Consider the following 108,447-nt stretch of genomic DNA (forward strand, 5'->3'; position numbering starts at 1 on the left):
AGGTTATGCGCGAGCGTCGTCAGGGGCGACCGGCTCCCGTTCTGCCGCCACCTGCTGCGGCGTGAGAGCAGGGGGGAACCGAACGGATACAAGGGAACTCGTTTTTGAAGCAACGTGGCTACCAAAGAAGGTGCATTCAGAGTCTTGTCCCATGTTTTCGATGCCTCGTAATAGACTTTCCCTCGGAAAACTCTCCAATTTGGTAGACGCTTGCTAAGCAAAGAATCAAGTTTTCCAAGAGTGGTCTTTATCCTCACCCCGCCGGCTTGGCAGTAACTATCCCACATTGCGGCTGAACCATTCCTGGCAAGCTCCTCCTGCGCGTCATTGAAGTGATCTTCCCGGCTCCCATAAATAGAGCGTTCTTCAGTCTGTAAAGTCCAACAGCTTGCATGAAAGCTATCCTTGGAGATATTGGAAAATTCGTCATCCTTCAACCTTTTCAAGAAATCAAATCGCGTTCCTTCGTAAGAGTCTGGCCATTCTGTTATTCTTGAAAGCCTTATTCTTTTGAATTGCAGAAAATACAGAAAACTCTCAATAGGCATGTACCGATATAGGGGCGTGTCAAGCGGCAAATCCATTTCGCTCTCGAACAAGCATACTTCCGACATAATCACCCCTCACGGTTTCTACTATGTGGCCTAACGTGAAGCCTAAGTAAGCGTCCATCAACTGTTTCCCGATTTACAGGCACCCGGCAGGTGAGAGTCGGGAACTTGTTGTTGGACACCTCCTAAGCCGGGGCGTGCTGCGCCCATGATGACGCCGAACACAACACGCCAAACTCGACGGCACAGTACGGGCTCGGCTTTAGGCGCTTTTTGACGTCCGAGTGCTTGTGATTGTTATGTGATATTCTGCAGTTTTGCTGGTAACCATCGTTTTTTGTCCGCAAGCCCTTTTGGTAAAATTCTTTCAATAGGCTCTTTGCCAGCGATTATTTCTTCAATTATTGGATGTTCTGGATTTTTTCGGCCTAGAGTGCTTGGGCCATAGAAGTATCCATAACCATTATGGTCAGCATTAAATCTATTGTTGATAGCTTCTATGATTTCTGCTGCATTATCAAAGTAGAAATCACCGAAATGGACATTAGTGCTCCACAGAACACCATAGCCTTTGATGTTTTTATCAAATAATGCTTTTACATTTAACTCGCATCTCTGAATCCAATAAGCCCAATTAACCACTTCAAGACCTGTTTCTTCTTCTACTATTTTCTTTTTTCTGAATGGTTCATGTTTTGGTGGGCCGTACCGCGATATTGCAAAATGTGATGGACCATCAAATTCAATAAACAGGCTCTTGCCTTGATAAGTGATTTTAAGATCCATTTTAAATCTTTTAACTTTTACCTGTCTTTCAATATCGCATCCAGGTAATGCTTTATGAATAATGGACAGCAATAAGAGTTCATCAAGGCTCGAAGACTCTACTGGAGGGGCATTGGTTATTTGGCCGCTATACCACGCTTTTTGTACTTTTTTTTCATCGACTGCCTCAACGCCATCAACATCTCTGAATTTCAAGACATCTAGGTCGGCATCATTTACCCCAAGAATTTTTTTTATATCTTCTTTTGACAGGAAGGAGCCAACAGAAGAATCGCTGTTTGAAAGGCTAAATGCCCCTTGTGCTTTTCCTAATATTGCCATTCCTCGTTCCTTTTACTCACATAAAGCCAAATTTCAGCCGGCCGCCACGCTGAAGCATATAAAAAAACGGCAAGGCATACGCGGCTCGGCTGTAATTTTTTGTGGTACGCCAGGCAGATAGCGAAGCCCGGTGATCCGACGTGGGTACGGTACGGTAAATGGCGAGGTTGTGCAGAGAAAGTTCATGTCCTTATCCGGGGAGATCTGTCTTGCGAGCGGTCCGTGTGGCTATGGGAGTCGAACTGAGGCCCAGTCCGAAAGGGTTGGAATTGCCATCGAACCCTACGGGTGCTGTGGTCGCCAGGGGAGCCGGACTGAGGGCCGACGCGAAAGCGCCGGAATCACCACCGGACCCTACCGTGACTCGGGCAGCGCGTCGGGTGGCAACGCTCGGCGTGATGGGACAGAAGTCAGCAGAGGGCATAGTAGCCAAACGCTTACCTTAATGGGTGGGACAGGGTGAAGTCGCCATTTTCGGCTTGTCCGGGTGTCGAGCCAATGAGGCAGGCACACACGATTAAGCTCTTTCAACGATCGCTTTAAAAGCCCAAAAGAGGGTTGCGCATAGCCCGTTGCTAAAGCAAAAAACAGTCCATCCCCGATGACATCGCCTGATGCGCCTTTGTGATTTTGCATTCAGCGTTGCCGATTTGTGTTGTTATCGCTCAATGCATTGATCTAGAGCATGATCCTGGAGTCAGAGAACACCCCATTGCCCGTTGTGAGTATATTGCCTTGGGCGGCTTTGTTGGAGTGCAAGAAGGGAAGGGAGAGGGAAGGTCCAAACGCTCTTAGATACCCATAGAGTCGAATCTAGAGGGACAGATTAGACCAAGGGTGCCTGGACTTGGAATCGATCCGTACCAATGAAAGCTGATCTTGGATCTTCTTCAGGAGGGGAATTCAAGCGGCAATGGATATACCCTTTCAAGCCATTAAGTATATGATTGAAAAGATATATCGAGAGTGAGAGTAAGGGTAAGAGTGAGCACGTCCCTGTGATCTGCATCCTTATAAGCGGTGAACGAGGGTCTCGGCGCGGATGTGTGTGTAGCGTTTCAGCATCCGGAGATCCTTGTGTCCGGTGATTGAACTAACCTCCATCGTGTTGAATCCCTTCTCGAAGAACCTTGATGTCGCCTCGTGCCTGAGATCGTGGAGGTGAAGATCCTCGATTCCGACTCTCTTGCATGCTCTTCTGAAAGCCTGTGAGATGCTATGAGGTTGTCCACCCCATACTAACCCTTCATCCTGGCGGGGAAGAGCGTTGAGGGCTTCCAGGGCTTTCTGGGACAATGGAATCGTCCTAGGGGTGTCGGTCTTGGTCTTCGGAATGTGCAGGATCCGAGACGCCCAGTTGATATGACCCCATTGCATGTTGCAAATTTCCCCGCGTCTCATGCCTGTTTCGATGGCAAATATGACGAGAGCTTTCATTCGCGGGTTATGTTCGAGGGCTTGCAGAATGCTCTGTTCCTCTTCCTCGGAGATTCTTCGATCCCTGCCTGGAGGACTCACTGGCATCTTGATGTGAGTGATAGGGTTCCCGTGAGGAAGGTTGATCCCCCAGCACTTTATGGCAGCACTGAGCACGCGACTGAGCAATCCCAGTTCTTTCGAAACAGATCCTGGGCTGACCAGTTCTAATCTGATGTCTCGATATCTGGAAATTTGGGAGGGGGAGAGGCTCGCAAGGGATAACTTACCGAGATGTTGGTTCAGCGTTGCGAGACGGTAGGGATCAGACGTCAGAGCCGTGCTGGAGAGTCGGGGGAGAATTTCCGTCTGGTAGCGTTCGAGAACTTCAGAAAGGGTGTGCTGTTGTGCTTGGGATGTGTCGAGAAACACCCCTCGCTCTATCCTCGATTCAACGGTTTTCGCCCAAGTCAAAGCATCCGACTTTTTGGCGAAAGATTTTGTGAGGGGGGGGTGACCTTTCTTGCGGATTTGAACGTGGTATCGATCGCCACGCTTGCGAATGGTCGCCACGATAACCTCCAATGTGCCAGGAGTGTGCCATTGGAGATTGACCGTTACAGGCTGGATTGCCTAAGTCTTTGATTGGACTATTCTTAATTGGCGCGCCCGACAGGATTCGAACCTGTGACCCCTGCCTTCGGAGGGCAGTACTCTATCCAGCTGAGCTACGGGCGCCTTGGACGAATTATCGCGGTTGAGCCCACGTCCGTCAAAGGTAAGTTTTTAATTCTACCCCAGCAGTCTAGTCCATGGCCATTTCTTTCGCACTCAGCGGCTGTTCAGCAATCCCTTCATCATGTGCAGATGGCTCAAGCCTCGGGCCTTGCGGTCTTCCGGGGATTCGGGACGCTCATCGCCCCAGTCCAGATCCTCGCGCGGGAGTTCGTTCAGGAAGCGGCTGGGCGCGCTCGGTATCCATTCGCCATAGCGTTTGCGGCGCTTGGTCAGGGTGAATGCGAGCGCTTGGCGCGCCCGGGTGATTCCTACGTAGGCCAGGCGGCGCTCCTCCTCGATGCCGTCCTCCTCGATACTGGTGCGGTGCGGCAGCAGCTCTTCCTCCATGCCGACCAGGAAGACATGCGGGAATTCCAGTCCCTTGGCCGCGTGCAGTGTCATGAGATGCACCCGGTCGCCGCCCGATTCCTCGTCCTGACGCTCCAGCACGTCCATCAGGGTCAGGTGCCCGACCATGTCGGCCAGACTCTTGTCCTGGAAGTCGCCCTTGTGGAGCTTGCCGAGCCAGCCGATGAGATCGGTGACGTTCTCGAAGCGGCGGTCGGCGACGGCCTGGCTCGAGGCGTTCTCGCGCAGCCACCCGGCATAGCCGATGCTGTCGACCAGTGCGCGCAGACCGACGGACGGATCCGATTCCAGACCCCGGCGATGCGAGTCGATCAATTGGAGAAAGGCGCCCAGCCGCTCGCGCTGACGCGCCCCGAGATGCTCGCTCAGACCCTGTGCCCTGCAGGTCTCGAGCAGGCTCGTCTCGTTGGCGCGGGCATATTCGGCCAGACGTTCGAGCGTGGTCGGGCCGATCTCGCGGCGCGGCGTGTTGACGATGCGCAGAAAGGCCGCGTCGTCCTCCGGGTTCGCCAGCAGCCGCAGATAGGCCATGACGTCCTTGATCTCGGTGCGGGCGAAGAAGGAGGTTCCGCCGCTCAGGAAGTAGGGGATGCTGTGCTCGCGCAGGGCCTTCTCGAACTGACGGGCCTGGTGGTTGCCCCGGTAGAGGATGGCCATGTCGCCGAACGACCTGTCCTCGGCATACTTGAGATGGAGGATCTCGGAGGCGACCGTCTCGGCTTCGTGCGTCTCGTCCTTGCACTGGATGACGCGCGGCTTGTCGCCCGGCCCGTGGTCGCTCCAGAGCCGCTTCTCGAAGACGTGTGGGTTGTGGGCGATCAGTGCGTTGGCCAGCCCCAGGATACGCGCGCTGGAGCGATAGTTCTGCTCCAGCATGATGACCTTGAGTTCGGGATAGTCCTCCTTGAGCCGGGCCAGATTTTCCGGGCGCGCCCCGCGCCAGGCGTAGATGGACTGGTCGTCGTCCCCGACCACGGTGAAGGCGCCCTCGGGACCGGCGAGCTGGCGGACCAGTTCGTACTGGGCGCTGTTGGTGTCCTGGTACTCGTCGACCAGCAGATAGCGGATACGCTCGCGCCAGGACCGCAGCAGATCGGGTTGGGTCCGGAACAGCCGCGCGGGGATCAGGATGAGGTCGTCGAAATCGACCGCGTTATAGGCGCGCAGGCTGCGTTCGTAGTCCGCATAGAGCGCGGCGAGTCGCGCCTCGAAGTCGTCCTCGGCCAGGGCCTCTGCCTGACCCGGATCGACCAGGTCGTTCTTCCAGCGCGAGATCCGGTGCTGAACCGCCGGCGGGCTGATGGCATCGGCATCCCGGGCGTGACTCAGGTGCTCCTTGATCAGCGACTCCGAATCCTGGGCGTCCAGCAGCGAAAAGCCCTGGCGCAGCCCCGCCCGCTCGGGCTCGCGTCTGAGGATGTTCAGCCCCAGGGTATGGAAGGTCGAGATGGTCAGTCCGCGCGTCTTGACGTCCTTGAGCTGCTGACTCACGCGCTCGCGCATCTCCCGTGCCGCCTTGTTGGTGAAGGTGACGGCGCAGATGTGGCGCGGCGACAGCCCCTTGCTGCCGATCAGATGGGCGATCTTCTGGGTGATGACGCGGGTCTTGCCCGAGCCGGCCCCCGCCAGGACCAGGAGAGGTCCGTCGGTATGGCGAACGGCTTCGAGCTGTCGGGGATTGAGTCCGGACATTCGGGGAGAGACATGGGTGGGGTTGACGGGACGCATCCGAGCGGATCCCCGATTATGCCCGAGTCCAGGCCGCCATGCTCGGCGAGCAATCGGGCGGCGTTCGTAATACCATTCGAGTCTGTTCTTCGCCACGCAATGGTGACTCTGTGTTCAGCCGAATCCTATCCATTCTGGTCCTGTCGGTCGCGTTCGGGACCCTCCATGCTCAAGAAGAGGGGGCGCCGCCCGCCGAGAGCGGTTTCCTGCAGGCGCCGACGGTCGAGCCTTCGCCGCTGACCGGCGAGCCCGTCGAGCCGGACATCACCATCAAGGAATCCGGGGATGAGCTGATCTACGAATACCGGGTGCGCGGTGTGCTCTACATGGTGAGGGTGCAGCCGCAGATCGGTCCTCCCTATTATCTCTACGATCTCAATGGGGACGGAAAAATCGATGCCGAGGATCGCTCGTCACGCAATACGGCCGTGCCCCAATGGATTCTGTTTCAGTGGGATTGATCCGGCTGCCCCAAGGCGTCTCGGCCTTGCAGCAGTGCCGGATGCGGACTACTGCGGTCGAGTGCCGATGGGGATAGGGTGATAGGGGGCGGCGGCTTGCGCCTGGTCGGGGGGCGCCATGCATCCTGCGGTGGGCGCAAGAGCCCTGTCCATGTCGGTAAGAGGAGTCGGGTGGAGCGTCGGATCTCTAGCTGGCTGCGATGGTTTCCGTCTGCCGAGTTCGTGGATCAGGCGAGGGTCGGTTGTCCTGCATAGGGAGCGCCATGGGCCATGAGCCTGCCCGGCATATCCGTCAGCCTCGAGAGCTGCTCCAGATCGGGCTGCGGGTCGCGGAACTGGACGCCGATGCCGGACGCATCCTGATGCGACACGACCGCGGGGATCAGCCAGTCCCGCCCTCCTTCGTGGAACTCTAGCGTGACCATGGTTCCCTTCGGCAGGGTCAGGTTGCGGACCCCCAGATACATCCCTCTTTCGGAGATGTCGCGTCCCTGGGCGCTGAAGAAGCGCCGCTTGCGGTATTGGATCTGTACCTGGATTTCGCCCGGGTGTCGGATGCCGTAGCGATGCTCGGTCGTCATGATGGGGTCACTCCTCATCGGGGTTGCAATGATCTCGATCGGTATCGACTCAATCTTAGGCACCGATCTTGACCGCTCGATGCAACCCTTATGACCGATATGTGAAGGTTCGCGTCCGCCCGGAGAACGAGGGAGTCGGTGACGCTCGGTGCCTGGCGGGAGGCGGCGAGCGCGAACCCGGCGCTAGGGCGTGTCCTTCTGGTCCTGGTCCAGCGCCTCGGCGATCGCCTTGCGCAACGACTCGCGGGTGAAGGGCTTGGGGAGCGTGGCCCGAACGCCCAGCAGTTTGGCGGATTCCAGGTTGAACTCCAGGCTGATGGTGCGGCGTCCGCCCGAGACGGCGATGATCGGAATCCGGGCGTCCAGCTTCGCCAGTTCCATGATGAGTTCGATCCCGTCGATCTCGGGCATCAGGATGTCCGTGATGACGAGATCCGGCGGGTCCTGCTCCACCCTCTGCAGTGCCTCGCGTCCGTTGTCGACGGCGCTCACCTCATAGCCCTCGCGACGCATCATGGCCAGGAGCATCGCCCGGAAGATCTCGTCGTCGTCCACGATCAGAACCTTGATCATTCGAATGTGTCCCGTTGCTTGGGGGGTGTCTCCCGGATGGAATGGGGTTCGGAGAGGGGCGTGCCCTCGCGCTGGGTCTGCGGCAGATCGATGGTGAAGCAGGTACCGCGGCCCGGCGCGCTCGCGATCACGATCCTTCCCCGTAATTTGGCGACCAGTCCGTGAACGACCGACAGCCCCAGTCCGCTTCCCTTGCCTGGGGCCTTGGTGGTGAAGAAGGGATCGAAGACGCGCTCCCTGACCTCCTCGCTCATTCCCTCGCCGTCGTCCTCGACCGTCAGTCTGACCATGGGGAGCGAGTCCTCCGGCTTGATGAGCCGGACGTCCACCTGGATCCGTCCCCTGTGGGCGTCGACGGCATCGGCCGCGTTGATGCAGAGATTCATCACGATCTGCTGGATCTGGCTCGGTTCGGCCAGGATCCATGCCTCTCGCGCCGCCGGCGCGAAGTCGAGCCGAATGTCCGCCGCAAGCGAGACCCGCAAGAGCTTCAGCGTCTCTTGGACGAGGGGAACCGCATCGATCGGGATCGGATCGTCCTCGACCTCGCGCGCGAAGGTCAGCATGCCCGCGATCAGGTCCTTGGCGCGGAAGCTTGCCTGCTGGATATGGTTCAGATATCCATGTCCCTCCGACTCGGCGGGCAGCTCGTCGCCCAGCAGCTCGCTGAACCCCAGGATGGCGCCGAGGATATTGTTGAAATCGTGCGCGATGCCGGCCGCGAGGGTGCCGATCGCCTCCAGGCGGCGCGATTGTTCCAGGCGGGCGTTCACGATCGCCTCGGCGCGGCGCTCCAGCTGCTCGCGGAAGGCGAGGCTGTAGGCCATATGAGCCTCCATCAGCGGTGCCGTGATGAGGTCCGCGATCTGGCCCAGCGGCAGGTCCGGATGGGCGTGGGCCAGACGGACCAGAGCCTCGTGATGCAGCTCCCCGACCTCCTCGAGCGGAATCTCGTTGGCGACCAGACGGCGTCCGAGGTCTGCCGCGTCGGCCAGTGCCGTCTCCGCCGCCAGCGGATCCTCGGCGAAGACCGCGCCCTGGAGCAGCTCGGCATAGCGCCGGATGAGGTCCGGCGGCGATTTCGGCGTACGGGTGTCATTCATGGCGGTAGAGCAGAATTCCCGCGTCGTCCCGGTCGCTGGCCCAGCGCTCCAGTAGACGCCCGGCCAGTGCGTCGGACGGCCGCGACGCGATCAGGGAAGGGCGGATGTCCGCGTCTTCCGGGATTCCATCGGAAAACATGACCAGCCAGTCTCCCGGAGACAGTGGGAGACGTTCCGGGCGCAGCCCGGAGAAGCCGCCGCCGACGATTCCGCGCGCGCCGGCCAGGCGTCTGATCTGTCCCTGCCCGATCAGCAGCGTACGCACATTGCCCACGGCGGCATGCAGCAGGGCGTTCTCCTCGAACAGGACGTCGACCACAGCCAGTGCGGCCCCGCGCGACCCGATCAGCGCTCGGTCGCAGTCGGCGAACAGCTCGGTCAGGTCCGCCGGCCGCATCACCGCCAGCCGCTCGATGAGCGTGACGGCGGCCGCATGGGCCTCCGGACCGTGTCCCAGGCCGTCGGCCAAGGCCATTCGCAGCCGCTCCGGACGCGTCCACCAGCCCGACTGATCGCCGCACAGACGCTCGCCCGGGAGCGGGCGGACCGCCTGGCCGACCGAAACCTCCGCGCGATCGGGTGGGGGGCTCGGTGGATTCAGGGCCATTTGATCGCCCTGACCCGGGTTCCATGTCCGGGCCGCGAATCCATGGCGAAGACGTCCATCAGGCGTTCGACGCCTGGAAGACCGCAGCCCAGACCGCCCGCCGTGCTGTAGCCCTCCGTGAGTGCCAGCGCCAGATCGGCGATCCCCGGCCCCGCGTCTTCCGCCACCAGTTCGATACCTGGCGGCTCATTCGGATGGCGTCCGGCAACGGAGGCGGCGCGCAGCCATCCGCCGCCGGCGTGGATCAACAGATTGGTCGCCAGCTCGCTCGCCGCCGTCGCCAGGTAATAGGCCGGGCTGCGGGCGAAGCCCATACGTTCGGCCAGCCAGCGTATCTCGCGGCACGCGGCGGCGATGTCCGGTTCGGTCTCGACCCGGACGCATACCGAGGCGACCGATGGTGGCCACGAGGGAATCGGATCGGCTGGCCGCTCGGGGGGCATGGGTTGGGGGACGTTTTGATGCTGCATCATGTCGCGGTTCGGTCTCGTTGCCTGACTGCGTTCACAATGGCTTGCGCAGAATGATGGTGATTCGCGTATGGCCCGGCTCGGATTCGATCTGGAATTCGTCGACCAGCCGTCGCGTACCCGGCAGTCCGGCGCCGAGTCCCCCGCTGGTGCTGTAGCCGTCGGTCATGGCGAGCGGGATGTCGGGGATGCCAGGACCGCGATCCTCGACCTGGACCCGGATGCGTCGGGTGTGGCTGTCCGATCTGTCCTCGATGAGACAGACACCCTCGCAGGCATACTGAATGACGTTGCGTGCCAGCTCGGAGACGGCGGTGGCCAGTCGCGTCTGATCCGCCTTGCCCAAGCCGAGCCGTTCGCAGAGATCCCGGGCGACGCGGCGCGCGGTCACGATGTCCGCCGCGGACATGACGGGAATCTTGGTGCCGGCGAAGGATTCAGGCATCCTCGTCCTCGTCGAAGCGGGTGTCGCCGCGTTTGGCGATGCGGCCCTTGAGGATCTCCAGCCCTTGTTCGAGATTGAAGGCGCAATCCGCGCCGAGCAGGTCGCGTCCCATCTCGATCAGTGTCATTGCGACGAAGGGCTGCACCCCGCAGATGACGGCCTCCGCGCCCAATAGACGCACCATGTAGGCGGTGTCGTTGATGACCCTCGCCATGTAGGAGTCGACCACGTCCAAGGCGGTGATGTCGATCGCGACCCCCAGCGCCTCGGTCTCGGCCACGCGCTCGACCAGATCGGACTGGAACTGCATGGCGTCGCTGTCGGTGAGGTCCTCCTGGATGGAGACCAGGAGGATGCGTCCCAGACTCAGGACCGGGATCCTCATGACCGCCGCTCCTCGACGGGCGAGATCCGCTGGCCGGTCAGCAGCAGGGCCTCGGCGATGCCCGCGCGCAGCGTCGCGCGGCAGAGGACGTCGCCGAACCGGATCCCCAGCTTGGTGAGCGTCTGGGCGCCCTCGGGACTGATGCCGGTCATGACGACCTGGGTGCCGAGCAGCCGGGCCGCATCGATCGTCTTCATCAGGTGCTGGGCGACGCTGGTATCGATCACGGGAACGCCGGTGAGATCGAGAATGGTGACCCGCGCCTCGTGACGGGCGATGGCCTCCAATAGCCGTTCGGTGATCTGGCGGGCCCGAATCGTATCGATGACGCCGACCAGCGGTAGCAACAAGATACGGCTCCACAGCCGCAGCACCGGCGTGGAGAGTTCCAGCAGAGACAGGCTCTGCTGGGTGATGAGATGCTCGCGGACATCGACGAAGGCGGTGAAGGTCAGCTGGGTCAAGCTGTCGAAGATCCGCTCCAGCCACATGAGGTCCGCTACCGCGTCCGCCTCCGACCGATCGAACAGCCGTGTGGAGAGCAGATGCTTGAGAGAGAGCATCAGCCCGATCGTCTTGTTCGCCCCGCTGCCGATGCGGGCCTGTTCGGTGACGAACTGATGGAGGTGGTTCGCCAGCGCCCCCTCGGGATTCAGCTCGAAGTCGTCGTCGGGTGTGGTCTGCGCGATCAGCGTGGCGATGTCGTCGAAGATCGAGCGAAGCCTCAGGCGGGATTCTTGAGGCAGGCTCTCGTAATTGCCATTGCCAGACCAGATGGACTGAGCATGATGCAGCCAGGCGTCGAGCAGCTCTTCACGGTGCTCGTGCAGCAGTTTTATCAATGGGGTCGCCATCTTTCGGATTCGCTCCCTAACTGAATGCTCCGGGTTGGACGTGCGGGTTTGGAGCCTGCCGGGTCCCGCTGTGCCATTCTAGACCTTCTCTCGCGTCCTGATGCGTTTCCAGGCCGCACATGCCGGGATCCTGTCCCTCGGGGCCGCGGCTCAGAAAAGCTCGATCCGCGGGGCGTCCGAGCCCTCCGTCTGGGTGTCATCCGCCAGCCGGGCATGATTGGACTCGTCCAGCAGATAGCGCTCGAACGCCTCCTGGAGAGCGCCTGGGAGCGCCGTTCCCGTTGCCTCCTCGGCCGAGATCAGATCGGCGCGCTGCTCCAGCGCCGAACGTACCCGCCCCAGGCGCTGGCCGACGACGTCCTGGTATTGCAGCAGTCCCAGGATGTCCGCGATCTGGTTGGCCAGTCCGGTGTTGTGGTGCGTCACCACCGAGAATAGCGTCTTGTAGAACTGACGCATGTCCTCGTAGTTGTCCCTGAGGCGCTGAATCGATTCGACCGCGTCGGTCGCCTGTTCGAGCTGCTCGCTCGAGCCGTCGAGCAGCGAGAGCTGCAGGTTGTGTTTCACCGCGTCGAGCGCCCGGTTGAGTCCGGCCTCGATGGTGTCGGCCGCCTTGGCCGAATGGTCGGCGAGCGCCCGAACCTCGCCCGCGACCACGGCGAAGCCGCGCCCGGCCTCGCCGGCGCGCGCGGCCTCGATCGCCGCGTTCAGCGCCAGCAGATTGGTCTGCTTGCCGATCTGCTTGATCGAGGTCGCCAGCCCCTCGAGCTGGTGGATGTCGTCGAGCACCGACTGGATGGCGGCGATGTCGGTCTGAATGCGTGAGGGCAGATCCTGGACGAAGGCCGCGATCTGGCCGATGTCGTCCACGCGCTGCTCGATGTCGCTCTCCATGTTCTCGGCGCTGAGTGTCGAGTTGTTCAGGTAGTCGAGCAGGTGCGTCGCCGCTTGGTTGAGCTGGGTCGTGCGTTCGATGACGGTGAGGGTGGACGACTCCGTTTCGGAGACCGCGTCGGCGATCCGCTCCCCGAGCGCAAGATCCTGAGTGCCCATCAGTTTCACCGCCTCGGCATTGGCCTCCTGTAGGGTCTCGGCCTGGTCGAGTGCGTTGGCGAAGGTATCGCACGCGAGACCGATGGAGCCCGTGGTTTGGACGTTGAGGTGGAAGAACACCAGCCCGGCGACGAGATTCGTCACGAGCAGCGCGCCACCGACCAGGAGCGCGTGGATCAGGGCCGGATTCGCGCCCAGCGCCCTGGCCTCGACTTCGATCCAGTCATGGGTCTCATACACGAGCGCCGAGAGCACGAGGGTGCCGACCAGGGTCAGCAGCGCCATGGTGCGTCTGAGCCCCCGCGCCTGTGCCAGGCTCGCAGTGATGACCTCCGGCCGTTGTGTGCGAATGGCCATGGCGCTCGGGCTCAGGTGCCTGGCAGCACTTGCCTGATGACCTTGATCAGGTCCGATCCGCCCACCGGCTTGACCAGCCAGCCGGTCGCCCCGAGCTTCTTGGCCTCGTCGCGCTTGGCCTGCTGGCTCTCCGTCGTGAGCGCCAGGATGGGGGTGAAGCGCAGGCCGGGCAGGGCGCGGGCGTTGCGGATGAAATCGATACCGCCCATGTTCGGCATGTTGATGTCGGTCAGGATCAGGTCCGGCTTGACGCCGCCCTTGAGCTTGGTCATGGCCTGAACGCCGTCGCCGGCGGTTTCCACCTTGAATCCGGCCATTTCTAGGCTGGCTTTGAGACTCATCACCATGGTCGCCGAATCGTCGACGACCAGTATCAGTTTCGACATGGATACGTCCTCATTGGGTCAATGCCGCTCTCAGCCAATCGGCGAGCGCGCGGTCCTTCGGCCAGGCCGAAATCTTGGGTCTGGCCGCCATCAGCACCTGCAGGTTCGAGGCATGTAGATGGGTGCAGGCGGAGAGATTCACCCGTCCGCGCGGATGCTTGATCAGCCATTCGAGCAGGGTCTCGGCATCCTCGACGCCGAGCAGGTCGCGGGCGACCGCCGTGGTCTTTTTGAATTCGAGCGCCATCAGATCAGCTCCCTCGGGTTGAACACCAGGAGCACCGAGCCGTCTCCCAGCAGTGCCGAGCCGGCATAGCCCGTGAGTCCGCCGAGGAAGCCGGCGAGCGGCTTGAGGATGATGTCGATCGTCTCGCGGCAGTCGTCGACGACGATCCCCAGATATTCCTGATCGACCCGCACCACCAGCACGGCGAGCTCGTCGTCGTCGTTGGCGATCTGCTCCGCGTCGAGCGCCAGCAGATCGTTGAGCGCCAGCAATGGAATCAGACGCCCGCGCAGCATGGTGGTCCGGCGGCGCTTGATGGTGCGGATGTCGCTTCGCGCCACCCGCACCGTCTCGGCCACCGCGTCCATGGGCACGCCGAAGCGCTGTCCTGCGGACTCGACGATCATGACATTGGTCACGGCCATCGAAAGCGGCAGCGAGAGTCTCAGCGTGGTGCCCCGGCCGACCTGACTGCGCAGATCGATGCTGCCGTTGACGCGGGCGATGGCGTTGCGGACCACGTCCATGCCGACACCGCGTCCCGAGAGGTCGGAGACCTGCTCGGCGGTCGAGAATCCCGCAGCGAACACCAGATTGATCGCCTCCTGGTCGGTCAGCCGTTCCAGTTCGGCCTCGTCGATCAGGCCGCGCTCGTAGGCCTTGCGCCGGATCCGGTCCGGATCGATGCCGCTCCCGTCGTCGGCGATCTCGATCAGCACTCGATCGGATTCCTGGCGCGCCAGGATGCTCAGACGCCCCTCCCTCGGCTTGCCCGCCGCCTGACGCGCCTCGGGCGTCTCCAATCCATGGTCCAGGCTGTTGCGCACGATATGCACCAGAGGGTCGGCCAGGGCCTCGATGATGTTCTTGTCGGCCTCGGTCGACTCGCCCTCCATCACCAGCCGCACCTCCTTGCCGAGCTTGTGGGCGATGTCGCGCACCAGGCGCGGGAAGCGCTGGAACACGAAGGAGACCGGCATCATGCGCACCTGCATGATGGCGTCCTGCATCTCCTCGGCGATCCGGTTGATGACCCCGTACTGCGCCTTGATCTCGCGCGCCAGTTCGCGCACCCCGAACACCTCCTCGGCGCGGCCGGCCAGATAGGGCAGGGCGTTCTTGGCGACCACCATCTCGCCGATCAGATTCATGAGCCGGTCGATCTTGACCTGATCGACCTTGAGCGTGCGCGGGCTGGTCAGCTGGTCCTCGGCCCGCCGGCCGAAGCGGATCGACTCCTCGGGATCGCTGCTGCTGATGCTGGTGGGCTCTCCCGGGGCGGGAGCGGCTGCAATCCGGTCCGAGCCGCCGCCGGTGTCGTCATCCGGGGCGGTGGCGCGCCCGGCATGGGGCTGCGGATGCCGAGCGGCGAGCCACGCGAACAGCGGGGTCGGAGAGCGCGTCTCGATGGCCGCCTGCAGCGCCGGTTCCAGCCCCTCGATCTCGGATTCCCGGCCGACGCTGGCGAAGGCGGCGGACAGGCTCGCGGCGACCGCGCGCAGCCGGCCGTCCAGCCAGGGAGGCGTATCGCTCAGCGCCAGGATCTCGCGCTGCGCCTCCAGCACCAGGTCGAACGACCATTCCGCCTCGGCGCTGAAGGCGCGGTCGCTCGTCGAGGCCGGTCCGCCTTCTGCTGCGGTCGCGGCGGTCAGGATTTCCTGCGACAAGGGCTCGAACCGGACCTGATCCGGTACGTAGCGGAAATGCTCGGCGAGCCGTTCGGGCGTGGTGTCGAGAATGGCCTCGAAGCGCAGCAGGCAGCGATAGGCGTCGAGTTCGGCGAGTGGTGGCCAATCCTCGCGCGACTCCAGCCGGCACCACAACGGGTCGCCCAGCTGAAGCATCTGGTGGACCGGATCCTCGCCCTTGAAGAAACATTCCTCCTCGGGTTCGTAGCGCAGCCAGCAGAACGATCCGCCGGCCTCGAGACGGCGGATCAGATCCGCGCGCAGCGGCTCGGGCAGGTCGATCGGGTCCAGTGCGGAAGGACGTGCGTCGGACGCCCCGGCCTCCGGCCGTTCGGGCGGTGCGGGCGGTTCCTCCTCGGCCGGATCCGCTCCGTCCGCGCTCCGCGCCCGATCCTGCAGCAGGGACCGCAGCGTCTCGCCGAGCCTGAGCGCGTCGCTCGCGTGATGGGCGGTGCTCGGCGGGGCGTCGCCCGGGGCCTCGGCGATCTCGTCGATCAGGGTCGCGACGAAGTCCATCGCCTCCAGCAGGCAGTCCGCCAGCGGACGGTCGAAGGGGATGCGGCCGTCGCGCACCGCGTCCATCAGGTCCTCGGCGGCGTGCAGCACCCGGGTCATCTCGGGGAGATCGAAGAGCCCGCTGTTGCCCTTGAGGGTGTGGACCAGGCGGAACAGCTCATTCATGAGCGCGCTATCGCCCGGAGCCTCCTCCAGCTGCAGCAGACGCTCGCCGATGGATTGGAGGAAATCGCGTCCTTCGGAGAGGAATTGGTCGAGCAATGGATTCATGATGTCCGCCCCTCGCTGGAGGGCGTCATGCCGAGCAGGGTATGGACGTGCGACAGTAGCCGCCCAGGCCGGACCGGCTTGACCAGATAGAGATTGGCGCCGGTCAGATAGGCCAGTTTCTGATCGTTGGCTCCCGCCTCGGTGGAGACCATGATGGCCGGCGCCTGGGGCAGGTCCTTGGCGCGCAGCTCGCGCAGAAAGCCGTAGCCGTCCAGCTTGGGCATGTTGACGTCGACCAGATAGAGGTCGAAGGGGGCCTCGGCCACGCGCTCCAGTGCCTCGATGCCGTTGACCGCCTCGGTCACCTCGAAGCCGGCCGATTCCAGGATGCCGCGATGATAGAGCCGGACCGTCGCGGCATCGTCGATCACGAGGATCCGTTTCATCGCGCCTCCCATGGTTTCTGATAGACGATGGCCTCGGGGAACTTGCGTACCCGGAACAGCGAGGAGATACGGCTCATGGACTCGGAATGGCCGAGACAGACGAAGCCGCCCGGATTGAGTGCGTCATAGAAAGACTCCGCAGCCTGCTTGCGCGACAGGTCGTCGAAATAGATCAGTAGGTTGCGGCAGAAGATGAGGTCGAAGTTCCGGTATCGGCGCATCTCGGCCGTGTCGATGATGTTTACCCGGGTGAATTCCACGGCCTCGCGCAGCGAGTCGTCGATTCGATACTGATCGCCGTCGCGATGGAAATACTTGTTGCGCAGGCTGAGGGGGACCTGCTGCAGCGAGCGCTGGCCGTAATATCCGCGCCGCGCCTGGGCGAGCGTGTCGGTGTCGATGTCGGAGGAGATGATCTCCACGTCCAGCTCGGCGATGCGCGGCCAGTGTTCGAGCAGATAGATGGCGATGCCGTAGGGCTCCTCGCCCGAGGCGGAGGGGACCGACCAGATGCGGATCGGCGATGCCTCGTCACCGCGCCGCGCGACCAGTTCCTCCAGCATGGAATCGACCAGACAGCGGAACTGGTATTCCTCGCGGAAGAAATAGGTCTCGTTGACCGTCATGGCGTTGATGAGCGTCTGCAGCTCCTCGCCCGATGCCTGGAAGCGCATCGTGGTGAAGTAGCTGCGGAAGCTTTCTTGGCCGGTCGCCTGCATGCGGTCCAGCAGGCGCTTGTCGACGAAATAGCGCTTGCTGTTCTCGAAGAGGATTCCGGTCTTGCGATAGAAGAACTCCCGGAAGGTCCGGAAATCCTCTTCGCTGATCGATGTCTGGGCCGTCATGTCGGGATCAGTCCCCGCCGATGCGCTTGAGGGCCAGATCGGCGGCGAATTGGATGTAGGGCTCGTCCGCGAAGCGCGACTTCAGGTCCTTCAGCGCCAGCGTAGCGCGCTCGGATCCGACCTCGCCGAGCAGATCGACCGCCGTGGCGCAGACGTTGACATGCGCGTCCTCTGTGATGACCCGGATCAGCCAGTCCTCGACGCGCGGATGGCGCAGCGACTCCAGCACGTCGACGGCGAAGATGCGCACGTCCGGATCCGGATCCTCCAGCAATTGGCCCATCAGGGGGGCGACCTCGTCGGGGAGCTGCTTCATCGCCTCGATGGCGGCGTTGCGCAGCATGGCGTCCTCGCTGCGCAGACAGTCGGTCAGTCCGGCGACCGCGATCTCGTCGCCCAGGCGCGTCAGACTGGTCAGGATCACCTGGGTGACGCTCGGCTCGGTCTCGACGCGCAGACGCTCAACCAATCCCCCGGAGGCATCCGCGTGCTCGGCCAGGTCGCGCGCAGCCCAGCGTCGCGCCATGGGGTCGGGGTCGCCCAGGGCGGCCAGCAGGCCCGGCAGATCCCTGGACTGGCGGCGCTCGTCGCTGCTGCTGGCGGATGTCTGCTGTGGTTTTTTCAGTCCCATGCGCGCGATCTCCTGCGGTGCTCGGTTGCGGCCGGCTGGCCGTCCTTCTCGGCGATCGGGCTCAGCCCCCGCATGGCGGCTCGTACCGGCCCTGCCGGACGCGATCGCGTCCGGCCGATGCCGGGCCGCTTCCCGCCGGCCGGCGCGCGCGCCACAGCGATGCGGCACCGCGCGGCCCAGCAGGGGCCTGATCGGGAGATCCGCGCTCGGTCTTCTCGAGACGGGCGCGCGCGATCAGCCACCAGCTGTCGGCTTCGAGGTGGGTCGAGGGATCTTTCTTGGACATGGCGCTGCTCCACATGCTGGAGCGGAAGAGCCGCTCCGGTACTGGGTGTCGGGGGTCGGATGCGGTCGCGGATGCCGCCCTCATCGCTCGGCCCAGATCTGGATCTGATCCGCGATCCGCTCGGCCGGCATGACGAGGCTCGCCCCGCCGCGCTGGATGAGTTCCGCGGGCATGCCGAAGACGACGGCGGTCTCCTCGGACTCCGCGATGGTGCGCGCGCCCAGACGCTTCAACTCGGTGAAGGCCGCGGCGCCGTCGTGACCCATCCCGGTGAGCATCACGGCGATGACATTGGCCGGGTCGCAGTGCTCGATGGCCGAACGTCCCAGCAGTTCGACCGAGGGATGCCAGAGATGGCTCGGATCCTCGGGGCGTATCAGCGCCGTCAGCCGGCCGCCGCGCCGCGCGATCAGCATGTCAGCGCCGCCCCGGCCGATGTAGATGTTGCCCGGTTCGAGCGGGGTCGGGCGGCTGACCTCCGACACCGAGAGCCGGCAGAGGGTGTCCATGCGCTCCGCGAAGGGCCGGGTGAAGCTGGTCGGCATGTGCTGGGCCACCAGCACCGGCCAGGGGAAATCCGCCGCCAGTCTGGGCAGGATATCCTCCAGGGTGCGCGGTCCGCCGGTCGAGACACCGATGAGCACCAGTCCGTCGCCGCGCGTGCCGGAGCGGCGGATGGGCTTCTCGTCCCGTTCCGGGCGCTGGGGCCGAGCCGCTCGGCTTGGTGCGTCGCTGCGGATACGCGTTGCCAGTCCGCGTGCCGTGCGGATCCGGGCGCGTGCCGCCGCGCGCACCTTGGCGATGACCTCGGACTCGATCTGCACCATCGTCAGGGAGATGGTGCCGTCCGGCTTGGGGATATAGTCCACGGCGCCCAGATTGAGCGCCTCCAGGGTCGCCAAGGCCCCCTTCTCGGTGAGCGAGGACACCATCACCACCGGGACGGGACGCTCCGCCATCAGCAGCGACAGGGCGGTGAGTCCGTCCATCTCCGGCATGTTGATGTCGAGCGTGATGACGTCCGGCTCGAAGTCGGCGTTCTCCTCCACCGCCTCGCGTCCGTTGCGCGCGAGGCGGATCTCGAAATCGCCCTCGGCCTGGAAGATGGCGTTGAGCTGGCGGCGCATCAGGGCCGAATCGTCGACGATCAGCAGCTTGATCAAGGTTCCTCCCGTTCGGACGGCCGGCGATCAGGGCAGAACCTTGCCCAGCGATTCCAGGTCCTTGCGCTGATCCTTGGCGATGAGACGCGACGGATCGATGAGCTGGATCATGCGGCCGTGCCGCTCCAGGTTGGCGACCCGGGCGATCAGCTCCGCCTGTTCGGGCGAGAGCTGCGGCGCCGGTTCGATGGTGCTGCGCGGGATCTTGAGCACCTCGGCCACCGAGTCGACGATGAACCCGGTGCGCACCCCGTCGAGCAGGAACACCATGATGCGCTGGCGGTCGTTGTGCTCGACCGGCGGGAGGCCGAGCCGGCGGCGCTGATCGACCACCGGAAGGACCGAGCCGCGCAGGTTGATGACGCCCTCGACGAAGCTCGGCGCCTTGGGCACCCGGGTCAGCTCCTCGGGGACGCGCACGATCTCCTGGACGCTCTCGATCGGCACCCCGAACTCCTCCTTGTCGAGCCGGAACACCACCAGCTGCTCCTCGTCGTCGTCTTCCTCGTCGCCCGTCAATTCCTCGTCCAGTCCCAGTTTCTCCTGCATGTCCTCCACGCTCGTCAGCGCCTCCCGTATGGATGAATCGCGAAAGAGATTGTCGGTCGAGAGGATCGACACCAGGCGGCGTCCCTCGTCGAGCTGGCAGATCTCGCCGATGTCCGAGAGATCGCCGTGGCGCGCCAGCAGCTTGGGCATGGCCTCGACCGCCGACTTGGGCACCCGCAGCACCTCGTTGACGCAGTCCATCGCCAGACCCACGGCGATCTCGCCCAGCTGCACCACCAGGATGCGGCTGCGCTCGTCGGCGTCGCGCGCCGGCAGGCCGAAGAGACAGCGCAGCGACACCAGCGGCAGCAGACGGTTGCGCAGCGTCATGAGCCCCAGCACGTGCATCTCGGCGCGCGGGACCTGGACCACCTGATCCGGGAACTGGACGATCTCCTGGACGCTCTCGATGGGGATGGCGTATTCCTGCTCGGCGACCTCGAAGCTGACCAGCTGCAGCTCGTCGCTGGACTCGTCCTCGTCGTCGTCCTCCTGGGCGTCGATCCCCGACAGGGCGGCCGCGCTGGGGCGCGCCAGGGTGGCGATGGCGGCGAACTCGGTGTCGATCAGACGCTCGAAGTCGAGCACCATCACCATCGGAAAACCGCCGACGTCCTTGAGCATACCCGACAGCAGATCGCTCTTGACCGTCGCCTTGAGGGCGTCGACCGCCTCGATGCGCGACGGCTCGACCCCGATCACGCTGCTGACGCGGTCGACGACGAAGCCGAGCGGCTGGCCGAGGTCGATCACCAGCGCCCGGGTGGCGTCGTCGTCCTCGCGTTCGTCGAAGCCGAACAGACGGCGCAGGCTGATGATGGGCAGCACCTTGCCGCGCAGATTGGCCAGTCCTTCGAGGGTCGGCGGCGCCAGCGGCACCCGCACCACCTCCGGCACCCGGATGATCTCCTGGACCGGCGCCATGTCGACCGCGAACACCTCGCTGCCGCAGACGAAGATCACGAACTGACGGATATCGCTGTCCTGCTCCGTCACGGCATCCTCGACGCCGACCGCGTTCGTCGGCCGCGAGGCTTCGACCTCTGTATTGGTCATGAGTGTCTCCCGCGCAAGGGCGATGGGTCTCAGGCGCTCTGCAGTTCGTCGGCGAGCGAGGCGATCTCCTCGATCGCCGCCGCCAGTTCCTCGGCGCCCTGAGACTGCTGCTTCGCCGCCGTGGCGGCCTCGTTCGAGGCCTGTTCCGCCTCCTGCGCGGCGGAGGCGATCTGATCGACCCCGGTCTTGACCTGGGCGATGGCGGAGGCGATCTCGCCGGCCGCCGCCTCGATATCGGCGGTGCTCTTGCCCACGTCGCCGATATCGCTCTCGATGGTCTCCAGACCGCTGGTGATCGACTTGGCCTTCTCGGCCTCGGTGATGGCGGCGGAGATGATCTCCTCGAGATCGCGCCAGACCACGCCGATCTGGTCCTGGACCGCCTTCACCAGATCCTTGATGCGGTCGGCGTTCTCGGCCGAGTCGTGGGCCAGGTTGCGGATGTCGGTCGCCACCACCACGAAGCCCTTGCCGAACTCGCCGGCGCGCGCCGCCTCGATCGAGCCGTTGACGGCCAGCATGTTGGTCTGGATGGAGACGGTGGTGATGGCGTCGACGATCTTGTCGATGCGCCGCGAGACCAGCTCCAGGTCCTTGATCTGCTTGAGGCTGGAGCGCGAGGAGTCGACGGAGTCCGAGACCCCCCGGATAAGCCCGTCGACGCTCGTCTTGTTGGTCGTCATCAGATCGCTGATCGCGGCCACCTTCTCCTTCGAGAGTTGCGCCCGCTGCAGGGCGATCTCCAGCCCCTTCTCGATCTGCGAGATGGCCGCCGCCGACTCCTCGGTGGAGGACGCCTGAACCTGGGCGCTCTTGCGGATCTGCTCGATGGCCGCCATCACCTGCGTGGACGAGCGGTTGATCTCCTGCACGGCGGAGGAGAGCTCCTCGGCCGCCGAGGCCACCTCCTCGGCGCTCTTGGCGATGTCGGTCGAATTCTTGAGGTCCTCGGCCAGCTCGGAGAGGTTCTGCGCGGCCTGCTCGCACTCGGCCAGGGCCTGGGTCTGCTCGGCCACCGTCTTGGCCGACTCCTCGGCCGCGGCGGACTGCTCCTCGGCGGCGGCGGCGATCTCCTCTGTACCCTTGAGCGCCTGGCCTGCGGCCGTGTTGGACTGCTGGGCGCCGCCCGCGATCTCCTGGATGCCGGACGTCACCTCGATGGCGTCGACCCGGATCTGCTCCAGCTGGACATTGATGGTCCTGCCGTTCTCGACCTCGGTCTGGACCTTGGTCGCCGAGTCGTTGATGCCGTCCGAGATGGTCTTGACCTCGGTCTGGATCTGGCCGACCAGATCCTGGATCTGCTTGGCGCTCTTCTCGGAGGTCTCGGCGAGGGTGCGGACCTCGTCCGCCACCACCGCGAATCCCTTGCCGTGCTTGCCGGCGCGCGCCGCCTCGATCGCCGCGTTCAGCGCCAGCAGATTGGTCTGGTCGGCGATGCGCGCGACCGCCTTGACGATGTCGCCGATGTTGGCCGCCTGCTGCTCCAGCTCCGCCACCATCTTGACCGAGTCGGCCTGGCGCTGCGCCGCCACGCCGACATTGGTGATCATCCCCTCCACGTCGCCGCTGACCTTGGCGATCAGCCCCTGCGATGCCTCCACCTTGGACTGGGCGAGCTTGGCGCTTTCGAGCTGGCGGTCGAGCGCGCTGCCGACCAGCTTGAAGGCGGCCAACGACTCCTGTGCCGCTCCGGACGCCTCCTCCGCACCGGTCGCGATCTGATCGGCGGCGCGTTTGAGCTCCTCCGCCGCCGAGGCGGCCTCGTTGATCCCCGACGAGAGCTGGGCGGTCGCCGAGGCCACCCGCTCCGCAGCCTGCTGCTGCTTCGCCAGCGTGCGCGCCCGCTTGCGCTGCGCCTCGGCCTCGCGCGCCGCCGCGGCATTCGAGCGCACCTCAGCGGTCGTGCCCGAGGTGGAGGTGGAGGGTTTCTTGACGAGTGCCATGGCGATGTCCTGCGCTATAGGGTGGAGGAATGCCCGGTCGGGGGCTGGTATCGCGGCATGCTGGGGGCCGCCGTCCATACTGGACCAATGATCCGACCCTTGGCTCGGATCCATTGTGAGCCTGTTCTCTTTCGTGTGGCCGGTTCGAGCGATGTTGGACCGGACTGTGATCCTCGTCACGAACCCATGCAAGATCGAGAGATCGATCGAGGGCGGAACGGTCATGCACCAATATAGCCGGCCGAACTCGATTCGCGGGTCTTGTGCCGAATGTGAACGGGGTCGTCCGGAGCGGCCGGGACGGCGTCATCGCGAGGTCAGGGCGGCCGTCAGGCCGTCCGGATCCTCGACGCTCACCATCAGCTCGCGGAGACGCACCGGCACCCCCATGACATGGCCGCGCTGGGCGGGCTGCAAGCCGAGCGACAGGATGCCCCGGTCCGATCCGTTCACCAGCCAGCGGCCGGCGAGTCCGTGTACGCCCCGGCTCAGGGTCCGAGTGCGCAGGGGGTTTACGCGGGCGATCGCGGTCCTCGGAAAACGGGAGCCGAAGGCCCAGCCCATGCGCACCTCCACCCGATCCTCGGTCACCTCCACATAGGACGCCGAGGGCGGCAGCAGGAGAAGCCTCGAAAGAATCTCGTACCAGCTGTCGAACCGAATCTCGAACCTTTGTCGTTTCATCTCGGGGACCTCTCCTGTCGTCTGTCGCGATTCATGGCTTCATGATATTCCGCCGAGTGGAGCGTCTGCGCCTCTATTGCTCTCCGGACCCACAGGATTGCAATGACCGCCAGGCAGGCCAGCCCGATGGCCGCCGGGAAGAGGACCGTCGCGACCGAATGACGTTCGAGCGCCAGCACGACCAGCCCGTTGCGAGCCGCCATCAGGACGAAGAAGGCGATGGATTCGCTCCTCGGCTGCCGATAGGCCTTGCGGATCGTCGGACCGAAGCCGAGCAGGTCGACGCCGGTCAGCACCGCCACCGCCCACAGCGGATCCGAGGTCGCGTACCAGAGCGGAAGCGACGAGAGCGCGGCGAGCAGGAAGGCCCAGTCGGCACCGACGATGGAGACGTCCCCGCGCCGGATCCAGGCCAGCCCCGCGATCAGCAGCGTGAAGAGTCCGGAGACGCCGATCGGCCAGGCGCCGACCCCTCCCTCCGCCGCGATCTGGGCGATGAAGACCACGCAGGTCGTCAGGCCCCAGATGAACCAGGAGAAGAGGTGCGGTCTCACACGCCCCCGCAGGATCCCGCGCAGATAGGGCAGGAAGGCCAGACAGGTGAGCGCGATCGCCGCCGCGCTCAGGGCTTCGCGAATGGGCTGGTCGATGGCTGGCAGCATCTACGAGGGGCTGTCGGGCATGGCGTCTCGGCTGAGATTCACAGCGCATGGAGATGCACAGTATATTGAGTCGGCGAGAGACCGGGACTCGATCAGGGCTCAGGTGACTCGAATCGGAACCACATCGCCCCATCGGGAACAGTGAATGCCTCATGGCAGAGAAGAAACGTACCACCAAGACCGCCCGCAACGGCGGTGACCTCGGCTTCGAGGCCGAGCTGTTCAAGGCCGCCGACAAGCTGCGCGGCAACATGGAGCCCTCGGACTACAAGCACGTCGCCCTGGGGCTGATCTTCCTCAAGCACATCTCCGACAGCTTCGAGGCCAAGCGCGCCGAGCTGCTGGAGGACTACCCCGAGGGCGCCGAGGACCCCGACGAGTACCGCGCCGAGAACGTCTTCTGGGTGCCCAAGGCGGCGCGCTGGTCTCATCTCAAGGACACCGCCAAACAGCCCGGCATCGGCAGGCGCATCGACGAGGCCATGCTCGCCATCGAGAAGGTCAACGCCAGCCTCAAGGGCGTGCTGCCCAAGGAATACGCGCGCCCCGCGCTCGACCCCGTGATGCTCGGCGAGCTGATCGACCTCATCTCGGGGATCGCGCTCGGCGAGGGCCAGGATCGTGCGCGCGATGTGCTGGGCCGGGTCTACGAATACTTCCTCGGCCAGTTCGCCGGGTCCGAGGGTAAGCGCGGCGGCGAGTTCTACACCCCGCGTTCGGTGGTGCGGGTGCTGGTCGAGATGCTCGAACCCTTCCCGGACCCCAAGCGCCACCTCAAGGGCCGCGTCTACGACCCCTGCTGCGGCTCGGGCGGGATGTTCGTGCAGGCCGAGCGCTTCCTGGAGACCCACGGCGGGCGCGTCGGCGAGCTGGCGATCTACGGGCAGGAGTCCAACTACACCACCTGGCGGCTGGCCAAGATGAACCTGGCGGTGCGCGGCATCGACGCCGACATCCGCTGGAACTCCGAGGGCAGCTTTCGCAAGGACGAGCTGCCGGACCTGCGCGCCGACTTCATCCTCGCCAATCCGCCCTTCAATGTCTCCGACTGGGGCGGCGACAAGCTGCGCGAGGACGCCCGCTGGGTCTACGGTGCCCCGCCGGTCGGCAACGCCAACTTTGCCTGGCTGCAGCACATCCTCCACCACCTGAGCCCCAACGGCACCGCCGGCGTGGTGCTGGCCAACGGCTCCATGTCGTCGAGCCAGTCCGGCGAGGGCGACATCCGCAAGGCGATGGTCGAGGCTGACGTGGTCGACTGCATGATCGCCCTGCCGGGGCAATTGTTCTATTCGACCCAGATCCCCGCCTGTCTCTGGTTCCTGGCCAAGAACAAGGCCAACGGCGGACTGCGCGACCGGCGCGGCCAGGTCCTCTTCATCGACGCCCGCAAGCTCGGGCACCTGGTCGACCGCACCCGGCGCGAGCTCTCCGACGAGGACATCGCCACCATCAGTCGGACCTACCACGCCTGGCGCGGCGAGCCCGACCGGGTAGGTCACGTAGGTCTCGTAGGTCGGGTTAGCCCCCTAGGGCGTAACCCGACAAACGCCGCAGACCCAGCCGCCGCCGATGTCGGATTACGCTGCGCTAATCCGACCTACGGGGAGGATGGCGGTTACGCCGACATCCCCGGCTTCTGCAAGTCGGCGACGCTGGAGGAGATCCGAGGCCACAGCCACGTCCTCACACCCGGGCGCTATGTCGGTGCGGCTGCGGTGGAAGAGGACGAGGTGCCGTTCGAGGAGCGGTTCGCGGCGTTGCGCGAGAAGCTGGAGAAGCAGTTGGCCGAGGGGGAGGAGCTGGGGGTGGTGATTCGGGAGAAGTTGGCGGGAGTGGTTGTCGATGGGTGAGTGGCGTCAACTCACCTTAGATCAAGCTGGTATTAGCCTGATTGATTGCGTCCATAAGACACCAGCAGCCGTTGAAGCTGGAATGCCATATGTCGCGATCCCCGAAATGCGGGGTGGCGAAATCGATTTGTCGGGTGCTAGGAAGATCAGTAAGGATGACTTCGTCGAGTGGACTCGAAAGGCAAACCCAGAACCTTATGACGTCGTTCTCTCGCGGCGGTGTAACCCTGGAGAGACTGCGTTTGTCCGTCCAGGCATGACGTTTGCCTTAGGACAAAATCTCGTCCTGTTGCGCGCAGACGGAACCTGTATTCATCGGCCATTTCTGCGTTGGCTTGTTCGCACGCCAGAATGGTGGAATGAGATCGAGCGGTATAGGAATGTCGGAGCTGTTTTCGACAGCCTCCGCTGCGCAGACGTCCCCAATTTTCGACTTTCGATTCCGCCGCTTGAGGAGCAAAGATACATTTCTTCTCTCCTCGGCGCCCTCGACGACAAAATTGAGCTGAACCGCCAGACGAACGCGACTTTGGAGGCGATGGCGCGGGCGCTGTTCAAGGACTGGTTCGTGGATTTCGGCCCCACGCGCGCCAAGGCCGAGGGCCGCGCGCCCTATCTCGCCCCGCACCTCTGGGACCTCTTCCCCGATGCCCTCGATGCCCTCGATGATGAGGACAAGCCGGTGGGGTGGACCACCGAGCCGCTGTTGGACCATGCGCGCCTGATCTCTGGTGGCACTCCCAAAACCGACATTACCGCCTACTGGAACGGATCGATCGCTTGGGCCAGTGCCAAGGACGTTAGTCAGTGTTCTGACGCATTCTTAATCGAAACCGAGCGAAGCATTACCCCTCGGGGCCTCGAAGAAAGCTCGACTCGGTTGATACCGAAAGGTGCAACCGTTGTTGTAGCGCGCGGTGCCACGACAGGTCGCTATTGCCTGTTCGGCGCCGAGATGGCGATGAATCAGACTTGCTATGCGTTGACTTCACTGAAACAGCGGCCTTTTTGGTTGAATTGTGCGTTTGGTTTCCTGGTCCAAGAGCTTGTCCATTCTGCTCACGGCTCTGTGTTTGACACCATTACCACCAAGACAGTCCAGCAAGCATGGGTGACTATTTCCAAGCAAGAGTTGATCTTCAGCTTTGAAGAGACTGTCACTCCTCTGTTCACTAGGATTCACTCTAACCTAGAGGAATCCCGCACCCTTGCCCAAACCCGCGATCTCCTCCTCCCCAAGCTGATGTCCGGCGAGATCCGTCTGCGCGAGGCGGAGCAGATCGCTGAGGCGGTGCTGTGACGATTCCGAATCTCCGCGTCCTCCAGGGACTCGACGCCGACCTGCGCACGGCGCTGCTGGCTCAGATCCGCGATCTCTGGACGCATGGTTCGACCGCCATCGAGGGCAACACCCTGACCCTCGGCGAGACCAAGTTCGTGATCGAGGAGGGACTGACGGTCTCCGGCAAGCCGCTGAAGGATCACCAGGAGGTCATGGGCCACGCACGTGCCATCGAGTTGATCTACGCCTGGATGGACGAGGATCTGACGACCGAGCGATTGTTCGACCTGCATCGCGCGGTCCAGACCGAGGTGACCCTGGACATCCTCAAGCCCTTCGGCGCCTGGAAACGCGAGCCGAACGGCACCTATGCCGTCACGGCGGATGGCCGCCAGACCTTCATCGAGTACGCCGCGCCCGATCAGGTCCCGGCGCTGATGGAGGAATGGCTCGCCGAACTGACACGGCTTGCGAGCCGCGACCTGAGCCAGCAGGAGGCCATCGACGCCTATGCCCATCTACACCTGGGCTTCGTGCACATTCACCCCTTCTGGGATGGTAACGGCCGGCTGGCGCGACTGCTCGCCAACGTGCCCGTGCTGCGCGCAGGCCATCTTCCGGTGGTGATCGATGTCAGGGACCGCCGGACCTATCTCTCCACGCTGGCGGAATACGAGCTGGCTGCGGGTGTGCTGACGCCGACCACGGGTGTTTGGCCGCGCCCAGAATTGGAGGCGGACTTCCGATCCTTCTGCCTCGGGGCTTACGACTCGATCCTCGCGCTGGTCGAGCAAGCGCGGGCGCAACAGTTCCGTAGGTCGGGTTAGCGCAGCGTAACCCGACGCAACCCAGGCGAGATCGACGACATGCGTTATCGGCGCGCCTTCATTCCGGGTGGCACCTTCTTCTTCACGCTGGTGACCGAGCAGCGTCGCCCGTTGCTCGCAGAACAGCCTGCCATCGATTGCTTGCGCGAGGCATTTCGCGCCGTCAAGACCAAGCGGCCTTTTCAGATCGACGCGATCGTCATCCTGCCGGATCATCTGCATTGCGTTTGGACACTCCCGGAAGGAGATACCGATTTCGCCGTCCGCTGGCGTCTGGTCAAGAGCTGGTGCACCAAGCATTGGCCCGTGCCTTTGCCACAGGCCCCGACTGAGGCGCGCCGGAACCGGGGGGAAGGGGGCTGTGGCAGCGGCGGTATTGGGAGCATGTCATTCGTGACGACCTGGACCTGGGACGGCATTTCGATTACGTGCATTTCAACCCGGTGAAGCACGGCTATGTCAGCCGGCCCGCTGACTGGCCTTATTCGAGTTTTCGACGGGCCGTCGAGTCGGGCTTGTATACGTTGGATTGGGCGGGCGCCGATGAGGATTTCGATGACATTGGGCACGAGTGAGAAGTGCCCCTGGCGCTGGGAGTGTCGGGTTACGCTGCGCTAACCCGACCTACAGCCGGGAGTGTCGGGTTATTCTGCGCTAACCCGACCTACAGTGGAGTGCGGACAGGAGCGACGGATGAGCTTTATCACGGAAGCCGAGATCGAGGCGATGCTGCTGGAGCAGCTGGCGGGGTTGGGGTACGACAGCACCACCGATGCGGTGATCGGTCCGGACGGGAGCGCATCCGAGCGCGAGGCATTCTCGGAGGTGCTGCTGCTGGGGCGCCTGGAGGCGGCCATCGCGCGGCTCAACCCGGACATACCCGAGGAGGCCAGGGCGGACGCCCTCAAGCAGGTGGTCGCCACCGCCTCGCCGTCGCTCATCGAGGAGAACCGGCGCCTGCACCGGCTGATGGTCGAGGGTGTACCGGTCGAGTTCTATACCCAGGACGGCAGCCTGCGCGGCGACAGTGTCCGCCTGATCGACTTCGCCGACCCGGACGCCAACGATTGGCTCGCCGTCGGTCAGCTCACCGTGGTCGAGAACGGCATCAAACGCCGGCCCGACGTGGTGCTCTTCCTCAATGGCCTCCCGGTCGCGGTCTTCGAGCTCAAGAATCCGGGCGGGGAGCAGGCGACGCTCACGGGTGCCTTCAACCAACTGCAGACCTACAAGGCGCAGATTCCCTCCCTGTTTCGCACCAATGCCGCCCTGGTGATCTCCGACGGGCTGAATGCCCGCATCGGCTCGCTCACGGCCAACGCGGAGCGCTTCATGCCCTGGCGGACCGTCGACGGACGCACCATCGAGCCGAAGGGCCGTGCCGAGCAGGCGGTGCTGGTGGAGGGCGTCTTCGAGCGAGCCCGCTTTCTCGCCCTGCTGCGCGACTTCACCGTTTTCGGCAACGGTGGCAACGGGATCTTCAAGATCCTGGCCGGTTATCACCAGTTCCACGCGGTGCGCCGCGCGATGCTGTCCACCTTGAGGGCCATTGCTGCGCGCGAGGGCGGCGCGACCGAGGCCGCCGACGCGCTGCGCGAGGACCCCGAGGATTACGGCCTGCCGAGCGTCCGGGACTATCGCCTCGGCGATCGGCGGATCGGCGTCATCTGGCATACCCAGGGCTCGGGCAAGAGCCTGCTGATGGCCTTCTATGCCGGCCAGCTGGTGCGCAGCCCGGAGCTGGCTAACCCGACCATCCTGGTCATCACCGACCGCAACGACCTCGACGATCAGCTGTTCGGCACCTTCGCCATGTGCGCCGACCTGATCCGCCAGACGCCGATCCAGATCGAGGACCGCGAGCATCTGCGCACCGCCCTCGACCGTGCCTCTGGCGGTGTCATCTTCACCACCATGCAGAAGTTCGCACCGCCAACGGGCGAGACGGCCTACCCGTTGCTGACCGATCGGCGCAACGTGGTGGTCATCGCCGACGAGGCTCACCGCAGCCAGTACGGCTTCAAGGCGAAGGTGGACCGCAAGACCGGTGAGATCAGCTACGGCTTCGCCAAGTACCTGCGCGATGCCCTGCCCAATGCCTCTTTCATTGGCTTCACGGGCACGCCGATCGATCAAGCCGACGTCAATACCCGTCAGGTCTTCGGTGACTACATCGATGTCTATGACATCAGCCGCGCGGTCGAGGACGGCGCTACGGTGACGATCTACTACGAGAGCCGACTCGCCCGGATCGAGCTGCCGGAGAACGCGAAGCCGACCATCGACGACGAGATCGCCGACCTCACGGAAGACGAGGCCGAGAGCGAGCAGGAGCGGATCAAGCGCAAGTGGTCGACGGTCGAGGCCCTGGTCGGCGCCGAGCAGCGGCTGGCGATGGTGGCCGAGGATCTGGTCCAGCACTTCGAGGATCGGGTCGCGGCCCTCGACGGCAAGGCGATGGTGGTCTGCATGAGCCGCCGGATCTGCGTTGCCCTCTATGACGCCATCGTCGCCCAGCGCCCGGACTGGCACTCGGACGAGGACGGCGCGGGGCGGATCAAGGTCGTCATGACCGGCTCGGCCGCCGATCCCCAGGCGTGGCAACCGCACATCGGCACCAAGACGCGGCGCGACCTGCTCGCCAAGCGCGCCAAGGATCCGAGCGACCCGCTGCAGCTGGTAATCGTGCGGGATATGTGGCTGACCGGCTTCGACGCCCCCTCCATGCACACCATGTACGTCGACAAGCCGATGCGCGGGCATGGGCTAATGCAGGCCATCGCGCGTGTAAACCGTGTCTTCCGCGACAAGCCCGCGGGGCTGGTGGTCGATTACATCGGCATCGCCCAGAACCTCAAGCGGGCGCTGGCCGAGTATTCCGCTGCGGACCAGGGGCAGACCGGCATCGACGAGGCCGAGGCGGTTGCCGTGCTGCAGGAGAAGTATGAGGTGGTGGCCGCCATGTTCCACGGCTTCGACTTCCAGCGCGGACTTATGGGGTCGCCGCAGGAACGCCTCGCGATCATGGCCGAGGCCATCGAGTGGATCCTCCAGCGTCAGCACGAGGCGGCCGAGCGCGAGAAGACGCCCGAAGACAAGAAGCGCGCCCACCGGCGCTTTCAGGATGCCACCCTGGCCCTCTCCAATGCCTTCGCCCTGGCCGGCGCGAGCGACTACGCACGCGAGATCCGCGACGCCGTGGGCTTCTTCCAGACCATCCGCGCGGCCCTGGTCAAGACCGGGGTGGGCGCGGGCAAGTCGTCGGCCGAGCGCGACGCGGCCATCGCCCAGATCATCGACCGTTCCCTGGTCTCGACCGAGATCGTCGACATCCTCGCGGCGGCCGGCCTGAACACGCCCGACATCTCCATCCTCTCCGACGACTTCCTCGCCGAGCTCGCCCAGATGGAGAAGAAGAATCTGGCCCTCGAGGCCCTGCGCAAGCTGCTGAACGACGAGGTGCGCTCACGGACCAAGACCAACGTCGTCCAGGGCAAGCAGTTCTCCGAGCGGCTGGAGGATGCCATCGCCCGCTATCACACCAACGCCATCACTACCGTCGAGATCCTGCAAGAGCTGATTGCGTTGGCCAAGGACATCCGAGCCGCCCGTGCTCGCGGCGAGGCTGAGGGGCTGTCGGAGGACGAGATCGCCTTCTACGACGCCCTCGCCGAGAACCAGAGCGCGGTCGAGGTGATGGGCGACGACCATCTCAAGGTGATTGCCCACGAACTGCTGACCGGGCTGCAGGGCAACGTCACCGTCGACTGGGCGCGCCGCGAGAGTGCGCGGGCGCGGATGCGGGTGCTGGTGAAGCGGATTCTGCGTAAGTACGGATATCCACCGGATCTGCAGGATGCGGCAGTGCAGACGGTGTTGGCTCAGGCCGAGGCGCTGTCGGCGAGCTGGACGCTTTGACGCCGCCGTTCCTCGTGCCCGATCCGGTCCTTCAGGATCGCCTCTTGCGCGGCTTCCTCGGCTTGGGCTCCGGCAGCTCCCGGCCGGTCGCCGCGACCAGCTCGGCCAGTGCGTCGGCGTCGTCGATCAGTTCGGTGACCATGAAGTGCGGCTTGGCGCCGGGGTAGGGCGGGGCCTCCCGGGGCGTCTCCAGGATCGTCCGTCCGGCGGCCGTCGGCTTGAGGTACAGCTGGTTGTCGCAGACCAGGGCGACGACCTTGTCGGCATGATAGAGGGCGTATTCGCCGAACATCTTGCGGAATGAGACGTCTCCGGCGGACTGCATCTGGTCGCAGACGTATTGCACGAAGCTCTGGTCGGATGCCATGTCGGCGGTCCTCTCGCGTGAGAAAGGGGCGGTTCAGCCCTGATTCGGATGGTCCCCGCACCTTGTCGGGCCGCGCGTCGGAGCGGTGCTTGGAGGCGCGGGACGGATGGGTCCATTATGGCGGCTGTCCCGTCTTCTTTGGGTGTATGAGACGCGGGTTTCCGGCTGTATCCTGCATCGATCGATCAGGCCCGTGACTCGGCCTGGGTTTCCGGCATTGGGGGATGTCGCCCTTGTCGTCTCGCAACCTCGTTCTGGCCTCCAGCCTGCTGCTGTTCGGCGTCTTCGCGGCGATCGCGCTTCTGGTCGGCGATCTGGCCGAGCGGCGTCTGCGGTCCGATCTCGATCGCGAGGCGGCGCGTCTTCGGACCGCCTTCGAGGTGATGCAGATCGAGCTCGAGCACTGTGTGCTCTCGATCACCGATCTGCTCGCCTCCGATACCGAGGTTCGGGGTCTGTTCGCGGATGGCGCGGCCGCCGTGCGTGCCGAGGGCGGCGGGGGCGGTCGCGAGGCGGCGCGGATCCGCTCCGCCCTGGAGGGGCGGCTCGCACCGCAATGGGAGAGGATGCGCGAGGAGATCGATCTGCGCCAGATCCATTTCCATCTGAGTCCGGACGGGACCTCGTTTCTGCGCATGAACGCGCCCGGGCGGTTCGGGGATTCGCTGAGCGGGTTTCGTCCCCTGGTCGCGGACGTGCAGGCCGATGGCCGGCGGCGCGCCGGGTTCGAGATCGGGCCTACCTTCGCCGGTATCCGAGGCGCCGTTCCGGTGATGGCGCCGGGTGGAGATACGCTGGTCGGCACCCTCGAGGCCGGCGTCGGATTCGCGGGCCATCTCGCGCGTCTGAGCGCTCATACGGGTGTCGGCTATGGCGTGCTTCTGACTCGCGAGGCCGTGAAGGATGCGCGTTTCGGCGGACCTTCCGCGTCCGGTCGGCTCGGCCCCGAGGGCGAGCTTCTGGTCGCGACCTCGCGCGAGGAGCTGGGGCTCTGGCTGGACCGCTCGCGCTTGCCGCCCTATGACGGGGGCGATCGGACTGCCTGGCTCCACTGGGACGGCCGGATCTATCAGCTGATGCGCTTTCCGCTGCGTCGGTATTCGCCGGATCGGGAGCCGCCGGTCGGCTCCGTGGTCGTCTGGCACGACATCGGCGATCGGGTGGCGGCGCTGTCCGCCTTTCGCGCGCGGGTGGGCTGGCTCGGTTTGCTCGCGTATCTGTGCGCGCAGCTGCTGGCGCTGGGCCTGGTCCGGTTCGGTCGGGGCGAGTGGCAGCGGCAGCTCGATGAGCGCACCCGGGAGCTGAGACGCAAGGAGTCGCTGCTGATGGAGCTGGCCACCACGGACTCCCTGACCGGCGTCTTCAATCGGCGACATTTCTTCGAGCAGCTGCGATTGCAGCTCGCCCGTCTGGACCGTCTGGACGAGCGCTGCTCGCTGATGATGCTCGATCTCGATCATTTCAAGCGCATCAACGACGGATACGGCCATGCGGTCGGCGACCGGGTGCTGCAGCGCTTCGCCGGTCACTGCCGCCGGGTGCTGCGTCAGACGGATGTGATCGGCCGGATCGGGGGCGAGGAGTTCGCCGTGCTGCTGCCGGGTCAGGATCTCGAGAGCGCCATGACGGTGGCCGAGCGGCTGCGCACGCTGGTGGCCGAGGATCGGATCGAGACGGATCGGGGATCGGTCGGCGTCACCCTGAGTCTCGGCGTGACGGAGCTGGATGAGGACGACGAGGACCCGGATCGGGTGCTCGGCCGGGCCGACGAGGCGCTCTACGAGGCCAAGGAGTCGGGACGCGATCGCTCGATCGCCTGGAACGCGGATCCATAAAGAAACCCCCGAAGCCCGGGGGTTGGGAGCTTCGGGGGAACATGCCCGGCTTGGGGAGCCGGGTTCCGGGATCTCCATCCAGGGGGGGTGACGGAAGATCCCGATTCGCTCGTCCTTTCAGAGTGTTGAATATAGCCTAAGTTCCCGACCGCGTTAGTGAGCCTCTTCCCAATTGTCGCCGACGCCGATGTCGACGACCAGGGGCACGGCGAGCCGGGCGGCCGACTCCATGGCCGCGCGGATGTGTCTGGCGGTGTCCTCGACGGCGTCTTCGGCGACCTCCAGCACCAGCTCGTCGTGCACCTGCATGATGAGCCGAACCTTCGGCTCCTCGCGCTGGATCCAGTCGTCGACCGCGATCATGGCGCGTTTGATGATGTCGGCGGCCGTGCCCTGCATGGGGGCGTTGATGGCGGTGCGCTCGGCGCCGGCGCGCCGGCCCTGGTTGCTGTGGTCGATCTCGGGGAGATAGAGCCGGCGCCCGAACAGGGTCTCGACGTATTTGTCCTCGCGCGCCTTGGCGCGGGTGCGCTCCATGAAGTCCTTCACGCCCGGATAGCGGTCGAAATAGCGGTCCACGTAGTTCTGGGCCGCCTTGCGCTCGATCCCGAGCTGCTTGGCGAGGCCGAAGGCGGACATGCCGTAGATGAGCCCGAAGTTGACCGCCTTGGCCGAGCGGCGCTGCTCGCCGGTCACCGCCTCGGGATCGAGCCCGAGGATCTCCGCGGCGGTGGCGCGATGGATGTCCTGTCCGCCGGCGAAGGCTGCCAGCAGGCGTGCGTCGCCCGAGAGATGGGCCATGATGCGCAGCTCGATCTGCGAATAGTCGGCGGCCAGCAGTTTGTGTCCCGGCTCGGCGACGAAGGCGCGGCGGATGCGCCGACCCTCCTCGGTGCGGATGGGGATGTTCTGCAGGTTGGGGTCGCTGGAGGAGAGCCGCCCGGTGGCGGCGACCGCCTGGTGGTAGGAGGTGTGCACCCGTCCGGTCTCGGGGTTGAGCATCTGCGGCAGCTTGTCGGTGTAGGTCGACTTGAGCTTGGAGAGTCCTCGATGCTGGAGGATGAGCCGGGGCAGCGCGTGGCCCTGGTCGGCGAGCTGTTCCAGCACGTCCTCCGAGGTGGATGGCGCGCCCTTGGGCGTCTTGGCGATTGGTTCGATGCCCTGCTCGTCGAACAGGATGGCGCCGATCTGCTTGGGCGAGCCCATGTTGAATTTGCGTCCGGCGACCGCGTAGGCCGCGAGTTCCAGCTCGCCGATGCGCCGGGTCAGCTCCCGGCTCTGCTGGGCGAGCAGGTCGCGGTCGATCCGCACCCCGGTGCGCTCGATGCGCGAGAGGATGGGAACCAGGGGCATCTCGATGTCGCGGTAGAGCTCGGCGAGCGATGGCGTGGCCTCAAGGCGGGGCCATAGGGTCCGATGCAGGCTCAGGGTGACGTCCGCGTCCTCGGCGGCATAGTGTCCGGCCTGTTCGAGCGGGATCTGGTCGAAGGTGAGCTGTTTGGCGCCCTTGCCGGCGATGTCCTCGAAGTGGACCGTCTCCCGGTCCAGATATTTCCTCGTCAAGGTGTCCATGTCGTGCCGGCCGATGCTGTCGAGCACGTAGCTCTCCAGCATGGTGTCGTGGGCGATGCCGCGCATGCGGATGCCGTAGCGGGCCAGGACGCTCATGTCGTACTTGAGGTTCTGTCCGACCTTGAGCCGGTTCGGATCCTCCAGCAGCGGCTTGAGCCGGGCCAGGACGGCGTCGCGGTCGAGCTGGTCCGGGGCGCCCATGTAGCCGTGCGCGACCGGGACGTAGGCGGCCTGCCCGGGCTCGACCGAGAAGGAGACCCCGACCAGTTCGGCGACCATGTAGTCGAGCGCGGTGGTCTCGGTGTCGAAGGCGAAGAGCTCGGCCTGTTCCAGACGGGTCGTCCAGGCGTCGAAGGACTCCTGGGTCAGGACCAGATCGTAGTCGCCGTCTTGCCGCTCGCCCGAGCCCGATGCCTCAGGGGCGGCGTCCTCCGCGTTCAGCGTGGCGAGCAGCTTGCGGGACTCGATCCGCTCGTACCAGGTGCGCAGCGTCTCGCGGTCGGGTTCGGCCGGCGCCAGGTCGGTCGGTCTCAGATCGAGCGGGACGTCGCGCTTGATGGTGGCGAGCCGTTTCGAGAGCGGGAGCTGGTCCAGGGCCGCGCGCAGGTTCTCGCCGACCTTGCCCTTGATCCGCTCGGCGTTGGCCATGACGCCGTCCAGGTCGCCATACTCGCCGATCCACTTGGCGGCGGTCTTGGGGCCGCACTTGGGTACGCCGGGCACATTGTCGACGCTGTCGCCCATGAGGCTCAGATAGTCGACGATGCGCTCGGGCGGAACCCCGAACTTCTCGCGTACCCCGTCCGGATCGAGCCGGGTGTCGTTCATGGTGTTGACCAGGGTGACATGCTCGCCGACCAGCTGGGCCATGTCCTTGTCCCCGGTCGAGATGAGGGTCTGGATGCCCTGCTCGGCGGCCTGGGTGGCGAGGGTGCCGATGACGTCGTCGGCCTCGACCTCCGGAACCACCAGCAGCGGCAGGCCCATGGCGCGGATGATGTCCTGCAGCGGCTGGATCTGCTCGCGCAGGTCGTCGGGCATCGGCGGGCGGTGCGCCTTGTACTGGGGGTAGAGGTCGTTGCGGAAGCTCTTGCCGGCGGCGTCGAAGACCACGCCGATGTACTCGGGGTCATGCGCGTCGATCAGCTTGCGCAGCATGTTGAGCACCCCGACCAGGGCGCCCGTGGCCTCGCCCCTGGAGTTGGTCAGCTTGGGCAGCGCGTGATAGGCCCGGAACAGATACCCGGAGGCATCGACCAGGATCAGTGGGTACTGGGTCGCCATGGTGGTTCTCGTCGTCGGGGGGTTCGAATGCGATCGTCGAACGGTAGCACAGCCGTTGGGTCTGATTCGCCGCCGGTGTAGGATAGGTCGCTTTTCTCAAATAGCTCGAATCAGTGGGCTCGAATCTGTGAGTAGTATGCGTGACTTCGTTCCCGGCCAACGCTGGCTGAGCGAGACCCAGGGCGAGCTGGGTCTCGGCATCGTCATATCGACCGACGGGCGCTGCGTGCGTCTTGCATTCCCCGCGACCGACGAGACCCGTCTGTACGCGATGCGCGAGGCCCCCCTGGTCCGTGTGGAGCTGGGGCCGGGCGAACGTGTCCGCGATCAGAAGGGGCGGGAACTGCGGGTGACGGATACCCGTGTCGAAGGTGGACTCATCACCTATCTCTGCGAGGATCTGGACGGACGGCCCTGCGAACTCCCCGAGGCCCTGCTCGACGACCGCATGCGCTTCAACCGTCCGCAGCAGCGCCTGCTGGCCGGGCGCATCGACAGCGACAAGTGGCTCACCCTGAGACTGCGCACCTGGTCGCAGCGCATGGCCGAATCCGGATCCCCGATCCAGGGGCTGCTCGGGCCGCGCGTCGCGCTCATTCCGCACCAGCTCCAGATCGCCGCCGAGGTGGCCGGGCGCGATGCGCCCCGGGTACTGCTGGCCGACGAGGTGGGGCTGGGCAAGACGATCGAGGCGGGTCTCATCCTGCACCGCATGCTGCTGACCGGGGCCGCGCGCCGGGTGCTGATCGTGACGCCCGAGCCGCTGCTGCACCAGTGGCTGGTCGAGATGCGGCGGCGCTTCAATCTGCGTTTCGCGCTCTTCGACCGGGAGCGGGTCGAGTCCATGCCGGACGCCAATCCATTCCTCGACGACCAGCAGGTGCTCTGCAGCCTGGACCTGATCGCCTCGCATGCGCGCGCCCGCGAGACGGTGATCGAGGGCGACTGGGATCTGCTGGTGGTGGACGAGGCCCATCATCTGACCTGGTCCGAGTCCGAATCCAGCCCCGGCTACGCGGTCGTGGCCGAACTGGCCGCGCGCACCCCCGGCATGCTGCTGCTGACCGCGACCCCGGAGCAGCTCGGCCGGGCCGGACACTTCGGACGCCTGCGGCTGCTCGATCCGGCGCGTTTCCACGACTATGCCGCCTTCGTCGCCGAGGAAGATGGCTATGCCCCGGTGGCCGAGCTGGCGGCGCGGCTGCTCGACGGCGAGCCTCTGTCCGAACCGGATCGGGCGCTGCTCGGCTCGCTGATCGAGGATGCGGACCGGCTCGACGGCGAGGAGATCATCGAGCGGCTGGTCGACCGTCACGGGACCGGGCGGGTGCTGTTCCGCAACACCCGGGCCGCCATCCACGGCTTTCCCGGGCGCGAGCTGCATGCCTATCCACTGCCGCTGCCCGAGTGCTATCGCGATCTCGGTGGCGATGTCCGAATGCGCCTGACGCCGGAGCGTCTGGTCGACAAGTCCTGGCTCGACGAGGATCCGCGCGTCGGCTGGCTGATCGACACCCTGAAGGCGCTGCGGCCGGCCAAGGTCCTGCTCATCTGCGCCCATGCCAGTACCGTGCTCGAGCTGCGCGAGGCGCTGCTGAGGCGCGCCGGTCTGTTCGCCGCCATCTTCCACGAGGACATGGAGATCGTGGAGCGCGACCGCGCGGCGGCCTATTTCGCCGCCGCCGAGGACGGGACCCAGCTGCTGCTCTGTTCCGAGATCGGCAGCGAGGGGCGCAACTTCCAGTTCGCGCACCATCTGATCCTCTTCGATCTGCCGCTGGTCCCCGATCTGCTGGAACAGCGCATCGGCCGGCTCGACCGCATCGGTCAGACCGAGACCATCCGCATCCACGTGCCCTATCTGACCGGGACGCCGGGCGAGGTGCTGTATCGCTGGTACGCCGAGGGTCTGGGGGCCTTCGACGGGACCTGCCCAGGTGCCACCGGGGTCTACGAGCAGGTTCGGGAGGATCTGCTGGAGGCGCTGGAGGAGCCTGACCGCGCCGAGGAGGTCATCGCCGAGACCCGCGATCTGAGCGCACGCGTCAATGCCGAGCTGGCGGCCGGACGCGACCGGCTGCTCGAGCTGCATTCGTATCGGCCCGATCGCTCGGCCCCGCTGGTGGACCGCATCGAGGAGCTGGACGCCGGCCGCGAGGTCGCCGATTACATGATGCGTTTCTGGGACAGCTTCGGCGTCGAGTACGAGTCCGGGACCGGCGGTTCGGTGGTGTTGCGTCCCGGCCCGCAGATGCTCCAGGAGTCTTTCCCGCGACTGCCCGAGGACGGGCTGACCGCGACCTTCGACCGCTCCAGCGCGCTGGCCCACGAGGATCGCGAGTTCCTGACCTGGGAGCATCCCATGGCGCGCGAGGCGATGGAGCTGCTGACCGCCTCGGATCTGGGCACCTCCTCGGTGACCCTGCTGCGCACCGGCCGCTTCAAGCGGGCGACCCTGCTGCTCGAGATGCTCTATGTCGCCGAGTGTCCGGCGCCGCCCGAGCTGCAGGTCGGACGCTTCCTGCCGCCGACCCTGCTGCGTCTGCTGCTCGACGTCGAGGGGCGCGATCTGGCCGGCGAGATCGGTCACGAGGAATTGCGCGGGGATTGTCTGACCCGTAACTACAAACTGGCACGTTCGGTGATCAAGTCCCAGGTTCCGCGTCTCGCGGTCATGCTGGAGCGCGGCGAGTCCCTGGCCCGAGAGGCGGTCGGACGGCTGGAGTCCGAGGCCCTGGCCCGCATGCGCACACTGCTGGGGGGCGAGCTGGAGCGTCTGAGCGCGCTGGCCAAGGTGAACCCGAACGTGCGCGCCGACGAGATCGAGCGTCTGAGTGCGCGCCGCGATCGGCTCGAAACCTATCTCACCAAGACTCATCTGCGTCTTGATGGGGTGCGGGTAATCGTGACGACCTGAACCCGCCGGCGGACAGGCCGGCCCGGTTCGCGAACCGCCATCTCGGCCGAGATAGCGACAATGCCTGGATAGGGGTGCCGGGATGGCATGAACAGCGAGCGGTCTCAGGGCTTTCCGGCGACGTCTCGACGGGTGTGGCGGGGCGTCCCTTTGCCGATTCGCCGGTTCGTTCCCGGGCTGAGGGCCAGGATCGTCCTTCTGGCACTCTCGCTGGCGGTCCTTCCGCTCTTGCTGTACGGATTCTCTACCCTGGCCCAGACCCAGGCCGAGCTGAAGAGCGCGGCCAACGACCGGGTTCTGGCGACCGCCCGCAGCCTGATGGACCGGATCCGCATCGCGGTCGGGCCGGCCCGCTCCGGGCTTCTGCTGCTCCGCGATTCGGTGGACGATCCGGGCATCGCGCTCGATGCCAAGCTCGCCCTGCTCGAGTCGAGCCTGGGGTCCCTGCCTGAGGTGCGGGCCCTGGAGGTCGGCATCGCTGGACGCCCGTCCATCCTGCTGCTCGAACGGCCGTTCAAGACGCGTCTCGACGCGCTTGACGCCGATCCCGTCCGGGTCCTCGGCGCAGGAGACGCCTCCGTGGGTTGGGCGGAGCGGGACCCGGACCGGGTCATGACCGAGACCCCGCGCCGGATCCAGGCATTGGATCTGTGGCTGCTGCCGCTGAGCGTTCCGCTCCGCGAGCCGCTCGCGGGTCGTGACGCGGGCCTGACCCTCTATCTGGACCTGACGTCCCTGGTCCGCGCCCTGGGGGAGGACGGCGCCGACTCCACTGGCGGCTCCTGGCTCCTGGACCTGAACGGTCGGCCGCTCTTCCGGACCGGCTCGGCCTCGGTGCCGCCGCTCTCGGGCACCGCTCTGCCCGACCTCGGATCCATGGCGCCGGGCGCCCTGCTCGCCACGATCTTCCCGGGTGAAGGCGGCGTGCCCATGCTGGGCGCCTTTGCGGTGCTCGACTTTCCTCCCTGGATTCTGCTGGTCGGCGCGTCCGAGGGGCAGGCCTATACCCTGGCCGCGCGGATGCGCCGGCATCTGCTGCTGTGGCTGTCGATCTGCGCCGCTGCAGGGCTGGCCGGGGCGCTGATCCTGGCCCAGCGCATCGGGCGTCCGATCCGCGAGATGGCGCTGGTCGCGGATCGGGTCGGCGGCGGCGATTTCAGTGTGCGGGTGGGTCGGGTCTCGCGACACGACGAGATCGGACGGCTCGGACGCCGGCTCGACCAGATGATCGAGGGACTGGAGCGGGGCCGCCGCCAGCTGGAGCGTCTGGCCCGGCAGGACTCGCTGACCGGATTGTCGAATCGGCGCTGGGTGCTCTCCTATCTGGAGCGTCTGCTGTCCGAACACCAGGGGGAGGGCGGCGCGATCGCCGTGCTCTTCGTCGACCTGGATCGCTTCAAGCGGGTGAACGACAGTCTGGGTCACACGGTCGGCGACGACCTCCTCAAGCTGGTGGCGCGGCGTCTCAGCGACAGTCTCGGCGAGGACGAACTGGTCGCCCGTCTGGGGGGCGACGAATTCCTGGTGGTGCGGCGCGGCGTCTCGGACCGGGAGGCCGTCGCCGAGATCGCGGCCCGTCTGATCGGGGCCTTCGGGACGCCCTTCCAGCTGGCCGATCTCGAATTGCATCTGGGCTGCAGCCTCGGGATCGCGCTCGCGCCCCGGGACGGGATCCGGGTCGCCGAGCTCATCACCAATGCGGACATGGCCATGTATCACGCCAAGGAGCAGGGACGCGGCCGCTATCGCTTCTTCGACGCCGAGCTCAGGACGCGGGCCGTGCGCAAGCTCGCGCTTGACGTGCGTCTGCGTCACGCACTGGAGCGCGGCGAGCTCGAGGTCTACTATCAGCCACAGGTCGAGACCGGCAGCCGGCGGGTGGTGGCCACCGAGGCCCTGCTCCGCTGGCCCGACGGCCGTGGCGGGTTCGTCGCCTCGCCCGGGGAATTCATTCCACTGGCCGAGGAGACCGGACTGATCCTCCCGCTGGGCGACTGGGTGATGGAATCCGTGTGCCGACAGGCGCATGCCTGGCGGGATCAGGGGCTGCCGCCCCTGTCCCTGTCCTTCAACGTCTCCTCGCTCCAGTTCGGGCAGCGCGACTTCGTCGCCTCCCTGCGCGGCGCGCTCGACCGCAGCCGTCTGGATGCCCGCCGGATCGGCTTGGAGTTGACCGAGTCCGTCCTGCTGGAGGACGTGGATGAGGGGATTCGCCGCATGGAGGGGCTCAAGGAAATGGGGGTTCAGCTGATGATCGACGATTTCGGGACCGGCTATTCGTCGCTCGCCTATCTGAGGCGTTTTCCGCTCGATTATCTCAAGGTCGCCCAGGAGTTCGTGAGGGGGCTGGAGACCAATCCGCAGGATGCCTCCATCGTCGATGCGGTCATCGCGCTGTCCAAGACGCTCGGGCTCAAGGTGATCGCCGAGGGTGTCGAGACCCAGGGTCAGCTGGACTATCTGGTCGAGCGCCGCTGCGATCTGATCCAGGGTTTTTACTTCGGGCCCGCGCTGCCCGCGGACGACTTCGTCGCGCTTCTGGAGCAGGGGCCGATCTGGACCATGCGGTCCTGATCGGGTTTGGAACTGGCCGGGAGCGGAGTGTCTCCTGATGGATGGACTCGTAACCTGCGTTCGCTTCATCCTGGTCCTCGGATCGCTCTCGGGGCCGCTCGCGCTGGCCGATGCATCCATCGGCGCCGTGCTGGAGCCGGGTCAGAGCCTGAGGGAACTGGCCGCCGAGCATCTCGGCGATCCGGATGCCTGGCCGGAGATCCTGCGCGCCAATCGGCTCGACTCGCCGCATCAGGTTCGGCCCGGCATGAGACTGGTTCTGCCGGTCGAGGCCATGCGCCATCTCGATCGTGCCCTGGGCGACCTGCGCGGCCTCGTCTTTCGCGCAACCGCCGCCGGTGCCGAGGTCCTGGCGACCGAGACCATCGCCGATGCGCTCTCGGAACAGGCCGCTGCATTGCAGGCCCGGCGCCGGGGCGACCTGGGCGAGGCGCTGCGTCTCGCCCGATCCGGCATCGCCGAGGCCGGTCGTGCGCTGGAGACCAGTCTGAGCCAGCGCGATCTCGCCGCCGAGGCGGTCCTCGACGCCGCGGGCGGCGTGGTTCAGCGGCGTCGGCCCAGCGAGTTCGACTGGACCCGCATCCCCATCCGCACACTGCTGGCCGAGCGCGAGCGGCTGCGCACCCTGGCGCAGTCCTTCGCCGTGCTGCGCTTCCGCGATGCCAGCTCTCTGCGCATGAGCGAGAACGCCCAGATGGCCATCCGGCGTCTGCGCCGCGACCGGCTCACCCGCTCCGAGCAGGTGGACGTGGTGCTCTACGGCGGCGATCTGCGCGCGCTCATCGCCTCGGGAGGACGCCAGTCGCTCCGGGTCGAGGTGCCGGGCATCGAGACCTCCGGCGACTCGACCCACTATTGGCTGCGCAAGGACGCGGAAAGCATGCGTCTGGCCAATTATGCCGGCACCTTCCAGGTCTCTGCCGGGGGCGGCAGCGTGATGGTGGGCGAGAATCAGGGCACCCTGGTCGAGGTGGACCGGCCGCCCGTGCCGCCGATCGACCTGCTCCCGCCGCCGCAGCCGCTCGAGCCCGAGCAGGGCGCGGTGCTCTACGGCCGGGGCGTCGAGCTCGCCTGGAGCCCGGTCGCCGGCGCGAGCGCCTATTGGCTCGAGGTGGCGGTGGATCCGGAGTTCAGCCGCCTGGTCTTCACGCGCACGGATCTCTCGGGGACGGAGCAGCGGGTTCCGGTCGATCGGGAGGGGCTCTACTACTGGCGGCTCTCCTCGGTCGACGCGGCCGGTCTGCCGGGCGCGGCCAGCCTGGCGCGGCTGTTCCAGGTCGACCGGGACGCCGTGCCGCCCTATCTCTCGGTCGAGACACCGGCCGAGGGTCTGCGGGTCGATGCCGACTCGGTCCAGGTGCGCGGCCGGGTCGAGCCGGGTGCGCGGCTTTGGATCGACGGCGCGCCGGTCCAGGTCGAGCCGGACGGTGGCTTCGCCGTCGAGCGCCATCTCGACGAGGGTCCCAATCGGCTGCTGTTCGAGGTCCGCGATGCGGCGGGCAACCTCAGCCGGCTCGAACGCAGGCTCTATCGCACGCCCGAATCCCCGATGCCCCTGCGGCTCGCGGAGCACCTGCCGCGCGACGATCTGGGGCGGATCCTGGTCACGCGCCCGCAATTCGGTCTGTCCGGCCGGACCCTGCCCGACGCCGAGGTCCGCATCCAGTCCGAGACCCACCCGGGGCTTTCGGCCGCGACCCAGGCCGATGCCGAGGGGCGCTTCGATCTGATCCTGTCCCTTCCGGACCCCTCCACGCGGCTTCGGGCGGTCGCGAGCGGTCCGCTCGGCGAGCGCGCCGAATCGGCACTGGAGGTGGTGCTGGACTCCGTTCCGCCACTGATCCGGCTCGATCGGGAACCGCCTCGACGCACCGCCGATCCGAGGCTGACCCTGAGCGGCCGGGTCGAGGAGGGCGAGTCCTTGATGTTCGACGGACAGCCGGTCGCGCTCTCGGAAACGGGCGCCTTCGCCTTCTGCATTCCGCTCCGGTCCGGCGAAAACCGCATCCGTCTGGTCGCGCGCGACCGGGCGGGCAACCCGGCCGTCCTGGAGCGCGGCATCCTGCTCGATCGCGAGCCGCCGCGTCTGATCCGATACGATCTGGTCGAGGAGGGGGACGGACCCTTACGCCTACTGCGGGTCGAGATCGAGGCCGAGGACGCGAGCGGTATGACGGCCGGCATCCCCTACCGCCTCGATCTCGGCGGGAGATCGCGTCAGGGGATCGCCCGGCGCGGATCCGGGCGGAATTCTTATCAGGACCGGGTGGCGCTTCCGGCCGATTCGGCGCTCGGGCCGCGACTGCGTTCGGTCGAGCTGCGGGACTATCTCGGGAATCGAAGGGAGGTGGCCATTGAATAGTCGAATCATGCGCGGATTCTTCTTCTGCGCCCTCTTCGCGGGGTCCGCCGCCGTCCAGGCCGGGGACCGGGTCCGGCTGGTCACCTTCGGCCCCGATGCCCATCCGGGCAAGGGCGACGACGATTTCACCGAGGTGGTCTATATCCAGGTTCCGGATTCGGCCGCCGGACCGCTCTATCTGCGTCTCTGGGATCCGGATCTGGGCGGGACCCAGGACGAGCCCAACGGTCTCTGGAACGGCCGGACCCGCTTCAGGCTCTTCGGCGGCGAGGGTGCCTTCAGCCAGGCCGGCCCCTCGGCCGATCCGTCCGCTTGGCGGTCGGTCGGCGAGGTGCTGGGCGAGGCCGAGTTCGGCGAGGATGCGTCGACCGACGGGGTTTGGCATACCCTGGCCCGCTTCTCGCCCGAGCGGGGCGAGGAGGTCGGCGGGCATCGTCTCTTTCGGCTCCTGGTCGAGGGCGTCGCCGGAGACGACGGCAATCTCTACGATCTGACGGTCAGCTCGGATGCCGGGACCAATCGTCCGGTCGAGGGACTGCGTCTGCTCGACTATCGTCCGACCTTCTCGGTCTCGCCCGGTCCCGAGCGGCTGGCGGAGGCGGTCTTCGCCGTTCCCGCGGATGCCGATACGCTGGTGATCCGCCAGTTCGACCTGGACCGTGCCCGGATCCAGCTGGAGCTGCCCATCGTCGGTCCCGTCCCGCTGCGTTCCTCGGGCGAGGCGCGCTGGGAGGAGGAGCGGGTCGCGATCGATCCGGGGCTGGGGGCCGAGCGCGCCGCCGTTCAGGTTCGGGGCGGGCGCTCCTTGCTGAACGATGTGGTCCTGGAGGCGAGGGATCCGTCCGGCGTTCCGCTCGCCTTCGAGCTGCCGATCCGTCTGCGGCCGCCGAGCATCCCCCCGGAACCCCGGGCGGACATCGCCATCCTGGACGACTGTCTGGGCGTCTCGTTCGACGCCGGGCGCTCGGATGGCCGCGACGATGCACTCATCGGCTATCTCTGGGACTTCGGCGATGGCCGTCAAGCCAGTGGCAAGCGCGTGGAGCATCGATACGAGGAGCCGGGTCTCTACCGGGTGAGCCTCACCGCGATCGACGATTCGGGCCGGGTCATGGACCGGGCGCGACGCGGCTACGAGGTCAAGGTGAATCGGTCGCCGATCGCGGTCCCGGGTCCGGAGCGGACATTGGCGCCCGGTGAGCGCACGATCTTCGATGCCTCCGCCTCCAGCGATGCCGACGGACGCATCACCGGCTATCGCTGGGATTTCGGCGACGGGGCGGAGGGACAGGGGGCGCGCGTCGAACACGCCTTCGAGCGGCCCGGACGCTATCCGGTGCGGCTAGAGGTCGAGGACGATGGTCCGGGGCCATGCACCCGGACCGGCGCCGTCACCCAGGTCTGGGTCAATGCCCCGCCCGTCGCCCGTGCCGGCGACGATCTGCGTGCCGCGGTCGGCGAGGTCCTGGTCCTGGATGCCGGGGGCAGCGGGGATACCGACGGCGAGCTGATCCGTTTCCATTGGGATCTGGGCGACGGCCGGACGGCGGAGGGGACGCGGGTCGAGACATTCTACGGCGAGCCCGGACGCTATCGGGTCCGGCTCGCTGTCGAGGACGATGCCGGTGTCGGCAACAGCCGTTCGGAAGACGACCTGCTGATCTGGATCAATGCCCCGCCGCTCGCCGATGCCTCGGGTCCGGAACGGGGCGCAGTGGATCAGACCCTGTCCTTCGACGCCTCGGCGTCCGCCGATCCGGATGGCGCCCTGGTCGAGTATCTCTGGGATTTCGGCGATGGCAGTCAGGCGCGAGGGGTCAGGGTCGAGCATGCCTATGCCGCGCCCGGTCGCTACGGGGTGCGGCTCGAGATCCGCGACGATTCGGGTACGACCTCGGCGACGGCCGGCACCGGGCTGGAGGTCGTCGTCAACGATCCCCCGGTCGCGGATGCCGGCGCGGATGTCTGGGTGACGGCCAGCCAGGTTCGCTTCGACGGGAGCGGATCCGCCGATCCGGACGGCCGTATCCTCGGATACGTCTGGGATTTCGGCGACGGCACCCAGGGTGAAGGCCCCGCCCCGGCCCATGTCTATGCCCTTCCCGGGACCTACGATGTGGTGCTGACCGTGACCGACGATTCGGGCACCTCCTCGGCCAGCCGCAGTGATGGCATGCGGGTGCGGATCAACGCCGGTCCGGTCGCGGACGCGGGGCCGGATCGGCTGGTGGCCCCGGACGAGACCATCGCATTCGATGGGACCGGATCCTTCGATCCGGACGGCCGCATCCGCGACTATGCGTGGGATTTCGGCGACGGGACCTCGGCGAGCGGCGCCTCGCCCGATCATGCCTATGCCGAGCCGGGTCTCTATCAGGTGCGGCTGCGGGTCGCGGACGATTCGGGACACCCCCAGGCGTTCGATGTCGCCGAGGCGTCGGTGCGGGTGAATGCCGCTCCGGTGGCCCTGGCCGGCCCGGACGTGCTGGCCGCGCCCGATCAGGAGATCCGACTCGATGGCTCCGGTTCCCATGATCCGGACGGGCGGATCGCCTCCTATCGCTGGACCCTAGACGAGGGTCGGCCGGCGGGCGAGACGGCCCAGGTCTCGCTTCGCTTCGCCAAGCCGGGAAGCCATGTGGCGAGGCTGGAGGTGGTGGACGACAGCGGCGCGGCCAACGGTCATGCCGAGGACCGGCTGTCCATCCGGATCAACCACCGTCCGGTCGCGGCCGCCGGTGCGCCGATCCGCACCTGCGAGACGCGGGTCGCCTTCGACGGCGGCGGTTCCAGCGACGCCGACGGCGACCCGCTCGGCTACTCCTGGTCGTTCGGCGACACGGGTCCGGGGGCCGAAGGGCCTCGGGTCTCGCATCGTTTCCCCGAAGGGGGACGCTATCCGGTGGTGCTGAGTGTGGACGACGGCACCGGGCTCGACAACGCGACCCAGTCCGCCTCGACCCAGGTCTGGATCCATCGCCGCCCCCTGGCCGTCATCGAGGCGCCGGATCTGGTCTGCGCGGGGGAGACGGTTCTCTTCAATGGTGTCGGATCGAGCGATCCGGACGGCGGGCGGCTGCTCTACGACTGGGATTTCGGCGACGGGAGCGGGTCGAGCTCGGCGATCCCGGCCAAGGCGTTCGCGAGTGGCGGGCTCTATCCGGTGACCTTGAAGGTCCGGGACGATTCCGGTCTGGACTGCGACACCGCGACCGCGCGGCATCTGGTCCAGGTCGTGGACGCGCCTGTGGCGGAGGCGGGCGAGGACGTGCGGATCTGTGCCAACACGCCGCTGACCTTCGACGGGACGGGATCGCGCGATTTCGACGGGGTCGTCAACGCCTATCGCTGGGACTTCGGCGACGGCACCCAGGGCGGCGGGCCCAATCCGACCCATCTCTATACCCGGGCCGGAGACTATGCCGTGACCCTGACCATCACGGGCGACCGGGTCGGGCGCTGCGACAACCGCCACAGCGACCGCCTGAGCGTCAGCGTGCTCGACGCGCCCGAGGTGGATCTGAGCGCGCCAGCCGGGGTGGCCCTCGGCGCGCCCGCGGTCCTGACCGCGAACCGGCTCGGCGATCCGGACGCGGTTGGGACGCCTCTGAAGTACGGCTGGGATCTGGGCGACGGCGCCCGGGCCGATGGCGCTCGGGTCGAGCACCTCTACTCCGAGCCGGGACGCTATCTGGTGACTATGACCGCCGACGACGGAAGTGGGGGCGACTGCGGCCGGGTGACGCTCCGGCACGCGATCCAGGTCAATGCTCCGCCGATCCCGGATGCCGGCGGGGACCGGTTGGCCGCGCCGGGCGAGATCCTGTCCTTCGACGCCTCGGCGAGCCGGGATCCGGACGGGGCCATTCGCCGCTATGTCTGGGACTTCGGCGACGGCGAGACCGCCGAGGGTCTGCAGGCGACCCATGTCTATCGCGAGCCTGGCGACTATGAGGTCGAGCTCACCGTCACCGACGATACGGATCTGCCCAACGCGAGCCGGAGTGATCGGATCGCCGTCCGCTGCAACGCGGCCCCGGTGCCGGCCTTCGAGGTGCGTCCGCCGGTGCTCTGTCCGGGCCGAGATGGGGTTCTGGATGCCGGCGCCTCGAGCGATCCGGAGGGTTCGCCGATCGCCTGGCACTGGGATCTCGGCGACGGGTCCCAGGCCGAGGGCGTCGAGGTGCGTCATGCCTATGCCGAGCCGGGCGACTATTGGGTGCGGCTCGCGGTGGAGGACGATGCTGGCGTCTCCAATTCGCGCGCGGCCCTGGGGCGTGCGCTCCGCGTCAACCAGGTGCCGGACGCGCGTCTGAGGTCGCCCCTGATGGGTTGTCCGGGCGAGCCGATTCGCTTCTCCGGGCTGCGCTCGTCCGATCCGGATGGGCGGATCGCCCGCTATCGCTGGGACTTCGGCGACGGGTCCGGGGCGGAGGGGGCCGAGGTCGAGCATCTCTATTCGGATCCCGGACGCTATCCCCTGGTGCTGGCCGTCACCGACGATTCGGGCAGCGACTGCGCACGCGCCGAGAGGCATGCCGAGGTGCGGGTGAACGCGGCGCCCAAGGCCGAGATCCGCACCGACTCCGAGGTCGCCTATGTGGGCGGGGCCCATGACGGGGTCCTGTTCGACGCCACCGGCTCCAGCGACCCGGACGGGGACGCGCTGCGTTTCAGCTGGGACTTCGGCGACGGTGGCGAGGCGCTCGGCGCCCAGGTCCGGCATGCCTTCGCGTCGCCCGGGCGCTACAGGGTCGAGCTCCTGGTGGAGGACGATTCGGGAACCGGCTGTGCCGGCGCGCGCGCCTCGGTCGAGATCGAGGTGAAGGGCGAGCGCCCTGGGAGTTCCGAGTAGGGGGCGAATGCATTCGCAGCCGGCATCCGGCTCAGAGTGCATGGACCACGCAGTTGCGCCCCTGGCGCTTGGCCGCGTAGAGTGCCGTGTCCGCGGCCTCGATGAGGTCGGAGGGAACCATGCCGGGGTGCGGAACCAGCTCGGATACGCCGAGGCTGATGGTCACATGATCGGCGATCGCCGAGTCCGGGTGCCGGATGCCGAGCCCCTCGATCGCCTCGCGCAGCTTCTCGGCGAGCTTCATGGCGTCCTCCGCCGGCGTGCCGGGAAGCAGACAGGCGAATTCCTCGCCGCCGATGCGCGCGACCAGATCTCCGGGGCGTCGCGCCGCCTTGTCCATGGTCCGGGCCACGCGTTTCAGACATGCGTCCCCCGCAGGATGGCCCAGACTGTCGTTGTAGCGCTTGAAATAGTCGATGTCGGCCATGATGAGCGAGAGCCGCGAACCCGCGCGCAGCGCACGCTTCCACTCGCCGTCCAGCGTCTCGTCGAAGAGCCTGCGGTTGCCGACTCCGGTGAGCGGGTCCATGTGCGCGATGGTGTCGAGGACGAGCCTCTCCTCGATCGAGTCGGAGAGCTGGATGCGAAGCTCGATCGATTCCCGGTTCACGCGATGGAAGCGCGACGCCGATGCCGTCATGGCGAGGGTGAAGACGACGATCATGAGCCCCATGGCCTGGTGTACCTGGTCGCCCTGGGCCAGCATCTGCAGCGTGATGGGCAGCGCCGCGGGGATGGCGAAGAGCTGGAAGGCCGGGTGCAGCGCCGAGAGCAGCGGCATGGCGCCGGCGATCATGCCGCCGAGCGCGAAGGCGAGGAAGACCTGGTGCGCGAAGGATTCCGGGTGGAAGAGGAATATCCCGGAGGCCCCCCAGACCAGCCCCGAGGCAAATGTCCCGAGCAGGAAGCAGCGGCCCCAGTCGACATTGTCGAGCAGCCGCCGCAGACCCGGTCTGTGATAGGCGCTGGCGAGCGCGAAACGTGCGAGCGTGACCGCCGCGAGTGTCGCGATCCAGGGCAGCAGCCGCGAGGCCGGGATGGCGTTCCAGAGGAGCGCCGTGACGATCGCCCCATTGAATCCGCTGACCAGCAGGGCGATCGCTTGCTGATGATAGGATTGCGCGACCTGCAGAGCGAGTATCCGTCCCTTCCTCGACTGCGACTCCAGATTCGGATTCGTGTCCATTGCGCAGCGCCCGCCGTAATGCCCCCATGCGGGTTTCCGTCGTCGTCATCCGCTATCGTGCGGTCCGAGGACGGTTTCCTGGGTGGCATGGATAGTATCGGCAGGAATTGCGGCGATTTGAATCCGGTTCGAGATGTTCGGCCGAATCTGCGGATGAGGCCTGGCGTGTCTGGCGCGTGCGCGCGGGGCTTGGATCCAGGGATCCAGCCCGGTGGTGTCTTCCTGTCGAACGGTCCTCAGCCGGCCTGGCGATAGGCGTCCATCTCCTCGAGCGAGAGATGTCTGGCCTCGTCCTCGAGCATGACCGGGATGTCGTCGCGGATGGGATAGGCGAGCTGGGCCGAGAGCGAGATCAGCTCGCCGCGGTCCTTGTCGAGGATGAGCGGGCCCTTGGTGACGGGGCAGACCAGGATGTCGAGAAGTTTCTTGTCCAGCATGGATTGCGTGCTCCGATGAGATGTGTGTCGAGGGTGCGTCGCGCGGCCCGAGCCGGGCCATGTCGGCGCATCGGGTTTCGCGGCGCAGTTTAACCGTCCGCGCCGCTCGGTGGCGAGCGGGTCGGATCGATGAAGGTAGCGAAGAGGATGAATGCCGGAATGAATGCTGTTTCCCCCAGTGGATCCTCCGGATGGCGCGGCCGTCCCTGGCTGGCCTGGTCGGTCGCGCTCGGCGCGCTGATCGCCATCCTGGCCGCGCTTGGGCATCTGATCGCGGCCGGGGAGGGCGTCGCGATCGAGCACGATCGCCTCGGCTCCGTTCCTGCGACCCTCTATCGTCCCGCGTCCGGCCGGCCGGCACCGGCCGTGGTGCTGGCCCACGGGTTCGCCGGCTCGCAGACGCTGATGCGGAGCTATGCCCTGACGCTGGCCCGTAACGGCTATCTGACGGTCACCTTCGATTTCCCCGGACATGGCCGCAATCCCGAACCCTTCGTGTCGAGTCTGATGGACCGCGAGAAGCGTCTGCGGGTTCTGGAGTCCGCGCTGGAGCCGGCGGTCGCGTTCGCGCTGTCCCGGCCCCAGTCCGACGGCCGGCTGGCGCTTCTGGGGCATTCCATGGCGGGCGACCCTCTGGTCGATTACGTCCGGACGCATCCGGGCCGGGTCGGGGCGCTGGTTCTGCTGTCGCCCTACGTCTCGGACGCGACGCCCACGGATGCGCTCCCCAATCTATTGCTGGCCTACGGCGCGCTCGAGCCCGGGATGCTGCACGATCAGGGACGGAAGATCCTTGCCGGCGCGGACGGCGGTGAGGCCCGGGAGGGCGTCACCTATGGCGATCCGGCGTCCGGGGACGCCCGACGGATGGAGATCGCCGAGGGCGTCGAGCATATCGGCATCCTCTACAGCCCGGCCGCCGAGCGGGCCGCCCTGGATTGGCTCGACGCCACCTTCGGCTGGAATGGGAGCGGTTTCGTGGCGGATCGCGGGCCCTGGATCGGTCTGCTCTATCTCGGCATCCTGGTCCTGGCCTGGCCGCTGGCCCGGGTGCTGCCCCGTCCCGCCGCCCGGCCGCTGGGTGCCGGACTGGGCTGGCGCGATCTGCTTCCTGTCGCCGTCGCTCCAGCCATTCTGACGCCGCTGATTCTCTGGCGGCTGCCCAGCGACTTCCTGCCGATCCTGATCGGGGATTATCTGGCGCTACATTTCGCGCTCTATGGCGCCATCAGCGCGCTGGGACTCTGGATCCTGCGGCGGCGGCGCGGCGCGGGGCCAGCCCGAGAGCCGGCGCGGATCGGTCGTCGCGCCCTGGCGATCGCCATGCTCGCCGCGACCGCCTATGCCTGGCTGGCCTTCGCGGTGCCGACCGACCTCTTCGTCACCACCCTGCTGCCGGGTGTCGAGCGTCTTCCTTTGGTGTTCGCCATGCTGGCCGGAACCCTGGTCTATTTCGTCGCCGACGAGTGGGTGACGCGGGGTCCGGGGGCGGCCCGTGGCGGCTATGCGGCGACCAAGGCGCTGTTCCTGGTATCGCTCCTGCTGGCCGTGGCGCTCAATCTCGCCGAGCTCTTCTTCCTCATCATCATCGTGCCGGCGATCCTGGTCTTCTTCCTCGTCTATGGGCTCATGAGCGGCTGGATCTATGGCCGAACCCGGCACCCTCTGGTGGGCGCGGTCGCCAATGCGGTCGCCTTCGCGTCCGCGACGGCCGTGACCTTCCCCGTGGTCGGCGCCTGATGACGGATCATTGATCCCGCGCAAGCTACATTCGCCGCCCGGTTTCGCGTAAGATACGGGAACCGCTATGGTTTACTAGAGCCGCGACCCGAAACGCGGCCTGTGCCATGGCGCCACCTCAGCGGGATCGTCATTCCCGAATCGGTATCGAGATTAGAAAACCTGGCTAGCTATCCACCGACCGGAGGAGTATTCGAGATGGTCGCTTTTGCCCAGCTGCATGCGCAAAACCATAAGATCACGGAATTGTCCAACGTCTTTCTATATCTGGTTCGCGAACGCTCCATGTGCGATACGGACGTCGCCTGCGACGTCTTCTTCGATCTGACCAACCGGGTCAAGGAACACATGGAACTGGTCGACCGGGAGATCTGCGGCAGACTCATCTCCGTTCCTGATCAATCCGTGAAGAACACCGCCAATCGGTTCCTGTCCGGCTCGACCGAGATCAAGCGGATCTTCGCCTCCTACGTCAAAGAATGGTGTTCACAGAAGCGTCATGCCCTGACCATCAGCGACCACTCGGCCTTCCTCAGGGATACCGAGCAGATGTTCGCCCTGGTGATGGACCGGCTGCAGCGCGAGACCGAACATCTCTATCCGCTGATCCGCAAGCTGGACGACTCGGACAAGCAGGTCGCCTGATCGTCGGCAGCCGATGCGCCAGGCGCGGCATCGGTTGCCTTCGCCCCGGTGGCTCGGCCTACCCCGGCCGCGTCCCCCGATCCTGGCTAACCTCCCGCCGTTTCCCTCAGTGCCTGGTCCTCGGGGGCGTGCGTCCAGCGGATCTCGCCCCGGCCCTCGACGGCGTCGGCATCGACCAGGCAGGTGGTGACGCCCGACATGGATGGCAGCTCGTACATGGGCCGCTGCAGCAGCCCCTCGATGACGCTGCGCAGTCCGCGCGCGCCCGTGCCGCGTTCGATCGCCTTCCTGGAGATCGCGGTGAGCGCCTCGGGCGTGAATTCGAGCTGCACGCCCTCGAAGGCGAACAGCTGCTGGTATTGGCGGACCAGCGCGTTCTTGGGCTCGGTGAGGATGCGCACCAGTGCGGCCTCGTCGAGGTCGTGCAGTCCCACCAGAACCGGAAAGCGGCCGATGAATTCGGGGATGAGTCCGAACTGGCGCAGGTCGTCGGGATGGGTCTCGCGATAGAGGGCCGGATCGCGGGTACCCGTGGCGTCCGCCGTGCCGACATCGGCATGGAACCCGATCCCGGATGGACCCGGACGCAGACGCTTGGTCAGCACCTTTTCCAGACCGGCGAATGCCCCCCCGACCAGGAATAGGATGTTGCGGGTGTCGATCAGGGTGCCTTCGCCGCTATCCTTGCGTCCCTTGGCGTTGATCTTCACCTGGGTCCCCTCGACCAGTTTCAGCAGCGCCTGCTGGACGCCCTCGCCCGAGACGTCACGGGTGCCGTGCGCCGTCTCGCCCTGACGGGCCAGCTTGTCGACCTCGTCGATGTAGACCATGCCCCATTCGGCGACCTCGCGGCTGCCGCTCGAGGCGTCGAGCAACCGGGCGAGGATGCTCTCCACGTCCTCGCCGACATAGCCGGCCTGGGTCAGTGTGGTGGCGTCGGCGATGACGAAGGGGACGCCGACGATGCGGGCCAGGGTGCTGGCGAGCAGGGTCTTGCCGGTCCCCGAGGGGCCGAGCATGAGGATATTGGACTTGTCGATCTCGACCCGGTCCTCGTCGTCGAGCGAGCGGCGCGGATTCCGGGCCTCGGCCGCGAGCCGCTTGTAGTGGTTGTAGACGGCGACCGCCAGGGTCTCCTTCGCGGCCTCCTGTCCGACGATGTAACGATCCAGCTGCTCCTTGATCTCCACGGGCTTGGGGGGCGATTTCAGCGGTCCGGAGAGCGCGCGGGTGCGCCCCCAGCTACTGACGACCTGATGGGCCAGGGTGACGCAGGCCTCGCAGATATGACCTTCGATGCCGGCGATCAGGGGGGTGTCCGGGGCCTGGGAGGCGCCGCAGAATGAGCAGGTATGGACCTTGTCGTTCATGCCGGTGCGGTCTCCTCGATCGGTGGTGCCTGTTGACGCAGTTCGGCGAGCCAGCGCTTCTGGCACTCCCGTTGCCGACGCGCGTGGAGCGACTCGTGGATCTTGTCCCGCGCCTGTTCGAATGGAACCTTGGCGGCCGCGTGGATGCGCTCGCAGAGCAGCAGGTGGAGTCCGACCTCGCTCTCGACGATGCCGCTCACTTCGCCCTCGTCCATCCCGAAGAGGACGGCGTCGAGTTCCGGGTAGAGCTTGCCCCTGGGTACCGTGCCGAGCTGTCCCTCCTGCATGGCGGTCGGGCATTCCGAATGCTGCTGGGCGAGCTGGCCGAAACGGGCCGGGTCGGTCTTCAACTCGGCCTCGACGCGCTCGAGCCGGGCCATGGCGGCGGCGCGCTCGTTCTCGGCATAGTCTGCATTGATGGTGATGAGGATGTGACGCAGGGTGCGGCGCTCGGGTGCCTGGAAGCGGTCCTGATGGAGCTCGTAGAAGAGCCGCGCGTCGACCTCGGTGACCGCCTCGGCCTTGGAGCCCACGCGCTGCATCACGGCGTCGAACAGCAGTTCGCGACGGAGCGCCAGACGCAGACCGGACTCGTCGAGTCCGTTCTGATCCAGTGCGGCGAGGAAGGCGTCCCCATCCTCGAAGCGGCCGCGGACCTCGGCGACCGCTTCGTCGAGACGGGGCTCGGGGATCTGGGTGTCGCGCGCCTCGGGCGATGTCAGAACCAGGCTCTCCAGTTCCAGGGTCTGGTTCGCCTGACGCTCGGCCTGAGAAAGCTGATCGCCGGTGAGTGCGCTCGGCATGCTCTGGAAGCGTTCGCTCGCGGCGCGCAGCAGATGGTATCTGTATTCCGGGCTGGATTCGCTGGGTCTGGACGCGGTCATGATTCTGTATCGCTGTCTATCTCTGTCGAATCGGCAGTGGGTTCGGCCTCGGTCAATGCGGTCTCGGGGACCAGCAGGGTGTTGCGATCGAGGAAATGGACGTGATAGGCGACGCCCCCCGGATTGTCGCGGACCACCTTGATCACCTCGCCGATCTCGCCGGCCTCGACCAGGATCCGTCCCTGCATGCCGAGCGGGATGTTGGCGGCGACCTTGTCGCGGAACTCGAATCGGCTCGGGGTCCAGGGGGCGTCGACCGGGATCAGCTCCTCCTCGCGGCAGCCGACGATGCGGTCGCTGTCGAGGAAGTGCACCGAATAGATGATCTGATCCTGGAGGAAGGTCCCCACGTCCTTGACGAATCCGGTGCTGCCGCGGCGGATCAGCAGGGTTCCGGTGGATTCGCCCGGATAGGTGCCGTCGTTGCGCACGTTGCGGATGACGCGCACCTCGTCTCCATATTCAAACTGAGGGCGCATGCTTCACCTGTCCCATGAGGTCGCTGAGCGGTACCGAGGCGGTGCGCGGCTCGTGCATGCGGAAGACGCGGAAGACCTTTTCGGTCTGGGCGTCGGAGGCGACGAAATCCTGGTAGGCGGATTTGAGCAGGTCGGCGTGGAGCGTCCAGCGTGCCTGGGTCGCGTCCGGCATCTCCTCGACCTGGGACAGATAGTCGTGGAAGCGCTGCAGGATGTGCAGCCGGTTGACCTGGACCACGCTGCGGTCGTACTGGATGCCGAAATACTCGAGGAAGTCCTCGGCGCTGGAGAGCTCGCTCATGTCGAGGTCGAAATCGTCGTCAGTCATGGTGTGCCTCCGGATGGCGTCTCTGTGATTTAGCGTTTGAAGAAATGCACGTTGTCGCCCGAGTCCTCGAGCTGGGCCTTGGTGACCGCCGTGCGGGCGATCTTCAGCAGGTCGGCGATGCCCAGGCGGTCGCTGGTGTCGATCTCGGCGATCTTCTCGAAACGCTCGAGCGCGGCCGGCGCCTCGTCGAGACGCATCAGCAGATAGCCGGACCCCTTGAGCGCGAGCAGCAGGAAGCGCGTCAGGCTCATGGAGACCAGCACCGAGCGCCCCAGGTCCTGCTCGGACAGATCCTGCCAGCGCTCGGGCAGATCGAGCCGCTTGGCGGTGATGGCGATGGCGCGGTCGGCCGTGATCAGTGCCTCGCGATAGCGATGACGGTAATAGAAATAGCGATAGAGCGCGACCAGGACGGTCAGGTGGTTCGGCTCCAGGAAATAGGCCTGGAGCAGGCTGAGTTCGGCCGCCTCGTCGCCGTAGCGGCGGGCGGCATCGAGCAGCAGTCCCTCGACGTCCGAGCTGATCGGCTCGTCGAAATACATGTCCTCGCCGGCGAAATCCAGTAGGTCCATGAGGCTCTCAGTCGATGTGATCGAATTGACGGGCGCTCGGCGGTTCGCACATGCGGGCGGCGTCGCAGCCCCCGCATTCGTGCTCCGGCTGGGTGCCGCCCGGAATGCAGCCGTGCACGCCGGCGGCCTTCTCCAGCAGGCGGATACGATCGAGCAGGCAGCCGATGGCCTCGGCGACCGGGTCCGGGATCAGATGATGGTCCAGATCGATGCCGTGCGGATTGGGGCTCGCCGAGCGGCGCGAGCGCACCACCTTGGCCGGGATGCCGACCACGGTGCTGGCCGCCGGGACGTCGCCGATGACCACCGAATTGGCGCCGACCTTGACCCGCTCCCCCAGCACCACCGGACCCAGGATCTTGGCCCCCGCGCCCACCACGCAGCCGTTGCCGAGCGTGGGATGACGCTTGCCCTTGCGCCACGAGGTGCCGCCCAGCGTGACCCCATGATAGAGGGTGACGTCGTCGCCGACCTCGGCCGTCTCGCCGATCACGACTCCGGCCCCATGGTCGATGAAGAAGCGCCGGCCGATGCAGGCGCCCGGGTGGATGTCGATGCTGGTCCAGATGCGGGCCAGGTAGGAGATGAAGCGCGGCAGCCAGCGCCAGCCGCGGCACCAGAGCGGGTGGGCGAGCCGGTAGAGGATGACCGCGTGCAGCCCGGGATAGGTGGTATAGACCTCGAAGCGGGTGCGCGCCGCCGGATCGCGCTCGAAGATGCAGTCGACATCCTCGGCGATGCTGGCCCAGGCTCCGGGCTTGGCGAATGGTGCGAGCACGGCTTCGTTCATCTCGGGTGACTCCGACGTTGGCAGTTTAGGTATGGGCGCCCTTCATTGGAGCGGGACGGCCTGGTGGTGACCGATCTCGACCAGGAAGCGGCACAGGTCGCCGGTCTCGGGCGAGCGCTTGGTCTCGGTGACGAAGCGGCGCAGCAGCGGCAGCACGCGCTCGGCCTCGGTCAGGTCGAGGTCGAAATGCAGCAGGTCGGCATAGACCTGGCGCACCGCGTGCTTTCCGGAGTGCTTGCCCAGGACCATGCGGTGCATGCGACCCATCTCGGCCGGATCGATGCCCTGATAGTTGAGCGGATCCTTGAGCAGACCGTCGACATGGATGCCCGCCTCGTGGGTGAAGGCCCCGTCGCCGACCAGGCTCTTGTGCCAGGCGACCGGCTTTCCCGACGCGGTGGCGACGAGCCGGGACAATTCCTCGAAGTGGGTCAGGTCGACGCCGCAATCAATGCGGTGGACGTGTTTGAGCCCCATGACGACCTCTTCCAGGGCGGCATTGCCGGCGCGTTCGCCGAGTCCGTGCACCGTGGTGTTGACGTGGGTCGCGCCGGCGCGCACCGCGGCCAGGGTGTTGGCGGTGGCCAGACCCAGGTCGTCGTGGGCGTGCATCTCGATCTCCAGGTCGACGATGGCGCGCAGGTCGCGGATGCGCTCGTAGAGACCGAAGGGGTCCATGAGACCCACGGTGTCGGCGAAGCGGAAGCGGCGCGCGCCGGCCGCCTGGGCGGTCTCGGCGGCGCGCCAGAGGAATTCGGGATCGGCGCGCGAGGCATCCTCGCCGCCGACGCAGACCTCCATGCCCAGGTCCTGGGCCGCGCGCACATGGCGGTCGATCTGGCCCAGCACCCAGTCGCGGTCGCGGCCCAGCTTGCGCGCGATCTGCTGGTCGGAGACGGGCATGGAGAGGTCGACCAGATGGACCCCGAGGTCGCGGCACTGGGCGATGTCGTCGGGCCGCATGCGGGTCCAGACCATGAGTCGGGCCGAGAGTCCGAGGCCGGCGACGGCGCGGATGGACTCGCGCTCCTCATCGCCCATGGCCGGGATACCGATCTCGAGCTCGGGCACCCCGAGCGCGTCCAGACCGCGGGCGATGGCGAGCTTCTCGTCGAGCGAGAAGGCCACGCCGGCGGACTGCTCTCCATCGCGCAGCGTGGTGTCGTTGATTGTCGTTCTGATCGAGTCGATGGACATGGTTGGCTCCAGAATGCCGATGCAGATTTCTGAAGCAACGGATATGCCAGTTGTTGGTCGCTTTTTTTACAGCGACTTAGGGGGGCGGATGCCCCCGTTTGAAGGGTTTGCGACAAGCGGGTCCGGAGGGGTGTCGGGGAAATGACCAAGAGAAATGCTCCTGGAATTGGGGCGAGGGAGGCGCCCGCTTGACGCAGGAAATGGATGCGCGCCTATTGCTCCAGCGCGAAGATCGAGGGCCGTGCCGCTCGATGAGGTGTCGAATCGAGCCTCGCCAATGCCTGCCGTCAGCGCCTATCGTATGTCGTCATCCTCGTTTTACGTGATGGAATAGCCGGATATGAACAGTCTCGCCGATCGATATCGCGACACATGGCGCCGTCTCGGCATCTCCCGCCAATCGATCCTCGAGCGGAATCTGCCTCTGTTCGAGGAAGCTCGCGATCTTCGGGTCGTGGAGGTCGGTTCGAACGGTCAGGCGTTTCGTCTCACGCCAGCCGCTGCGGACGCCTGGACGGCGATGAAAGCGGCCGCCGGTGAAGAGGGTATCGAGATGCATCTCGTCTCCGCCTATCGCAGCGTCGATCGTCAGGCGGGGCTCATTCGGCGGAAACTGGATGCCGGTCGGTCTCTGGACGCCATTCTCGAGGTGCTCGCGCCGCCGGGATGCAGCGAGCATCACACGGGACGGGCAGTCGATATCGGAACGGGTGACCTGAGGCCGCTCGAGCCGGATTTCGATCGGGCACCGGCCTTTGCATGGCTCGGTGTCCATGCGCATCGATTCGGCTTCGGACTCTCCTTTCCACGAGGTAATGCGTTCGGTTACGTCTATGAGCCTTGGCACTGGTGCTTTTCCGAAACCGGAGACCGCTCGTTTCGGGATTTTGAATCCACTGCTCGTTTTCCATGAAATCAGGGGGGGTAATATCCCTCCGCCAGGACTGGCTTCGATACTTCCTTGGAACGCGGTTTCCAGTTCCGCTTACATTCCCTCGGTCCGTCGTTCGCTGCCGATTCCAGGAGGGTCGGATGCTGCCGGCGCGGGTGTCGACATCCTGTGGCCGACTGTAGGTATGCCGGTATGCATTCATGGCCTCCCCGAGAGTCCTTGAACGATCCGGACCGATAAGAAGCCGACTTGCGATCGGTATAACAAGACTGGAGGACATGATCTTGAAGCGCGAACTCGTCTTTCGCATCTCGTCCGCGGCCGGGATCCAGTTGCGGACCGTGCAGCGTCTGAAGCAGATCGGTATCTTGACCACCAAGCGAGGCTTCCGTGAGAGCCCGAACGGGGACCGTTTCATGGTGCTCGAGGTTCAGGGAGCCCAGGTCTCCGACGAAGAGCTCTGGAACCAGGTCTCGGAGATCCAGGGGATACTCTCCCTGGCGCATGCCGGCGACCTGGAGGCGAAGAAGGTCCAGCCTGCCGAAGACAAGGCCACGAAGGCCAAGCCCGAATTCGTCCCCGAATCCGGCGAGGCCGCCATCCGCGACCGGATGCTCATCTTCTCCCTGCTCAGCCGCTATCCCAGGCTCGACGGGCGGTTCAACGAGATCCTGACCGCCATCCCACCGGAAAGCCGCCGTGAGCGCGCGATCGAGCTGGGTCGGGGGTTCGGCGGCTATCTGGCGCGACAGGTCAAGCCCGACAAGGCTCCGACCAAGCTCTCCGATGCGATGACGGACCTGCTGATCCCGGCCCTGTCTCCGATGACGACGCTACGATTGGACGGCAATGCGCTGCTGATCGGCGACAACCGGATCGACTTGAAGGGCAAGGGTCACCGGGAGGAAACCTGCGACTTCCTCAAGGGAACGATCACCGGGCTGCTCGAAACCTATGAGCTCGCGTCACTCTTCATAGGGCACGAGTGCCGGAACGCATCGCAGGGCGAGAGCTGCGTCTTTTCCTTCCGGCAAAGGCCGGAGGTCGCCTAACTGTCCATGGGGTCCACTTCATCGGGAGCGATCGTTGAAATTGGCGCAATATATTGCGAACAACTGTGAGCAATGGTTTTAACCCAAGCTGACCAGGGTCGAAAAATGCACTTGAAGCCATGCCCTCCGAGGGTTCGTGATATCGGGGCGCAGCCGTTGCGTCGCGCGGGCCTTTCTCTCGTTACATTAACGATGGCGCTCATGGTCGCTTGGCTGCTGAGCGGTGCGGCGGCCGTCGCGGGGACAGTCGAATCCACGCCGGCTCAACATCCGCTGCGTCCTCCGGACGTTTCCAGCCCGCGCGCAACCCTGGACAGTCTGCGGCGAAATCTGAACCAGGCCTACAGGCTCGCCGACTCGTCTGATTCGCACACCAAGGATACCGTCGTGTTGCTGCGACGGGCACTGCGTACCCTCAATCTGAGCGAAGAGCCTGAGAGCATTCGCGACAGCATCGGCATTGAGGCGGCGCTGCATCTGAAGGAAATCATCGACCGCATCGAGTTGCCGCCACTCGAACAGATACCAGACAAGGCCGAAGTCAATTCCAGAGCCCTGACAAAGTGGCGCCTGCCGAATACAGAGATCGTCATCGCCCGAGTCGAGGATGGGGCGCATACCGGAGAGTGGCTGTTTTCGCCGGCTACGGTCGACAACGCAGCGGATTTTTACGAGCGCATCGCCCACCTGCCGTATCGCCCAGGCGCCACGCCTAGGATTTATGCCGCCTACAGTATGACGCCAGGGCCGGGTCTGAGTCTGAGTTGGAGCCAGAATGTGCCGCGCTGGCTGGGTTGGGAACTGTTCGGGCAGACGCTGTGGCAGTGGTTTGGTGGTTTGCTGGTCGGCGCGCTCGCCGTAGGCTTGATCCTGGTTCTCTATCGTGCAGCCCGGCACGCCGATAAAAGCCGCGCCACCACTCCGCCATCGCGACGCGCGACCATTCTAGCGCTGCTGTTCGCTATCGCGGTGGCGGCTGGGGTCGAGTATTTCTTCGATCAGATTGTCAATTTTACCGGCGGCGTGCTGATCTTCACCAAGGATGCCTTTATCGTCGTCCTGGATGTGCTGATTGGCTGGGTGACCGTGCTGGTGCTGACGCAAATCCCGGAGCTGATCGTCCGTTCCCGCCGTTTGCGGCCGCGCGGCATCGACAGTCAGTTGCTGCGCCTGGGGTTCAAGCTGTTGGCCTTTGTTGCATTGGCCGGGCTTGTCATCGAAGGCGCCGATCGTCTCGGGCTGCCGGCCTACTCGGTGATAACCGGTCTCGGGGTCGGCGGTCTGGCCGTCGCGCTGGCCGCGCGGGAGACACTCGCGAACGTGCTCGGTTCGCTGGCGATCATGCTCGACCGGCCGTTTCGGACTGGCGATTGGATTAAGATCGGCGGTGACGAGGGCACGGTGGAGGATATCGGCTTTCGCAGTACGCGCATCCGTACCTTTTACGATTCTCTGCTGTCGATCCCGAACGCCACCACGGTCAACGCGGTGGTCGACAACATGGGGCAGCGAACTTACAGGCGGGTTTATACCCGGCTCAACATCCGCTACGACACCAAGCCTGCGCAGATCGAAGCCTTTATCGAGGGCATCAAAGGGATCATTCGAGAGCATCCCACGACGCGCAAAGACTACTTCCATGTCGTCCTGCACGATCTGGGTTCGCACAGCCTGGAAATCATGGTCTATTTCTTCTTGCAGGTGCCGGATTGGTCAAAGGAATTGGTGGACCGCCAGCAGGTGCTGGGCGATATCCTGCATCTGGCTGACAGCCTTGGCGTCCAATTTGCCTTTCCGACTCAAACCATTGAGCTCGACCGCTGGCCGGCATCCAGCGCGACGACAAACCAAGAGCCAGCGATCTCGATGCCACTTCAGTCCTCGGAGTAGATGCGACAGAACATCGCAGCTCGTGTCATCCGGGCCACGACGTTCAAGCCGTGGCCCGGAATGGTACGGCGACATTCTGGGCCGGCATGGGATGCCGGCGGTCGTTACGCGATCTTGCTCCGTTTCAGGTATTTGCCCGCGCTGACGCACCCCAGGGGGATGACCACCAGGGTCAGGAGCGTCGAGACCAGGACGCCGAACAGCAGCGAGATGGCCATGCCCTGGAAGATGGGGTCGGTGAGGATGACGCTCGATCCGGCCACCAGGGCCAGCGCCGTGATGAGGATGGGCCGCGTGCGCGCCTTGCAGGCGTTGATGACGGCCTCGGTGACGCTGTTCCCGCGCGCGACCTCGTCGATCGAGAAATCCACCAGCAGGATGGAGTTGCGCACGATGATGCCGGCCAGGGCGATGAAGCCGATCATGGAGGTGGCGGTGAAGTCGGCGCCGAGCAGCCAGTGGCCGGGCACGATGCCGAGCAGGGTCAGCGGGATCGGGGCCATGATGACGCCGGGCGTGACCAGGTTGCCGAACTCGGCGACCACCAGCATGTAGATGAGCACCAGGGCCACGCCGAAGGCCAGACCCATGTCGCGGAAGGTCTCGTAGGTGACGGTCCACTCGCCGCCCCACTCGAACCCGGACAGACCGTTGTCCGGCGGCGCGCCGCTGAACATGGTGCCCGAGAGGGTCACGCCGTCGGGCGTCTCGTAGTCGGCGAGCAGATCCTCGACCTCCATCATGGGATAGAGCGGGGCGCCCAGCTTGCCCACGGCATCGCCGACCACGTATTCGAGCGGCCGTAGATCCTTGTGATAGACGATCGGATCCTGGGGCGTCTTGACGAAGCTGCCGAGCTCGGTGAGCGGCACTGTGTAGCCGTTTCCGGCCGGGATCGGCAGGTCGGCCAGACGGGTCAGGTTGGCGCGGATCGCCAGCGGCACCTCGATGGTGATGAAGGTCGGCTCGAGCAGGCTGCCGCGCTTGACGTCGCCGACCTTGAAGCCGCCGAGCGCCATGTCGAGGTTACGGATGACCGTATCCACCGAGATGCCCAGACGCACCGCCTTCTCGGTGTCGACCTCGAAGCGCAGCATCTCGAAGGGCTCCTGCATGTAGTTGTCGACGTCGGCCAGGCTGTCGACCTGCTCGAAGATGCGGGTCATGTCGGTGGCGACCTGGCGCCGGGTGGCGGCGTCCGGGCCGTAGATCTCGGCGACGACCGACTGCAGCACCGGCGGTCCCGGCGGCATCTCGACCACGGTGATGCGGGCGCCCGCCTCCTGGGCCAGGGGCGTCAGCAGCGCGCGGGCCTGGAGCGCGATCTCGTGGCTGGAGCGGTCGCGTTCGTGCTTGTCGGTGAGCTGGACCTGGATCTCGCCCTGCCAGGGCTTCTGGCGCAGATAGTAGTGCCGCACCATGCCGTTGAAGTCGAACGGCTTGGCGGTGCCGGCATAGGTCTGGATGGCGACCACCTCGGGGATCTCGCGCACCTTTTCGGCCAGCAGCCGGGCGGTGTTGGCGGTCTTGCCGAGCGCCGTGCCCTCGGGCATGTTCAGGACCACGCCGAACTCGGGCTTGTTGTCGAAGGGCAGCATCTTGAAGGCGACCGCCTTGGCGTAGAAGAGCCCGCAGGAGAGAAAGAAGGCGCCGATCAGGGCGAAGAGGAAGCCGTAGCCCAGTGGCTTTCGCTCGATCAGCGGCACCAGCAATCCACGGAAGAAGCCATCCAGCGTTTCTGCGGTCTTGTGTTCGCGCGCCTCGGCCTTCTTCAGCCCCGACAGGCTCGGTCGGATGCGCATCGCCAGCCAGGGGGTGAAGGCGAAGGCGGCGAACAGCGAGAAGATCATGGCGACCGAGCCCAGCGCCGGGATCGGCTCCATGTAGGGGCCCATGAGCCCCGAGACGAAGCCCATCGGCAGCAGCGCCGAGACCACGGTCAGGGTGGCGATGATGGTCGGATTGCCGACTTCGGCGACCGCCTCGACCGCGGTGTCCGTGTCCATCTCGCCCTTCATCAGCCAGCGGCGGTAGATGTTCTCGACCACCACGATGGCGTCGTCGACCAGGATGCCGATCGAGAAGATGAGGGCGAAGAGACTGACCCGGTCGATGGTGTAGCCGAGGATCCAGGCCGAGAAGACCGTCATCAGCAGCACCACCGGGATGACCAGGGTGACCACGATCGCCGGCTTGACCCCGAGCGCCAGCAGCACCAGCAGGGTCACGGCGCCGGTGGCGACGAACAGCTTGAAGATGAGCTCGTTGACCTTGTCGTTGGCGGTCTTGCCGTAGTCGCGGGTGACCTCGACCTGGACGTTGTCCGGGATCAGCTGTCCCTTCAGGTGTTCCACCTTCTCCAGAATGGCGTCGGCCACGGTGACGCCGTTGCTGCCCTCCTTCTTGGCCAGGGCGACGGTCACGGCCGGCATGCCGTCCGCCTTGGTATCTCCCGGATAGCTGGGTCCGCTGAAATAGTTGACCTGCTTGCTGTATTCCTCGGGCTCCAGGCTGACCTTGGCGACGTCGCGCACATAGACGGGCGAGCCGTTGTAGGTGCCCAGCATGAGGCGTTCGACGTCCGAGGCGTTGCGCAGGAAGGACCCGGTGTAGACGGTCAGGTGCTGCTCGTTGGCCTCGGCGTCGCCGGTGCGGCGCTCGGCGTTGGCGGTGCGGATGGTGTTGGCGATGTGGTCCAGGGTCACGCCGAACCCGGCCAGACGCTGGGGTTCGACCTCGACCCGGATCTGTTCGTGACGTCCGCCGACCACGAAGCCCTGGCCGACGTCGGGGATCTGCGACAGGCTCTGGAGCAGCTTGACCCCGAGCGCGCGCAGGGCGGCGTCGTCGACCCGGTCGGACCAGAGGGTGAGGGTCACGGCGGGCACGTCGTCGATGCCCTTGGGTCGGACCACGGGCGTCAGGGCGCCGGGCGGCAGCACCTGCCGGTTGGCCTGGAGCTTGTCGTGGACCTTGACCAGGGAGGGGCCCATCTGCTCGCCGACCACGAACTGGACGGTGATGATGCCCTGTTCGCGCTCGCTGGCCGAATAGACGTGATCGACGCCCGGGATCTCGGAGAGCAGCCGCTCCAGCGGCTCGACGGCCAGGCTGCCGACCTGTTCGGTCGAGGCGCCCGGATACTGGACGAAGATGTCGATCATGGGGACCGAGATCTGCGGGTCTTCCTGGCGCGGGGTCGAGATGAGGCCGAGGATGCCCATGCCGAGCATGGCGAAGAAGAGCAGCGGCGACAGGGGCGAATGGATGAAGGCCCTGGCGGTGAGGCCGGCCAGGCCGAGCTTGTGTCCGTGTGCGGACGGCGTGGCATTGGTATCGGACATTGGAATGTCTCTGTATTCGGTTGGCGGTGGGCGAAGCGGGGGCTGCCGATCCAGGCGCGGGGCCAGGCCGAGCGCGCCGGGGGCGTTCGCTCGGACCTGGATGCGCCGACGCCGGATCGGGCGCCGCTGGGCGTCAGTTCGGCTTGACCTCGGCGGGTTCGATCAGGATGCGCTCCCCGCCCCTGAGACCGGTGAGGACGGTGACGGTATCGCCGTACTGCTCGCCGAGCCGCAGCAGGTGCAGCCGCGGCCGGTCCTGATCGTCGAGGACGTAGACCATGGGCAGGCCGCCCCGGTAGACGAGCGCCGCCACCGGGATCACCGGGGCCGAGCCCTGGCCGACGTCCGGCTGCGGGATCAGCATCTCGGCGTACATGCCGGCCTTGGCCGGGGCGTTCTCCTGCAGGTCGAGCTTGACCCGCACCGTGTGGCGTGTGGGGTCGGCCATGGGGAAGACCTGGGCGACGCGGGCCGCGACCACGGTCTGGGCGGGGTCGTCGAGCCGCACGCGGGTGACGAAACCGGGCTGCAGCGGCGCCGAGAGACGCGTGGGGACGTCGGCCTGGAGCTGCAGCCGGTCCATGTTGGCGAAGCCCAGCAGCGGCTGGCCGGGCTGGACCGTGTCGCCGGCGTTGACGTGCTTGTGGGTGATGTAGCCGTCGAAGGGGGCGATGCTCTTGGTGTCCTCGAGCTTGGCGTCGATCTCGCGCAGCTGGGCCTGGGCGGCGACCAGCGCGCCCTGGGCCTGTTCGATCTGTGTGCCGTACTGATGCAGGGTGGCGCTGCGCGCGACGCCGGTCTCCTTGTCCCCGCCGAAGAAGGGCATGGGCATCATCTGGCTCATCATGTTGCCGCCCTGGCGCGGGCTTGGATCCTCGCGCTCGCGTTGGTACTGGACCTCGGCGTTGCGATAGGCCGCCTGGGCGTTGGTGATGGCGGCGAGCGCGGCCTGGCGCTGGGCGCGCAGGGCGGCCGCGTCGAGTTCGGCCAGGACCGCGCCCTTGCGGAAGAAGTCGCCCTCGCTGCCCGCGATCAGGTCGACGTTGCCGGGCATCTGGGCGGTGAAGGTGATCTCCTCGAGCGGGATGACGGTTCCGCCGACCGTGGTGTTGCTGCCGAGCGCGCGGCGCTCGACCTGGACCCATTTCGGCGGCTCGGCCTTGGGCGTCTGCTCGGTCGAGGATTGGGCATCGGGTGCGGCGGTTTCCCGATTCTCCTGGGCCAGCAGCACCCCGGTCAGGAGCGATCCGCCCGCCAGGATCAGGAGCGTCGATTTGAGCAATGGATGAGGCATGATGAGCTGCTTCCTCGTCGATTCTTATGCGTCGTCGTCGATGGCCAGTGGCTGCCTCGGCCCGAATCGGGGCGTCGGAGTCGCGGCCGATGCCGGCCGGAAAGATCCGAGCGCTGGGCGGGTTCGCTGGTCGTCGAGCGGCCTGGTGGTGGAGGCCAGTGGCGCCTCTGCTCCACGAGCTCGTCGCGGGAGGCGACTGCCTCGGGTTTTCGGGATGAACTCCAAGGAGTTGGCGCGCACGGGAGGGCGCGAAGCATATCACAAGAGCGGGTCCGGGGCGGTGTCGGGGGATGTGAAGCCCCGTCTCGAGCCCGACGCGCCGTGCGCGGGACGACCTCGGCTCAACCTGAGCGATTTCGTCGAACCTTTGCGCCGGGGTGGCCCGATGACGGCGTCAGCCGATCGGTGCAAGGGCCGTGACGACCCGGTTGCGGCCTGCGCGTTTGGCCTCGTAGAGCGCTTCGTCGGCGGCCTTGAGGAGTTGCTCGGCGGAGACGCGCGCGGTCGGCACCTCCGAGGCGAGGCCGAGGCTGACGGTGACGATTCCGTGTCTCGCCTTTGCGTGCGGCTCGGCGAGCGCCGCGACCTCTGTACGGATGCGCGCGGCGATCTGGCGCGCTACCGAGATGTCCGTGTCCGGCATCACGAGGGCGAATTCCTCGCCGCCGTAGCGGGCCAGCACATCGGACTCGCGGATGTTCTTCTGCATGACCGTTGCGATCATCTGCAGGCAAGCGTCCCCTTTCGGATGTCCGTAGTGGTCGTTGTACTGCTTGAACTCGTCGATGTCGATCATCGCAATCGCGATCGGGGCGTCGGTGCGAAGCGCCTGCCGCCACTCCGCGCCGAGCGCCTCCTCTAGACGCCGCCGGTTGGGCAGGCCGGTCAGGGCGTCGGTGACGGCGAGCCGCTCGAGCTTGGCGTTGGCCTCCTGAAGGGCCTGGGTGCGCTCGGCGACCGTGCGCTCGAGGCTGGCGTAGAGTCTGGCGTTGTCGAGCGAGACCGAGAGCTGTCCCGCGATGAGCCGGACGGTGTCGAGCCGGTTGATGCCGAACATGGCGCGGCTCTGCCGGTTTTCCAGCAGGAGCATCGCGCTCATCTGGTCGCGCGTGCGCAGCGGCATGACGAGCAGGGCGCATTTGTCGAGCGCGCGGACGTAGGGGTCGTGGGCGAAACGGTCGTCGCGGGTGGCGTCGTCGATCAGCAGGGGCTCGCGGGTGCGCTCCACGTAGCGGAGCACCGAGAGCGGCACGACTTCGGTTCCATCCGGATGGGTGAGCCAGCGGCGTTCCTGGCCATCCTGGTGCGGCAGATACCAGTCCTCCTGGTCCGGGTCGCGCAGCACCAGGAGCGCCGAGGTGGCGCCGGTGAGTCCGCAGAGCAGGTCGGCGACACGCTCCCGCAGCCGAGCCAGACTCGTCTCGGAGCTGAGCGCCTGCGACGCCCGAAGGACGGCCAGCAGGTCGATCCTGTGGCCGGACAGATCTGAGGTGCTGGCTCTGGTCGAATGCAGACTGTGCCCCCTGCCCTGGACGGCCAGCTCGGTCGTCTGTGCCGTCAGGAACGGGAATTCGCGCTCCATCCGTTCGACCTTCGCGGTGGCGCCCCAGGTCTGGTAGAGGCGTCTCGCTTCGCGCAGCGCCGCCCGGCCCGCGTGCTCGATGTCGTGGGCGAGGTGGAAGCGCCCGCAACGCTCGGCGATGAGCGCCTGGTGCCAGGACCGCTGGCGGTGCTCGACCTCCTGCAGGGCGCGGTCGTAGGCGCGGATCGCGGTCTCGACCTCTCCGGTCGCGGCAGCGCGTTCGGCGTCGAGGAGGACGAGCAGATGCGCGAAGTTGGCCGGCGCCTCGGCCGTGCGTGCGGCCATCCAGCCGCGGTAGCGGTCGAATTCGGCCAGCAGATCCGCCCGCGCCTCCGGGGCGGCCTCGGCGGCCTGCATGGCGAAGGACAGCCCCTGGAGCAGCCGGCACAGCAGCGACGCGATGCTGGTCTCGTAGAACGCGACCAGTGCGTGCGTGGCCGCCGCATGCTCGATGAGCGCCTCCTTGTCGCCGAAAATCGCGGCGAGCCAGGCCCGGATTAAGTGGTCATACGCCAAGGGGGTCGGGCCGTTCTCCGTCAGCGCCTGGAGTGCGGCGTCGAGCACGTCGTCGCTCGAACCGCCCGGGGCGTCCGTTTCGCCGCGCAGTTTCCGCACCGTTTGGCGGAACAGCAGAACGAAGGTGCCCACGTAGCTGTTGCCGGTGCGCGTCGTGAATGCCTCGCCGGCATCGAGCTCGGCGAGGAGCTCCTCCAGGGTGGACGCCAGCTCCATGACGGCAGGGATCGAGCCCAGAAAGCTCAGACCGGAGTACATGAATTCGCCGCCGCGCACCAGTCCCTCGACGCCGCACCGCAGCTCCCGCAGAGAATCCTCCATCGGTTCGAGCCAGTGGGCCGCGCTCACACCGTAGAGCACGCGCGCCGTCGAGGTCTGCGGCTCGTAACCGAGTGCCTCGCCGACGGCCAGGGCGCGACGGACGGTGGCGAACCCCGTCCGGTAATCGCCGCGCACCGCCACGGTCGCGAAATTGGCGTGGGCCAGGGGTGTGACGAGCTCAGGCAGGGGGCCGCCGCTCACCCACAACCGCGCGGCCGAGATCACCAGCCAGGGCATGACCGGCGAGCCGGCGAAGAAGGCCGGGGGGACGAGCTTCTCGATGATCTTCGCCACGGCCTTGACCCAGGGATCGCGGTTCTCGCCCCGCTCGATGTCCTGATCGGCGCTTCCCGTGGATGCCCAGTCGGTCAGGTCGTCCAGTCCCTGGTGGACCGCCGGGAAGAGGGCGTCATCGGCGGGTGCCGGGTGTCCAAGCCTGGCGAGCTGGGCGAGACCCAGCCCCGTGGCGGACGCCGGATCGCCACGGTTCATCAGACTGGCGATCTGGGCGCTGGCCGCCTCCGCTTGCAGCAGCGGATCGTCGCCGTCCTCCTCGATGACCGCGTAGAGGCGGTCCAGCTCCTCGAACCGGCCGAGTCCGACCAGGGCGGAATGGCGCTTGACCCGGAGTTCGAGCCGCAGCCGGTCGCGGCTCTCCGGCGATCCGTCGGCGCCGTCGATCAGGTCGATGGCCGTGGCGAGATAGCGCTCCGTGAGCCCATGGTTGGACAGACGTCGGGCGTGGTCGGCGCTCTGGCTGAGCAGAAACACGGCCCGCGTCCGTTCGGCCGGGTCGGTCAGGAGCTCCAGCGCCGCCATGTACTGCTCGGCCGCGACGACCCGGAACGCCGGCAGGTCGGCGAACCGGCGGGCGAGGGCCAAGTGCCGGGCTTGACGGTCCGGGACGCTCATGGCGCCATAGGCTGCCTGTTGGATCCGGTCGTGTCTGAACCGCACCGATCCCGTCCCGCGCTGCTCCATGATCAGGAGGCCGTCCTCGAGCGCCGGGGCGAGCGCCGCCTCGACCTGTGCGGCCGCCGCCTCCGTCTCGGTCGGCCCGACGCTCAAGGCGACCTGCAGCAGCGTCAGCTCGACCTCGCCGCCCAGGCAGGCCGTCAGTCTCAGGATCTCCTGCGTCGGATCCGGGAGCCCCCGGAGGCGTTGGGTGAGCAGGGTCACCACGTCGCCGAGTCCCATATGCTGATGGATCGCGGCCACGCCCCAGGTCCAGCCCTCGTCCGCGGGCACCAGCACGCCCTCTCGCCGCAGGGCGTTGACGAACTCGACCGTATCTAAGGGGTTTCCTTCGGTGTGGGGATGGATGGCGGCCGCCAGTCCTTCCGCCAGGGGCTTCGCGATGCGCAGCATGCCTGCCAGGAGCGCCTCCAGGTCCGCGGTCGGCAGATTGTTCAGGCGCAGCCGGCGCGGGGCATCTGTGAGATCCTGCCACCGCTGGAGCATGGCCGAGAGCGGATGTGTCGCGTCGACCTCCGTGTCGCGAAACGATCCCACGAGCAGGATGCCGCATGCATCCTGGTCGGCGATCACGGCATCCATGGTGCCGAGGAGCAGGGACCCGGCCCATTGCAGATCGTCCAGAAAGAGGACGAGGGGGCGGTCCGCCCGGGCCAGCGCCCGCAGCAGGCCCAGAGTCGCCCGCTGCAGCCGGACCAAGGCCCGCACCGGGTCCTCGTCGGCCTCGGTCGCTACCCCGAGCAGGGTGGCCAGCTCCGGAACCACGGCGGTCAAGAGGCCGGCATTGGTGCCCAATGCCTCGAGCAGGCGCGGCTCGAGTTCGCGCAGTTCCTCCTCCGGCTCGGCTAGAAGCAGCCGGCTCAGCCCCCGCAATGCCTGGTTCAGCGGGTCCGAGGTCGTATCCCGCCGTAACTGATCGGACTTGCCGCTGACCAGCCAGCCGCCAGCGGCGGTGACCATGGGCCGCAGCTCGTCGATGAGCGCCGTCTTGCCGACCCCCGGCGAGCCGCTGACCAGCAGCGCGCGGCAGCGCCCCTGGATCGCTTCGTCCAGGGCGGTGCGCAGGCTCTCGATCTCCGCCTCGCGTCCGACCAGATGGGAGGGCGGGGTCAGCCGCCACGGGAAGTCGCGCTCTCCGAGGGCGAAGTCCGGGTCCCCGCCGCCCGCCAGGGCCAGGCGCAGGCGGTGCAGATCCTGGCGCACGCCCTCCGCGCTCTGATAGCGACGGTCCGGCTCCTTCTCCAGCAGGCGGGCGATGATACGCGAGAGCGTCTCGGGCATCTGCGGATTGCGCTCACTCACGGGGATCGGCACACGCGTCAGATGGTCGTGGACCATCTGCAGCAGGTCGCCGTCGCCGAAGGGGGGCTCGCCCGTGGCCAGCTCATACAGCGTGGCGCCCAGGGCATAGAGATCGGCCCGCTGATCCACCGTCCAGCCGGTCCGTCCCGTCTGCTCGGGGGCCAGGTAGGGGAGGGTGCCGACGATGTCGTTGACGTGGGTGAAGGCCGGATGTTCGAGTGCGAAGGTGGTCGCCAGGTCGAAGTCGATGATGACGGGCCGACCGGATGCGCGGACCATCAGGATGTTGCCCGGGCTGATGTCCTTGTGGATGACGCCTTGGCGGTGTATCGAGGCGAGGATTTCGGTCAGGTCCTCGATGAAGGGTAGCAGATCCTCGATGTCCATCGACCGGCTGCGCGCGAACTCCGCCAATGCCAAGCCTCCGGAGTCCTCGAGCAGAATGGCATTCGGGTCGTCGGTCGCGTCGATGAGCCGTGGAACCCCCTCGACGTCGGCCAATCGGTGCAGAATCGATCTCTCGTGTCTGCGGCGGGCGGACCACCCTGGACCGCGCATCTCCTTGCGGACGACACTGCCGGTCGGCGTCGCGATGCGAGACACCAGCGTCCGGTCGCTTTCGAACAGCACGTCCATAGTCACGGTCTCGCCCTCTCTCTTCCGATTCTGCGCGCCGTGCGAGACGCCGATGGCGAAGATCGGGAAGGGAGCCAGGATCGAATAGGGATCGATCGCGAGTCCCACCGATGCAGGAGGCCGAGCTGCCAGGCCAGGGCGGTCCGGGAGCAGCCGATGGCGAGCCGTGGCGCCAGGTCGACGGCGATGCGCAGCGCGTTGCCCAGTCCGGCGAGATCGGCGCGGTGCGCGAGGCAATCGACGATGAAGGGGCGGTCGGTAGCATCTTCTCGAAGATGGATGCACGCTGACCGGCCTCGATCCTCTCCCAGCTCCGATTCGATGGATATTCCTTCGGCCAATCGCGCTCGGGTTCAGCCGCCGGTGTCGAGGCGTTCCAGATAGCGGACGAGGGCTTCCAGGAATTGCGCGTGCTTCTCCTCGTGCGGCAGATGTCCGCAATCCTCGATGACCCTAAGCTCCGAATTTGGCAATCGGTCAGCCAGCCTTCGGCTCTCCTCGGGCTTGACCGCCCGGTCGTGGTCGCCGGTGACGACCAGTGCCGGGACCTGGATGTCCGGCAATCGAGGATCGAGGTCGAGCTTGTGACTGGCCAGGAACAGCTCGAAGAACGCCTGTCCCCAAGGTCCCTGCATGAAGTCGGCCCGGTAGGCGGCCAGATCCTCGGCCGGGAAACCCTCGGGGCCATGCCAGAACTTGCGCAGCGCCGGGTCGTAGAGCCTGCGGATGAGGAACCGCATGAAGCGCCAGAAGACGGGCTTGGTGGCACGCATGCCGGCCAGCACCGGGCCGGGAACCTCGCTGGTCGCATAGCCGCTGAAGATCATGGCGCCGATCAGGACCAGACCCTCGACCCGTCCCGGGTGACGCAGCGCGGTCAGCACCGCGACCGTGCCACCGGTCGAGTGTCCGACCACGACCGCCTGCTCGAAGCCGAGCGCCTGGATCAGCTCGGCCACCAGGTCGGCCTGGGCCTCGGCGGCATAGGGCGAGGGACCCTTGCCTTTGGGAAGCGGGCGCGATGTCCGGCCGCAGACGGGTCTGTCGATGGCCACGACCGTTGCCGCTTCGGCGAGCGGCGCCATCAGATGGCGCCAGGAACGCAGGCTCATGAAGCTGCCGTGCAGCAGGAGAACGAGGCGGGGACCGGAACCGATCCGTTTGTAGTGGACGTGGAAGTCCCCCACGTTCAGGAACCGGCTTTCGGTCTCGGCGAGGATGTCGGTCGTAGAGGGATGTTTATCCATTGGAATCCATGGCTGTCAGGAGTTGCGGACGGCTGCGAGTGACGGGATGATGATCATTCTACAGTTTACGATCGATCGGCCGTAGGAGAGGGATCCACCATGAAAGAACGGCCGATTGCGCGGAGATCCTGCGCTCCGGCAGAGGGCTCGGATGGAGCTCCGCTATTGGCCGTATCCCCAATTGTATTGAATGCAGTTCTCGTAAACGATGTCGTAGGTTCGCTGCGGGTTCCGCAAGGCGTCCTGGCTCAGAACGGCGCCGGTCGCTGCGCCCATGACGGCGCCCGGACCGCGATAATCGCGCCGGTAGAGGGTGTAAGGGCGATCCTGATAACCAGGGTATCCCCGATGCCGTGAGTGTGGATGGTATGACTTGACGTCGTAAGAGAGCGCGCTGCCGATGGCGACGCCTGCGGCGATGCCGATCAGCGTATAGGCCACCTCGCGATCGAGGTTGGCGCGTCTGGTCTGCCCAGCGATGCGATGGGCCTGGCGCCGGCATTTGCTGTCGAGTTCCCAGGACACCCCGTCCCTGCCTCCGACCGGGGCCGGGTAGGTCGGCATCATGGGGGTCGGTTCCAGGCTGGAGCAGCCGCACAAGAGCGTCAGGGCGAGTGCCGATGGGAAGAGGATGGGCTTGGAGTTGAATGTCGTCATTTCACCTTCGGCTCCATGCGGCTGGTAACGGATCCGAGTGGCAGGCGAATCGGTGCGCCGGCCGTTGGTCGTTGACCGGACTCGGATTTCGTCGTGTCGCAGTATCATGTGCCGAGCCCAGGCTGTCGGCCAAGCGCTGATTGTCTGCTCCTGGGCTCGATGATCGGCTCCAGGCCCGGCTCCTGCCGCTGGATGCGCGTATCGCATTTTTTCTTGCGTCGGCTGTGATGAGACTAGGAGCGCGACGTGGCATGGATCAAGATCCAGGCGACACCGAGCCCGGATGCTGGGCTCAATGAATCGGTGCCCGATCTCGGGGATCATCTGGATGCCTCTCTGGATTCCATCCCGGAGAATCTGACGCTGGACGATATCCTCGATCGGGAAGAGGCCCAGCGATTCCAGGACGCCTTCGCCAATGCGACCGGCGTGGCCTCGATCATCACCTATCCGGATGGCAGGCCCTTCACCCGGCCGAGCAATTTCTGTCGCCTCTGCTCCGAGATCATCCGCAAGACCCAGGTCGGACTCGCCAACTGCATGCGCTCGAATGCCGAGATGGGCTCGGCGACGCACGATGGTCCCGTCATCGGCCGCTGTCTCAGCGGGGGGCTGGCCGACGGTGGCTGCCGTATCCAGCTCGGTGGCCGGCACGTGGGCAATTGGCTGATCGGACAGGTGCTCTGCGACGATATCTCTGAGGGACAGGCCGTCAGTTATGCCCGTCGCATCGGGGTCGACAGCGCCGATTATCTGAAGGCGTTGGGGGAGGTGGTGCGCATGCCGGTCGAGCAGTTCGAACGCGTCACCAAGGCCTTGGCGCTCGCCGCGGCGCAGCTCTCGAACGCGGGACTGAAGAATCTGATCCTGGCGCGTCAGGTGGAGCGTCTGAGCGTCGCCGAACATCAGCTGCAGCGGATGGCGCTCAACGACGCGCTGACCGGTCTGCCCAACCGGGTGCTGGCCAAGGATCGGCTGCGGCAGGCGATCAGCCAGGCTCAGCGGGCGAAGGACCGTGTCGCCGTGCTCTTCATCGATCTCGATCAGTTCAAGCAGGTGAACGATACGCGCGGCCATTCGGCCGGCGATGCGCTGCTCTGCGAGGCGGCCGGCCGGCTGCGGGGCTGTTGCCGCGCGGCCGATACCGTGGCGCGCCTGGGCGGCGACGAGTTCATGATCGTCCTGCCGATGCAGTCCTCCGCGGCCATGTCCGAGGTCATGGCCGACAAGATCGTTCAGCATCTGTCCGCGCCGTTCAGCGTGGACGGGCATCTCCATCACGTCACCGCGAGCATCGGGATCGCCATCTATCCGGACGACGCCCTCAGCGGCGAGCGGCTGCTCAGTTGCGCCGATATCGCCATGTATCGCGTCAAATCGGAGGGACGCAACGGTTACCGGCGCTACAGACCTGAGATGAACACCAAGGCCATGCGTCAGGCCAGTCTCGAGGACGGTCTCGATCTCGCCCTGCAGCGCCATGAGTTCGTGCTCGAATTCCAGTCCATCCACCGTGTAGGCTCGGCCTGTCCCGTCGGGATCGAGGCATTGCCGCGCTGGCAGCATCCCACCCTGGGGCGGTGTCTGCCGTCCGAGTTCGTTCCGCTCGCCGAGGAGACCGGCACCATTCTGGAGATCGGCGCCTGGGTTCTGGAGCAGGCATGCCGGGAGGCCATGACGTGGCCGCGATTGCCGGACACGCCTTTCGTCGCCGTCAATCTGTCGGCCGAGCACCTCTCCGATCCGGGCTTTCTGCCGATGCTCGACGGGATTCTCGAGCGGACCGGCTTCACGCCCGGGCGTCTCTGTCTCGAATTCACGGAAGACATTGTCATCGCGATCAAGCGTAACGGTGGCGACGTCCTCAAGCGGCTGCGCAAGCGGGGCGTTTGGATCGCCATCGATCATTTCGGCGTCGGCAGCGTCGCACTGAGCCAGCTCAGACATTTTCCCATCAATCTGCTGAAGATCGACTCGGTCTTCATCCGCGACCTTCCGCAAAGCGCGGTCGACCGGCAGCTGGTGTCCGCGATCGCGACCCTGGGGCGGAATCTCGCGATCCAGGTCGTGGCCCAGGGGGTGGAGACCGAGGCCCAGGCGGTCTGTCTCGAGTCCTGCGGCTGCGAACTGATGCAGGGCTACTGGACGAGCCCTCCCGTCGACGCGGCCGAGCTGAGAGGCTATCTCGATGGGCTGAGGTGAGGGACTCGGGTGACGTGCTCGCATCCATGGCTTCAGGCGCGAGCGCGGCCTGCATCTGATGGGGCCGGCATCTGCCAGACCATTTCCACGAGCGGATATTCCCAGGTTCGGCAGCGATAGGCGTTGCGGTACTCGGCCTTGCCGTCGTCGGCGTGACGCCGCAACAGGGCCAAAATCCGGATCTCCTCGATGTCCCGGATGCGCGGCAGCCAATCGGCAGATGCCTGTTTCGAGAGTCGGGCGACCGTCCTTTTGTGTCGATCCTGGAGCATCAGGTAAGGCGGTGCCGGACGTGGGTAGAGCCGGTCCCCGCTCGCGAGCGCGGACAGCTGCGCATGGATGGGTGCATCTTCGGGACATCGCCCGGCATACCCCAAGTCCATATCGGCCGGAGACAGCGGACTGTATCGCCTCCGGATCGCTCCAGTCTCTGCTGGCTCGATCGCGACGCACGAGGCGGTCAGCCAGTCTCCGTCGAACAGACCGGGGTTCGGGTTTCCGCCGTCCGGGACACGGCCCAGGGTCAGTGTCTGCCGTGCCCGTGTCATACCGACATAGAAGAGCCGAAGATCCGCTTCTCCGGATGCCGATCCGCTCCACTCGCCATCGGCGATCAGGACATGGTCGAACTCGAGCCCCTTGGCGCCGTGCAGGGTCGAGAGCGTCACGCCATCGTCCAGGCAGCGCTCACGTCTCTGCTCGGCGAGCGACTCGTAGACGAACTCGGCGATCTGGGCGCAGGGGAGGGCGAGTCCGCCCGACTCCAGGCGCCAGTCGGCGATCAGCGCGTGCAGCAGGCGCGGCCACTGATGTGTCGTCTGCGGGATCCAGGCGTCCAGCTCGTCGGCCGTCAACGAGATCTGCGACTGCTTCTCGAGCCGATCGATCAGAGCGGCGATCTCGCGCACCCGGTGAAGCGGCGGGAGCTCCTGACGCCAGGCGATGGGGATGCCGGCTGCCTCGCAAAGCGCGCGGATGGGATGCAGTGTCTCGTGGCGAAAGGCCAGTACGGCGAAGTCCGACCACTCGGCCTCGCCGAGGTCGCGCAGTCGCCGGATGCGCTCGATCAGGGCGGCGGCCTGGCAGGCCGAGTTCTCCAGTTCCATCACCTCGACCCGGCCGCGTCCGTGTGGATCCAGCGTCTCCCAGCGGCCTCCGGCCGGTTCCTGCGCGCGCAGGCGGTCGATGCGGATCGCCTGCTCGGTCTTCATGCGGTCGCGGTTGTGGGCGATGAGTGCGTTGGCGGCATTGATGATGTGTCGGGTCGAGCGGTAGTTCTCGACCAAATGATGGATCTGGGCCTCGTAGTCCTCACGGAAACGACGGATGAAGGCGACGTCGGCGCCACGAAAGGCATAGATGTTCTGGTCGTCGTCGCCGACCGCGAGCAGCGTCAGTCGAGCCGGGTCGGTCTCCGATCCCGATGCCGCCTCGGCGCGGCCGGCGATGGCTCCGACCATGCGGTATTGGGCGGCGTCGATGTCCTGGTATTCGTCGACCAGGATGTGGCGGTAGCCCGAGAGCAGGCGCTCGCGCACTCCGTCGGGCTCGATACCGGGCAGGTCGGCGCGTCCCTCGAGCAGTGTGATCGCCTCCTCGATGATCTGGCCGAAGTCCATCGGCCGATCGCCGGTCTGACCGCGCGCGGCGAAGGAGCTGCCGGTGAGCCGCATGGCGAATCCGTGATAGGTCTGCATGGTGACCCCGCGCGCATCGTCTCCGACCAGTGCGGCGAGCCGGCGTCTGAGTTCCAGCGCGGCGCTGCGGTTGTAGCAGAGGATGAGGATGGTGCGTGCCTCGACCCGCCGCACCCGCAGCAGATAGGCGCAGCGGTGGACGATGACCCGGGTCTTGCCCGATCCGGGGCCGGCCAGCACCAGACGATTGCCCTCGTCCGGCGCGGCGACGATCTCGATCTGGCTCGGGTTGTCCAGACTCTCGACGATGCGCCGGAACGACTCGGCCGTGGTCGCGCGTTCCAGCACCTCGCGCTGGTCCGGGAAATAGCGCTGGACGAAGGACTCCTTGTCCAGGGTGAAATAGGCGCTGACGAAGGCGATGGCCTGGCGGATCTTCTCCAGACCGAGCCGGGCATAGCGGTCCATGACATGGATCTGGAAGACCCGCTCGCTGTAATGGGTCGCCAGCGGGGCATAGTTCCCCTTCGAGTAGGGTCGGCCCTTGGATTCGGGCAGGATGCGGATGCTCATGGCCTGGCGGAAGACCGCGACGCCCTGTTGCAGCACCATGGCCCGATGCTCGTGAAGGAAGAGGAGTCCGCGCTCGACGGCGGCGAGCCGGTCCTTCACGGCCCCGGACAGGCTCAGGTCGCGTCCGAGCGCATCGGTCAGCTCGTCGGTGCCGAAGCTGATCAGGAGTTCGGCGCTGGGCGGGGCATCGGCCGGGATCTTGTCCATCAATGTCTGCAGCACGACCCTCGCGACCGCCTGACGCCGCTGGGCCGTTGCGTCCAGATCGGACCAGGCGCGGTGCAGCCGGAACCGATAGCGGTCCCGGTCCAGCTGGCGGAATTCAAGGCTGGAGCGATCGCCGGCCAGGCCGCGTCCGTCACGGGCGAGTCCCGCGAGCAGGTTGCGCAGCGTCTCCGGATTGCTCTCCATGCCCTGGTCGCGTAGACGCTGGTTGAGCTGGCGCAGCGAGAGCGGATACCAGTTCCCGTCGTCGGCGTCCGGAGCCTCCTCGCGCAGCGCGGCCAGCATGGCGCGCTCCAGGGTGCAGACCCGCTGCAGGGTCGGCATGGATGCCTGGGCGACCTTGTGGCGGAGGAAGGCGCTGAGCTGGGGGCCTTGGTGCAGCAGTCCGGCGCTGGCCATGTCGTGGAGCGTGCGCATCACGCGCTGACCGGCGGTCTCGCCCCGATCCCATTCCGGCGCCCGGCTCCCGGGGGCATGGTCGGTCGAGCGGAAGACGCCGAGCAGCGCCAGCTCGTCGGCGGTCAGGCCCTCGTCCGGGTCGCAGTTCATGAGTGCCTCGAGCACGGCGATCCAGCGCCGCCGCTGTTCGGCAGAGAGTCCGAGTTTGGCGATGCGTTCATGCGCCTCGTCGAGATCCCTGACCGCCGGCCGTCCCTGGAAGACCCGGGTACGGTTCTCGTTGCGCTCGACGAACCCGGCACGCTCCAGCCAGGCGACGGCGATCTTGACCCGGGTGTCGGCGCTGGCGTCGTCGGCCTCGAAGCCGACCCGCAGTTCGCCGTCGCGCAGCAGTTCGCCGCTGGTGACCACGACCCTGCCCTCTTTGTCGCGCTTCGCCCGGCGCAGTCCGCGCAGGATTTCGGCGATGTCGGCGCGGGTCAGTTCGGAGCGCGATTCCATGCCGAACTGTTCCTCGATGTCCTGTTCGTCGTAGAGCAGGATGCAGCGCGCGGGTCGCCGGTCGCGCCCGGCGCGTCCGGCCTCCTGGACATAGTTCTCCAGCGATCCCGGGATGTCGATGTGGACCACCAGTCGCACGTTGTCCTTGTCGACCCCCATGCCGAAGGCGTTGGTGGCGGTGATCACCTGCAGTTCGCCAGCGACGAAGGCGTCCTGGATGCGGCGTTTCTCGGGGGCCTGGAGTCCGGCATGGAAGCCCTCGGCGCGCCAGCCCTGAGACTTGAGAAACTCGGCCAGCTCCTCGACCCGCTTGCGGCGCGAGGCATAGATCACGGCCGCCCCGTCCTCGCCGAGATGTTCCTCCAGCACGGACTGGAGCCGCGCCTCCTTCTCCTGGCGGCGGGTGAGGAGTACGTCGAATTCCAGGTTCGGCCGCTCCTCCCAGCCCTGGAAGAGCGTCAGCTCGACCTTGAGCTCCTTGTGGAAATGGTCCTGGATCTCCTGGATCACCTCGGTCTTGGCCGTGGCGGTGAGACAGACGATCGGCGGTATCCGCGTTCCCTGGAGCTCGGCCAGCTCGCGGATGAAGCGCGCGGCATAGAGATAGTCGGGCCGGAAATCGTGGCCCCATTTGGAGAAGCAGTGGGCCTCGTCGAAGACCCAGGCGCCGATCTCGCGGCTCTCTAGCACCTGGCGGAAGGAGGCGTTGCGCAGCTGTTCGGGCGAGACGTAGAGGATGGCGATGTCGCCGAGACGCACCCGCTCCAGCACGTCGCCGCGCTCGGGCGGGGTCAGCATGCCGTAGATGGCCGCCGCGCCCGTGGTGCCGGTCTTGGCGGCGAGGTTGTCGACCTGGTCCTTCATGAGCGCCTGGAGCGGCGAGATCACCAGGGTCAGGACCCCGCGCCGCTGGTGGCGCACCAGTGCCGGCAGCTGGAAGCAGAGCGACTTGCCGCCGCCGGTCGGCAGGATGGCGAGCTGGGATCCGTCGCCCATGCCGTGGGCGACGATGGCCTCCTGGAGCGAGTCGCCGGCCTCGGTCGCGGGCGTCTCCCTGAAATGCTCGAAGCCGAAGAAGCGTTGGAGTTGGACGCCCGGATCGTGGATCTCGCGGCACCAGGCGCAGTCCGGCGACCGGCAGGGGACGTCGCGCAGTGCGTGCAGCAGTTCGATGGTTCGGGGGAAGCGATGTCGGACCCAGGGTGGCAGCACCGAGCGCGCGCCCGCGACCTGGAGCCAGGCGGTGGCATAGGCGACGACCGGCCGCAGCCTGGGGTCGGTGAAATATCTCAGTGCCAGCGGGCGGGAGGCGCTGGAGCAGGTCCGCCCCGACCAGCGGCGCCGAACCAGGTCGAGCGCGGCCGGGACGTCCGGGAGCTCGGCACCCAGCGCCCCGAGGACGATCGAGATGCCGCTTCCGCCGCGCGGTGCCGACTCCAGATCCAGGGCGCCGCGGAAACAGAAGCGATAGAGCGCGAGCAGATCCGAGTCGCCGGCCGCCGAACGACGTTCCAGTTCCTCCCATTGCTCGGTCAGGACCTGGGCGGCCAGATGGCAGTCGGCCAGTGGGTCGGATACCGTTGCCCGCACCAGCTTGTAGTTCTTGACCAGGCGGTGATAGGGGTTCTCGGGAAAGACCAGCGGCGACAGGAAGAGTGTGTCGACGACCGGGCGGTCGAGCAGCCTGAGCGCCGGCGAGAGGGCGCGCAGCCGGTGGAGATCGTGCCCCAGCAGGTTGTGCCCGACCGCCAGCTCGGCGTCGGCGGCGAAGGCGTCTAGCTCCTGCAGGGCGCGATGCGGATCCGATCCGACCTGGCGATAGAAGGTGCGATCGCCATGGACCGCGCCGATCTTGTGGATCTCGCCGCCCGGTCCGGTTTCCAGATCGAGTAGCAGTGAGCGGTCGAGAAGATCCTGGAGACGTGTGTCCATGTCCGGATTATGCACTGCCCGGCCCTGTCGTCTTCAGCGCCGCTATGAGGTTTGCGATCGGTGCGTCGGGTAACGCCGACGCCGAGTCAACCTGGTATTGGGCATCATGCGTTGGTACGAGTCCCCGCTCTCGGGTGGTCAAGATTCGCGTTGGGCCGCCGCCGTTTCGTCAGTCGGCACCACCACCGGAATCAGGTCCGAGGCCCGCTTCGCGCGGCGGGCGAAGCGGCGGTCATCGAAGGTGTAGAGCGCCTCGCAATGACGGCTTCCCGCGAGGTGCAGCGAGTCGGCGAAATCCATGCCCTCGGCGGCGAGGGGCAGGGCGGCGATGACTCGCTCCGCCTCTTCGGTCACGATGTGATCGAGCCCGAGCAAATGCTCGAAGACGCGCACGACCTGAGCCGGATCGAACCGGTAGAAGGCCCTCAGTACCCACTCCAATTCCAGGATCACCGTGATCGGCACGAACAGACTGGGGCTCTCGGTCATGATGCGCCGCGCGATCGGGCGCTGTTTCGCCGCCTCCGGGTCGGACGGATCCTCGACGTAGAAGCGGGCGAGGATGTTGGTATCAAGCGCGATCATCGTCCCGCTCGCGCATGGCATCGGCCACGTCGAAATCGGCCAGGCGACGCTCACCGGGACGTTCGCAGCGCAAGAGGCCGTAGCCGTCTTCGACGCGGGATGGCGGGATGGACTTGAGCAGCCGGATCCGAATGCTGTCCCCTTCCAGCTCGAAGTCCAGTTTGCTGCCGGGGTTGATGCCCAGCCGGCGGCGGATCGCGGCTGGAATGACGACCTGGCCCTTTTCGGAGACGGTGACTGCCGACATCAGGAGATCCTCTGAGTCTTACGCGGTAAGACGGAGTATATCCCTGAAAGCGATTGTGGCAATCGATCGGCCGGGGTCTCGCATGAAGCTGCGATCGCCATGCACGGCCCCGATCTTATGAATGTCCCCGCCCGGTCCGGTTTCCAGATCGAGAAACAGGCAGCGGTCGAGCAGATCCTTGAATCGGGCGTCCATTCCAGTGATTATCCATCTCATTCAGCCCTTGGGTCATCTCGCGAATCGGGTCGTTTCCGGTATGGAGAACGTGCAGGAGTCCATGACATCGACATTTCGCGCCGCCTGGATCGAGCAGGCGCGCATCCATCCCTGGACCGCCATCGGTCTGGCCGTCGCGGTCCTGGCCGTCGTGGCGATGCTCCTCTCGAGCGTCTGGCAGGTCCTCACCGGCCAGGCGGATGCCGCGCTGCGCCTGGCCATGCTGGGCGGGTTCGCGGCCTTCGCGGCGACGGCGATCGGGGCCGTGCCGGCGATCGCCCTTCACGGGCTGAATCAGCGTCTGGAGGACAGCATGCTCGGCATGGCCGCGGGCATGATGCTGGCGGCCAGTTCCTTCTCGCTCATCCTGCCCGGTCTGGCCTCCGGGACGGCGCTGACCGGGAGCGACGCCCTGGGGGCCGCGACCGTGGTGATCGGGATGGCGCTCGGCGTGCTGCTGATGCTGGGGCTGGATCAGTTCACCCCGCACGAGCATGCCCAAACCGGTCCGTGTGGGCCGGCCAACGACCGGGTGGGCCGGCTGTGGCTGTTCGTCTTCGCCATCGCGCTGCACAACCTGCCTGAAGGTATGGCGATCGGCGTGTCCTTCTCGCAGGGCGACCTGTCGGTGGGGCTGCCGCTGACCACGGCGATCGCGCTTCAGGACATGCCCGAGGGGTTGGCGGTGGCCATGGCGCTGCGCGCCATCGGGATCTCGCCCTGGCGCTCGGTGCTGCTCGCCGCGGCGACCGGTCTGATGGAGCCGCTCGGTGCCCTGCTCGGCGTGGGCCTGACCAGCGGGTTGGCGTTGGCCTATCCGGTGGGTCTGGGGCTCGCGGCCGGGGCCATGATCTTCGTCGTCTCGCACGAGGTCATCCCCGAGACCCATCGCAACGGCCATCAGACGCCGGCCACGCTCGGGCTCATGGCGGGCTTCGCCTTGATGATGGTGCTGGATACGGCCTTGGGCTGAGGGTCAGCCGGGGGCGTCCGGGTCCATCGGGCAGGCGCCCGGGTCGAGGATGTGGAGGTGCAGGCGTTCGTCGCCGCGGGCGGCCTCGGCGAAGGCCCCTTCCAGCCGCTCGACCTCCTCGGGATCCGGGGCGTTCAGCGCCACGACCAGGCGCAGACGGTTCATGGCGGCTGCGTCCCTTTCGGTCTTCCCCGCGGCGATCCAGCCGTGGAGACTCGACAGCGCCTGCGCGGCGTCCGATGGCTCGACCAGATAGATGAGCAGCCGACCGCCGACGTCGATGCGGCGCCGGACTCCAGCCGCGCGCGAGACGTGTGTCGGTCCGTCCGCGATATGCTCGAAGACCTCTGGCGGACAGCCGCAGCCCAGGGTTCGGCGGATGAATGCGGTGAGCTCTGGTGGGGCGGTTCGGGTCGTCATGACGTTTCCCTCGTCTCGCGTCGCTCGATCCCGATGCCGGGAGGAGCGGTCGTCGTTCAGAATGCGTTCAGCGATCGGCGCCTATTCTAGACCCCACGACGAAGCACACATCCATCAGGAGTCGCAACATGAAGGTTTGGTTCAAAGCTCTCGCGCTCATGACCCTTGGTACGGTTCTGGCCGCCCCGGTTCAGGCGCGCCCGGATCGTTACGACGTCTCCGACCGTTTCGATCATCAGGTGCGTCTGATCGAGCGTGGCATGAGGTCTGGCGAACTGACCGATCGCGAGGTGAAACGACTGCGCCATGAGCAGTACCAGCTGCGCGATATGGCTCGGGATCTGCGCCACGATGGCTATTCGCGGCATGATCGGCGCTTGCTGGATCGGAGAATGGACCGGGCGGAGGATCATATCTGGCAGTTGAGGAACAATGACGAGCGCCGCTCGCATCATGACAAACGCTACCAGCCATCGCCGCGCCAAGACGATCGGGATGGTGGTCGCTACCGGTGATCCATGATCTCTGGCCGGGCCGTGACGGCCTGGCCAGCTTGCGATTCGGGAGCCGGACGACCGGCGGTGACCAATGGGTCAGAAGGGGTTGTAGTGGGCGTGCTCGGTGAAGTCCATGTATCCGGCGCTCACGCCCTGGCGCCAGCCGGCACCGAAGCGGATCGGGGCGACCACCACGTCGCCCGACTGCAGATAGTTGACTCCGACCCCGCCGATCAGATAGAGGCTGCCCTCGACGCCCGGAAAGCGCTGGAAGAGATATTGCTCGCTCGGCAGCCGGTAGATGAGCACGAAGACCTTGGAGACGTTGAGGCCGAGGTCCAGTCCGATCGAGGGCCCCTGCCAGAATACCTGGCGCCGGTAGCCGTTCTTCATATTGAGGATGCCCTTGCCGTAGCGGACGCCGACGGCGACGGCCGCCCCGATCTCGTTGCCGGCGATATAGGCATTGGGCTCGCCCTGCTCCTCGAAGACCTTCTCGACGACCTTGCCGAGATTCTCCGCGCCCTGGCCGAAGAAGACCTCGAGTTGGGCGAGGATCTCCTCGCGCTGATAGGTGTCCTCGTCGGCGCGGGCCGGCTGGACGGCACAGATCAGCAGGACCAGGGTGGCGGCTAGATAGGGTCTCATCTCGATCTCTCCCACTTGATCATACTTCTGGTGCTTGGAGGGTCGTTCGCCCGGATCGGTTCCGGTGTCTGACCCTTCTTCTCGCGTGCCCGACCGATCCTTGGATTCCGTCGCATGCCCAGGATCATGCGACGCGCGTTCGGGTCAATGGTCGGGGATCTCCACCCGGCCCGCGCGCAGTAGCGGCTCGATCTCATCGGCGGTCAGCGGCCAGGCGAACAGATAGCCCTGGGCGACGTTGCAGCCGTGATCGATGAGAAAATTGCGTTGGGCTTGTGTTTCCACCCCCTCGGCGATGATATGGATGCCGAGATTCGATCCCAATCCGATGATCGCCTTGACGATGGCGGCGCCCTGGCTGTGTCCGTTGAGCTTGCCGTCGATCTCCGCGAGGAAGGAACGGTCGATCTTGATCGCCTGCATCGGTAGTCGGTTCAGATAGCTCAATGAGGCGTAGCCGGTTCCGAAGTCGTCGATCGAGAGCGCGAAGCCGCGGGAACGCAGCTGGTTGAGGATCGAGATCGCCTGATCGATTGAGCGCATGGCGGAACTCTCGGTGATCTCGAACTCCAGTTGCTCCGGCTCGACGTGCGCGGCGCTCATGATGTCCTGGATGCGGTGTGTCAGATCTTCCTGATAGAGCTCGTTGGCCGAGAGGTTGACCGCGATGGGCACGATGGGGACGCCCGCGCTTTGCCAGCGCTGGATCTGCTGGCAGGCCTCGCGCAGGACGAGCGGGCCGAGGTCGAGGATGAGTCCGGTCGACTCGGCGATGGGGATGAAGCGGGACGGCGACACCAGGCCGAGCTCGGGGTGGTGCCAGCGCGCCAGCGCCTCCAGGCTGAGGATCCTGCCGGTGGTGATGTCGACCCGAGGTTGATACTTGAGCACCAGCTCGCCGCGCTCGAGCCCGATGCGCAGCGCCTGTTCGAGATGGAACTGCTCCAGGAGCCGCCTGTTGAGCACCGGCGTATAGAAGCGGTAGATCCTGCGGCCCTCGCCCTTGGCGATATGCAGCGCCGCGTCGGCATGGCCGATGAGCTCGTCCGTGCTGCTGGCGTCTTCCGGGTAGAGCGAGATGCCGATACAGGCGGTGATGCGGGCCCTATCCGCATCCAGGATGACCTGCTCGTCGAGGATGGCGTTGACCTGTTCGGCCAGACCGACCGAATCCTGAACCTGGCGCAGACGTCCGGCCAGCAGGAAGAAGTTGTCGCCTCCGAAACGGGCCAGGGTGTCCTCGTCGCTCAGCAGGGACTGGAGACGCCGGCCCACCTCGCGCAGCAGCCGGTCGCCGGCGGCGTGTCCGAGGGTGTCGTTGATGAACTTGAGCTTGTCGAGATCGATCGAGAGCAGCGCCAGTCCGTGTCCGTTGCGGCGCGCGCTGGCCAGGGCGCGGTCGATGCGCTCGCGCATCAGCGCGCGGTTGGGCAGGCCGGTGAGCGGGTCGTAATGGATGAGATAGGTCAGCTGTTCGGAGAGCGCCTTCTTGTCGCTGACGTCCTCGGCCAGCTTGACGAAATGGGAGATGTGGCCGTGCTCGTTGCGCAACGGGGTGATGAGAGCCTGTTCCCAATAGATCTCGCCCGATTTCTTGCGGTTCTGGAACTCGCCGCGCCAGCTCTGCCCGCGAATGACATGGCGCCAGACCTCGCGGATCATGTGGCAGGGCACCGCATCGCTCTTGAGCACGTCGACGTGCTGGCCGCGGATCTCCTCGCGGCTGTAGCCGGTCACCTCGCAGAATTTCTGATTGGCGTACTCCACGGTGCCGTTCAGATCCGTGATGAGGACGATGCTGGGGCTCTGCTCGAGCACCAGCACCAGGCGCTCGAACTCGCTCTCGCGCGCCTTCTGCTCGGTGACGTCGACCAGGCCGCCATAGAGCCGGGTGATTGGCGGATCCTCCGATTGCAGGGCGCACTCGGTGGCGCAGCGCACCCAGCGCACGGAGCCGTCCTTGTGACGCAGGCGCAGCTCGCAGTTCGAGGTCTGTCCGTGCTCGAGCGTCTGGATGCGCGTATCGAAGGTCTTCAGATCCTCGGGCAGGATCGCGAACCGCCAACCGCCTCGGGCGAGAACCTCTCGGACATCGTAGCCGGTGAGGTTGAGGATCGACTCCGTGATCCATTCGACGCGATAGCCCTCTTCCCCTCCGGTGCTCACGCACGAATAGGCCACGTCGGTCATGATCGAGGTGACCTTGCGGTAACGGGCCTCGCTCGCGAGCAGCTCGCGCTCGGTCGTCTGGCGGAACAGGATGCTGGCGATGTTCTCGCCGATCATGCGCAAGACGCGGATCTCCTCATCGCTCCAGACGCGCGGGAAGTCGAGCGCGTCCAGCCCGAGCGCGCCGATGGTCTGTCCATTGCTGATCAGCGGCAGAGCGAGCCGTGAATGGAGGCCGTTGGGGCGGATCCGCTCCTGTTCGGTCCTGGTGTCGGAGGGCGAGGTCGTGCCGGCCGTAATAGGTCTGCGATCCCGATCGGAATCCTCGATCTGGAGCGGCCACCAGGGGAAATGCTCGGCTGGAATGGATGGCTGGTGCGCGGAGCAGGCGCGGTTCTCGTCGGCGAGCCAGGTGTGGCTCAGGTCGAAGCGGTCGGCGTTCAGTCTGTAGAGGTGGCAGCAATCCAGCTTGAAGAAGCGCCCGATCTGCTCGAGCACCTGAGCGATGACGGTGTCGATCTCCCGATGGTGGCTATTGACGAAGAGCGACGAGATATCGGCCAGCAACTGCTGGGTGTTGAGTTGGGCGATGCGTTCGGTTTGGTCGACGATGGTGCAGACGAATTCCGGTTCCTTGGATTCCGACTCCGGCAGACGGATCAGTATGAGGTCGGCGTTCAGACGGCCTTTGTCCTTGCCGCGCAGCGAGACCTCCGCGCAGACCGCCTTGCCCGTGGATTGGGCCTCGAACAATGCCTTCTCGAGGACCGGGACGTGATGATCGTTGGCGATATGGGTGAAGAGCTTGCGATTCAGTGCCAGGGTATTGCCGGCCGCGGCGTTGGCGTCGGTGATCAGCCCGTTCCAGGAGAGGAGCAAGGCGGGCAGTGGCAGTTCGTAATAGAGTCTGACGAATCGGGCCAGGGCCAGATCGTTGACCGCGTGGCTGTCGCGCAGCGCGTCCTGCTGGATCAGGAGCTCGGCGTGATAGATGTGCAGCTCTTCCAGCAGCTGGTCCAAGCTGAGGTCGCCGCGATTGTAATGGGTGATGGTGCTCTCGAACCTGTGATCGCGCAGAATCTGCCTTGCCTGCTCGCGCAGGCTCGAGAGTTCCGCCATGTCTTTGTTGAGCTTCATGTCGACGCTGGTCAAATGCCGGTGCGATGAAATAGTGCTGGGGCGATCGATGGTGCTGGTGCAATCAGAGGTGCTTGCTCGAAGACTGCCTGCATAATTGGCCGTGCATGTCCAGTCATCTGCCGATGGGGGTCGCCATGGCGGAGGCGAGGGATGGACGAATGCCGGATTGGTGGGGCGCCGGCAGGCGCGGGTTGGCGGGCATCGTAAGGTTCTCGGTCGTGACAGGTTTGGTCGCCGGGTGTTTGCCCTCTTCCGCCGCGTCAGCATCGACCGGTCTGCGCATCTGAAACGCAAGGGCCGGGCGAGATGCGGCAGGGGGATGGTTCATGACCGTCCGTGTCGTCCGACCGGATGCTACCGGATGATCCCTAGGGAGAGAAGCGCTGGATTCCGTCTCGGTCGCGAACCTCTCGAACCTCGTGCGGATACCGGGACGATCCTGGATCCTGTCGATGCATGGGGTCTCGCCGGCGGAACTCTTCGGTGTCCCCGACGGTCGGCCCAGAATGTGACGTCCGCTCCATCTCGGTCTCGATCGTGCGATCATTCGAGGCCTTTTGGCGACGCTTGGTTTAGACTGCCCAGGTTTGGATCCGAGCCCATGTTGGAGGCCCTATTTCATGCACCGCACCAGCGGCATCTTGCTCCATCCGACATCGCTTCCCGGCCCTTATGGAATCGGTGATCTGGGCCCTTCCGCGTACCGTTTCGTCGATTTCCTCGTGCAGTCGGGGCAGGGGCTGTGGCAGATGCTGCCTCTGGGACCGACCGGATATCGCGATTCCCCCTATCAGTGCACCTCGGCCTTCGCCGGCAATCCACTGCTCATCAGCCCGGATCTCCTCATAGAGGCGGGTTGGCTGGGCGCCGATGATTTCGATGTCCCCGAATTCCCCGCCGACCGGGTCGATTTCGGAGCGGTCGGGGCGTGGAAATGGGAACTGCTGCAACGGGCGATGGCCGGTTTCGAGGCCCGAGCCTCGGAGCAGGATCGTCGAGACTATCGCCACTTCTGCGAGACGCATCGCGATTGGCTCGACGACTATGCCATCTATCAGGCGCTCAAGATCCATCACGACCTGCGCCCCTGGACCGATTGGGAAGCGGACTACAGACACCGCAATCCAGCCGCCCTCAAGCAGTGGGCGGAGCGTCATGGCGCCGATCTCGAGTTCCAGCGCTTCATCCAATTCGTCTTCTTCCGTCAGTGGGCCGATCTGCGGGCCTACGCCAGAGCGCGCGGCGTACATCTGATCGGGGATATGCCCATCTTCGTCGCTCACGATTCGAGCGAGGTCTGGACCCATCCCGAATGGTTCGAGCTGGACGAGGGCGGACATCCCACGGTCATCGCCGGCGTGCCGCCGGACTATTTCAGCAGTACCGGGCAGCGTTGGGGGAACCCGCTCTATCGCTGGTCGGCGCTCGCGGACGATGGCTATGGCTTCTGGATCCAGCGCCTGCGCCGGGTCCTGGAACTCGTCGATCTGGTTCGGATCGACCATTTCCGAGGGTTCGCGGGCTATTGGGAGATCCCGGCCGCCGAGGAGACGGCCATGAACGGCCGATGGATTCCGGGGCCCGGAATGGATCTGTTCGGTGCGCTGCACGCCGGCCTGGGACAGGATCTGCCGCTGATCGCCGAGGATCTCGGGGTCATCACCGAGGATGTGGAGGCATTGAGGGATCGGCTCGAACTGCCCGGAATGGCCGTACTGCAGTTCGGATTCGAGGATCTCGCCGATGGCTGCGGGCGGTCATCCTTTCTGCCGCACAACCACCGGCGTCAGCTGGCGGTCTATACCGGCACCCACGACAACAATACCCTGCTCGGCTGGTGGGCGGACCGCGACGAACAGACCCGGCATTATGTGCGTGTCTATCTCAACAGCGACGGGCATGAGGTCAACTGGGATTTCATCCGCTCCGCGCTCGCATCGGTCGCGAATCTGGCCCTTTTCCCGATGCAGGATGTGCTCGGGTTGGGGGCGGACGCCTGCATGAACCGGCCCGGTACGGCCGAGGGCAACTGGATGTGGCGCTATCGCGAGGAGATGCTCGGCGCGCCCATGACCGTCCGGCTGCGCGAGTTGTGTCAGCTCTACGGGCGGTGGCCGCATCCGACGGATTGAGTCTCCGCGCGCCTCGGCGAATGCTATTTCTCGGCGGTGATGTAGGCGATCCATCCTGCGTCCGGCTCGCCGGATTCGACCGGAACGAAATGTCCGTCCGGGTTGCCTTCATCGTCCCAGCCCTGCCAGTAGACGAGGATGCGCGAGAAGCCGGCCTCGCTCAGCAGTTCGCGGATCTCGGGCAGGGTCCAGAGGCGCCAGTCGTAGCTGAAGGCCCGGTCCAGCCGGCTGCCGTCGTCGAAGCGGAAGTGGATGTGGCAGACCAGCCGGCCGCTGATCGGGTCGTAGACCGCCTGCTCCCAGACATAGTGGAAATCCTCGCCGTCCGGATTTTCGATGCGGCGCTCCTCGGCGAGGACTCGGAACGAATCGTAGCCGCCGTAGGCGTCGAGAAAGAAGACGCCATGCTCCTTCAGCGCGCTTCTGACCGCGCTGAAATATCCCAGCAGTGCCCGCCGCTCGCTGAGCAGCCAATAGCTGAAATTCATCGCCAGAACGATATCGGGCCGGCGCGCGGGTGGGTCGAGCACATCGGTCCTCAACAGCTCCACGCGCGCGCGCTGGTCGTCGCTCAGCACGGCGAGATTCCGCCCGATCCCCCAATCGAGCACCTGGGCGTCGAGATCCAGTCCCCAAGCCTGGTTGGTCTTGCGTCGGCGCACCCATTCGCAGCAGACGGCCCCGGTTCCGCAGAAGTCCTCGCGCAGCAGTCGCGCCGAGCGTCCGCGCAGCATGCGGAAGGTCTTGTCGACGAAATCGATCTCGGCGCTGGGATTCTGTACCGAGAGCTCATAGAGCCGATGCGGATCGGCGGTGGAGGCTTGGCTGGGCATGTCGATCGCCGACGGCTCCGATCGAGTGAAACGAAACTGGGGGCATTATGGCGATGTTGGCCGCTTCGAGAAAGAAGAGGGTTTGTCAGCGGGAGGGGGATACTGTATATTTGCGCGCTCACAGTCGCCAGGGACACAGGTTCGTGCCTTCAAGACCGCATTTCGAGCGGCACGGCACATACCGAGGCGATGCACCCCCCGGAGAGGTGTCCGAGTGGCTTAAGGAGCACGCCTGGAAAGTGTGTATAGGTTAATAGCCTATCGAGGGTTCGAATCCCTCCCTCTCCGCCATCTGTTATAAAACTGTGTATATTGTTTAAAATCAGCAGCTTAAAGCATAAGCAAATGCTGATGACCCACGCGGTTCACCCACGCGCGGCTCAGTGCTGGCAGGGTCCGAGAAGGACCGGGCTAGACTGGGCCGTCTGTTGTTGTGGGGTCCACTTCACCTTGTGCGAATCTTGAAACTGGCTCGCTATAGCGCGGCGATGCGACGTTTCCATAAGGCCTTCTTGCTGGCCAGAGAGGAGCTCGTTCTGTTCGTCATCGTCGCCTCGATCATGCTCTATCTGTCGGCCGTGGGCATTTACTATTTCGAGCACGAAGCTCAGCCCGAGGCATTTCCGTCCGTGTTCCATAGTCTCTGGTGGGCAATGTCGACCCTGACGACCGTTGGTTATGGCGACGTTTATCCGATTGCGGCTGGCGGTAGGGTCTTCACGGCCTTCGTGCTCTTCGTTGGTCTCGGTATCGTGGCTATCCCGGCTGGAATGGTCGCAACGGCGCTTTCTCGGGCGAGAAGTATCGAGGACGACGCACAGAGGCCGGAATAGGCTTGATTCTAGATCCGCGAATATCCCGGTGTGGCCTCAAATCGGCACCCAATCGCTCAGATAGACGACGGATACATAGCGCACGCCCTTGCCGAGTCCGACCAGGATCAGGAACACCCAGAGCCGCACCCGCATGATGCCGGCGATGAGTGTGAGGGCGTCGCCGCCGACCGGCATCCAGGCGAGCAGCAGGGTCCAGTAGCCGAAGCGCTGGAACCAGCGTTGGGCCTTGTCGATCTGGTCGCGGCTGAAATAGAACCAGCGGCGGTCGCGAAAGTGCAGCAGGTATCTCCCCAGCACCCAGTTGACCACCGCGCCCAGGGTGTTGCCGAGCGTTGCCGTCGCGACCAGCCAGAGCGGATCGCCGCCCTGGCGCAGCAGGGCGAAGAGGACGACCTCCGAGTAGAAGGGCAGGACGGTCGCGGCGAGGAAGGCTGAGCCGAAGAGGCCGAGATAGCCGCCGATCACCCGACCCTCTCGATCAGCCAGCGGAAGATGGCGCGCTGCGACGGCAGATAGAAGAGATACTCCGGGTGCCACTGCACCCCCATGACCGGACGGCCCTCGTCGCTCTCGAATGCCTGGACGAGCTGGTCCAGGTCCCGGCCGACGATGCGTATCCCCTTGCCGGGATCCCTGACCGCCTGGTGATGCAGGCTGTTGACGCGGAGCCGCGACGTGCCGCACAGGGCGGCGAGCCGTGCATCAGGAATTAGCTGCACCTGCTTGGTCGGCAGGAGTCCGGGGCGGTTGCGGGTGTGTTTGCGCATGGTGCGGATGTCCTGGTGCAGGGTTCCGCCCAGGACGACGTTGATGAGCTGAGCCCCGCGGCAGATGCCGAGCAGCGGGGTGCCGTCCTTCAGTGCGCGGCGAATCCAGTCCATCTCCAGGTCGTCGCGCTCGGGATCCGTCTTGACCTTCGCCAGCAGATCTCCGTCGTAGTGCTCCGGGCTGATGTCGTTTCCACCGCCGATGATCAGGCCGCTCAGTGGGCGTCCGCTCGGCGGGTGCCGCACGCTGATGCGCTCCGCCGTGCCGCCAGCGAGCCGCACGGCGAGGCGGGCGCACCACCAGGCCGGGGCCCAGCGCCGGGCGTTGCCGGTTATGCCAATCCGCGGTCTTTCAGCCATCGGTCCATGTACTCCACCCAAGCGGTTCGGTTGACGCCGAGGAGGGGGCGTGCGGCCTCCATGAAGGCCGCGCCGAGCGCGTCCAGATCCTCCGGGCGTTGGGCCAGCTCCTCGACCACCCACCAGCCGTTCCAGGGATCGGCGAGCGACCAGTCGGGACGTTCGATATGGCAGTCGGGAAGCCGGTAGTGAAAGGTCGGACGGGCCTTGATCCTGGGGTCGTCGACCGCCCGCCGGACCCGGTCCGCGTCCAGCTCGGCCAGCAACGGCAGCATGTCGAGCGAGCGGTTGCGGGTGGCATTGTGCTCCAGGTAGTCCTCGAGGATGCATTCGAGGCTCGGGGTCTGCCGGGACAGCAGTTTAGCCACATAGGACTCGGGATAGAGATCGACGTAGGGACTCGCCTTGCGGGTCGGATCCACGCCCTGAGATTCCACGAGCCACCATTGCAGCAGGGCGAAGGCCCTGAGATAGGCGAAGAGGGTCTCCGCGTCGGGGCTCGGGATCTCGGGGTTGATGTGGACGCCGTAGGCGGCGAGCAGCGACTCCTGCGTTCCCATCGCGCCCGAATGGCGCAATGAGTCGACCATGGGGTTCAGCGCGTCGAGGCGGGTCATCTCGATGGGCGGACACACGACCTCCATGGGGACCAGGAGCGCGGCGGCTTGGCTCAGCAGCGCGATCCAGTCGCTTTCCGGGTCCGTTTCGGCCGCCTTCAGCTTGAGATAGCGCCAGTCCAGCTCGACCTGAAAGGGGCCGAGCCCATCGACCTCGAGTTGGCATTCGGCGACGGAAACCGGTTGGCGCTCCCCGCCCAGAGCGACCTCGATCGCGTCGAGCGTCTGATCCAGCGAGAGGCCCGAGAATTCCAGCTCGAATCCGACCCTGCGCACCGATCCCTCTGCATTGTGGATGGTCGACGGCTGCTTGAACGTCCTTTCATGTTCTGGCTGGTCGATCTCGCCTCCGTCCGAGCCGGCCTTGCGGGGATCTTTCATGTCGATGTCGCGACCTCCGCCGTCGCTTCGAGCAGATAAGCGTGGCGCAGCGGGTTCAGCGCCTCGTCCAGCTCGTACAGGAGTGGGATGCCGGTCGGGATGTTCAGCTCCTGGATCTCCTCGTCGCCGATCCCTTCGAGCAGCTTCACCAGACCGCGCAGGCTGTTGCCGTGGGCGGCGATCAGCAGTCTGCGGCCCGCCCGGATCTCGGGTGCGATGCATTCCTCCCAGCACTCCGAGACCCGCTCGACCGTGTCTTTCAGCGATTCGGTGAGCGGCAGTCGCTCTCGGGGCAGATCGGCATAGCGCGGGTCGTTGCCGGGATAGTCGGGGCTGGTCTCCTCGAGCGCCGGTGGCGTGATCGCATAGCCGCGCCGCCAGAGATGCACCTGTTCCTCGCCGTGGCGGGCCGCGGTTTCCCCCTTGTCGAGCCCTTGCAGCGCGCCATAGTGGCGCTCGTTCAGACGCCAGTCGCGCACGACCGGAATCCACATGAGGTCCATCTCGTCGAGCGCGATCCAGAGGGTGCGGATGGCCCGCTTGAGGAGCGAGGTATAGGCGCGATCGAAGACGAAGCCCTTCTCGTTGAGGGTCCGCCCGGCGGATCGGGCCTCCTGGATACCTCCTGCGGCCAGGTCCACGTCATGCCAGCCCGTGAATCGGTTCTGGAGATTCCAGTCGCTGAGACCGTGTCGCAGAAGCACCAGTTGGTGGGGCATGGGATTAAGTCTCCTCTGGTCTCGAATGCGGGTTTCGGATACATGAGTCCGAGGTTCTGTGGGTGTAAGCAAAGCAAATATCGGACCAGTAAAATAGGCGCGTCGCCCCTCTGACATGCGCAGGCGAGCCAGAAGGCGCGGTTGATTTCACCGGACGGCGGCTGTTTTGCCCCGCCGCGTCTGCGATTCGGATGGACCAGGATCCTGTTCAGGCTGCTCGGGACGCGGGGAACGCAACAGTCGGCACCAGCCTTGCTAGGGGCCTTGCATCGATTCATGACTTTGGGGAAACCAGTCGATGACAGATGCTGCCCTTCTGACGAGCGACCGCGGGCGAGACGCCCAGCATCCACGCGAGATCCCCGTTCGGGGATGGTGGGACGTGAGTCTTCGCACCTTCCGCCAGATCAGCGACCAGAATGTCTCGATGATCGCCGCCAGCATCGCCTTCTACGGCTTGCTGGCCCTGTTTCCCGCGATCGCGGCGACGATCGCCATCGGCGGCTCGGTGATCGATCCGCAACGGCTCGAAAGTCAGATGGCCTCGATCGGCGATCTGCTGCCCCCGGAGGCGGCCTCCATCATCCTCGGCCAGGCGGAGCAGGTGGCCGCCCAGGCCGGCCGCGGTCTGGCCTTCGCCGCGACCATCGGTCTGCTGATCACGCTCTACAGCGCCTCGCGGGGCATGAAGTCCCTGATCCAGGGACTGAACGTCGTCTACGGCGAGAAGGAGGGCCGGGGTTTCATCTGGCTCAATCTGCTGGCCTTCCTGATGACGCTCGGTCTGATCGTCGGCATGGTGCTGGCGTTGAGCCTGATCGCCGTCGTGCCCGCCGTGATCGCCGCCCTGGGGCTCGGCGGACTGCTGGACTGGGCGGTATCCCTGGCGCGCTGGCCGATCCTGTTCGGCGCCGCCATGCTGGGGCTCGGGATCATCTACCGCTACGGACCGAGCCGCCGCTCGGCGCGCTGGCAGTGGGTCACCTGGGGATCGGTGCTCGGGACCCTCCTCTGGGTCGTCGGCTCCATCGCCTTCTCGGCCTACGTGCAGAATTTCGGCAGCTACAACGAGACCTACGGCTCGCTCGGGGCGGTCGTCATCCTGCTGCTGTGGTTCTGGCTGTCGGCCTTCATCGTGCTGCTGGGCGGGGCGCTGAACGCCGAGCTGGAGCATCAGACGGGTCGGGACTCCACGCTTGGAGAGCCTCGACCCATGGGCCGGCGGGGCGCTCACGTGGCCGATACCCTGGGCGAGACGGCCGGGGATACAGGGGATGACGCGGACAAGGCCGCCTAGCCGGACCCGCGTCCGAATCCCGTGATCGAGACGCACGGAGGGTCCGCATGGCGCTGCCCATCGAAGACTATGCCCTGATCGGCAATACCCGCTCGGCCGCACTGGTGGGCCGGGATGGGTCCATCGACTGGCTCTGTCTGCCGCGCTTCGATTCGCCGGCCTGCTTCTGCGGTCTGCTCGGCGATTCCGACCATGGACGCTGGCTGGTCGCCCCGCGCGGGGAGATCCGCCGGTCGACGCGCCGCTATCGCGACGGAACCCTGGTGCTGGACACCGAGATCGAGACCGACGGCGGACGGGTGCGGATCACCGACTGCATGCCGCATTGGGAGGGGCGCTCGGATCTGGTGCGGGTGGTCCAGGGGCTGGAGGGCGCGGTGAGAATGCGCATGGAACTGAGCATCCGCTTCGACTACGGCGCTGTCGTGCCCTGGGTGCAATCCACCGACGGCGGCATCATCGCGACCGCCGGACCCGATTCCCTGGAGCTGAGGACGCAGGTCCCGCTGAAGGGGGAGGACTACCAGACTTTGTGCGATTTCGAGGTCGCGGAAGGCCAGTTCGCCTCCTTCGTGCTGACGCATTTCCCATCGGAGCAGTGTCCGCCGCTACCGATCGATCCGCTGGCCGCCTGCGAGGCGACCCAGGGCTGGTGGCGGGAGTGGAGCCGGCGGTCGACCTACCGGGGCGACTACGCGGAGGCCGTCGAGCGTTCGCTGCTGACCCTCAAGGCACTGACCTATTCCCCGACCGGGGGCATCGTCGCCGCGCCGACCATGGGCCTGCCCGAGAGCTGGGACGGGGGGCGGAGCTTCGACTTCCGCTACTGCTGGCTGCGCGACGCGACCTTCACCCTCTACGCCTTTCTGATCTCCGGCTATGTGGACGAGGCCTGCCAATGGCGCGAATGGCTGCTGCGGGTGGCCGCCGGCCGCCCCCAGGATCTGCAGATCCTCTACGGCCTGGCCGGCGAGCGCCGGCTCAGCGAGGGCGCCCTGGACTGGCTGCCCGGGTATCAGGGGATCGGGCCCGTGCTGATCGGCAACGCCGCCCACTCCCAGCACCAGCTCGATGTCTATGGCGAGATCTTCGACGCCTTGCACCTGACGCGCCGGGCCGAGGTCGAGCCCGCGGAGGAGGTCTGGGAGCTGCAGCGGACGCTGCTCGAATTCCTCGAATCCAAGTGGCCGGAGCCGGACGACGGCATCTGGGAGATGCGCGGTCCCCGCCGCCAGTTCACGCACTCCAAGGTCATGGCCTGGGTTGCCTTCGACCGTGCAGTCAAGGCCGTGGAGCGCTTCGGGCGCTCCGGACCGGTCGAGCGCTGGGCCGCAATCCGCGACCGCATCCATGCCGAGGTCTGCGAACGCGGCGTCGATCCCGAGCGCGGCAACTTCGTGCAGGAATACGGCGGCAAGGCCTTGGACGCGAGCCTCCTGTTGGTGCCCCTGGTCGGCTTCCTGCCGCCCGGCGACGCTCGGGTCAGGGCCACGCTCGAGGCCGTCGAGCGCGAGCTGACCCGGGACGGTCTGGTCCTGCGCTATTCGCAGGACGCGGTCGACGACGGCCTGAACCAGGAGGGGACCTTCCTGCCCTGTTCCTTCTGGCTGGTCGACAATCTGGCGATGGCCGGGCGCGAGCAGGAGGCCCGTCGGCTGTTCGAGCGGCTGCTCGATCTGCGCAACGACGTGGGTCTCCTGTCCGAGGAGTACGACCCGGAACGGGGGCGGATGATGGGCAACTTCCCACTGGCGTTCACGCATGTGGCTCTGATCAACAGCGCCCGCAACCTGACGCGGCGTGCCGGCGGGCCGGGCGAGCACCGGGCGGGGGATGACGGACGGTGCGGCTGTCCGGAGTGATCTCGGCAGGGTATCGGAAGTGGGCATTGGTTTCCGTGCCCGATGCCTTTTCAGTGTTCAAAGCGGCAGTATGCGCACACGGCTACGTCTGGGGTCGATCAGCAGCAATGCACCGGCTTCCAGGTCGGCCTGGAAGCGCCGAAGCGACGCGATCAAGGTTTCGGCGATCTGCTCGGGAAGTACCTTCGGACCCCGGAGTTGTACCAGGCTCGGTCCGCGGGCATGCGTCAGCGCGAGCATGGTCGAGAAATCCAGGTCATGGCTGAAGACGGCGTGACCGTTGGCGGCCGCCCAGTCCATGATTTCTCGATCGGGCGCGGAAGGGTCTCCGATCTGAGTCCAGTGGAGGGTTTCGAATCCTGCTCCGGTCAGGACGGGGACCCATTCCGGCGAGAGATTGACATCGATGACCAGGCGCAGGGTCATGCCGCAGTGAGCGTCTCTTCGCGTTCCTCCAAACGCCAAGCGGCATAGGCCAGCGCCGCATCCAAGTCCTCGGGTTCGAGGTAGGGATAGGCGGAAAGGATGCGGTCTCTGCCGACGCCTTCGGCCATGAGTCCGAGCAGCGTTCCAACCGTGACCCTGAGGCCACGGATACAGGGTTTGCCTCCCATCACGGCAGGATTCAAGGTGATTCGGTCGATATCCATGGTGGCTCGCGATTGCCAAGGTCTGAATAGCAGACAGGATAGCAATCGGATTCTTCAATGTCGCCAGACTGATGACGGTTCCGAAGGAATCATTTCCTGGTGCGATCCGGTTGCAGGCGCGTCTGTGTCAATAGCCCTATCTCTGCAGGGTATAATTCGGCTCCGGTTCCCATCCGGAGACATCTGCCATGCCGGCCTCGCTCATTCCCGCGGATTCGATCTTCGGCATCACTGCCGTTCTGACGCTCGTCGGCGCCGTCGCCGTCTGGCTGGAGCACAAGGGCATCGGCCGGCGGATATCGTCCGTCGTCATGGGGATCCTGGGCGGTATGCTCTGCTCCAATCTGGGCATCCTGCCGTTCAGCTCGCCGGTATACGACTTCATCTGGAGTCAGGCGCTGCCCTTCGGTCTGGTCCTGCTCCTGCTGCACGCCGATCTGCGGCGGATCTTTCGCGAGACCGGGCGTCTGCTGCTGGCCTTCTCGATCGGTGCTGTCGGGACCCTGCTCGGTGCGCTCGCGACCTATGCGCTCTTCTCCTCGGTGCCGCACGCGGCCGAGCTGAGCGGGACCTTCGCTGCCAGCTACATCGGGGGTTCGATCAACTTCCTCGCGACCTCCAAGGCGCTGGGTCTGGACGCCTTTCCGAGCGTGCAGGCGGGTGCCGTGGCGGCCGACAATCTGGTGATGGCGGCCTATTTCGTGCTGCTCTTCTCGTTGCCCGAGATTCCTCTCCTCCAGCGGATCTATGCCCGCCGGGCCGAGGGACGCGGGCCCGCTCCCAAAGACGTTCCCCAGGCGGTCGAGGAGCCCGAAGGCGACTTGCGCCCCTTCGACGTTCTGACCACCTTCGCCCTGGCGGCGGCCATCTGTTTCCTGGGCGATTGGTTGGCGGGATTCACCGATTTCGCCGGTGCCGGCATCCTCTGGACCTCGGCGCTGGCGGTTGCGGTCGCTACATTGGCGAGCCGTCCCATCGCGAGGATTCGTGGTATCCAGCCCTTCGGAATGGGGCTGATGCAGGTCTTCTTCGTCGTCATCGGTGTGGCCGCCAGTCTACCGGCCGTAATCGAGATCGGCCCCGTGGTCGTGCTCTTCCTGAGCGTCCTCATCACCGTCCATCTGGTCTTCCTGCTGATGGGAGGCTGGATCGCGCGGCTCGATCTGCGCGAGATCGCCGTCGCCTCCAACGCCAACTGCGGGGGGCCCACCACGGCGGCCGCCATGGTGCTCTCCAAGCGCTGGGACGAGATGGTCATTCCCATCATCCTCTGCGGCGCATTCGGCTACGCCATCGCCAACTTCATCGGGATCGAGCTGGGGGTCTGGCTGCGGGGCTGATGGGGCTGGTCTCTGACGGATGACCTTGGATCAGGCGATTTGCCGGGTAACGCCGACCTGTAGGGTGCGGTGAGGAACGAACCGCACCGATCGCGAACGATGCGATTCGCGACGCTTATCGCATCCTACAGCGGGTCGATGCTTTTCAGTCCTCGGCGGCTGGGAGCAGGGTGTCGTTCAAGGCGTCGAGCTGCTGGTAGGCACGTCGGATCCAGACCTTGACCCGCTGGCGGTCCATGAGTCCGAGTCCGGATTCCTTGTTGTTCACCGCGGCCCAGAGGCTGGTGCCGCCGTGATCGATCTTGCGCATCGAGCTGGCGTTCAGCTCGGGCAGATCCATGTGTTTAGCGCCCATCTCGTCGGCCTTGGTGCGGGCATCGGAGGCATCGTAGGCGGAGAAGTTCCTGCCGCGCCCGTGGTTGCGGACGACGACGTAGTCGGCGCCGTCTCCGTAGCGGTCGAACAGGTTTTCGAGCAGGACGATGCTGTCGGCACCATCATCGATCACATGCCAGAAGACGACCGGAATGCCTTCCTCGCTGGCCAGACCCATGATGTCGGCCTGATCGATCCAGCGATGCAGCGGCGACGCGGTCTGGGCGGCCAGATCGACCAGGACGTTGCGCTCGGTCTCGAGCGCGGATTCCATCAGGAGGTCCGTGCTCTCGACCTCGTCCAGCGCGATTTGGGTGCTGAACTCGGCGTAGAAGCGCAGCAGCGCGCCGTGAGAGCGGTCGGTATCGAAGGCGGCGAAAGGCATCTCCCTGTCGATGTGATACTGCGCCAGGAGCCGCGCGAGCACCGATTTGCCGACGCCGCCCTTCTCTCCGCCGATGAAATGGATCTTGCTCATCTTGTCGTCTCTGTATGGTTTTGAGGCGCGGACCGGGATCCGCGAGGCGCGAATAGTAGCGGCTTCGGCCCTCCCGGTCATCGCAGCGATGTTGCGGTCGGATCGGGGAGGGTTCTATCCGATGAGGGGGACGGTGCCGAGGCTGGATGCCTCGACGCGGAGGGGTCACTTGGACTTGGCTGGCGCCGCTGCGTTCGGCCAGGGCTGGATGGCGACGGCGGAGACGCTGTTCTTGGGCGAGCCCTCGATGATGCGGTCGCTGTAGGTCAGATAGACGACGGCGTTGCGCGGAGCGTCGTAGAAGCGCACGACCTGCATGGTCTTGGTGAGGAGGGAGGTGCGTTTCTTGAACACCTGCTCTCCGTCTTGCTTGCCTGAGCGGATGTCGTCCGTGAGCTGGACCGGGCCGATCTGGACGCATTCGAGCGAGGCGTCCGAGGTGTCCTCGGCGACGCCGACGGCGCCCGAGACGCCGCCGGTCTTGGCGCGGCTCAGGTAGCAGGCGATGCCGGGCAGGTCTTCGTCCTGGAAGACCTCGACCACGATCTTGTCGTTGGGTCCCATCAACTTGAACTTGGTCGAGACGCTGCCGATCTCTTCGGCGGCGGACGATCCGGCCAGGCAGGTCAGGGTCAGTGCGACGAGTGTCTTGCGCATATCCACTAGGTTCTCGTTTCGGTTTGACTCGGGTGTCTTGGATTCAGGTGCCGAATAGACGGTCCGATTCGCTGCGGCTGCGGGTCAGGGCGTCTTCCATCGAGACCCCCAGGAACCAGTTGCCGGTCACGGCGAGTCTGGAGCCGGCGAGTGCGGCGTCGAGGCGTTTCACCAGATCGAAATGACCGCTGCGCAGTGCCGGCAGCCGGTTGTGGATGCGCGACTGGGCGGCGATGCGGTCCGGCGCGACGCCGAGGGCGGTGCAGGCGCGCTCGACCTGGGCCTCCGGGGAGAGCTGGCCGGGCTTGAAGTGGAAGGCGAAGCCGCGATAGTCGTCCGGCTTGAAGTCGCGCGAGACCGCCGAATAGAAGGCGTCCTCGACCGCGATCAGCCCTGCGATCGGCTTGAGCGGCAGGTCCTGGTTGCGGAAGGCCAGGACCAGGGTCTCGATCTCGGACATGCCGATGTCCGAGATGGTGTCGCGGGCCGCCTCGAAGCCGTTCGGCATGAGCGCGGTGGCGACGTCGGGCGGCACGGCCAGGGTCAGATGGCGTCCACGCACCTGGCTGCCGTCCTCGCCGTGCACCAGGAAGCCCTCGGCATCCGACTCGATACGGGCGATGCGCTGTCCGGTGCGGACCTGGATGGCGTCCTGGGCGGCGATGGCCTCCGGAATGGTCGAGATGCCCTTGGCGAAGGTGAATGCCTTGATGACCTCCTTGCGGCGCGGCTTGCGCCGGAACAGCGCCTCGGCGGGATAGTCGTCGGCGGGCTGGCAGATCACGGCCTGGAAGGCGTAGCGCAGCAGGTCGCGATAGTTGCGCCGGCCGAGCACGCTGCCGTAGTAGTCGGCGACGCTGCGTCCGTCCTTGGGGGCGGTGAAGAGACGCGGAATGGAGCGCGCGGCCTCGAAGAAGTGCAGGGCGGACAGGATGGAGCGCCGCTTGCCGCCCTTCCAGAGCTTGTAGCCGACCTTGAGCTTCTCCTCGACCTGCCCGGTCAGGCCCAGATCGTCGAGGATGGAGAGCATGTTGCCGTAGCTGTTGAAGCAGGTATGGCCGCCGCCCTCGGTCCAGAAGCCGCCGAGCGCGTCGAAGTGCTGGCTGTTGATGCAGCCGCCGACGCGGTCGCTGGCCTCGAGCACCAGGGTCGAGAGCCCCCGACGCGCGGAGAAATGGGCGGCGCCGAGCCCGCTGATGCCGGCGCCGATGACGATGTGATCGAAGTCTGTGGTCATGGGAACTGCTTTAGTCGCCGCTGTCTTTGGTGTCCGGTTCGGGCTCGATCTCGGTCAGCGAGAGATGGCTCGTGTCCGGCGTTCGGGTGGCCGATGGAGACGTCTCGCAGTCTTCGAGGGTCCAGTCCGAGCCCGTGACGAGGCTGAGATGACTGAGGTCGAGGTCCGGCATCTTAACCGCGGGTGGTTCTTCGAGGAAGCCGTCCTCCGTGAGCGGGGCCAGCGAGAGCGGATCCTCCGCCGGGGGTGACGTGTCCTTCTCCGGTGCCTGGTCGTCAGGGCTCGGGGCGGGGACGGATTCGGCCGTATCGGCGGGCGGTGGGCCGGCCGAACCGTCCCCGTCGTGGAGTGGGATCAATCGCACGACGGCCCCGAGTTGGCTGAAGACCTTTTCGAACTGGGCCGCGGTCGACGCATCGACATCGCGCTTGATGAAGACCGGTTTGCCGCTGAAGAGACGCGCGATGCCCGCCTCGTCGAGCTTGAAGAGCGATTGCAGGCGCTGGCGGGCCAGTGCCGGGTCCGCATCGGCGGTCGTGCTGCCGTCGAAGGCGATGTCGAAGCGTTGTTCTGCCATTGTCTCACTCCAGTCCGGACCGGATGCCGGGGTGGTGGGTGATCAGAGCGGTTTGGAGAGCGTGAAGGCACCGCGGATGTCGCCCAGGGAGAAGCCGCGCGCCTGGTCGTCAGGGTAATTCTCGTCCAGGGCGGCTGTCACCTCCGGCGTGATCTGGCTGCCGTGACAGGCCAGGCAGACCTCCTGGGTCGGGATCGCCTTCATGAAGCGGAATCGCTGGCCATTCTCGGTGTCGACCACCTCGGAGTAGGCCATGGTCTCGATCGATTCGCCTTCCGCCTTGCGCTCCTCGAACTGGTTCAGCACGGAGCGTTCCCATTCGTCGGGTGTGTTGAGTGCGGCATTGCGCACCCCGAGGCTGGTCCGCCCGACCTCCCAGCCGCTGCTGTGGCCGAGGCTGGAGGCGATGGCCGGCGCGCGTTCCTTGCAGACGCGGATGGACTCGACCGGGCCGCCCTCTTGCATGGCGGTCTGGAGCTCGCCCTGCAGTTGGGTGGCGAATTCCTTGATGAGGCCCTTGGCCTCGACGACCTTCGGGTCGGTCGCGGCCGTCTCGGCGAGCGCGGTGCCGCTGGTCGTGAGCAGTGCGAGCGCGATCGCTTGGCTGATCTTGTGCATGAGTCGATTCTCCTCGTTGTTCGATAGCGTGCTGATGCGTTCCTGAAGGTTGCGGTCGATCGCATCCGGGGCGATGTTCGCACCCTCTTTAGTGTGAGGGTCGCGGACCCCGGTGCCTTTGATGGATCGCATTCTCGGAATGCCTCGGTGCGTCGCTGTATCCGGCCGAAGGCCGTGCTTGGCAGATCTCTCCGATCGGTGTGCGGCCGTCTTCAGACACCCAGGTGGCGCTTTAGTGCGAGGCCGGTCGGCAGCGCGTCCGAGGCCGCGATCGCCTCGGGCGTGCCCTGGGCGACGAGGCGTCCGCCCGCGTCGCCGCCCTCGGGTCCCATGTCCAGCACCCAGTCGGCCTCGGCGATCAGGTCCAGGTTGTGCTCGATCACCAGCACCGAGTGTCCCGCGTCGACCAGACGGTGCAGCACCTCGACCAGCCGTGCCACGTCCGCCATGTGCAGACCCACGGTCGGCTCGTCGAGGACGTAGAGGGTCGGACGGTCGGTCGTGCCCTCGGCGTTGGGACGCGCCTTGGCCAGCTCGGTGACCAGCTTGATGCGCTGGGCCTCGCCGCCCGAGAGGGTCGGACTCGGCTGGCCGAGCGTCAGATAGCCGAGCCCCACGTCCTGGAGCAGCGCCAGCGGATGGCGGATGCCCCGGTGGGCGGCGAACACCTCGGCCGCGCGCTCGATCTCCAGATCCAGGACCTGGCCGATGTCGAGTCCCTGGTAGCGCACCTCGCGCGTCTCGCGGTCGAAGCGGCTGCCGCCGCAGATCTCGCAGGTCATGCGCACGTCGGGCAGGAAGCTCATCTCCAGCCGCTGGACGCCCTGGCCTTGGCAGGCCGGGCAGCGTCCCTCCGCCGTGTTGAAGGAGAAGCGCGCCGGCCCCCAGCCGCGGATGCGCGACTCCTGGGTGGCGGCGAAGAGACGGCGGATGGCGTCCCAGAATCCGACGTAGGTGGCCGGGCAGGAGCGCGGTGTCTTGCCGATCGGGGTCTGGTCGACCTCCAGGATCCGGGTCAGCCGCTGCCAGCCGGCGAGGCCCCGGCAGCCGACCAGTTCGGCCTTGCGCTTGGCCCCGAGCAGGTTGCTCAGGGTGCCGACCAGCACCTCGCGCACCAGGGTCGATTTGCCCGAGCCCGAGACCCCGGTCACGCACACCAGGCGTTCGAGCGGCAGCCGGACATCCAGATCCTGGAGGTTGTTGCGCCGGGCGCCCTGGAGGCTCAGGCAGGGCGTTTTGTCGTCCACCGGACGCGGCGGGCGCGAGCGTCCGTTCGGCCGTCCGAGGAAACGGCCCGTGATGGACTCCGGGTTGGCGATCAGCTCCTCGGCGGTGCCCTCGGCGATGATGGCCCCGCCCCGGGTGCCGGCCCCGGGTCCCAGGTCGATCACGTGTCCGGCGCGGCGGATGGTCTCCGCGTCGTGCTCCACCACCACCAGGGTGTTGCCCTTGGCCTCCAGGCGAGCGAGGGTATCGAGCAGCAGCCGGTTGTCGCGCGGGTGCAGCCCGATGGTCGGCTCGTCGAGGATGTAGCAGACGCCGCGCAGATTGGATCCGAGCTGGGCGGCGAGCCGGATGCGCTGGGCCTCGCCGCCCGAGAGCGTGGGCGCGCCGCGGTCGAGGGTCAGATAGCCGAGCCCGACCTCGCGCAGGAAGACCAGCCGGTCGCGGACCTCGGCGATCAGGTCCCGGGCGATGGCCGACTCGCGGGCGTCCAGATCCAGGTCGGCGAGCCGCTCGGCGGCCGTGTCGATGGTGAGGGCGGAGAGCTCGGCGATCGAACGTCCGCGGAAGCGCACCGCCAGCGCCTCGGGCCTGAGGCGCGCGCCCGAGCAGAGGGGGCAGGGCTGGGAGGCCCCCGCGGATTCGAGCCATTGGCCCTCCTCGCCGCTCTGCTCGGCGTCGAAGCCGGCGAGCACGCGGCCGGTGCCGAGACAGGCGGGGCACCAGCCGTGACGCGAGTTGTAGCTGAAGAGGCGCGGATCCGGCTCGGGGAAGGCCCGTCCGCAGCCGGGGCAGGCGCGCTCGGTCGAGTAGTGGCTCTCGTCCAGCCAGCGGCCCTGCTCGACGCGGACCGCGCGTATCTGGCCCTTGCCCAGATCCAGTGCCTGGTCGAGCAGGTCGCGCAGCCTGGATTCCTGGGCCGGGACGATCTCGACCTCGCCCAGCGGCAGGTCGATGCTGTGCTCGCGGTAGCGGTCGAGCCTGGGCCAGTCGGCGGTCGGCACCGGCTCGCCGTCGACCCTCAGGCGTTCCCAGCCCTTGCCGGCGGCCCAGGCCGCGAGCTCCTTGTAGAGCCCCTTGCGCGCGACCACCATGGGCGCCATGAGGGCGATCCGCTGGCCGGCGCGGTCGCGCTGCAGACGGTCGAGGATGGTGTCGCGGGTCATGGGCTCGATGGGGATGTCGCAGTCCGGACACCATTGGATGCCGAGCTTGACGTAGAGCAGTCGCAGATAGTGGTGGATCTCGGTGAGGGTGGCGACCGTGCTCTTGGCCCCGCCGCGGCTGGTGCGTTGTTCGATCGCGACCGTCGGCGGGATGCCGAAGATGGCGTCGACGTCGGCCCGCGCCGCCGGCTGGACGAACTGGCGGGCATAGGCGTTGAGCGATTCCAGATAGCGCCGCTGGCCCTCGTTGAAGAGGATGTCGAAGGCGAGCGTGCTCTTGCCGCTGCCGGAGACGCCGGTGATGACGGTGAGTCGGTCGCGCGGGATCGCGAGCGTCAGATCCTTGAGGTTGTGCTCGCGCGCGTGACGGATGGCGATGGCGTGCTCCGGGACGGCGAGTGCCTGAGCACGCGCGACGGCCGGATCCTCGGGGCGATAGGCCGGTGCGGGGGACTCGGAGACGGCCGGCTCACGCTGGCGCCGCATGGCCCTCAGTGCGCGTCCGGTGTGGCTGGTCGGATGGGCGGCCACCGTCTCGGGCGTGCCGGCGCAGACCAGGCGGCCTCCTTCGTCTCCGCCCTCGGGTCCCAGGTCGATCAGCCAGTCGGCGGCGGCCATGACGTCCAGGTTGTGCTCGATGACCAGCAGCGAGTGTCCCTGATCGATCAGATGGCGGAAGGCCTGCAAGAGCACGGCGATGTCGGCGAAGTGCAGCCCGGTGGTGGGCTCGTCGAGCAGGAACAGCAATCCGCCGTCCCGCGTCTTGCGGCGCGCCGACTTGGCCAGGTGTCCCGCCAGCTTGAGCCGCTGGGCCTCGCCGCCCGAGAGGGTCGGCACCGGCTGG

The 108,447-nt window shown here is 66.1% G+C and carries 83 protein-coding genes, 2 tRNA genes and 2 pseudogenes; 26 read left to right on the forward strand and 61 right to left on the reverse strand.

Translation table 11 applies throughout. The features are described 5' to 3' along the window. From D779_RS22945 to D779_RS15840, 5 genes are all read right to left on the reverse strand, one after another. A partial coding sequence (locus D779_RS22945) for a hypothetical protein (protein ID WP_232424215.1) occupies positions 1 to 599 on the reverse strand: 599 nt, incomplete at its 3' end. A 249-nt stretch (positions 600 to 848) separates the two neighbouring features. Then, positions 849 to 1,658 (reverse strand): hypothetical protein, encoded by an 810-nt coding sequence (locus D779_RS22355; protein WP_157726430.1) that lies wholly within the window; start codon positions 1,656 to 1,658, stop codon positions 849 to 851. Between the two features lie 1,011 nt (positions 1,659 to 2,669). Further along, positions 2,670 to 3,647: a site-specific integrase gene (locus tag D779_RS15830; protein ID WP_043756051.1), complete on the reverse strand. Its 978-nt coding sequence runs from the start codon at positions 3,645 to 3,647 to the stop codon at positions 2,670 to 2,672. Between the two features lie 88 nt (positions 3,648 to 3,735). Further along, positions 3,736 to 3,812 (reverse strand) — tRNA-Arg (locus D779_RS15835). A 93-nt stretch (positions 3,813 to 3,905) separates the two neighbouring features. Beyond that, entirely contained in the window at positions 3,906 to 5,912 is a 2,007-nt protein-coding gene (locus D779_RS15840) for a UvrD-helicase domain-containing protein (protein WP_043755941.1), read from the reverse strand. A 146-nt stretch (positions 5,913 to 6,058) separates the two neighbouring features. Between D779_RS15840 and D779_RS15845 the strand changes: the two genes are divergently transcribed. After that, positions 6,059 to 6,409, forward strand: coding sequence for a DUF2782 domain-containing protein (locus D779_RS15845; RefSeq protein ID WP_043755942.1), 351 nt, complete (start codon positions 6,059 to 6,061; stop codon positions 6,407 to 6,409). 227 nt (positions 6,410 to 6,636) lie between these two features. Here D779_RS15845 and D779_RS15850 read toward each other — a convergent pair whose 3' ends face one another. The 21 genes from D779_RS15850 to D779_RS15950 all read right to left on the reverse strand — a co-directional run bounded on the left by D779_RS15850 (position 6,637) and on the right by D779_RS15950 (position 24,131). Further along, positions 6,637 to 6,990 carry a PilZ domain-containing protein gene (locus tag D779_RS15850; protein WP_043755944.1) on the reverse strand — a complete coding sequence of 118 codons (354 nt, stop codon included), beginning with the start codon at positions 6,988 to 6,990 and terminating at the stop codon, positions 6,637 to 6,639. Between the two features lie 183 nt (positions 6,991 to 7,173). After that, the gene (locus D779_RS15855) at positions 7,174 to 7,563 is read right to left on the reverse strand and encodes a response regulator (RefSeq protein WP_043755946.1); all 390 of its coding nucleotides are present in this window, start codon (positions 7,561 to 7,563) and stop codon (positions 7,174 to 7,176) included. Beyond that, positions 7,560 to 8,666, reverse strand: a complete 1,107-nt coding sequence (locus D779_RS15860; RefSeq protein ID WP_043755947.1) for a sensor histidine kinase — start codon at positions 8,664 to 8,666, stop codon at positions 7,560 to 7,562. The genes D779_RS15855 and D779_RS15860 overlap by 4 nt, the downstream gene beginning before the upstream one ends. Continuing rightward, positions 8,659 to 9,273 (reverse strand): SpoIIE family protein phosphatase, encoded by a 615-nt coding sequence (locus tag D779_RS15865; RefSeq protein ID WP_043755949.1) that lies wholly within the window; start codon positions 9,271 to 9,273, stop codon positions 8,659 to 8,661. The genes D779_RS15860 and D779_RS15865 overlap by 8 nt, the downstream gene beginning before the upstream one ends. Beyond that, complete coding sequence (locus D779_RS15870) at positions 9,264 to 9,746, reverse strand: anti-sigma regulatory factor (RefSeq protein ID WP_232424216.1); 483 nt, start codon at positions 9,744 to 9,746, stop codon at positions 9,264 to 9,266. Before D779_RS15870 ends, D779_RS15865 begins: the two co-directional genes overlap by 10 nt. Before the next feature lie 31 nt (positions 9,747 to 9,777). Next, positions 9,778 to 10,188 carry an anti-sigma regulatory factor gene (locus D779_RS15875; RefSeq protein WP_043755955.1) on the reverse strand — a complete coding sequence of 137 codons (411 nt, stop codon included), beginning with the start codon at positions 10,186 to 10,188 and terminating at the stop codon, positions 9,778 to 9,780. Next, positions 10,181 to 10,573, reverse strand: a complete 393-nt coding sequence (locus D779_RS15880) for an STAS domain-containing protein (RefSeq protein WP_043755957.1) — start codon at positions 10,571 to 10,573, stop codon at positions 10,181 to 10,183. Before D779_RS15880 ends, D779_RS15875 begins: the two co-directional genes overlap by 8 nt. Then, positions 10,570 to 11,427 carry an STAS domain-containing protein gene (locus tag D779_RS15885; protein ID WP_043755959.1) on the reverse strand — a complete coding sequence of 286 codons (858 nt, stop codon included), beginning with the start codon at positions 11,425 to 11,427 and terminating at the stop codon, positions 10,570 to 10,572. The genes D779_RS15880 and D779_RS15885 overlap by 4 nt, the downstream gene beginning before the upstream one ends. 150 nt (positions 11,428 to 11,577) lie before the next feature. Then, positions 11,578 to 12,837, reverse strand: a complete 1,260-nt coding sequence (locus D779_RS15890; protein WP_043755960.1) for a methyl-accepting chemotaxis protein — start codon at positions 12,835 to 12,837, stop codon at positions 11,578 to 11,580. A gap of 11 nt (positions 12,838 to 12,848) precedes the next feature. Continuing rightward, complete coding sequence (locus D779_RS15895; protein WP_043755962.1) at positions 12,849 to 13,223, reverse strand: response regulator; 375 nt, start codon at positions 13,221 to 13,223, stop codon at positions 12,849 to 12,851. Positions 13,224 to 13,233: 10 nt separating this feature from the next. After that, positions 13,234 to 13,470, reverse strand: coding sequence for a hypothetical protein (locus tag D779_RS15900; protein WP_043755964.1), 237 nt, complete (start codon positions 13,468 to 13,470; stop codon positions 13,234 to 13,236). Beyond that, the gene (locus tag D779_RS15905) at positions 13,470 to 15,923 is read right to left on the reverse strand and encodes a chemotaxis protein CheA (RefSeq protein WP_043755966.1); all 2,454 of its coding nucleotides are present in this window, start codon (positions 15,921 to 15,923) and stop codon (positions 13,470 to 13,472) included. The genes D779_RS15900 and D779_RS15905 overlap by 1 nt, the downstream gene beginning before the upstream one ends. After that, positions 15,920 to 16,309, reverse strand: coding sequence for a response regulator (locus D779_RS15910; RefSeq protein WP_043756054.1), 390 nt, complete (start codon positions 16,307 to 16,309; stop codon positions 15,920 to 15,922). Before D779_RS15910 ends, D779_RS15905 begins: the two co-directional genes overlap by 4 nt. Next, a complete protein-coding gene (locus D779_RS15915) occupies positions 16,306 to 17,154 on the reverse strand; it encodes a CheR family methyltransferase (RefSeq protein WP_043755968.1) in 849 nt (282 codons plus the stop codon). Before D779_RS15915 ends, D779_RS15910 begins: the two co-directional genes overlap by 4 nt. A gap of 7 nt (positions 17,155 to 17,161) precedes the next feature. Continuing rightward, positions 17,162 to 17,785, reverse strand: coding sequence for a HEAT repeat domain-containing protein (locus D779_RS15920; RefSeq protein ID WP_043755969.1), 624 nt, complete (start codon positions 17,783 to 17,785; stop codon positions 17,162 to 17,164). Positions 17,786 to 17,846: 61 nt separating this feature from the next. Continuing rightward, positions 17,847 to 18,071, reverse strand: a complete 225-nt coding sequence (locus D779_RS15925) for a hypothetical protein (RefSeq protein ID WP_157726431.1) — start codon at positions 18,069 to 18,071, stop codon at positions 17,847 to 17,849. Positions 18,072 to 18,151: 80 nt separating this feature from the next. Next, a complete protein-coding gene (gene cheB / locus D779_RS15930; RefSeq protein WP_043755973.1) occupies positions 18,152 to 19,234 on the reverse strand; it encodes a chemotaxis-specific protein-glutamate methyltransferase CheB in 1,083 nt (360 codons plus the stop codon). A gap of 27 nt (positions 19,235 to 19,261) precedes the next feature. After that, the gene (locus tag D779_RS15935) at positions 19,262 to 20,839 is read right to left on the reverse strand and encodes a chemotaxis protein CheW (protein ID WP_043755974.1); all 1,578 of its coding nucleotides are present in this window, start codon (positions 20,837 to 20,839) and stop codon (positions 19,262 to 19,264) included. Positions 20,840 to 20,868: 29 nt separating this feature from the next. After that, entirely contained in the window at positions 20,869 to 22,785 is a 1,917-nt protein-coding gene (locus D779_RS15940; RefSeq protein WP_043755975.1) for a methyl-accepting chemotaxis protein, read from the reverse strand. Between the two features lie 306 nt (positions 22,786 to 23,091). Further along, positions 23,092 to 23,469 carry a hypothetical protein gene (locus D779_RS15945; protein ID WP_043755976.1) on the reverse strand — a complete coding sequence of 126 codons (378 nt, stop codon included), beginning with the start codon at positions 23,467 to 23,469 and terminating at the stop codon, positions 23,092 to 23,094. Continuing rightward, positions 23,466 to 24,131: a hypothetical protein gene (locus tag D779_RS15950; RefSeq protein ID WP_052348194.1), complete on the reverse strand. Its 666-nt coding sequence runs from the start codon at positions 24,129 to 24,131 to the stop codon at positions 23,466 to 23,468. The genes D779_RS15945 and D779_RS15950 overlap by 4 nt, the downstream gene beginning before the upstream one ends. 152 nt (positions 24,132 to 24,283) lie before the next feature. On the opposite strand from D779_RS15950, the gene D779_RS15955 reads away from it, so the two are divergent. From D779_RS15955 to D779_RS15975, 5 genes and pseudogenes are all read left to right on the forward strand, one after another. Beyond that, the gene (locus tag D779_RS15955) at positions 24,284 to 25,984 is read left to right on the forward strand and encodes a type I restriction-modification system subunit M (RefSeq protein ID WP_043755978.1); all 1,701 of its coding nucleotides are present in this window, start codon (positions 24,284 to 24,286) and stop codon (positions 25,982 to 25,984) included. Next, positions 25,977 to 27,284 (forward strand): restriction endonuclease subunit S, encoded by a 1,308-nt coding sequence (locus D779_RS15960; RefSeq protein ID WP_043755980.1) that lies wholly within the window; start codon positions 25,977 to 25,979, stop codon positions 27,282 to 27,284. Before D779_RS15955 ends, D779_RS15960 begins: the two co-directional genes overlap by 8 nt. Further along, positions 27,281 to 28,093, forward strand: coding sequence for a Fic family protein (locus tag D779_RS15965; RefSeq protein ID WP_043755982.1), 813 nt, complete (start codon positions 27,281 to 27,283; stop codon positions 28,091 to 28,093). Before D779_RS15960 ends, D779_RS15965 begins: the two co-directional genes overlap by 4 nt. Positions 28,094 to 28,132: 39 nt before the next feature. Next, a pseudogene (locus D779_RS15970) lies at positions 28,133 to 28,668 on the forward strand (REP-associated tyrosine transposase). Between the two features lie 118 nt (positions 28,669 to 28,786). Further along, a complete protein-coding gene (locus D779_RS15975; protein ID WP_043755984.1) occupies positions 28,787 to 32,011 on the forward strand; it encodes a type I restriction endonuclease subunit R in 3,225 nt (1,074 codons plus the stop codon). 31 nt (positions 32,012 to 32,042) lie between these two features. Here the strand turns inward: D779_RS15975 and D779_RS15980 are convergent, their stop codons facing one another. Next, entirely contained in the window at positions 32,043 to 32,378 is a 336-nt protein-coding gene (locus D779_RS15980; protein ID WP_043755986.1) for a TfoX/Sxy family protein, read from the reverse strand. Positions 32,379 to 32,611: 233 nt separating this feature from the next. Here D779_RS15980 and D779_RS21245 point away from each other — a divergent pair, with 233 nt between their 5' ends. Further along, positions 32,612 to 34,213, forward strand: a complete 1,602-nt coding sequence (locus D779_RS21245; protein WP_198295737.1) for a GGDEF domain-containing protein — start codon at positions 32,612 to 32,614, stop codon at positions 34,211 to 34,213. 153 nt (positions 34,214 to 34,366) lie between these two features. Here the strand turns inward: D779_RS21245 and polA are convergent, their stop codons facing one another. After that, positions 34,367 to 37,069, reverse strand: coding sequence for a DNA polymerase I (gene polA, locus D779_RS15990; protein WP_043755988.1), 2,703 nt, complete (start codon positions 37,067 to 37,069; stop codon positions 34,367 to 34,369). A 136-nt stretch (positions 37,070 to 37,205) separates the two neighbouring features. On the opposite strand from polA, the gene rapA reads away from it, so the two are divergent. The 4 genes from rapA (at position 37,206) to D779_RS16010 (ending at position 49,777) form a co-directional block, all read left to right on the forward strand. Then, entirely contained in the window at positions 37,206 to 39,986 is a 2,781-nt protein-coding gene (rapA, locus tag D779_RS15995) for an RNA polymerase-associated protein RapA (RefSeq protein ID WP_043755989.1), read from the forward strand. Positions 39,987 to 40,073: 87 nt separating this feature from the next. Continuing rightward, positions 40,074 to 42,560 carry a putative bifunctional diguanylate cyclase/phosphodiesterase gene (locus D779_RS21250; protein WP_094300799.1) on the forward strand — a complete coding sequence of 829 codons (2,487 nt, stop codon included), beginning with the start codon at positions 40,074 to 40,076 and terminating at the stop codon, positions 42,558 to 42,560. A 37-nt stretch (positions 42,561 to 42,597) separates the two neighbouring features. Further along, positions 42,598 to 44,922: a FecR domain-containing protein gene (locus tag D779_RS16005; protein WP_043755991.1), complete on the forward strand. Its 2,325-nt coding sequence runs from the start codon at positions 42,598 to 42,600 to the stop codon at positions 44,920 to 44,922. Beyond that, positions 44,915 to 49,777 carry a PKD domain-containing protein gene (locus tag D779_RS16010; RefSeq protein WP_157726432.1) on the forward strand — a complete coding sequence of 1,621 codons (4,863 nt, stop codon included), beginning with the start codon at positions 44,915 to 44,917 and terminating at the stop codon, positions 49,775 to 49,777. Before D779_RS16005 ends, D779_RS16010 begins: the two co-directional genes overlap by 8 nt. 31 nt (positions 49,778 to 49,808) lie before the next feature. Here D779_RS16010 and D779_RS16015 read toward each other — a convergent pair whose 3' ends face one another. Together D779_RS16015 and D779_RS16020 are read right to left on the reverse strand one after the other, a co-directional pair. Next, on the reverse strand, positions 49,809 to 50,963 hold the full coding sequence (locus D779_RS16015; RefSeq protein ID WP_043755996.1) for a GGDEF domain-containing protein: 1,155 nt from the start codon (positions 50,961 to 50,963) through the stop codon (positions 49,809 to 49,811). Between the two features lie 236 nt (positions 50,964 to 51,199). Further along, on the reverse strand, positions 51,200 to 51,397 hold the full coding sequence (locus D779_RS16020) for a Trm112 family protein (RefSeq protein ID WP_043756060.1): 198 nt from the start codon (positions 51,395 to 51,397) through the stop codon (positions 51,200 to 51,202). A gap of 162 nt (positions 51,398 to 51,559) precedes the next feature. Here D779_RS16020 and D779_RS16025 point away from each other — a divergent pair, with 162 nt between their 5' ends. Both D779_RS16025 and D779_RS16030 read left to right on the forward strand, forming a co-directional pair. Then, positions 51,560 to 53,140, forward strand: coding sequence for an alpha/beta fold hydrolase (locus D779_RS16025; protein WP_052348206.1), 1,581 nt, complete (start codon positions 51,560 to 51,562; stop codon positions 53,138 to 53,140). 198 nt (positions 53,141 to 53,338) lie between these two features. After that, positions 53,339 to 53,785, forward strand: a complete 447-nt coding sequence (locus tag D779_RS16030) for a hypothetical protein (protein WP_043755999.1) — start codon at positions 53,339 to 53,341, stop codon at positions 53,783 to 53,785. 86 nt (positions 53,786 to 53,871) lie between these two features. Here D779_RS16030 and clpX read toward each other — a convergent pair whose 3' ends face one another. From clpX to nifV, 7 genes are read right to left on the reverse strand one after another with little or no spacing between them, the layout of a single operon-like run. After that, complete coding sequence (gene clpX / locus D779_RS16035) at positions 53,872 to 55,155, reverse strand: ATP-dependent Clp protease ATP-binding subunit ClpX (protein ID WP_043756000.1); 1,284 nt, start codon at positions 55,153 to 55,155, stop codon at positions 53,872 to 53,874. Further along, complete coding sequence (gene nifM / locus D779_RS16040; protein WP_043756002.1) at positions 55,152 to 56,039, reverse strand: nitrogen fixation protein NifM; 888 nt, start codon at positions 56,037 to 56,039, stop codon at positions 55,152 to 55,154. Before nifM ends, clpX begins: the two co-directional genes overlap by 4 nt. Continuing rightward, complete coding sequence (locus D779_RS16045; RefSeq protein ID WP_043756003.1) at positions 56,036 to 56,518, reverse strand: nitrogen fixation protein NifZ; 483 nt, start codon at positions 56,516 to 56,518, stop codon at positions 56,036 to 56,038. Before D779_RS16045 ends, nifM begins: the two co-directional genes overlap by 4 nt. Then, a complete protein-coding gene (gene nifW / locus D779_RS16050) occupies positions 56,502 to 56,846 on the reverse strand; it encodes a nitrogenase-stabilizing/protective protein NifW (RefSeq protein WP_043756005.1) in 345 nt (114 codons plus the stop codon). The genes D779_RS16045 and nifW overlap by 17 nt, the downstream gene beginning before the upstream one ends. Before the next feature lie 29 nt (positions 56,847 to 56,875). Beyond that, positions 56,876 to 57,418, reverse strand: coding sequence for a hypothetical protein (locus tag D779_RS16055; protein WP_043756006.1), 543 nt, complete (start codon positions 57,416 to 57,418; stop codon positions 56,876 to 56,878). Positions 57,419 to 57,425: 7 nt separating this feature from the next. Further along, positions 57,426 to 58,208, reverse strand: coding sequence for a serine O-acetyltransferase (cysE, locus tag D779_RS16060; protein ID WP_052348198.1), 783 nt, complete (start codon positions 58,206 to 58,208; stop codon positions 57,426 to 57,428). A gap of 42 nt (positions 58,209 to 58,250) precedes the next feature. Then, complete coding sequence (gene nifV, locus D779_RS16065) at positions 58,251 to 59,405, reverse strand: homocitrate synthase (RefSeq protein WP_043756008.1); 1,155 nt, start codon at positions 59,403 to 59,405, stop codon at positions 58,251 to 58,253. Positions 59,406 to 59,925: 520 nt separating this feature from the next. Here nifV and D779_RS23315 point away from each other — a divergent pair. The 3 genes from D779_RS23315 (at position 59,926) to D779_RS16080 (ending at position 63,239) form a co-directional block, all read left to right on the forward strand. Further along, the gene (locus tag D779_RS23315) at positions 59,926 to 60,318 is read left to right on the forward strand and encodes a M15 family metallopeptidase (RefSeq protein ID WP_198295738.1); all 393 of its coding nucleotides are present in this window, start codon (positions 59,926 to 59,928) and stop codon (positions 60,316 to 60,318) included. Positions 60,319 to 60,581: 263 nt separating this feature from the next. Further along, entirely contained in the window at positions 60,582 to 61,349 is a 768-nt protein-coding gene (locus tag D779_RS16075; protein WP_157726433.1) for a hypothetical protein, read from the forward strand. 201 nt (positions 61,350 to 61,550) lie between these two features. After that, a complete protein-coding gene (locus D779_RS16080; protein ID WP_232424218.1) occupies positions 61,551 to 63,239 on the forward strand; it encodes a mechanosensitive ion channel family protein in 1,689 nt (562 codons plus the stop codon). 104 nt (positions 63,240 to 63,343) lie between these two features. Here the strand turns inward: D779_RS16080 and D779_RS16085 are convergent, their stop codons facing one another. The 3 genes from D779_RS16085 to D779_RS16095 all read right to left on the reverse strand — a co-directional run bounded on the left by D779_RS16085 (position 63,344) and on the right by D779_RS16095 (position 73,317). Continuing rightward, complete coding sequence (locus tag D779_RS16085; protein ID WP_043756012.1) at positions 63,344 to 66,583, reverse strand: efflux RND transporter permease subunit; 3,240 nt, start codon at positions 66,581 to 66,583, stop codon at positions 63,344 to 63,346. A 133-nt stretch (positions 66,584 to 66,716) separates the two neighbouring features. Beyond that, positions 66,717 to 67,877, reverse strand: coding sequence for an efflux RND transporter periplasmic adaptor subunit (locus D779_RS16090; protein WP_052348200.1), 1,161 nt, complete (start codon positions 67,875 to 67,877; stop codon positions 66,717 to 66,719). Between the two features lie 394 nt (positions 67,878 to 68,271). Continuing rightward, entirely contained in the window at positions 68,272 to 73,317 is a 5,046-nt protein-coding gene (locus D779_RS16095) for a diguanylate cyclase domain-containing protein (RefSeq protein WP_052348201.1), read from the reverse strand. Positions 73,318 to 73,319: 2 nt separating this feature from the next. On the opposite strand from D779_RS16095, the gene D779_RS16100 reads away from it, so the two are divergent. Beyond that, positions 73,320 to 73,499, forward strand: coding sequence for a hypothetical protein (locus D779_RS16100; protein ID WP_043756015.1), 180 nt, complete (start codon positions 73,320 to 73,322; stop codon positions 73,497 to 73,499). 63 nt (positions 73,500 to 73,562) lie between these two features. On the opposite strand, the gene D779_RS16105 is transcribed toward D779_RS16100, so the two are convergent. Beyond that, entirely contained in the window at positions 73,563 to 74,456 is an 894-nt protein-coding gene (locus tag D779_RS16105) for an alpha/beta fold hydrolase (RefSeq protein WP_043756017.1), read from the reverse strand. 162 nt (positions 74,457 to 74,618) lie between these two features. Beyond that, positions 74,619 to 75,113 (reverse strand): glycine zipper family protein, encoded by a 495-nt coding sequence (locus D779_RS16110; RefSeq protein WP_043756019.1) that lies wholly within the window; start codon positions 75,111 to 75,113, stop codon positions 74,619 to 74,621. Between the two features lie 246 nt (positions 75,114 to 75,359). On the opposite strand from D779_RS16110, the gene D779_RS16115 reads away from it, so the two are divergent. Next, entirely contained in the window at positions 75,360 to 77,315 is a 1,956-nt protein-coding gene (locus tag D779_RS16115; RefSeq protein WP_052348202.1) for a putative bifunctional diguanylate cyclase/phosphodiesterase, read from the forward strand. Between the two features lie 32 nt (positions 77,316 to 77,347). Here D779_RS16115 and D779_RS16120 read toward each other — a convergent pair whose 3' ends face one another. From D779_RS16120 to D779_RS16130, 3 genes are all read right to left on the reverse strand, one after another. Continuing rightward, positions 77,348 to 82,582 carry a RecQ family ATP-dependent DNA helicase gene (locus D779_RS16120; protein WP_043756020.1) on the reverse strand — a complete coding sequence of 1,745 codons (5,235 nt, stop codon included), beginning with the start codon at positions 82,580 to 82,582 and terminating at the stop codon, positions 77,348 to 77,350. Positions 82,583 to 82,720: 138 nt separating this feature from the next. Then, on the reverse strand, positions 82,721 to 83,167 hold the full coding sequence (locus tag D779_RS16125) for a type II toxin-antitoxin system VapC family toxin (protein ID WP_043756022.1): 447 nt from the start codon (positions 83,165 to 83,167) through the stop codon (positions 82,721 to 82,723). Then, positions 83,154 to 83,414: an AbrB/MazE/SpoVT family DNA-binding domain-containing protein gene (locus D779_RS16130; RefSeq protein WP_043756024.1), complete on the reverse strand. Its 261-nt coding sequence runs from the start codon at positions 83,412 to 83,414 to the stop codon at positions 83,154 to 83,156. The genes D779_RS16125 and D779_RS16130 overlap by 14 nt, the downstream gene beginning before the upstream one ends. A gap of 277 nt (positions 83,415 to 83,691) precedes the next feature. Between D779_RS16130 and D779_RS16135 the strand changes: the two genes are divergently transcribed. Next, the gene (locus D779_RS16135; RefSeq protein ID WP_232424219.1) at positions 83,692 to 84,603 is read left to right on the forward strand and encodes a ZIP family metal transporter; all 912 of its coding nucleotides are present in this window, start codon (positions 83,692 to 83,694) and stop codon (positions 84,601 to 84,603) included. 3 nt (positions 84,604 to 84,606) lie between these two features. On the opposite strand, the gene D779_RS21255 is transcribed toward D779_RS16135, so the two are convergent. Beyond that, on the reverse strand, positions 84,607 to 85,023 hold the full coding sequence (locus D779_RS21255) for a hypothetical protein (RefSeq protein ID WP_052348203.1): 417 nt from the start codon (positions 85,021 to 85,023) through the stop codon (positions 84,607 to 84,609). A gap of 128 nt (positions 85,024 to 85,151) precedes the next feature. On the opposite strand from D779_RS21255, the gene D779_RS16145 reads away from it, so the two are divergent. After that, the gene (locus tag D779_RS16145) at positions 85,152 to 85,538 is read left to right on the forward strand and encodes a hypothetical protein (protein ID WP_043756027.1); all 387 of its coding nucleotides are present in this window, start codon (positions 85,152 to 85,154) and stop codon (positions 85,536 to 85,538) included. 78 nt (positions 85,539 to 85,616) lie between these two features. On the opposite strand, the gene D779_RS16150 is transcribed toward D779_RS16145, so the two are convergent. After that, on the reverse strand, positions 85,617 to 86,168 hold the full coding sequence (locus D779_RS16150) for a DUF1134 domain-containing protein (RefSeq protein WP_043756029.1): 552 nt from the start codon (positions 86,166 to 86,168) through the stop codon (positions 85,617 to 85,619). Positions 86,169 to 86,312: 144 nt separating this feature from the next. Then, positions 86,313 to 89,474 (reverse strand): EAL domain-containing protein, encoded by a 3,162-nt coding sequence (locus D779_RS16155; RefSeq protein ID WP_043756076.1) that lies wholly within the window; start codon positions 89,472 to 89,474, stop codon positions 86,313 to 86,315. A gap of 623 nt (positions 89,475 to 90,097) precedes the next feature. Here D779_RS16155 and malQ point away from each other — a divergent pair. Beyond that, positions 90,098 to 91,609 (forward strand): 4-alpha-glucanotransferase, encoded by a 1,512-nt coding sequence (gene malQ / locus D779_RS16160; RefSeq protein ID WP_043756031.1) that lies wholly within the window; start codon positions 90,098 to 90,100, stop codon positions 91,607 to 91,609. A gap of 23 nt (positions 91,610 to 91,632) precedes the next feature. Here malQ and D779_RS16165 read toward each other — a convergent pair whose 3' ends face one another. After that, positions 91,633 to 92,442: a class I SAM-dependent methyltransferase gene (locus D779_RS16165; protein WP_043756033.1), complete on the reverse strand. Its 810-nt coding sequence runs from the start codon at positions 92,440 to 92,442 to the stop codon at positions 91,633 to 91,635. 200 nt (positions 92,443 to 92,642) lie between these two features. On the opposite strand from D779_RS16165, the gene D779_RS16170 reads away from it, so the two are divergent. Further along, positions 92,643 to 92,733: transfer RNA gene (locus tag D779_RS16170), tRNA-Ser, on the forward strand. Between the two features lie 161 nt (positions 92,734 to 92,894). After that, positions 92,895 to 93,275: a potassium channel family protein gene (locus D779_RS16175; RefSeq protein WP_269747397.1), complete on the forward strand. Its 381-nt coding sequence runs from the start codon at positions 92,895 to 92,897 to the stop codon at positions 93,273 to 93,275. A 36-nt stretch (positions 93,276 to 93,311) separates the two neighbouring features. Here the strand turns inward: D779_RS16175 and D779_RS16180 are convergent, their stop codons facing one another. The 4 genes from D779_RS16180 to gpmA are packed head-to-tail and all read right to left on the reverse strand — an operon-like array spanning position 93,312 to position 96,110. Further along, on the reverse strand, positions 93,312 to 93,743 hold the full coding sequence (locus tag D779_RS16180; RefSeq protein WP_043756035.1) for a YqaA family protein: 432 nt from the start codon (positions 93,741 to 93,743) through the stop codon (positions 93,312 to 93,314). Further along, positions 93,740 to 94,405 (reverse strand): gamma-glutamyl-gamma-aminobutyrate hydrolase family protein, encoded by a 666-nt coding sequence (locus tag D779_RS16185; RefSeq protein WP_043756036.1) that lies wholly within the window; start codon positions 94,403 to 94,405, stop codon positions 93,740 to 93,742. The genes D779_RS16180 and D779_RS16185 overlap by 4 nt, the downstream gene beginning before the upstream one ends. Then, positions 94,378 to 95,403, reverse strand: a complete 1,026-nt coding sequence (locus D779_RS16190) for an amidoligase family protein (RefSeq protein WP_081763558.1) — start codon at positions 95,401 to 95,403, stop codon at positions 94,378 to 94,380. The genes D779_RS16185 and D779_RS16190 overlap by 28 nt, the downstream gene beginning before the upstream one ends. Continuing rightward, a complete protein-coding gene (gene gpmA / locus D779_RS16195; RefSeq protein WP_232424220.1) occupies positions 95,400 to 96,110 on the reverse strand; it encodes a 2,3-diphosphoglycerate-dependent phosphoglycerate mutase in 711 nt (236 codons plus the stop codon). Before gpmA ends, D779_RS16190 begins: the two co-directional genes overlap by 4 nt. 310 nt (positions 96,111 to 96,420) lie before the next feature. On the opposite strand from gpmA, the gene D779_RS16200 reads away from it, so the two are divergent. Continuing rightward, entirely contained in the window at positions 96,421 to 97,419 is a 999-nt protein-coding gene (locus tag D779_RS16200; RefSeq protein ID WP_043756040.1) for a YihY/virulence factor BrkB family protein, read from the forward strand. A 47-nt stretch (positions 97,420 to 97,466) separates the two neighbouring features. Beyond that, complete coding sequence (locus D779_RS16205) at positions 97,467 to 99,281, forward strand: glycoside hydrolase family 15 protein (RefSeq protein ID WP_052348205.1); 1,815 nt, start codon at positions 97,467 to 97,469, stop codon at positions 99,279 to 99,281. A gap of 57 nt (positions 99,282 to 99,338) precedes the next feature. Here D779_RS16205 and D779_RS16210 read toward each other — a convergent pair whose 3' ends face one another. Further along, positions 99,339 to 99,707: a DUF5615 family PIN-like protein gene (locus D779_RS16210; RefSeq protein ID WP_198295740.1), complete on the reverse strand. Its 369-nt coding sequence runs from the start codon at positions 99,705 to 99,707 to the stop codon at positions 99,339 to 99,341. Further along, the gene (locus D779_RS16215) at positions 99,704 to 99,931 is read right to left on the reverse strand and encodes a DUF433 domain-containing protein (RefSeq protein ID WP_043756042.1); all 228 of its coding nucleotides are present in this window, start codon (positions 99,929 to 99,931) and stop codon (positions 99,704 to 99,706) included. The genes D779_RS16210 and D779_RS16215 overlap by 4 nt, the downstream gene beginning before the upstream one ends. 188 nt (positions 99,932 to 100,119) lie before the next feature. On the opposite strand from D779_RS16215, the gene D779_RS16220 reads away from it, so the two are divergent. Continuing rightward, positions 100,120 to 101,271: a DUF819 family protein gene (locus D779_RS16220; protein ID WP_043756044.1), complete on the forward strand. Its 1,152-nt coding sequence runs from the start codon at positions 100,120 to 100,122 to the stop codon at positions 101,269 to 101,271. A gap of 145 nt (positions 101,272 to 101,416) precedes the next feature. Here the strand turns inward: D779_RS16220 and D779_RS16225 are convergent, their stop codons facing one another. The 6 genes and pseudogenes from D779_RS16225 to D779_RS16250 form a co-directional block, all read right to left on the reverse strand. Beyond that, the gene (locus tag D779_RS16225; RefSeq protein WP_043756046.1) at positions 101,417 to 102,124 is read right to left on the reverse strand and encodes a P-loop NTPase family protein; all 708 of its coding nucleotides are present in this window, start codon (positions 102,122 to 102,124) and stop codon (positions 101,417 to 101,419) included. 165 nt (positions 102,125 to 102,289) lie between these two features. Then, complete coding sequence (locus D779_RS16230) at positions 102,290 to 102,781, reverse strand: CreA family protein (RefSeq protein WP_043756086.1); 492 nt, start codon at positions 102,779 to 102,781, stop codon at positions 102,290 to 102,292. A gap of 43 nt (positions 102,782 to 102,824) precedes the next feature. Next, entirely contained in the window at positions 102,825 to 104,018 is a 1,194-nt protein-coding gene (locus D779_RS16235) for a protoporphyrinogen/coproporphyrinogen oxidase (RefSeq protein WP_043756048.1), read from the reverse strand. A gap of 10 nt (positions 104,019 to 104,028) precedes the next feature. Further along, positions 104,029 to 104,595 (reverse strand): hypothetical protein, encoded by a 567-nt coding sequence (locus tag D779_RS16240; RefSeq protein ID WP_043756050.1) that lies wholly within the window; start codon positions 104,593 to 104,595, stop codon positions 104,029 to 104,031. A 42-nt stretch (positions 104,596 to 104,637) separates the two neighbouring features. Continuing rightward, positions 104,638 to 105,213 (reverse strand): Tll0287-like domain-containing protein, encoded by a 576-nt coding sequence (locus D779_RS16245; protein ID WP_043756088.1) that lies wholly within the window; start codon positions 105,211 to 105,213, stop codon positions 104,638 to 104,640. A 212-nt stretch (positions 105,214 to 105,425) separates the two neighbouring features. After that, positions 105,426 to 108,447 (reverse strand): annotated as a pseudogene (locus D779_RS16250) (excinuclease ABC subunit UvrA); the annotation flags it as partial.

The sequence above is a fragment of the Imhoffiella purpurea genome, assembly GCF_000585215.1.
Classification (GTDB): Bacteria; Pseudomonadota; Gammaproteobacteria; order Chromatiales; family Chromatiaceae; genus Imhoffiella; species Imhoffiella purpurea.

What these genes read in the sequence shown, in the direction of transcription:
- D779_RS22355 (WP_157726430.1), bottom strand. Translation starts at nt 1,658, where the DNA reads ATGGCAATATTAGGAAAAGCACAAGGGGCATTTAGCCTTTCAAACAGC.
- D779_RS15840 (WP_043755941.1), bottom strand. Translation starts at nt 5,912, where the DNA reads ATGTCCGGACTCAATCCCCGACAGCTCGAAGCCGTTCGCCATACCGAC.
- D779_RS15850 (WP_043755944.1), bottom strand. Translation starts at nt 6,990, where the DNA reads ATGACGACCGAGCATCGCTACGGCATCCGACACCCGGGCGAAATCCAG.
- D779_RS15855 (WP_043755946.1), bottom strand. Translation starts at nt 7,563, where the DNA reads ATGATCAAGGTTCTGATCGTGGACGACGACGAGATCTTCCGGGCGATG.
- D779_RS15860 (WP_043755947.1), bottom strand. Translation starts at nt 8,666, where the DNA reads ATGAATGACACCCGTACGCCGAAATCGCCGCCGGACCTCATCCGGCGC.
- D779_RS15865 (WP_043755949.1), bottom strand. Translation starts at nt 9,273, where the DNA reads ATGGCCCTGAATCCACCGAGCCCCCCACCCGATCGCGCGGAGGTTTCG.
- D779_RS15870 (WP_232424216.1), bottom strand. Translation starts at nt 9,746, where the DNA reads ATGATGCAGCATCAAAACGTCCCCCAACCCATGCCCCCCGAGCGGCCA.
- D779_RS15875 (WP_043755955.1), bottom strand. Translation starts at nt 10,188, where the DNA reads ATGCCTGAATCCTTCGCCGGCACCAAGATTCCCGTCATGTCCGCGGCG.
- D779_RS15880 (WP_043755957.1), bottom strand. Translation starts at nt 10,573, where the DNA reads ATGAGGATCCCGGTCCTGAGTCTGGGACGCATCCTCCTGGTCTCCATC.
- D779_RS15885 (WP_043755959.1), bottom strand. Translation starts at nt 11,427, where the DNA reads ATGGCGACCCCATTGATAAAACTGCTGCACGAGCACCGTGAAGAGCTG.
- D779_RS15890 (WP_043755960.1), bottom strand. Translation starts at nt 12,837, where the DNA reads ATGGCCATTCGCACACAACGGCCGGAGGTCATCACTGCGAGCCTGGCA.
- D779_RS15895 (WP_043755962.1), bottom strand. Translation starts at nt 13,223, where the DNA reads ATGTCGAAACTGATACTGGTCGTCGACGATTCGGCGACCATGGTGATG.
- D779_RS15900 (WP_043755964.1), bottom strand. Translation starts at nt 13,470, where the DNA reads ATGGCGCTCGAATTCAAAAAGACCACGGCGGTCGCCCGCGACCTGCTC.
- D779_RS15905 (WP_043755966.1), bottom strand. Translation starts at nt 15,923, where the DNA reads ATGAATCCATTGCTCGACCAATTCCTCTCCGAAGGACGCGATTTCCTC.
- D779_RS15910 (WP_043756054.1), bottom strand. Translation starts at nt 16,309, where the DNA reads ATGAAACGGATCCTCGTGATCGACGATGCCGCGACGGTCCGGCTCTAT.
- D779_RS15915 (WP_043755968.1), bottom strand. Translation starts at nt 17,154, where the DNA reads ATGACGGCCCAGACATCGATCAGCGAAGAGGATTTCCGGACCTTCCGG.
- D779_RS15920 (WP_043755969.1), bottom strand. Translation starts at nt 17,785, where the DNA reads ATGGGACTGAAAAAACCACAGCAGACATCCGCCAGCAGCAGCGACGAG.
- D779_RS15925 (WP_157726431.1), bottom strand. Translation starts at nt 18,071, where the DNA reads ATGTCCAAGAAAGATCCCTCGACCCACCTCGAAGCCGACAGCTGGTGG.
- D779_RS15935 (WP_043755974.1), bottom strand. Translation starts at nt 20,839, where the DNA reads ATGACCAATACAGAGGTCGAAGCCTCGCGGCCGACGAACGCGGTCGGC.
- D779_RS15940 (WP_043755975.1), bottom strand. Translation starts at nt 22,785, where the DNA reads ATGGCACTCGTCAAGAAACCCTCCACCTCCACCTCGGGCACGACCGCT.
- D779_RS15945 (WP_043755976.1), bottom strand. Translation starts at nt 23,469, where the DNA reads ATGAAACGACAAAGGTTCGAGATTCGGTTCGACAGCTGGTACGAGATT.
- D779_RS15950 (WP_052348194.1), bottom strand. Translation starts at nt 24,131, where the DNA reads ATGCTGCCAGCCATCGACCAGCCCATTCGCGAAGCCCTGAGCGCGGCG.
- D779_RS15955 (WP_043755978.1), top strand. Translation starts at nt 24,284, where the DNA reads ATGGCAGAGAAGAAACGTACCACCAAGACCGCCCGCAACGGCGGTGAC.
- D779_RS15960 (WP_043755980.1), top strand. Translation starts at nt 25,977, where the DNA reads ATGGGTGAGTGGCGTCAACTCACCTTAGATCAAGCTGGTATTAGCCTG.
- D779_RS15975 (WP_043755984.1), top strand. Translation starts at nt 28,787, where the DNA reads ATGAGCTTTATCACGGAAGCCGAGATCGAGGCGATGCTGCTGGAGCAG.
- D779_RS15980 (WP_043755986.1), bottom strand. Translation starts at nt 32,378, where the DNA reads ATGGCATCCGACCAGAGCTTCGTGCAATACGTCTGCGACCAGATGCAG.
- polA (WP_043755988.1), bottom strand. Translation starts at nt 37,069, where the DNA reads ATGGCGACCCAGTACCCACTGATCCTGGTCGATGCCTCCGGGTATCTG.
- rapA (WP_043755989.1), top strand. Translation starts at nt 37,206, where the DNA reads ATGCGTGACTTCGTTCCCGGCCAACGCTGGCTGAGCGAGACCCAGGGC.
- D779_RS21250 (WP_094300799.1), top strand. Translation starts at nt 40,074, where the DNA reads ATGAACAGCGAGCGGTCTCAGGGCTTTCCGGCGACGTCTCGACGGGTG.
- D779_RS16005 (WP_043755991.1), top strand. Translation starts at nt 42,598, where the DNA reads ATGGATGGACTCGTAACCTGCGTTCGCTTCATCCTGGTCCTCGGATCG.
- D779_RS16015 (WP_043755996.1), bottom strand. Translation starts at nt 50,963, where the DNA reads ATGGACACGAATCCGAATCTGGAGTCGCAGTCGAGGAAGGGACGGATA.
- D779_RS16025 (WP_052348206.1), top strand. Translation starts at nt 51,560, where the DNA reads ATGAATGCTGTTTCCCCCAGTGGATCCTCCGGATGGCGCGGCCGTCCC.
- D779_RS16030 (WP_043755999.1), top strand. Translation starts at nt 53,339, where the DNA reads ATGGTCGCTTTTGCCCAGCTGCATGCGCAAAACCATAAGATCACGGAA.
- clpX (WP_043756000.1), bottom strand. Translation starts at nt 55,155, where the DNA reads ATGAACGACAAGGTCCATACCTGCTCATTCTGCGGCGCCTCCCAGGCC.
- nifM (WP_043756002.1), bottom strand. Translation starts at nt 56,039, where the DNA reads ATGACCGCGTCCAGACCCAGCGAATCCAGCCCGGAATACAGATACCAT.
- D779_RS16045 (WP_043756003.1), bottom strand. Translation starts at nt 56,518, where the DNA reads ATGCGCCCTCAGTTTGAATATGGAGACGAGGTGCGCGTCATCCGCAAC.
- nifW (WP_043756005.1), bottom strand. Translation starts at nt 56,846, where the DNA reads ATGACTGACGACGATTTCGACCTCGACATGAGCGAGCTCTCCAGCGCC.
- D779_RS16055 (WP_043756006.1), bottom strand. Translation starts at nt 57,418, where the DNA reads ATGGACCTACTGGATTTCGCCGGCGAGGACATGTATTTCGACGAGCCG.
- cysE (WP_052348198.1), bottom strand. Translation starts at nt 58,208, where the DNA reads ATGAACGAAGCCGTGCTCGCACCATTCGCCAAGCCCGGAGCCTGGGCC.
- nifV (WP_043756008.1), bottom strand. Translation starts at nt 59,405, where the DNA reads ATGTCCATCGACTCGATCAGAACGACAATCAACGACACCACGCTGCGC.
- D779_RS23315 (WP_198295738.1), top strand. Translation starts at nt 59,926, where the DNA reads ATGAAAGCGGCCGCCGGTGAAGAGGGTATCGAGATGCATCTCGTCTCC.
- D779_RS16080 (WP_232424218.1), top strand. Translation starts at nt 61,551, where the DNA reads ATGGTCGCTTGGCTGCTGAGCGGTGCGGCGGCCGTCGCGGGGACAGTC.
- D779_RS16085 (WP_043756012.1), bottom strand. Translation starts at nt 66,583, where the DNA reads ATGTCCGATACCAATGCCACGCCGTCCGCACACGGACACAAGCTCGGC.
- D779_RS16090 (WP_052348200.1), bottom strand. Translation starts at nt 67,877, where the DNA reads ATGCCTCATCCATTGCTCAAATCGACGCTCCTGATCCTGGCGGGCGGA.
- D779_RS16100 (WP_043756015.1), top strand. Translation starts at nt 73,320, where the DNA reads ATGCAGGAGGCCGAGCTGCCAGGCCAGGGCGGTCCGGGAGCAGCCGAT.
- D779_RS16105 (WP_043756017.1), bottom strand. Translation starts at nt 74,456, where the DNA reads ATGGATAAACATCCCTCTACGACCGACATCCTCGCCGAGACCGAAAGC.
- D779_RS16110 (WP_043756019.1), bottom strand. Translation starts at nt 75,113, where the DNA reads ATGACGACATTCAACTCCAAGCCCATCCTCTTCCCATCGGCACTCGCC.
- D779_RS16120 (WP_043756020.1), bottom strand. Translation starts at nt 82,582, where the DNA reads ATGGACACACGTCTCCAGGATCTTCTCGACCGCTCACTGCTACTCGAT.
- D779_RS16125 (WP_043756022.1), bottom strand. Translation starts at nt 83,167, where the DNA reads ATGATCGCGCTTGATACCAACATCCTCGCCCGCTTCTACGTCGAGGAT.
- D779_RS16130 (WP_043756024.1), bottom strand. Translation starts at nt 83,414, where the DNA reads ATGTCGGCAGTCACCGTCTCCGAAAAGGGCCAGGTCGTCATTCCAGCC.
- D779_RS16135 (WP_232424219.1), top strand. Translation starts at nt 83,692, where the DNA reads ATGACATCGACATTTCGCGCCGCCTGGATCGAGCAGGCGCGCATCCAT.
- D779_RS21255 (WP_052348203.1), bottom strand. Translation starts at nt 85,023, where the DNA reads ATGACGACCCGAACCGCCCCACCAGAGCTCACCGCATTCATCCGCCGA.
- D779_RS16145 (WP_043756027.1), top strand. Translation starts at nt 85,152, where the DNA reads ATGAAGGTTTGGTTCAAAGCTCTCGCGCTCATGACCCTTGGTACGGTT.
- D779_RS16150 (WP_043756029.1), bottom strand. Translation starts at nt 86,168, where the DNA reads ATGAGACCCTATCTAGCCGCCACCCTGGTCCTGCTGATCTGTGCCGTC.
- D779_RS16155 (WP_043756076.1), bottom strand. Translation starts at nt 89,474, where the DNA reads ATGAAGCTCAACAAAGACATGGCGGAACTCTCGAGCCTGCGCGAGCAG.
- malQ (WP_043756031.1), top strand. Translation starts at nt 90,098, where the DNA reads ATGCACCGCACCAGCGGCATCTTGCTCCATCCGACATCGCTTCCCGGC.
- D779_RS16165 (WP_043756033.1), bottom strand. Translation starts at nt 92,442, where the DNA reads ATGCCCAGCCAAGCCTCCACCGCCGATCCGCATCGGCTCTATGAGCTC.
- D779_RS16185 (WP_043756036.1), bottom strand. Translation starts at nt 94,405, where the DNA reads ATGGCTGAAAGACCGCGGATTGGCATAACCGGCAACGCCCGGCGCTGG.
- D779_RS16190 (WP_081763558.1), bottom strand. Translation starts at nt 95,403, where the DNA reads ATGAAAGATCCCCGCAAGGCCGGCTCGGACGGAGGCGAGATCGACCAG.
- D779_RS16200 (WP_043756040.1), top strand. Translation starts at nt 96,421, where the DNA reads ATGACAGATGCTGCCCTTCTGACGAGCGACCGCGGGCGAGACGCCCAG.
- D779_RS16205 (WP_052348205.1), top strand. Translation starts at nt 97,467, where the DNA reads ATGGCGCTGCCCATCGAAGACTATGCCCTGATCGGCAATACCCGCTCG.
- D779_RS16210 (WP_198295740.1), bottom strand. Translation starts at nt 99,707, where the DNA reads ATGACCCTGCGCCTGGTCATCGATGTCAATCTCTCGCCGGAATGGGTC.
- D779_RS16215 (WP_043756042.1), bottom strand. Translation starts at nt 99,931, where the DNA reads ATGGATATCGACCGAATCACCTTGAATCCTGCCGTGATGGGAGGCAAA.
- D779_RS16220 (WP_043756044.1), top strand. Translation starts at nt 100,120, where the DNA reads ATGCCGGCCTCGCTCATTCCCGCGGATTCGATCTTCGGCATCACTGCC.
- D779_RS16225 (WP_043756046.1), bottom strand. Translation starts at nt 102,124, where the DNA reads ATGAGCAAGATCCATTTCATCGGCGGAGAGAAGGGCGGCGTCGGCAAA.
- D779_RS16230 (WP_043756086.1), bottom strand. Translation starts at nt 102,781, where the DNA reads ATGCGCAAGACACTCGTCGCACTGACCCTGACCTGCCTGGCCGGATCG.
- D779_RS16235 (WP_043756048.1), bottom strand. Translation starts at nt 104,018, where the DNA reads ATGACCACAGACTTCGATCACATCGTCATCGGCGCCGGCATCAGCGGG.
- D779_RS16240 (WP_043756050.1), bottom strand. Translation starts at nt 104,595, where the DNA reads ATGGCAGAACAACGCTTCGACATCGCCTTCGACGGCAGCACGACCGCC.
- D779_RS16245 (WP_043756088.1), bottom strand. Translation starts at nt 105,213, where the DNA reads ATGCACAAGATCAGCCAAGCGATCGCGCTCGCACTGCTCACGACCAGC.